This window comes from candidate division WOR-3 bacterium (assembly GCA_013177935.1).
Taxonomy (GTDB): Bacteria; Hydrothermota; Tepidihabitantia; order Tepidihabitantales; family Tepidihabitantaceae; genus Tepidihabitans.
In genome coordinates, this window is the sequence record JABLXZ010000001.1 from 346,030 (window position 1) to 461,372 (window position 115,343).

The following is a 115,343-nucleotide window of genomic DNA, read 5'->3' on the forward strand; positions in this document are numbered from 1 at the left end:
GAGAAACGTTTCCCGGTTAACTCATATATCTCCAGCGCCCGAATTATCCGTTGCCGGTCATTGGGATGAAGTTGTTTTGCACGCTCCGGGTCAACTTCCATTAGTTTACGATAAAGCTCTGTAACTGGTAATGCACTGAGTTGACTCCGAAGATCCGGCCTATGCGCCGGTGCATCAAAGAAGGGTTGAAAGAGGGCTCGCAGGTAAAAACCGCTTCCGCCGACAATGATAAAATTGCGCCCTTCGGCATTTAGCCGGTGCATCACCATCAACGCGTCCCGGGCAAAATCTGCTGCGGAATACAACCGATTGGGTTCAACGCAGTCAATCAAATGAAATTTTATCTCCTGCCGTAGTTCAACCGAAGGTTTTGCCGTCCCGATATCAAGGTGCCGATAGACCTGCCTCGAGTCGGCAGAGATTATCTCAACGCCATACCTCCGTGCCAGAATTACCGCGACATCGGTCTTCCCCACTCCTGTAGGTCCAGTTAAAACAAGCACCCTCAAATTCTGCCGAACCTCCGGTCCAGGTCTTCAAGGGTAATCTTAATAATCACTGGCCTGCCATGGGGACAGAAGTAAGGTTCCCGGCAGGCAAAAAGCCGGTTAATCAGTGATACCATCTCCTCTTGCGTGAGACGCTGCCCGGCTTTGACCGCGCCTTTACAGGCAAAAAGTTTTGCCAGTTCTCGTTCGACGGTCGCTTTTTCTAAACTGGTTTTAACCAGTTCCGCAAAGAACTCTCTGATTTCGCCTTTACCCATATACGAACCTGCCGGGACACTTTCAACAACAACGGTACGGCCGCTGAAAACTTTTGTTTCCATCCCCATCTGGCGGAGTTTTACCTTGATTCTATCGTATGCTTCAAACTCCTCGGCGCTCAGGTCAAGGGTTACGGGAAAAAGTAACCCCTGAGGTTTTGCCTCCTGCTGACGGTGCAGGAGCTCTTCATAAATTATCCGTTCATGTGCTGCGTGTTGGTCAACGATTACATAACCTGATGCTACCTGAGCGAAGATGTAACTGTTGTGCAATTGCCAAAATTCTCCCGGCATTTCGCCATCCTGGATAATTCGTTCCTGAACAAACAGGCCGGTGTCCTCTATTTGTGACCGGCGCTGAATTCCCAGACCTTTCCGGACCGCTTCTGAAACAAAATCAAACAGGAAGCGTTCATCGGCAAACCTGACTTCCTGCTTTGTTGGATGGATATTAACATCCAGCCGTGATGGCTCGGTCTGGATGAAGACGACAAAATTGGGATGGCCACCGGAAGGCATAGGTCCGTACCCGTCGTAAACTGCCCTTGTCACTACCTGGTTGCGCACCGGACGGCGGTTGAAAAACACCACCTGGACGTCAGAAAATCCCTTTACCTGAGTGGGGTCAGAAAAAAATCCGTGAAGGCTTAACACAGGATTGTCAACTTGAAATTCAACCAGCCCTTCGACTGTTTTCCGGTCAAACAATCCCAGCAGCCGTTCCCGATATGAACCGACCGGTGGCAGATTTACCACCAGGCGTTCGTTGTTTATCAATTCAAATCCTATCTCAGGAAAAACTATCGCATAATTGCGAAACGCTTCCGCTACCATTCGGAACTCGTAATTTTCTGATTTCAAAAATGCCCGTCGTACCGGCAGGTTAAAAAACAGAGCCTTAACAGTTACCGTTGTACCTTGAGGGTGGGCAACTTCAGCAAGTTCTTTTATTTCGCCACCTTCTATTTCTAATCGCGTTCCAGCTTGCGTTTCATCGGTGTTGGTCTCGATTGTCATCCGGCTGACTGCGGCGATTGATGCCAGTGCTTCACCGCGAAAGCCGTAACTCTGAATTCTGGTGAGGTCGTCAACCGAACTCAGTTTGCTGGTAGCGTATCTTGCCACCGCCTGTCGGACATCGTCTCGGTTCATCCCGATTCCATCGTCGGTGACCCGAATCAAATTTTTTCCACCGGCTTTTATCTCTAACCGAATTCGTTTCGCCCCGGCATCAATGGAATTTTCGATTAATTCTTTAACCACCGATGCGGGTCGAACAATCACTTCCCCTGCTGCAATTCGGCGCACAACCTCTTCGGGAAGCGGTAAAACTGGCTTTCTATGCATTGCCCTTCAGGTATTTAGCAAACTCAATCAACATCCCATCCTCGGCGGCTAAAACCGTACATCCGGTTCGTTCACTTAACTCCCGAGCCAATTTCCAGGGCCGAGCACGAATCATTGTCATCCCGAAATGAGTCATTATTGAAAGTTTCGGCTTCATTGCCTTTATCAACTCTTCCACTTCAGGAAAATGTAGGTGGTCGAGGTTTGATGGTGTGTAACGAACAACATTATAGATTACCACATCGGCGCGGTAAAACTCAGCCAATTCGGGAAAGTACGCGGTATCAGCGATATAAGAGATGCTCATCACATCAGTTTTAAACTTAAATCCGTAAACCTCGCAGCGATGACGGTGCCTTACCGGGCAGGTAAACGATATCGGGCCAATTTGATATTGTGCTCCTTCTTGCAGAACTACGACCGCTTCAAGAAAACTCCGCAAATAACGCAGAACTACCGGGTCATCTCCTTCCAGGGCGTCCTCAGGGGCAAAAAGTTTTCCGCGCGGTTCGGTTCCACCCAGTGTCATTGCCTCGATTAGTACATTGACATCCGCCGCATGGTCAAGATGGCGATGGGACAAAAGAATAGCGGCAAGTCGTGTGGGGTTCAGTTTATGCCGGCTACTCGTGGCTCGTACCAGAGCGCCGGGACCAGGGTCAACAATAAACTGGGTGTCCTGGAGGTTAAACCAGATACCGCCTGAGGCACGCACCTGCTTGGCAATGACGATTCGCGCGCCACCTGAACCCAGAAAGATTAAACTGTCCGGTCGGGGCTGATTTTCCATTCATATTGAGCATAAGGCGGCATAGAAAATTGTCAACTTCAATCGCGGTAAAGTTAAATTCTATACCAGCTTTGTACCATTGATTACCAGTTCAAACTGGCATTTGAGGAAATCGGCGGCACGTCGGGAGATGAGCATTCGGCTGAGGAAAATTTCAAAATATTCCATTACCGGTGCAATTCCCGTATCAACATTTAAGTCGAAAATAATTCGGTGTTGAGTACTGTCAACACTGAGCGTTGATTTTCTTACCGCATAATTTACCCGGTCGTGGATATCAAACTTTATCAGCGCTGGATTCCGCACCCGGCTACGGTGAACATCTGACTTATCGGCAAGAATCAGGGCAGCCGCTATCTCAGAGATAGGATTGCCGCCTTCTTCGTGATGGTTGCCAATCGCTGCCATTATCTGAGAAACTTCGCCAAATTCCATTCCAAGCCGGACCAGTATTTCCCGTGCCAAAAGGGCGCTGGTGCGCTCATGCGCCTCCCGATTCACAACATTCCCAATATCATGGAGATAACCAGCGATGGCACTTAACTCCGCCACTCTTTCATCGTAGCCCAATTGAATAAGAATCCGACGACTGTTTTTCGCCACAAGCCGAGCATGGCGATGTCCGTGTTCCGTATAGCCCAAAACCGCCAGCTGCCGGTCGGCTTCGGCGATTAGAGCTTGTGCCTCAGGGTCTTTTTTTACCTCACGTAAACAAATCATACCCCATTTATCTGAACCGGATACGCAAAAGTCGAGTCGTGCTCAATCAGTCAGGTTGCCGCTCCGTTGCAACCTGTTCGTTCGCAAGAACCTGTTTGAGGTAGGCTTCGTAATCAGAGAGTAATCTTTCGTCCCCTACCATCTGCGCCTTCCAGCGAATCGCCACTTCATTTACTCCGAAAGTTTTGTCAAGAAAAACCTGCAACTTGGCACCAGTGGGATAGTTTTTGTCCTCAATAATGATTCCGCTCGTCGAGACATTGTCCCCACAGACATTGTAAACTTCAACCGCTTTCTCCGGATTGTAGTCCCACACCTGAGGACCTCGCACCGCCCGTTTGTACATCAGGAATTCGATTAAGTCATTGGCAATCGATATCATCAATGCGTAGTCGATCGTAGGGTCGGCACCGGCAACATAATTTTTGATTGGCAGATGGAGGGCAAGGCCGCACTCGCCTCGACCTTCACCAACGAAAATCCGGGTTGGGTCGATGTACTCGCGCAACTCTAATGACTGGATGTACAGCACTCTTATAAATTATAAGATTTAAACCCGCTCGGTCAAGTTGTGCATTCGATTATTTTTACTCACCAAACAAGCGCCGGTAAAACGAAATAAGGAATGGGTTTTTTTCTTCAGCCCGGGCTGCTGACAGTGCAGTTCTAACATCATCATCAAGCATCTGCGCCAATGTTGCGACGGTGCACAACCGGACAAATGGGTCGTAATGCCTGAGATAGCCTGTAATTTTTTGCCGGCAGCGGTTTTTTACCTCTTCATCTAAAAGGGTGTCATGTTTTGATACAATCTGTCCGGCTGCTCTTATTCCATGTCCCAGCGCGGGTGGAGATAACCGGTCAAGGTAACTGAGAATCGAATCAAGGCTCACCACTCCCAGAGATACCAGCGATGCCTCGGCCGCGCTTCGAACCGTAAAAAATCTGTCGCTCAGCGCTTCAATTAAACTCGGAATTACCACTGGATTCTTCAGTTTGCCGCAAGCCTCTGCGGTAACAATTCTGGACAGTTCAAAGGTATCTTTTAGCAAATAAAGAATCTGGGGAACGACTGTGGAATCACCGATACTTCCCAGTGCGTAAACACCGCGCCTTGGAGTAATCCGGCCTTCTTTAAGCGCCAAAAGGATTGAATCAACTACATCCCGGGCACTTTTACCCATTTCACCAAGCCAATAAGCCGAGTTCTGCCGGGCAAGAAACCTTTCGTCTCTCAATCCTTTCAGGAGATAAGGTTTGGCGGTGTCAGGAAGTGCTTTGACCAGTGCCAGTACCGCTTCGGACTCCAGACCGTCCTTTGTGTCCAGTTTGTGATTGTAGATATACTCCATTGCCTTGCCTCCCAGGCGAATAAGTTCCTTACGTGCCCGCAACACCTTTTTTCGTGCATTGCCCACTGCCCAGATTGATGCTGTTTTGAACACACTTTCCACCGGAGCGGTAATTACCGAATCGATACTGGCTTCCGATGTGTCAACATTGGGCTCGTAGTCAATTACCGTAGCCGGACGATCAAGGTCAATTCCTGACCCATAAGTTCCTTTTGTCCAGGAACTCTGGTTTTCAGCAATGTTCTTTGCCGGGTACTGGTCTTTGCCAGCAAAGTCAAGAAATACACCAATACCTCCGAATCCCCTTGCCCAGTTGGAACTACCCTGAGCAATTAACGATTCCGAGGTCATATACCAATCCTGTCCATCGGCATCAAGGAAAAGTCCAACGGAATTTGTTAAACCGATACCCTGGCCTCCTGATGCGTAATAGCCATCATCGCCCTTGCGGTCAAAAAGCACCCCGACAGAAAGGTCGTGTCCTTCTCCTTGCGATGGACCAAGACGGGAAAAATAAGAGTCATTACCCTCTTCATCGATTAAAGCGCCGATTGAAAGATGAATCCCGGCACCCTGGGAATACTGAGCCGCAGTGTAGTGGTCAAAACCTTCCCGGTCGTAAAGCATTCCTAAGGAATACCAGTAACTTGTTCCCTGACCGAACACCTCGGCATTGTAAAAGTCATTGCCTTTAAAATCACAAAGAAAACCGATCCCACCGCTTGCGTCAGGCCGCACCCCAATCGCAAACCCTTGAGCAAAAGACCGATATTCTCGAGGTAGTAAGGGTTCATGTAAGTACCTTCCTCCAGAATAGTATAGGTCCTGACCACTTCCCTCAACAAGAAGCCCATAACCCCAGGTTCCAGCAAAACCCTGACCGTAACAGAAACATCGATAAGAGTCATTGCCCGCATTGTCGATTAAAAGCCCAACTCCATAGTGACCTGCCCCCTGAGCAAAGAAACCGGCATCATAAATATCGTGCCCTGAAACATCCCACAGTACTCCGGTGCCAAATATCGTTGAGCCCTGAGTGTAATGACGAGAGCGGTAAACATCGTCACCGGCAATATCGAATAAAAGGCCGCATCCGAAAAGTGAGGCACCCTGAGAAAAAAGTTTTTCTGTCTGGTAAATATCATTACCTTCAAGGTCAATGACTATCGAAAAAGGTTTATCCAGAATCCCTACTGTACCCCCAGCACGATTGAAATACCGATCGTAACCAGCCGGGTCAATGATAAGTGCCGCATCTTCTCGATACACATCATCGCCGATGGTCCCAATAATCACCTTTCCCCATCGGGTTTCAAACACAGTCGGGCTATTTCTCCAGGTGTCCTGACTGGTATTCATTTCTTTTAACAGCTCGATTGCCCGGGTTGTACCTATTGTTATGGTGATACCGGCTAAAGCAAGTGACCGGCGGTCAATCTTTCGGGCATAAGCTAACAGCGTTTCAGATTTCACTTGAATAGTAGTGTCGTAATCCTTTCCAAACTCCCGGTGGAGAATACCACTGAACCCTTTTTCCAGTGTGTCGTCCTCGTCCTTCCAGAATGCTGGTGCTTCGCCCAGTAAAATGTTAAGTTCTCGCTCCGGAATTTGGGCAACTGCTTGTTTTAAAAAACTATCCGCGACCTCAAAACTAACAAGAATTGTGTTAACTGCTCGGCTCAATCTATCGTCTTTTTCCTCGTAATTTTTAGATTTTTCCCGTCTTTTTATCGCGTAGCCAATTTTAACGGTATCGGCATTTGATAACCCTAAATCAATTGCCTTATACTGTTCGAAAATTATCCCGGTGGGCGATTTTGATAAACGTTCAATGCGTGCTGCACTACTTTCTACATAAGGCGCTACTTCAAGCGGATGGGAAAGCAACCGGTCAACAATCTTAAGACGAAAAAAACTGTCCACTGCCCAGAATTTGAAAAAACCCAATTCTTCTTTTTTCATCCCCTGAATTTCAAGCGCCTGATTTAGCGTGTTCTGAAAAAGCGCATCAACACTATCCACTTTCTTTATTCCTATCCCGAAAACAAATCCAAGTAAAACCAATACCAGGAACGAAACTTGTCTCATTTTTCGTCTCCTCTTTTAATGTTGATGGATAAGTTTGTAACTTAGATCTGAATCATCCGTTTTTAAACGAACCAGATAAACACCCGCTGGTAAAATATCTCCTTTTCCATCCCGGGCGTACCATATAAGCCTATTACGAACAACACCGTGGTAGACTCGTTTTCCAAGACTGTTGTAAATTGCCACCACAGCAGGTTTGTCCGAATTGAGTTCAATTACTGTCTGGCTAAAGAATGGGTTCGGGTTTGCTTTAAGTATCCACTGGGGTCTTTTTTGCTCTTGTACTCCGGCTGGCGTTGAATCGAATGTTACATCGCAGATAATTGTGTCACCAACCTCCTGAATATTACGAATACTTACATAGGTAGGCCGGCCGTTACGTGCCCGGCTTGAAGGGTTGGACCAGTTGTCAAAAACACGGCGGTTCCAGATTCCAGGTAGTGGGTCAGAACTGTCTCCTAAGGCTTCATGATAGATGTGCGGGTCGGGCCGAACACCATTACCGTGGTCCAGATGATAAGTTGAGTCCTCCTCAAGGTCAACCACATCATGCATTGAGCCTGCACCCGGGTCAATGTGCCAGATGAGAAGTCCGGACCAGGGCAACGGTGCGTCAAACCCCTTCTTTTGTCGATTTTCGAGATAAAAACAGGTGTCGGAATTTGAACCATTACGCCAGACTTTATAAATCACTGGATTTGTTTCAACATCAACAATCCGCAGGTTGAAGGTATCACGGGTTATAACAATTGGTGTGACAAAACCCGCTTCAACTTTACTCCACGCTTCCATATGAGCAGGACTCCACGGTGTATTTCCACCCGCACCCCAGGCACCATAGCCCATTAAACCCCAGTAACCAACCCCCCACGAGTATCGTGAATTATCGTAAAGGTCGGGAAGTCCAACCAGATGTCCTAATTCATGACACATCACCGCTATGCAACAAAGGGTTGTTTCGCGGGCTTCAGTAACCAGAGCAAATTCTGGTACATTGGTTACACCCTTGATCGTTACCCCATCGTTTGTTCGGTAATTAAAACGAGGAATTGCGTGTGACCAGCAGCAATTGACATCGCCATTGTCAGCACCATCGGCACCGGCATGAACCATAAACATCGCATCAATAGAATCGTCATTGTTCAGGTCAAACTGGCGAAAATCAACTAACTGGTCAACTTGCTGGATATTGTCCCGTGCCAGCTGTCCGCCTGTGAAAAGCATGTAATTACCGTCGTAATAACGGGAATAGTTGTAGTTAGAAAGAAACCAGCGATTACCAGCAATTCCCCCGCGTACTGTATAACTTCCATAAGAGTTTTCCAGGAAAAAATCGTTTAAACTGCCTGCTCGATAAGGTTGTCCGTTGTAAACTCCGGTAGAGTACAGCATTGAATCAAAACGAGCTGGTGAGTGTTCAATTGTGTCCGCACGATTGTCCGGGAACTGCATCAAAATCGTAACCGTCTCACAGAAGTCATACCCTTTGAGCCGATTTGGTCCTGGGACCTCAACACCAGGTGGAAAAACTGGGACTGGACCCTTGAACCCTGGTTTGGGTGGCATTGCCAGCGCCAGCCCAGAAACTAAAATCAAAACGAGTTTTCCTTTCATTGCAACTCCTTTAAAATTGACAATAGCAAAACGGTCTATCAGGTCAACTATGAAACTGGTTATCTTTCTATCTTTTCCGCCTCCAATTTTTCCTTTAATGCTTCCAGTTCCTTCTTCAACCGCTCAATTTCCACTCGGATTGAATCAAGCGACTGTTGATACATCATTTTCCCGGTCTGCAACTGAGGTTCAACTTTCTTAAAGATTTCAAGGAGCGAACGGTATATATCGCGTAAAGGAAACTGCGGCTTGAATTCGGTTTTACTACTCATAACCCCTGACCGTATTCCAATTTGAACCTTTATTTTCAGCCGTTTTAGTTGCCGAACAATTACCATTTCAACAACTACTCCCGGACGCGCCCGAACAATCTTACGTAAGCTATCAATATCATGAACTGGCTTGCCATCGAATTCTACAATCACATCTCCTGTTCTTATGCCCGCTTTTACCGCCGGACTATTTTCAATTACATCGCTAATCAACACGCCGTGTTCGATTCCTAAAGCAATAAGCATTGCTGGACTCATATCTTCTGCAATTATGCCAAGCCAACCCTGTGTAAATGGAGCGTTACTGTTCTCTACCGGAGTTTTAACAGTCCGAGCGCTAAGGACATTGAAAATGACTAACATCATAACCCAGCACGACCTCATATAACCATCACCTCCTATGAAGGTTCCGATGATTTTCCTTGAAATTTAGGACCTTTTATCATTAGATGCGAATAATCTGCTCCTTTTTCGACATACCTTTCAAAGGATTGGTAAAATCGTACTCCACCGCCCCTTTCCTGATTGCATCTCCTCCAATTCGTGCTGCTTCGGGCCAGGAGGCTTGAGGTAATTTGGGGTCGACCCAGATTGCCATTGCTCGCCATTGTGCAATATTTTCAACCGAATCATTGTAAACATAAACCCAAACAACACGAATACGGTCTTTCTGTCGACGGTTGTACTTGTCCAGCATCGAATACAAAATCCAGTCTAACACTACCTGCAACGAATCAACCTCCGGCTGAATAGCGGTCTGCGCCAAAACCGTTAATCCCTTTAATTTGTTGACCCGGACCTCCTTAATAGCCAGCAACTGGTAGACCGGTTCAGGATGTGTCGGACGAGAGAAAACCGACCCCTTACTTTTCAAAGCCGGTCCGAAAATCAAACCACTTAATACCGCGCAACCTGTAAGGAAAACGATGCTAATCCAGTAACTCCGTCTTCGCTGTGCTCTGCTAATGCTTCTAATCTTCTCAGCCAGTCCAATACCTTCATTGTTTCCCTTAATGTTACGGTTAAATTGAAATCCAAACACCAATTTATTCTAACTTACTTTCCAGCAGCCTGCAAACTTCTCTTATTCCAAAAGTATTCAGACCTTGTGTTAATGTTTTACCAGTTGAGTATTGTGCTTGCTTGACAGTCGGGGAAAAATCCTTATAATAGTAATCAGCATAAATGTTAAAAATTCTTATGTGTGCCCTCGGCAATAATCCGGAGTAAAAGGACCGTTTAACGCCCAAAATTCTTGCCGGGAGATAAAATTCAAAAGGAGAAGTTATGACCCAGGAAGAACTGAAAAATAAGAAAATAAGTGAACTTTACGAGATTGCAGAGTCGCTTAACATCCCAGACTACCGGGATAAGAAGAAACATGGACTGATAATGGCGATACTTGAAGCCGAAGCACGGCAGCAAGCAACCGAAGGAAGTGAAGGTGGTGTTCAGGTCGATGGCGTCTTAGAAATCCTCGAAGAAGGGTTTGGCTTTCTACGCTCACCCGAGTACAGTTACCTTCCTTCTTCTGACGATATCTATGTTTCGCCTTCTCAAATAAAACGGTTTGGCCTGCGCACCGGCGACACAATAACTGGTCTTGCCCGTCCTCCGAAAAACAGTGAGCGTTATTTCGCGCTCTTAAAAATAGAAACCATCAATGGCGTACCCCTCTCTGCGGAAAGACCAAGGATACCATTTGATGCCTTGACCCCACTATATCCTCAGGAACGCATTAAACTTGAGGTTCCTCAGCAAAACGACCTTTCAATGCGTGTCGTTGACCTGTTTACACCGATTGGTAAAGGGCAGCGTGGCCTCATCGTCTCCCCACCCCGTGCCGGGAAAACGGTACTGCTTCAGAAGATTGCCAATAGTATCACGGTTAACCACCCCGAAATTAAACTGATTATCCTTTTGATTGATGAACGACCCGAAGAGGTAACAGATATGGAACGTTCGGTAAAGGCAGAAGTTATTAGCTCGACCTTTGACGAAGTTCCAGAACGCCATGCTCAAGTCGCCGACATGGTTTTAGAAAAAGCCAAACGACTGGTCGAAAATAAACACGATGTCGTAATTTTGCTCGACTCCATTACCCGCTTAGCACGTGCTCACAACCTTGTTGTCCCCCATTCGGGCCGAACCCTCTCGGGCGGTTTAGACTCCAACGCCCTACAAAAACCTAAAAAGTTTTTTGGTTCAGCCCGTAATATTGAAGAAGGGGGCAGTCTTACCATTATTGCGACCGCATTAATTGAAACAGGTTCGCGCATGGATGAGGTTATTTTCGAAGAGTTCAAAGGCACCGGCAATATGGAACTTATTCTTGACCGACGTCTTGCTGACCGACGCATCTTCCCGGCAATTGACCTGCAACGTTCCGGAACCCGTAAAGAAGAACTTTTGCTTTCGGAATTTGAACTAAATCGCATCTGGGTGTTGCGTAAACTCCTTGCCGAACTCAATCCGGTGGAAATGATGGAATTCGTTCTTGACAAAATGCGGTTGACCCGTAATAATAAAGAGTTCTTAGAATCAATGAGTGAAAGTTAAAGGAGTAAAACAATGAAACCTAAAATTCACCCCAAGTATGGTGAGTGTATTGTAACCTGTGCTTGCGGTAATACCTTTAAGACCCGCTCCACGAAGCAGAAACTCCATGTCGAAATCTGCTCAGCCTGTCATCCCTTCTTTACCGGTAAACAGAAAATTGTCGATACGGCTGGCCGCGTCGAAAAATTCCGCCGCCGCTACGGTCAAAGCGAACCCGGGAAAAAATAAATAACATTCAGTGAGTATTACTGCTGAACAAATAGAATTCCTGGAGAGCAGATTAAAGAAACTCGCGGAGTTTCTTTGAGATTGAGCACCGGCGTGCCGAACTCGTTCAACTAAACAAAGAGGTTTCTCAACCAGATTTCTGGAACGACCCACAGCGGGCACAAGTCGTAATGCGGCGCATAGCGATGATTACTGATTTAATTAGCCGCGTCGACCAACTCCAGCAGGAGTTACAGGAAACACGGGAATTGGATGAACTTTTTGCCACAGATAATGATGAAAAGATTTCTCAGGAACTTCAGGAACATATCCACCGCATTGAACAAAATCTTGAAGCGTTGGAAGAAAGGGCTTTATTCAATTCTCCGGATGATAACCGAGATGCAATTCTTTCAATCCACCCCGGAGCCGGAGGCACGGAATCGTGCGACTGGGCAGAAATGCTCCTCCGTCTCTACATCCATTACATTGAAAATCAGGGGTTAAAATACCAAATTCTCGACTACCAACCTAACGAGGAAGCAGGCATAAAAGACGCTACCATTGAGATTACCGGTCCTTACGCTTATGGACTTTTGAAATCAGAAATGGGTGTGCATCGATTGGTCCGTATTTCACCCTTTGATGCCAATCAACGACGCCACACCAGTTTTGCTGCCGTAACTGTATTACCCGTAGCCGATGAAATTGAGGTGGAAATCAATCCCCAAGACCTGAAGATTGAAACATTTCGTGCCGGTGGTCATGGTGGACAGAATGTGAATAAAGTAAGTTCTGCGGTGCGCATTACCCATATTCCGACCGGTATCATTGTTACCTGCCAAAATGAACGCTCCCAATTTCAAAACAAACAGAATGCCCTCAAAGTTCTCCGTTCGCGACTATATGACTACTACAAAAGAAAACAGGAAGCCGAGATGCAAAAATTTACTTCGGCAAAAACCGACATTGCCTGGGGTCACCAGATTAGGTCTTATGTTTTATTTCCTTATCAACTGGTAAAAGACCATCGAACCGGATTTGAAACTCATGATGTGGCAGCGGTGCTCGATGGCCATATCGAAGGGTTTGTACATGCTTTTTTAACCCAGAAACAAAGTACCCAATAATTTCTTGACAAATGCGTTTTTTTCGCTATTAGATTGAAAATGATTAAAGACAAAAATAAAGGAGGAAAAAGTGAAGGTAACGGTCGATAAGGAACTGTGCACTGGTTGCGGGCTCTGTGCCGACTCCTGCCCCGATGTCTTTGAACTGGAAGGCGATTTTGCTATCGTGAAAGTCGATGAAGTTCCGGCCGGAGCAGAAGAGTGCGTGCAGCAGGCAGCGGAAGACTGTCCGGCAAGCGCTATTAAAGTTGAATAGATTCCACAGTAACGCTAAGTCTTAAAATATAATGGCGCAACCGAAGGGCGCTAACGTAGCTTTAGCGCCGTATTTATCTGTTTGCGTAAGCGGGCAAGTTCGCCTGGTAATCCTTTGACCCGGAATCGGCGTTTACCGTCAACTTCAACATCACTAACAACCTGACCACTGCTGATTATCCGGGTTATCAGGTCCCAGCGTTCGTTAGGCACTGTAAACCTTCGAACAACCAGTTGGCTATCTAAAAAAGTGGCAATACGTTTTGTCAACGCATCAATTCCAGCACCAGTAACGGCAGAAATAAAAACCGCATCGGGATAATGTTCTTTTAAGCGCCGCAGCATAATATCGTCAAAAAGTCGATCAATTTTATTAAAAGTGAGAATGATAGGTTTTTCTCCGGCGCCGATAGTCCGGAGCGTATCGTTGACGACATCAATTCTTTGCTCGACTAAGGCATCACTGGCGTCAGCAACATGAATTATCAAATCGGCGTCTTTGATCTCTGCCAGTGTTGAACGAAAACTGGCAATCAACTGGGTAGGAAGATTGCGTATAAATCCTACTGTATCGGTAAGTACGACCGGAACACCGCGCTGCCAGGGCAACATCCGGGTACTGGCATCCAGGGTCGCAAACAGTTGCTCGGAAACTTTTACTTGAGAATTGGTTAAACGATTAAATAATGTTGACTTGCCGGCATTTGTGTAACCAGCAAGGGTTAATTGAATAACATTATTGCGACGTTTGCGCTGTACTGCCCGTTCCTGCTCAATTTTCTTCAACTGCCGTCGCAACACCGTAATTCGGTGTTCAATTCGCCGCCGGTCAACTTCAAGTTTTGTTTCTCCGGGACCTCTGGTTCCGATACCGCCCCCTAATCGGGACATCGCTACCCCTAAACCGGTTAACCTCGTTTTGATATATTCGAGCTGGGCAAGTTCGACCTGCACTTTCGCCTCGGCAGTTCGGGCATGAAGTGCAAATATGTCCAGAATCACAGCGGTTCGGTCGATTACTCTTACGCCGATGATTTCCTCGAGGTTTCGCAATTGGGTAGCAGTTAATTCGTCATCAAATATTACCAGCTGAATTTCATATTGATGACACAGGTCCCTGATTTCTAATGCTTTGCCTTTACCAATCAGTGTTGCCGGGTCAATATGAGGACGCACTTGTACGAGCCGCTCAATAACATCGCCCCCAGAAGTTCTGGTCAATGCTGCCAGTTCATCGAGTGCCTCCATCTTTTGCCACCGCTGCCGGCCCGTTTTTATTACACCAATTAACAAAATTCGGGTACTCATTAACTGCGTTGTTTCAAAACAAACAAAACCCGGTGGATAAATGTTACAAAAGAGCCCAGTGCAATCGCTACTATTGCCCATACGAAAAGTTTTTCCCTCAGTACTAATGCCCCAACCACCATTATCATAACCCGTACCGGGCGTTCAAATAAACCAACCTGGCACTGTTTACTAATACCTTCAGCCCGGGCTCTAACATAACTCACCAGATAAGAAAATATCAAAGCCGAAAAGACCGCCAAAATACCCCAATGATTTCTTAATCCGTAATACCAGCCAACACCAGCCCAAACTACACCCTCGCTAAATCGGTCAACTGTTGAGTCCAGTAAAGCACCCGTCTGGGAAACCTTTCCAGTTCTTCGGGATAACTCACCATCGAGTGTATCACAAAGTCCAATACATATTACCAGCAAACCTGCCCAGAAAAATTGTCCCGAGGCAAAAAGCAAAGCGGCTAAAACACTCAGGGGAACTGCAGTCAAGGTCACCGCAGTTGGCGGTATACCAATTCGTGCCAGCAAATAAACTAATGGCCTCAATAATTTTCTTCCTTGCTCTTTAGTCTGGTTCTTCATAAATCGTATCGAACCTTAACCCTGTACCTGCGACGACAACAACAACCTCTCCTTTTAACTCTCGTGTCCCGATCTTCTCCAGAATTTCGGAAAGTGTACCCCGTATTACCTCCTCAAATTTCTTTGTTAACTCCCGACACAAAACCGCTTTCCTTTCGCCCCACAAGGCTCTCATCTCTTCGAGAAGTTGTTTAACTCGCAACGCCGATTCACAGAAAATCATTGTTCTGGGCTCCCGAGCCAATGCCTTCAAACGTTTCTGCCTGCGACCGGCTCTTTTAGGTAAAAAACCTTCAAAAGCAAAACGGTCCGACGGCAACCCTGATATTACCAGCGCCGCCAGCAATGCCGATGCCCCGGGTATCGGGAAAATTCGGAATCCCTGTTCAATTGCTTCACGAATTAGATAAAACCCGGGGTCAGAAATTCCCGGTGTCCCGGCATCACTTACCAGGGCAACCGCCTTGCCTTCTGCCAACAACTTAATAATCTCTGGAGTCCGGCGTAACTTGTTGTATTCATGGTAAGACACCAGACGGTTTTTTATCCCGAAATGAGTCAAAAGTAATCCGGTGCGTCTTGTATCTTCACAGGCAACTACATCCGCTTTTGCAAGAACTTCGAGCGCCCGTTGCGTGATATCTCCCAAATTACCGATCGGGGTTGAAACTACATAGAGGCCGGCGGGCAATTCTTGCTGGAGAGTTGCTTTCACAGGTCAAAAAATTCAACTTCGCCGGTCTCGATGTTAAGCGTCGCAACCGTGCTACGATTGGTTAGCCACCCACCGGCTTCTCCCGGATTAACGATTATCGGACTCCCTGGTTCGTAACGGATGCGATGGGTATGTCCATGAATATAAAAATCACAGTGGGGAATTGGGTTTAGCGGTTGATGCGTGATGCAAATTTTTCTATTGGCAATTGATATTTCTGCCCGGGTATCAAAAATAGCGAACCCCATTTGTTGGGCGACCTCTTTTAACGCCGCACGGTCGCCATCGCAGTTACCAAGTACGACCAGTAAAGGTACGGTGAGCGGTTGGAACTCCTTCAACACAAATGGCGCTACCAGATCCCCACAATGGAACACCTGTTCCACCGGTAATTCGTTGAACAACTTCACTGCCGAACGAACCCGATCAAGGTTGTCGTGCGTGTCTGAAATTAATCCGATGCGCGTCATCGCAGCAACTTGATCAATTCTGAAAGCTCACCCATTCTTAAGGGATGCCGCAGTTTACGCAGTGCCTTGGATTCAATCTGCCGTACTCTTTCCCGGGTGATATTAAATATTTGACCAACCTCTTCCAGGGTTCGCGGTTGCCCATCTCCCAAGCCAAACCGGAGACGAAGAACTTTCTCCTCGCGGAGTGTCAATGTCTTTAACGCCTCTTCCAGTTTTTCGCCTAACAGTTTGACGGCAGCATCATGGGAAGGAGAAACGGTTTTGTCATCGTACAAAAAGTCGCCAATAAAGCTCGACTCTTCCTCATCAATCGGTTTATCAATCGAAACCCCAAATTGCGCAATTTTTTCTAACGCCTCCAGTTTTTCCTTTGGCGTCGAAAGCCGCTGCGCCAGTTCGGCAATAGTCGCTTCCCGACCGCAGGACTGAAGAAATCGCCGCTGAACCTTTGCTACCTTGTTGATTGCGTCGATAATATGGGCAGGAACTCTTACCGTACGGGATTGGTCAGCAATTGCCCTGGTAATCGCCTGTTTTATCCACCAGGTTGCATAAGTAGAAAACTTAAATCCTTTTCGGTAATTAAACTTCTCAACCGCTTTGATTAAGCCAACATTGCCTTCTTCTAACAGGTCAGCAAACTCCAGACCGCGATTCACATACCGTTTGGCGATGGAAATCACAAGGCGTACATTACCCTCAATCATTCGGTCCCGGGCGGACAAAATCTGGCGTTCGTACTCAGCCATTGCCTGGAGTATCCGCTTGATTTGTGCCGTGGTTTTCTTGCCCAGAAAGCCGGCGGTACTCCGTAGCTGCTTTTTTAACTCTCGCGCCTCTTCACTTTTCCCTTTCCCTTCCTCTTCTAACCGATGCAATTGGTCACGTAATGTCAGAACATTTTGGGCAACCGATTTGAATTCGTTCAGGAAATTGTTGATAATATGATGCTGCAGTGACATTTCCTGAATACGTTTGATGACTCGACTGCGCAGTTCTTTGATCTGCGTCTTTTTTCGGGTCGACGAACCGCCTTTCTCTAACTTTTCTATCTCTTCTGCAATTCTTCCCACCTCCCGTACCCTACGCACAAACGCTTTCTGTTCCTTGGCGAGTGCCTTTTTGTCAAAGAGACATTCGAATTCGACCCGTGCCACCTGGTCCAGAGACCGTGTTCCCTCTTCGATTGATTTGCAATCCTCAACCAGCCGCTTCATCATTGCTACCGGTTCAAACAAATACTGAATCAGACTGTTGTATCCCTCCTCCATTTCGCGGGAGTACTTAACCTCTTCATCTCGTGATAGCAAAGGTAACTTTGCCAGTTCCCGAAAGTATGCCTTGGTAGGGTCATCGGTTCTTTGAATTACCGGTTTAGGACCGCGCCGGGGTACCATCACATCTTCTTCTGGTGTATGGCTATCGGTCATCTGAATCCCATTGCGGTCCAAATCGGCAATAAGTTCTTCAAGTTTTTCAGGGGCGGTCAACACCTCATCTGGTAACAACTCTTCCAGTTCATCATAAGTGATTTGTTTATCTATCGCCGCTTTTTTATAAACAACCTCCAACCAGTCCGGCTGGTTAGACTCTAAGGTGTCCTCCTTAATTTTTAAACTTCTCTTATTTTTTCTCTTTATCAATGTTCCCCGTAAACCTTTCACTTTATGTTCACCCTTTTTTTTCATATTCACCTACTCCTTTCTTAAACCAATCCTTTTAACAACCGATTTCGTTCCTTGAGCAAAACCTCGACCTGAGCTTTATCACCAGCCTGCTCGGCTTGTTCAATTTGCTGGTGAAGCCAGCGCGCTCGAAACTGTCGGAGACGATTACGAAACTCCTCCTCCGATGGCAACTGGGACTCACTGAATACGGCGCGCGCAATCCAACGGCGTGCCTCCTCATCATCAACCAGGTCCATTAACAAAGCAGGACCGAATCCGGGTTCATCACACGACTCTTCGGCAACCCGCGCGATTTTCTTAAGCATCTTATCCTGAACCGCATCGGAAAAGGAAAATTCAACAGCGGCGAGCGCAAACTCCCGCTTCTGAACCAGAGCCGTAACAAGGTTTTCTTCAAGCCGGGGACCAATAGATTGTACCGGTTTTTTAACTTTTTCAATATCGGACCGTTCAACTGTATCGACGTCAAGCAAAATGCGCTGGTCAATGTTAAAAATCTTTCCGATTCGGACAGCGTAAAGTTCGCGGCTTGCCTCATCCGGGATCAGCGCAAGTAACGAACGCAACTCCTCAACTACCGCACGCTGTTCAGCTACAGTTTGCGGCATTTTTTCGCCAATCACAAAGTCGACAAAATCCTGGCGTTGGTTTAACAGTGCATAAAAATCCTCTCGTCCTCTGGTACGGAGATAACTATCCGGGTCGCTGCCCTGAGGAAGTAATACAATAGCCGGGTCAATACCAGCTGACAGCAATGTACTGATTGACCGCCGGCACGCTTTTTTCCCTGGTTCATCGCCATCATAACATATAATAACCTGCCGATTGTAGCGCCGGATGAGTGCGGCTTGCGCGGAAGTAAGGGCAGTCCCCATACCAGCAACTACATTATTAATACCTTTATCAACAAGAGTAAGCAGGTCAAAATTCCCTTCGACCAGTATTGGGACTTCATCACGAATATAGGATTTTGCCTGAAAAATGCCGTAGAGAATTTCTCCTTTATGGAAAATTGGATTGTCCGGTGAGTTCAGGTACTTAGGTTCTCCAGCGCCGATTATCCTGCCGCCAAAACCGATGACCTTTCCTGATATAGAAAAAATAGGGAAGATAATTCGCTCCCGGAAATAATCGATGTATCCATCATCTTTTTTAACAACCAATCCGGCTTGCAATAAACGTTCTTCATTTACACCCAAACGCCGCGCCGCTCCTCTTAATACATTACCACCGGGAGCAAATCCCAACCGAAAACGCTTTACGGTTGAATTACTCAAACCCCGATTTTCAATGTAAGCCTGAGCCTCACTGGATTTCGCAAGGTTATCCTCGTAAAATCGCGTCACCCGTTCGCAGACATCGTAAAGCGTCTGGCGATTTTCATCTCCTCGCTCCTCCTCAACTGTTATTCCCAACCGTTTTGCCAAAAACTTTACCGCCTCAGGAAATTCCAGTTTCTCATAAGCCATCACAAAAGTTATCGCTGTACCCCCGGCACCACACCCAAAGCAGTGGTAAGACTGGCGCTCCGGACTAACATAGAACGATGGTGACCGTTCGACATGAAATGGGCACAGCCCGCGATAATTTCGGCCCACCTTCTTCAAAGGGACATAACTCCCAACCAGCTCGACGATATCAGTCTCCTGGCGAATTCGGTCAATTATCTCAGGTTTGATCATCTTCGCCTCTTAATTTGACCAGAGTCACACCCATCCCGCCTTCAGCAGGTTCCGCAAACCTCACTTCGCACACTCGATGGTCTTTACGTAGTCGGTGCCACAACATCCGACGCAAAGTACCGGTACCCTTGCCGTGAAGAATCGACAATTCTTTTGCGCCTGCGGCTTCCGCCTCAGCAAGAAACTGGTTGAGAGCAATCTGGGCTTCTTCTGTGGTCATCCCCCGGATGTTGAGCCGGGGCACAAATTCAAATTCGTTCACCGTCTCGACCTGTGCTTCAGGTAATTTTGATTCTAAACGAGTCAGCGTTTCCGCACCTACCGTCATCTTAATTTGACCAAAAGCAACCAAAACATCTTTTCCCTTTACCTCAAGCACACGGCCGCGCCGTCGGAATACCTTTGACTCCACCAGGTCACCAATCGCAAAGGTAACCGGAGTAGCGATTTCTGTCGGTTTATCTGCCGGCAGGTCGTTTTTTAACCGTTCAAGATTTTCTTCAATAAACTGTTTCGCCTTAACAACACTCTGGCGGTCAGCATTTCGCTCTCGTAACTCCCGTACCAGGTTTTCCACCTGGCGCCGGGTTTCTTTTAATAACCGCTCCTGCTCGTCCCGCACACGCCGTTCTTCTTGCTGCCGCCATTTCTCAAACTGGGACTGGCGTACTTGGTAGGCGGCAACTAACTCATCCGCTTTTTTCTTTTCTGTTGCTAACTGGAGTCTTTCTTCTTTTAGTTTACGCAACTCCTCTTCCACCGCCCTTAATTTTAAATTTAAGTCGAGCCACTCTTTCCCTACAAACTTTCGCGCCCGTTCCAATAAATGTGATGGCAAACCAAGCTGCTCGGCAATCTCAAACGCACTTGATTCGCCGGGAATCCCCATAATCAGCCGATAGGTTGGTCCGTTACGAAACTCCATTGCCGCATTGCTCATCCCTGGTTCATTCTGCACAAATATCTTCAAATTGTTGAAGTGAGTTGTTGCAACCGTTATTACCCCTCTTTGTCGCAAATCTTCCAGTACCGCAATTGCCAGTGCTGTTCCTTCTTCCGGTGCGGTGGCAGCACCGATTTCATCAATCAGCACCAGACTACTTGCTTCAGCATTGGCAAGGATTTCTTTCAGCCGCAAAAGATGAGCGGTGAACGAAGACCGGTCGGCTTCTAAAGACTGCTCGTCACCGATATCGGCAAACACCTGTTCCCACCACGGCATTTTGCTTCCGGTTGCAGCTGGGATAAACATCCCGGCTTTTAACAACAGAGCACAAATTCCCAGGGTTTTCAGTACCACAGTCTTACCGCCCGCATTGGGTCCAGAAATTACCACGACCTTAGTGTTATCGGGCAATTGAAAATCAAGTGGTACCACATCATTTTTGTACAAAAGAAGTAAAGGATGGCGGGCTCGAACGAGCGCAACTGTTTTGTCGCCGGTGATAACAGGCCGGCTACATTCAAACTTTAATGCAAATCGTCGTTTTGCGAGAAGGAAATCAAGTTCGGATACCATCTCAGTCCCGGTGTTAAGCTCATTGTGGTAATGAGCCACCAGTGCCGATAACTCACGACAAATCCGGTTCACTTCCTCGGTTTCCGCATCACGCAACTCCTGCAATCGGTTTTGTTCTAAAATGGACGCCATCGGCTCGATAAAGACGGTCTGGCCGCTTGCCGATACCCCGTGTACTACACCCGGCACCTGGTTACGGTACTCAAGTTTAACTGGAACGACAAACCGTTCCCGTCGGACCATTACTGGACCTTCAAACCAATCGGGATTATCCTCAATCATCCGCTCCAGGCGGTCTACAAGTAAATTCCGCCGCGTTCGTAACTCGTCTCGCAACTCCTGTAACTTAGGACTCGCCGTATCGCGTACCGCGCCGGAATTATCAATTGCATTCTCAATCGCCCGCTGCAGTCTTGGGAGGGCAACGATTCTATCAGCTATCGGGCTGAGATGAGAAATATGCTGCTTATTTGCTTTAAAAAACTCCTCACATTCAGCAAAGCACCGGCAAGTTGCGCCCACCTTCAGCAGGTCTTCAGTACCCAGCATTGCACCCGCCTCTGCCTGGTTGATGATAACCCGGATATCATGAACCCCGCTCAACGACGGCTCACCATCAAGTTTCATGATTTCTTCCAATTGGTCGAGCTTTGTCTGAGCCGAACTTAAATCCAGAAAAGGCCCAAACTGTCGTGCCTTTTCTTTGCCCAGTTCAGTGGAGCAGAGTTCGATAAGTATTTCCCGAATACGGGGAAAATCAAGCGCTTCTAAGGTTTCTCGGTCCACTTTACTCCGTATGGATGTTTTCTAACCCACTTTATCTTTCACCCATCTGTTTTCGGTAAAGCCGACGCCGAGCTTCTGCCATCTTTCGCTTACGACGCTCGCTCGGTTTCTCGTAAAATTCCCGGCGCTTTACTTCGCGCAGAATACCTGCTTGTTCGCAGGCACGCCGGAAACGACGAATAAAACTCTCGTACGGCTCGCCTTCTTTTACAGTAATACTTACCATTTGTTTTGCACCTCCTTTCGTGACAAATTTTTCATCCTAACTCCCTGAGCAGCCCAAGAATAATTGAAACTGCTGCTATCGCAGCCGTTTCGGCTCGTAACCGCCTTGGGCCCAGTGAACAACACACCGCACCGGCATCTCTCATCTTAACGATTTCTCCTTCGGTAAACCCACCTTCGGGTCCGATTACAACCATTGTCGTTTTAACCTCACGGTTCAAAACTTGAACCAGCCCTTGTTTTTTTTCTTCCTCGTAAGCGACTATCACCAGGTCAAAATTATGAAAACTCTCTATTAAGCCATCAAGTTCGACTAACCGCCCGATGCATGGTAATACGGTTCTTGTGCAACTCTTCATTGCGCTTACCGCAACACCTTCCAGACGCCGGTATTTCGAATCGGTTAGTCGGCCAACAACCCGTTCCGATAAAAATGGAATAATCTCACTTATCCCCAATTCGGTAACCGCCTCAACCACTTCGGCAAGTTTGTCTCCTTTTAAAACCGCCTGGGCTAAAACCAATCTGTGTTTTGGCTCCCGCCCACCGGTTTTTTTCTCTAGAACCTGGGCAATTACTCGTGAGGGTTCAACTTTTTTAAGAACCAATCGAAACTCCTCGCCTCGGCCATTGGTCGCATATACAACATCACCCGGTTTGTGGCGCAAAACCCGGGCAATATGCCTTGCCTCAGCCCCGGAAATTTCGAGCGGGACATCAACCTGCTTTAACTGGGGAATGTAAAACAGCTCCATTTTACATCGACTCGGGTTTCCTTGGCTCCGGCGGTGATTCGGATTGATTTACTGCCAGCTGTTTGTAGAGCATCTTTTCGTCCCGGCTAAGATGCTTGGGGATATGCACTACAATTCTAACCAGTTCGTCACCACTGCCTCCTCCTTCTAACCGTTTAATACCCGCGCCCCGGATGCGCAAAACAGTTCCGGAGTTAGTGCCAGGCGGTAGTTCAATCTCCTTCATCCCATTAAGGGTAGGAACATTTATTTTCCCTCCCAGAACTGCGGTGGGAATAGAGACCGGAACCTCCACAATGATATTGTCCCCCTGACGCAGGAAAAGCGGATGTTCCTTCTCCTCAATTTCTATTACAACATCACCTTGACCACCTGGTCCCCAATGTCCTTCGTTGTGCAGGACAATTGGCGTACCGGCAGAAACACCAGCAGGGATGCGCACCTTCAAAGTTCTCATACGTCGAACACGACCCTCTCCGCTGCACTGGCGACAGGTATTACGATAGCGTTCACCGCTACCACCACAATCCGGACAGGTCGAAACCTGAACAAACTGTCCGAAAACCGACCTGGTTTGCTGTTTAACCCGTCCCTGCCCGCGGCAGGTTGGACAGGCAATCTTGCCCGAGCCGCCCGCGCCTCCACAATCAGAACAGGCTTCATAGCGGGAAAATGACACCTCCTTTGTCACCCCTTCGGCAATCTCCTCCAGACTCAGCCGCATCCGGACAATGATATCCCGGCCGCGTGCCCGTCTTGCCGTGGTGCGCGGCGCCGGACTCCCAAATAGCAAGTCAAAAATTGTGCCACCCTCACCGCCAAATCCTCTAAGAATGTCGCCAAAGATATCCTCGAGGTCCTCGCTGTGGGTAAAGTGACGGCGAAAATCGAATCCGTTTGGCCCAAATTGTCCTGCGACCCCCTCATGGCCATACATATCATAAACTCGCCGCTTTTCCGGGTCGGCAAGGACTTCGTATGCTTCAGACAGCTCTTTAAATTTTTCTTCTGCTTCTGCTCGGTTGTTGGGATTCCGGTCAGGATGATACTCTTTAGCTAAGCGCCGATAGGCGCTCTTAATTTCTTCGGGCGTTGCATTACGAGAAACACCCAGGACCTCATAGTAGTCCCGTTTTGTTACCGCCATTTGTAATCAAATGCCCGAAGGTGCGGGCTAAAAACTCCACCTCCTTACAACCTTTATTTTAATTCTACCTCCTATCTATTACTGTTTTTTATCTTCTCCATCAATTACCGTGTAATCGGCTTCGACTTTTTTATCCTGCTCTTTGCTTCCGCCGCCCCTTTCTTGAGCTGCCTGTTCGCGGTAGAGCCGTTCGGCAACAGTACTCAATGACCGCTGCAACTCATCCGCGGCACGATCAATTGCTGCTTTATCATCCCCTTTCATCACCTCTTTCACCCGGGTTATCGCTGCTTCAATCTGCCGTCGCTCTTCCGCTGAAACCCGCTCGCCTAACTCCTTAAGCGTCTTTTCGGTCTGATATATAATGGTATCCGCCCGATTACGACTGTCAACAATCTCGCGCCGGCGCCGGTCTTCAGCCGCATAAGCCTGGGCTTCACTTATCATCCGGTCGATTTCCTCTTTGTTTAAACCGGATGATGCGGTTATTTTAATACCCTGCTCTTTTCCGGTTAACTTGTCCTTGGCGGTAACATGAAGAATGCCATCAGCATCGATGTCAAATGTTACCTCGATTTGCGGCACCCCGCGCGGTGCTGGGGCAATCCCGACCAAGTCAAACTGTCCCAGCAGCCGGTTGTCCGCTGCCATTTCCCGCTCACCCTGGAGAACTCGAACGCTCACCGTTGTCTGGTTGTCCTCAACCGTAGTAAACACCTGGCTTTTGCGAGTGGGAATTGTGGTATTACGCTCAATAATTTTGGTCATAACCCCACCATAGGTTTCAATTCCAAGGGAAAGTGGTGTAACATCAAGAAGCACGACATCTTTTACTTCACCGGCAAGTACTGCACCCTGAATCGCCGCTCCGATTGCAACTACCTCATCAGGATTAATTCCCTTGTGGGGTTCTTTTCCAAAGAAATCTCGCACCAGTTGCTGGACTCTGGGCATCCTTGTTTGACCCCCTACCAGAATTACCTCATCGATATCCCGGGGCGTCAATTTAGCGTCTGCCAGTGCCTGTTTCACCGGTCCTAAAGTCCGCTGCAAAAGGTCCTCAACCAGCGCTTCCAGTTTTGCCCGGGTCAGCCGCATTTCAATATGCAACGGTCCCTTCTTCTCATCCGCATAGATAAACGGCAGGCTGATGTTTGTTTCCATTGATGTCGAGAGCTCACACTTCGCTTTTTCTGCCGCCTCCTTTATCCGTTGCAATGCCGTCTTGTCCCGGGACAGGTCTATTCCCTGCTCCTTGCGGAACTCCTCAATAATCCAATCCATAATCCGCTGGTCGATATCGTCGCCTCCAAGATGGGTATCACCATTCGTTGAACGCACCTCAAAAACCCCTTCGCCAATCTCAAGAATCGAAATGTCAAATGTCCCGCCACCAAGGTCGTAAATCGCAATTTTTTCAGACCGCTTTTTGTCCAACCCGTAAGCCAGCGATGCTGCGGTAGGTTCATTGATAATTCTTAATACATCCAGTCCGGCAATTTTACCGGCATCTTTGGTCGCCTGCCGCTGCGAGTCGTTAAAATAGGCGGGAACAGTAATTACCGCTTTAGTTACCGCCTCGCCGAGATATGCTTCGGCAGCCCGTTTGAGATAGGCAAGAATCATCGCAGAAATCTCAGGCGGAGAGTACCGTTTACCATCCACCTCAACCCAGGCATCGCCATTTGCTGCTTCAACCACACGGTAGGGTACACGCTTAACCTCCTCGGTAACCTCAGAGTAGCGCCGGCCCATAAATCGCTTGATTGAATAAATTGTTGATTCAGGGTTGATAACCGCCTGACGTTTTGCAAGGGTTCCCACCAGCCTTTCCTTACCCAGGGCAACAACCGAAGGTGTTGTCCTTCCCCCCTCCGGGTTAGGAATAACTACCGGTTGGCCGCGCTCCATTACCGCGACACAGGAAAAAGTTGTTCCTAAATCAATACCGATAACCTTACTCATTTTTACTCCTCCTTTTTCAACGTCAATATACCTTAATACTCCTTACCAACCCTTTACCCCTAATTATTAGACTCACTTTTTCCCTCCGGGATTTCTTTCTCGATTTCCTTTTTCCGCACTACCTTAACCTTTGCCGGTCTGAGTACCCTGCCCGCACATTCATACCCCTTGCACACCTCCTCTATTACCTCATTGTCTTCACCTTCCGTGGTATCGACAAAACCGATAGCCTCTGCCCGGCGTGGGTCAAACTTTTCCCCGACACAGGTGTATCCCTGCAACCCAAACCGGCTCAGCAGGTCGCACAACTGCTGGTAAATTAATTCAACACCTTTTTTCCAGCTCTCAATGGCTTTGTTGTCACTGGTCGCTTCTTGAGGCTGAGAAAATCTGAGCGCCCGCTCAAAATTGTCCAGAACCGGAATCAGTGCCTCAAGCAGGGAGTCAATACCGGCACGCTGTTTAACCTCTAAATCCCGCTCAATCCTTTTCCGGAAGTTGTCAAAGTCCGCCAGTGCCCGCAGGTAATCAGAATTCAACTCTTTAACCCGGGCTTCAAGAAGAGCCAGGCGTTCTTTTAACTCCTGAACAGGGCCTTTCTTTTCATTATTCATAGTTAATCAACAATTTAGACCACTGTTAACATATTTCCGATTCATAGATTCTCAATGGACAGAGCCTCATCTTAATCAACGCTCCCCGCAACTATTGCTCATATAATACTTAAGGGCATGCCCGGTGCTACCCCCGTGTCAACTATGGGATTAGTGGTAATATTAATCAGATAAATCGTCATAGCACCTGTTTCCATTGTAAGTTATGAGATTAAATGCCAATTCACCTTCACTGTAACATACACTATAACTATTAAATAAATCTATGGTGATTACTTTGTATTTACGCGACTTTGCTAATTCAAGCTTCTGCTGGGTTTAATACCTCAATGAGACTCGAACCTGACTTGTACTATCATATTACTGTGTAATCTTACCGGTTATCAATTGCGTATTATATTGATAATATGTGGGTTATTTTAATGAATACACGGCAGAATTGATTTTGTAAGCAGGGTTATCTTTTGCCCCTCACCACTGAACTGGCAAGTTCGAATCCCTGCTCAACACATTTAAGATTCGCCGGGATAAGCTTCGGTCTTTTTTCGAACTCCTCTTTTACCTGTTCAATAATCATCTCCAGAGGCACAATTCCGGTAGCTCCGGCATAAGCACCAAGCATTACCATATTTGCGGAACGAGCACTGCCGGCTTCAATCGCTATTTCATTTGCCGGCACCTCAATTATTAAGATGTCGTCACGGTTGGGCCGGATGTTAATTAAAGAACTGTTGACCACCGTAACTCCACCAGGCTTCTGGGTTGGACAAAACTTTTCGAGAGAAGGTTTGTTCATTACTACCGTGTCCCGGGGATGAGCGATAATGGGGGAAGCGATGGGTTCATCAGCGATTATTACCGTGCAATTGGCAGTTCCACCGCGCATCTCCGGACCGTATGAAGGCAACCAGACAACCTCCTTGCCCATCTTCATTCCAACTTCAGCAAGGACCTTGCCCGCCATCATTATCCCCTGACCGCCAAATCCGGCAAACACCACTTCAATCTGCATCTTTCTCTCCCTTCTCAGGACGCTTGAAGTTCTGAACCGGATAGTATGGTATCATATTATCCTCCAACCATTTAGTCGCATCATAGGGTGAAAGTCCCCAGTTCGTTGGACAGGTGGAAAGACACTCCACAAACGAGAAGCAAACATTATCCCGCTGCAGTGTGAAAGCCTCCTTAAGCGCTCTTTTTGCGTTAACCACCTGTTTGGGATTGTGTACCGCAACACGCTCAATAAACGCCGGGGTCCGCAAACTTGCCAGAAGTTCGCACATTCGAATTGGGTAACCCACATCACCCACATCTCTTCCCCTTGGCGATGTTGTTGTCACCTGTCCAGGCATTGTGGTTGGTGCCATCTGTCCACCGGTCATACCGTAAATCGCATTGTTGATAAATACCACGGTGAACTTCTCTCCCCGATTTGCTGCATGGACAATTTCGCTCATTCCTATTGAGGCGAGGTCGCCATCACCCTGATAAGTAAAAACTATCAAATCAGGACGGGCACGTTTTATCCCGGTAGCAACCGCTGGTGCCCGACCATGAGCAGCCTGCTGGAAATCAAAGTTGAAATAGTTGAACGCAAGTACCGAACAACCAACCGGGGCAATTCCAACAGTTCTCTCGCGTAAACCTAACTCATCAATCACTTCAGCAATCAATCGATGAACAACCCCATGAGTGCACCCTGGACAGTAATGGGTTGGAGTGTTACTCAAGGATTCCGGCCGCTTAAAAATCACCTTCATTTTTTGCCTCCCAGATGTTTTCCAACTGCAGCAACCACCTCTTCTGGACTCGGCACCATTCCCCCGGTTCTACCATAGAAGAACACCGGTTTAGTCCTGCCAACCGCCAGCTGAACATCCTCAACCATTTGACCGGTACTCATCTCTACCGACATAACAAACTCGGCACGCTGTGCCAGTTCAAATACCCGGTTGTCAGGAAACGGAAAAAGGGTTATCGGTCGCAACAGCGCCGCATTAACCCCTTTGTCTTTCAATTGGCGGATTGCGGTTTTACAAACCCGGGCGGTAGTGCCGTAGGCAACGAGCAAAACCTGAAAATCGGTCTCGGTATTAAACTCCTCAAACCGTACTTCGTTTCGTTTCATCTCCTGATACTTTGCCGCCAGTTTGAAATTCAGTTTTTCCTCCTCCACCGGGTCGAGGTAAAGTGAATTTATGACATTGGGCTTTCTGCCTTTGCAGCCGGAAGTAGCCCAGTCTTTTGGGGGCAACGGCGGGAACTGTTGTTCTTTAAACTCTACCGGCTCCATCATCTGTCCAATCATGCCGTCCCCGATTACTATGACCGGGTTTCGATAGCGGTCCGCACGGTCAAATGCCAGAGGCATAATATCTACCGCCTCCTGAACTGAAGAGGGCGCATACACCAGACATCGGTAGTCACCGTGGCCACCACCTTTTACCGCCTGAAAGTAATCCCCCTGGGAAGGAAGAATTCCTCCAAGTCCTGGACCACATCGAACGATATTCACAATGACGCAGGGCAGTTCCGCTGCCGCGATGTAGGACACCCCTTCCATCATCAAACTGATACCCGGGCTTGAAGAAGAGGTCCAGACCCGGGCGCCGGCACCCGCTGCGCCGTAGAGGACATTTGCAACCGCAACCTCACTTTCAATCTGTAAAAAGCACCCGCCCACTTCAGGCATCCGCCGGGCAAGATATTCACCGATTTCCGACTGAGGTGTTATCGGGTAGCCAAAGTATAAAAGCCCGCCGGCACGGACTGCGGATTCGGCAATCGCTTCATTTCCCTTCATTAAAATCTTACCCATTCTTCGCCTCCGCTTTCTCTCCTTCTACCTCAAGGGCAATTTCAATCGCAGTATCCGGACAGATGAATCCACAAAAACGACAGGCGATGCACGCCTCTTGATTCACCACCTGGGCAAAGAAATACCCTTTGTCATTAATCTCTCGGGACATCGCCAAAACCTGTTTTGGGCAGAACTGGACACACAACTCACACCCTTTACAGCGATTTCGGTCAATTGTAACCTTAGCCTTTCTTGCCATATTTCACCTCAAAGTTTAAATTTTTCTGAACCCAGCTTTTCTCTTGTCTCCCAGGGTTTCAAAAGCCACCGGTCAAGAACAAGCACCGGATAAGGAAGCCGACCGGCATCAAATTCATTGAGCATCCGGCGTTCAACCGCTACAAAACCAATCACTTTATTTGTCTCATTGCGAACCGCCTCGGCAAGTTCAATCCCTTCCTCAATTACGGCGACGCTTGTTTCGTCAATTAGATGGGAATTGACCACAAGCTGGGTAACACTGATTTCGCTTGCGTTCTCCACCGCTTCTACCATTTTTTTAACATCCGCGACGGTAGCGCTAAAAGGTCTTCGGGAGTTTAATACAAAGAAACAGTCAAAATCATCGTTGGGAATCTTTCCCCGTATACTTGCCAGAACTTTGGCACCAATTGGGTCACCGCCAATATCAAGGACCAGAAAACCATTTGGATTCTGGAGCGCACCCACAATTTCCGGCTGAATCAACGGTAAATCGGACTCCATAATTTCGGGTGGAGGCAAAAGTAATTCTACCCCAAACTCTTTTAATGCAGTCCGTGCTTCACGACTCCGGAAGTAAGGGTTCACAATATCTAAATCCCCGATTTTCACCGGGCGGTCGCGCCCTGCTAAGGAAATGGCAAAGTTTACTGCCATTTCACTTTTCCCTGAACCGTAACCACCGACAAAAATATTAACCCGATGCAACCCCTTTAAAAACCGGTCAGCATGTATCCAGCGGGTCACTTTCTGAAACAATCCTTTTTCGGATTCCGATGTCATAAAGGATAAACTTTATCAATAAATCCGTTTTAAGTCAATCTTGAGAAACCAATTTATAAACTAACGGGGCTTCAGGACCGCAAACGGCACAATCATCTCTTCAAGCGAAATCCCACCATGCTGAAATGTCCATTTGTAGGTCTTTTCATACTCCCGGGGTTTTGTCGGATAGATAAAATAGAAATCAGATTTAGCAATGGCAAACTTTACCCCGGGGTGCTCAACCGGCAGGAAAAACTCCTCAGGATGGTGCAGTAAAAAGGCGTCGCGTTCCTCAACCCGCAATGCGGCGCCATGTTTGTAACGCAGATTGGCAGAAATTTCTCTTGAGCCGTAAATTAGCGTTGGCCGATTTACCCGAATGAACCCATGGTCGCTGGTAACAACGATGCGACAGTTCCGCCGTGACAGCTCCTTTAGAAGTTCATATATTGGTGAGGAGGAAAACCACACCCGCGTTGTTCCGACGAGTGCCGCGTCATCCGGAATAATCTCGTCCAGCAAACGGGTGGACTTGACCGAATGAATCAAAAGGTCAAGAAAGTTGATAACCAGGACAACTAAACGGAGATTGCTATCAAACAGAATAGAACGGGTTGCCTGCAGTTCATCGCTGCGTGATGCCTTAACAAAAGAGTAACGCCCCTTAAACCCCAACCGGTTCAATAACTCACTTAAAAGTTCTTGCTCATAACGGTTCTGCCCTGTTTCTTCAAAAATCCACCAGCGGGGATAACGGCGGTAGATTTCCAGGGGCAAAAGCCCGCTAAAAATGGCATTACGCGAATAAGGGGTTGCCGTCGGCAAAATTGCATAATAGTAATCGGTATCAACATTGAGAAAATCCCTTATAAGTGGCACAATCGCCTCCCACTGGTCCTGACGCATCGAATCCAGAACCACAAGGTAAGTCTGCCCCTCTTCCCAGAGCGGTTTTATCCTCTTTTCCATCAACTGATGACTCATAATCGGACCCGAACCTTTAACCCAGAAACGATAGTTTTCTTCAACATAGCGACTGAACCGGTCATTTGCCTCGCGCCGCCGGTCCTGATGTAACTCAATCAACGACTTTTCACCGAATCGGGCGAGTACTGTCTCCCAATAACCAAGACTTCGGTAATAGTCGGCCCAGCCCTCAGGGGTAGTAAGGTCCCGTTCCCGGTTTATTGTTGCAAGATACTCCTGAGCGATATGTCCGGCAATAAGTTGCCGTTTCTCCAGCAGTCGTTTGAGTACCGCCAGCAGCTGGGTAGGGGTAAAAGGTTTGATGATGAAATCATCGACCAGTTTGCCAAGCGCCTCGTTTATTAATGCCTCGTCTTCGGATTTGGTAACCATTGCTACCAGAACCTGGGGGTCAACTTCTTTAAGCCGGCGCAGTACCTCCAACCCTTGCATACCGGTCATCATCTGGTCCAGTAAAATCAGGTCAAAACTCTCTTTTTTTAAGAGCGAAAGCCCGTCCGGTCCATTGGTGGCGGTTGTTACTTTATACCCCTTTTTCTCCAGAGCATAAATAAATGGCCTTAAAAGAGTTATCTCGTCGTCAATCCACAAAATCTTCATTGTACCTCTCTTTCTACGGGCAGGTAGATGGCAAAGACCGTTCGCCCTGGGTGCGACTCCTTTAGAATTAACCGCCCCTGATGGTACCCTTCAACAATTCGCCTTGCCAGTGTCAACCCTACACCCCAACCATAAGGTTTCGTGGTCACACCAGGTTCAAACAGTTTTGCAATTTTCACACCTTCACCGGTATCGGTAACTGAGATTTCGGCAAAACGGTCGTCTGGAGTCAAGGCTAATCGCACCCGCACTTCACCCTCGCGCTCACCAATCGCATCAACACTGTTCTTCAAAAGATTTTCCAGTGTCCAGGAAAATAGTACTCCATCAACCTTAACCAGCGGGTCATCTTCAACAGCTACTTGAAAATGTACCGTGCGCGGCGACCGACGCTGCACAAACTCAACTGAATGACGAATCAGGTCGCCCAGCCGTCGTAATTCTAAGTCCGGCGGCAGTCCGATGCGACTGAAGCGGGAAAGTACCTCTCTCATTCTCGCCAGGTCTTCCTCCATTTGCGAGACTATCTCTTTTTGTCCGTTTTCTTTAAGCATTTCGAGCCAAGCAGAAAAAGAGGATATTGGAGTTGCCAGTTGATGGGCAGTTTCCTTGGCAAGTGCGGTCCAGATATGTTCCTCTTCCTGCCGCTTGTATGTTAGAACCCCCCAGATTCCGATAAGCATAAACCCCAGAAACAAAACCAACTGGACAAAAGAAAACAGTCGCAACTGTCGTACCGAATTTGTTAGATTGATACTAATCTTTCGCAGAGTAATTGTGGAAGGAGAAACCCCATAGTGAATCACATTCAAACAACGTAGCGAATCGCCCTCCCGTATTAGAACCGGAATCGGCTCATGTTCTCGGTCCAGTTCCTCAATCACCTTCATCAACCCCTTTTGGCTTGTATCATCAATCGTAAGATTTCGATATGCCACTGGTATGCCATTAGGGTCGGTAATCACCACTGGAAAATCAATCTTTTGAATCACCTCATCAAAGATGATATCCAATTCTGGTGAACCAGGTTCACCGGGTTCGGTTATCCGGCTCATAAACTTGGCATAAATATTTGTCCGCACTTGGGTTTCGTTTTCCAACTGAGTGGAAAGGGTAGTAGCGTAGTCGCGCCATAGGCGCGAAAGCCTCAATAGCAAAAATTGAGAGTAGAAAAACCAGACACCGGCAAGTCCAATCAAACCGATGACAAAATAGACCTGCAGGGTCCTTGGTCCAAAACTAAACTTATTACGCTTCAAAAACTTTAAGTTTCATCATATGATAACTGTTAATTCATATCGGTCAAGAAAAATCAATTTTGGCCTGGGATTCATGAAATCAAAAAGGAAAATTTGACATTTTAAAAAAAGGGCTAAGTTTGTCTAACCTGTATGTTAATGTTAATACTTTGTCTCGAAATGATGCTACTCTTCACGTTTATATTCGGTGGGATTAAAAAGTCCGTGTGGTCGGCGTACAGAATAAAAATAACCGGAAGTTACTTTTTGTCTAATAATAATTGGTTTCAGTAGTCTGTGTTAACGAAAACCTAAAAAGGAGGTAAAATGGTAGGCCGTATCCGCTGTCTGATTGTCTGTCTGGTGGCACTCATCATCTTGAGTGGGTGCAGCGCTTTCAGGATATACGAAACCGCTCAAACTACGCCGCCCGGTCGTTTCGCTTTAAGCGGAACATTCACACCGATTTCTATTAGTAGTTCAATTTTTAAATATAAATACAACGAAGTGTTAGTATTACCTATTCCAGCATTATCACTAAGGATGGGTATCACCGATAATTTTGACCTCGGTCTAAACTTCGATGGCCCTAGTATTGGAGGAACTGTTACCGGTAAGTGCCGTTTATTGCGAGGTCCCTTGGATGGGGCACTTGCCGCCTATGGTTCAGCATATATAATTCCAGTTTTGCGATACGCGTTCTCTCTTTACAGGCTGGAATCCCGTTTCATAATCAGCCGAGAGACTCCTGGTGTATTTCTTTTTTCTGCCAGCGCCAGGTTAAAGTGCATGGGAGCTTTGGGGTCTTTTGAATCATTATCAGGGATGCTTGGTTTCGGACTTCCTTTCCGGTTGGGCAAGCAACGTTCATTTAGAATAATGCCCGGACTTTCAATAGATATCCCAATTTATCCTGGAATAAATACAGGCAACGACTTACATATGGATATTGGTGTGGGTTTTGGTTATGCACCTCAGTCTAAAAAATAATAGCAGTAATAATACAGGAAAAGAAGGTAATGCTGCACAAAGATACCTCAAATGTTTATAAGATAAGATTGTCAATGACAATTTTGTTTGGCAGTCGTCCTGCTCTCAATAACAAAAAAATTTGACATAAACTAAATCGCAGTTATGCTCATAAACAGGATTGGTTCTAATGATACATCTTCTACTTATTTCTTTTGCGCTAACACCTCCTGAGTCGGTGTTAGTTAGAGATAACCCTAATGACCAGGGACAGGCGATTGTTATCACCTGGACCCATCCGGCGCCGGAATCAATCCTGGGCTTTCGGATATTCCGCTCAACCTCACCAACGGAAAATTTCACGCCCGTTGATGCTGAACTACTGACCAGCACCGACTTTCTTGATACTGATACCTTGCTAAGAGACGGTATCGCTTATTACTATCTTGTCCGTGCCTATTCCGCAACCGATTCCGCAGATTCTGATATTGCCGGACCTGTAACTTCCCGCGCCCAATGGTTTAACACCGGTCGATTAAATGTCCTAATTTTGACTTTGATAATTTCAACATTGTTTCTCTATTATATCATACGGGCGCGCAGGGGAATCAGGATGTTCATTAGGAAAATCAGCGGTCTCGATGCAATTGATGATGCCCTGGGCCGAGCCACAGAGATGGGTAAACCGATTTTATTTAGTTTTGGTCTGGGCTACATAACCGATATGGTGGTCATCGCTGCACTCCCCCTTTTGCGCCGAATCGGCAAAAAATCTGCGGAATATGCGGTCCGTTTAATCGTTCCTAACTCGGACCCGATTGTAATGACCGCAGCCCAGGAAACAGTCAAAGAAGCATACACCGAAGCAGGCCGACCCGACCTTTACAATCCGGATAACATAACCTTCCTGACCTCGGACCAGTTCGGCTATGCCGCCGGGGTTGATGGTATTATTCTGCGTGAACGCCCGGGCGCAATTTTCTGGCTCGGGTATTTCTATGCCGAGTCCCTAATCCTTGCAGAAACCGGACACACAGTAGGTGCTATCCAACTTGCCGGTACAACCGAAACCACCCAGTTACCGTTCTTTGTTGCCGCTTGCGACTACACGATGATTGGCGAAGAGATTTACGCTGCTTCCTGTTATCTCAAACCAGAACCAGTAATGTTGGGTACTATTAAAGGTGAAGATTTCATCAAGATGCTCTTAATTGTTATCATTTCCGCCCTCGTCTTCTTTGGTACCATCGCCGCGCTTTTCAACAAACAGGTTCCAACGCTGCAACAGGTGTTCGAGGCAATTGTCAACTGGTTTGCACCACCCTCTTAGTATATGCTTCAGCGCAGTATCCCGCTTTTTATCGTTCTTTTTACCGCCCTCTTGTTAATCGTTGCCTTTTTTATACCTCATAAACCTTTCGGCAATCTCGAATCTCGTTTTCTTAACTGGTATGCAATAATTTCCGGCTTCACTTTTCTTTTAGGGCTTGATTCTCTGACGCGGCATCACCTGCTAAAGGTAATCCGTCGGGAAAAAGGGTGGTTTTATAGCCTCCTCTTAGTCCTGAGCCTTTTTGCTACTCTGGGACTCGGGCTTTATTCCTGGGTAAAATTTTCCAGCCCATTTGCTTTAAGTGCTCCGTTTATGTGGCTCTACAAGTATATGATTATTCCCCTGCAGGCGACGATGTTTGCCACCCTTGCCTTTTTCATCTTCTCGGCTGCCTATCGGGCATTTCGTATTCGTAACCTCGCCGCCACCCTGCTTTTAATTGCCGCCTGTCTGGTAATGCTGGGCAATGTGCCTCTTGGCAGTTCCATCTGGCAGTCAATCAGCCGGTTCGTCCATCTTCTCTTTCCAAACGCCGACCTCAATGCCCTCTATCGTATTGAATTTTTTGCCCAGATAAAAGACTGGTTGATGGCGATTCCTCAAGCTGCCGCAGGCAGAGGTATCGGTATCGGACTTGCCCTGGGTGGAATTGCAATGTCGCTGCGTATTATTCTCGGGATTGAACGCACCTATCTTTCATCTTGATATGAAACTCTGGGAACGTCTCGCAACAATTGACCGCCGCATTATCTACGCCATCCTTACTTTGGTGGTGATTCTTCCTTTAATAGTAAAGCCCAAAATCGCAGTTCGTATATCGGAGCCGGTACGCGCTGCCTACAACGCAATCGACCAACTTCCGCCCAATTCGGTGGTAATGATTTCTATCGATTTTGACCCTTCATCAGCACCCGAAGTTCAACCGATGCTTATTGCCCTACTGCGCCACTGTTTCAAAAAAAACCTTAAGGTTATTCTCACCGGACAACTGGCACTAGGCTTACCGCTTGGGGAAATTGCCTTAAACCAAGTAGCACCCGAATACCAGAAGGTGTACGGAAAAGATTATGTAAACATTGGCTATCGCCCGGGTTATACCGCAATGATGGTCGGCATCGGGCGGGAAATTCGTGACTTTTTTAAAACCGATTACCGTGGGGTACCGCTTGACAGCTTCGAATTTATGCGCAAAGTTCACAACTACCACGATATCGCTCTACTTGTTTCATTAGCCCATGGTGCCGTCGCCGATGCCTGGATTCAGTATGCTGGTGCCCGTTTTAAAGAAAAAATCATTGTCGGCTGCACCGGCGTCAATGCACCGGGGATGTTTCAGTACTACAGCGCCCATCAAATCGAAGGCATAATCGGTGGCCTTCAAGGTGCGTCCGAATACGAGACACTAGTTGGAAAACCTGGTTCTGCGACTCTGGGAATGCCCGCCCAATCAGCGGCTCATGGCCTTCTGATTCTGCTACTTATCATCGGCAATATCGGCTTTCTCCTTTCCCGAAAGAAGAAGAGGCAGACATAAAATGCTTTCTGATATCATTGGCACCTGGATTGCGGCAACTTTAACTATTGCCATATTCTCCTTTCTCTACAAAGACAATCCGCTCTATCGAGCCGCCGAACATATCTATGTAGGTATCTCTGCCGGTTTTGCCGTCATCTATGCCTGGGCATTTGATGTTTACCCGATGCTCATTGACGCCTTCAAAACCAACCTCAACGCCCGCAACTACTTTGAAGCCTACATCCTTATCATCCCTGCATTACTTGGATTGATAATGCTTTTGCGTTCAATACCAAAACTGGTCTGGCTTTCGCGCTGGCCGATTTCTTTTACCATTGGTATTGGCGCCGGGTTAGGGTTAATTGCGGGTGTACAGGGTTATCTCTTGCCCCAGATATCCGACACATTGCGCCCCCTGATAAATTTGAACAACGCTGTAATCTACATCGGAGTTATTACTACCCTGACTTACTTCTACTTTTCCCGAGAACATAGCGGCTTTCTCGGGATTCTTTCCCGCATCGGTATCGTCTTTATTATGGTAGCATTCGGCGCCTCATTTGGCTACACCGTAATGGCTCGTATCTCCCTTTTGATTGGCCGTTTCTACTTCCTGTTTCACGACTGGCTTCCACTAATTCGATAAACTACAGCGGTTCCAGACCAGGCGGACCCCAGCAAAGTTCCATCCCGCATTCAGGACAGAACCGATAATGAAAAAGCCGAAGCATAAGTTCGTGTTGAAAAGCACTGCAGCGCAGGGGTGCAATTAATCGCTGCATTCTTTTTTGACCACGGGTAGAGTTTTTTTCTGGAATGGTTTTTTTGTTGGTCCGCCGACCACAAAAAGGACAAAAATAACTATAATTGGGGACTTTGCCACCACAATGGAGACACTGATACAATTTCCCGCCCTTCCCGTGCACCGCAATATTATAACGATTAAACAGTTAGAGTCAATAAAAAGCAAAAGAATATTGCCTAACACGCACCAGCAAAACAATAAATCTTGACCCCAGAACTTTCTCCTCTATAATCGTCTTTCTATGTTCTTTTCCTTGACCACCGCCCTTTTAATTCTGCTTAATCAGATTCCAGACACAACACAAAAACAAACATACTCTACCGATGAACTGTGGCTCAAAATAACACTTTCTGGCACCCGCAAACGTATGTCTCTCGTTATTGCCGATTTCACTGTCCCGAAAGGCACAAAACCGGAGACTACAGCGCTGATAAAGGCGATTCAGGATGTTTTTACAGCTGACCTCCGCTTCTCCCTTTACTTCACTTTTGAAGAACCCGAATCGGGCAAAGTTTACAGTTTTTCTACCGACCAGAAGAAACCGGACCTCAAAGGCTGGGCAACAACCGGTGCCGAGGTACTAATCTGCGGAGATTTTGTTACCAAAAAAGGTGGCACCGGAATGGTTTTGCGACTGTATGACCTTGCCAGTTCCAAACTAATCGCTACGAAAAGTTACTCACTTACCGGTAACTATCGCTGGGTTGCTCATAAAATGGCAGATGAAGTAATAAAACTTTTAACCGGCGAGGATGGAGTCAGTTGCACCCGTATCGCCTTTTCCCGGAACATCGGTCCCGGTCACAAAGAATTGGCTGTGGTGGACTATGATGGAGCAGGAGTTGAGCAACTGACATCGTCGGGTGGGCTGAAGTTGTATCCCGACTGGTCCCCCAAAGGTGACCGCATCGCCTACTGCTCGTACTCCGACCGTTCGTTAAATATCTACTGCCTTGACCTTAACTCTCGCCGGGTAACAACACTTTCTGACCGTAAGGGACTGAACACAACACCCGCCTTCTCACCGGATGGTAAATTAGTTGCCGTATCGCTCACCTACGAAGGAAATTCCGAGATTTATTTAATGGATGCCACGGGCAAAAACATCCGTAGACTTACCAATAGTCCGGCAATCGACATCTCCCCTACCTTTTCACCCAACGGAAGAGAAATTGCCTTTGTCTCTGACCGTACCGGCACGCCCCAGATTTACATAATGAATATCGATGGTACTGACCAGCGTCGATTGACCTTTTCCGGTTCCTACAACACTTCACCTGCCTGGTCACCCAAAGGCGATTTGATCGCCTTTGTTCAACGCCAGCCCGATGGCTCAAATCAAATCTGTGTTATCAACATTCTTGGTGATACTTACCTGAGATTAACCAGTGCCGGCAACAATGAAGACCCGGTTTGGTCTCCTGATGGTTTGCACCTTGCTTTTGCATCGAATCGCACTGGCGTCTGGGAAATTTACACAATGGATTGGAACGGCGCCAATCAACGGCAAATTACCCGCACCGGCGGTGCTCAATCTCCAACCTGGAGTCCACGCCTCAACCGCTAATAATTTGCTTGACCACATCTTAAAATGATATATTATATTATGAGCATGAATCAGCGCTGTCGCTGTCCAAATTGCAATGGTAAAGAAACCTGGGCTGAATACTTTTGCTCAAAGTGCGACTACAACTGGGAAGAGGAAGCCGAGCTTGACCCCAGCGGCACGATTCACTCATCTCCCTGCCCGCGCTGTCTTCAAATGACCGCTCCGGAAGCGGTACGCTGTGCCAATCCTAACTGTATGGCGGTCTGGCCCCCTCCTGAACCGCTTTAAACTTACAATATCCCCTGAGCCCGAAAACTGTAGAACTTTTCGCCCGCGATGATGATATGGTCAAGGAGTTTTATTCCTAAAACTTTGCCGGCTTCACTCAAGCGTCGGGTAAGGCTGATGTCTTCGTTAGACGGTGTCGGGTCGCCTGAAGGATGGTTGTGAACCACAATAATTGAAGGAGCGTGGTCATGCACCGCTGGGTCAAACACCTCACGGGGATGGGCGATTGTCGCATCAAGGCTTCCGACCGAAACCTGCTCGGTGCGGATGTGCCGGTTGCGCGCATCAAGAAGCACCGTGAAAAAACACTCCTTCTTTCTCTCAACTAACCTCGGCTTGATCAGTCGAACCACAGCCTCCGGAGAAATCAAAGGCTCCCGAGCATCAGGTGCGAGGCTTTCCTGAAACCGTCGCGCCAGCTCAAATGCCGCTTTAATCTGGCACGCCTTTGCCGTTCCAATTCCGGACACGCGCTTTAACTCTTCAATTGTTGCATCGGCAATTGCTGCGATTGAACCAAATTGTACCAGTAGTTCATGAGCGATGTCACGCACCGGAACTCCGCTGGTACCACGGCTGATCAAGACCGCCAGTAACTCCTCGCCCGATAATTTATCGGCACCGTAACGCAGCAGTCGTTCGCGTGGTCGTTCAGCAACTGGCAAGTCCCGCATTGTAAATCGTCGACGTTCTGCTCCCGACTCTTTTTTCATCTAATCACAAACTCCCAGGCACACCAAGCGTCTGCGGGATGCTTATCCGGCGGGCAATAAAGACACCTTGTCTCAATCCGTTCATCAATTGTTTTCGCAAACCACTCATATTCAACAAGTCCTACTGGTTTGCAGGGAAAATCGGGCAATCCCTTACGTTGCCGCGCACTTTGCACCCGGCAGTCATTCATTCGAAACACAACCCGGTCTGGACCTACCTCAAGTACCTCCTGGCGATTGATATAGGCATAAAGACGGTAAGATAGCGCCTTGACGAGCGCTGGAATCCCACCGCCCGGCAAAATCTTATGCCGTTCCATTATTCGTTTTGCTTCAATAACCGTAAACCGGCGCCACGCCTCCCGGTCAAGTTCAATCGCTGCCTCCATGCCGAATTTTGACTCTACCGCCTGAAACCACAACCCGTCGTGCGCCAGCCAGTTTTTTGCCGCGTCCACCAAAAGGTTAATTAACTCCTCTCGGGAAAAACTGTTAAGTTGAGGGAACCGTTCTTCTTTATCTGCCATAAATCCCCACTAACCGGGCTTCAGCCCGAATGTGACCGGTCATTGCCTCCTGAAGTTTCCCGACGGAAGCACCAGGCGGTAAATCAAGTATTGTATCAAGCGCGTACAACTGGAAAATGTAACGGTGCGGTTTTCCGGGAGGCGGTTTTGGTCCGTTATAACCGATGCGTTGAAAAGAGTTCACACCCTGCTTTGTTCCATCATCAAGTTGCTCTTTATTTACTACCCCTTCAGGTAACCGACGAACCACACCAGGAATATTGTAAATCACCCAGTGAACAAATGTGCCAATCGGCGCATCCGGGTCTGAACATATCAGGGCAAAACTCTTTACCCCGTCAGGAACACTATCCCATACTAACTCCGGTGAAATGTCTTCACCATCACCGGTATAGCGCACAGGTATTTCAGTTTCTGGGGCAAATGCCGGACTGAAAAGCTGCATCTTCGGTACAGAACCGGAATCACTTTTTTCTGTTTGGGCTACTTTGGGGGGTGTCTTTGCCCCACCACAACAGCATAAAAACAAACCAATTGCAAACAGCCAGCCAATTAATTTCATACTATGCCTCCTGTTCAAAGTTATTCACGGAATCGCCTATGTCAAGTTTTGTCCTGCAAATTGACAATTGTTTAACAATAACTAAAATTTACTACATAAATAACATAATTATGCAAATTACAGTAACCTTAGCTGATTGGTTAATCACCCCGGAAAGGGCGCTTAATATCAACTTCCTCCCATTGTCAAAGTTGGGTCAAATATCACTACCGGCTTGCTAACACATCTCTTTTCCATCTTTCTTTTTCTTATTCAGTCTCCTACCGATACCATAAAAGTCTGGTTTGCTCAGGACAGCATCGGTTTACGCCTTGTTGAATTTTTTAACAGGGCGGCTTCTTCAATAGATTACTGCTGCTATAACTCATCTCGTGCCGATGTTACGCTTGCTTTAATCAATGCCCATAACCGCGGTGTGCGAATCAGGATAATTACCGATGATTCGAGGCTTAACAACGATTGGGTCGCATACCTGCGTGCCGCCGGCATCACTGTATGGTCCGATTCAGTTTCTTCTGGACGCTCGGCTTATATGCACAACAAATTTGCCATCCGGGATTTTGCCGATGAAGACTCAACCAACGACATTCTCTGGGTTGCCTCTTACAATCCCAACCAGAATGAACTCTTCGCCGACTGTGCCCTCGAAATACCAAATAGTGCGCTCTGTGCCGCCTATCTTGCTGAATTCAACCAGATGTGGGGCACTACGGAACCAAATCCGGTCCCGGAAAGCGCCCGTTTCCATTCCTCAAAACAGGACCGTTTATCATCCCATCAGTTTCTTATTAATGGATATCCGGCATATCTCTACTTCTCACCCCAAAACCGCGTGGTTGATACCATTGCCGCATTTGCCGGGCGTGCCCGCAGTGAAATATTTTTCGCCATCAACTCATTTACCTATGACCCGCTCGGTGACACATTGATTGCCCTCTGGAATCGTGGAATGACCGTTGCCGGCACCATTGACAAAGCCGGTGCTAATGACCCGGCTTCGGAGTATCCACGACTTCGTAATTGGCATATCCCGATTCTTGTTGACTCAGTCCCCTTTGGCAACGGTATCCTGCACGAGAAGATTATGCTCATTGACTCAAACTTAGTCATCACCAGTTCTGCCAACTGGTCTCAAAACGCCAACTTCAACAACGATGAAAATACCCTAATTTTGACCAACCCGGTGGTTACAGAACGCTTCCGCAATGAGATTCTTACCCGCTATCTTGAAGCCAACGGTACCTACCCTCCGGCGATTTTTGAGCCACCGGGGTTCAATCCGATGCAGAAAACTCTTACCAATCTACACCGCGGCTCACTATTTTTTACCGGTGAGTTCTACGACGCCACAGGCCGAAAAGTTGTTAAAGGCAAACCGTTTTCCAGCGGTGTTTTCTTTCAAATCGAAAATGGCAAACCCATCCGGTTCATCTTCATAAAGTAGCACGCCTGATTTGACACAGCAGACAGTTTTTAGTTAAATAACTATCTGAGGTCCTCGCAAGAAGGTATAAATTTTAAATGAACAGCGAACTACTACTCGGTGATGAAGCGGTTGCCCGCGGTGCTTGGGAAGCGGGTTGCTCGGTCGCCGCTGCCTACCCCGGAACACCTTCAACCGAAATCCTTGAAGCCCTTGCCCGATATCAAGATGTCTATTGCGAATGGTCAGTAAATGAAAAGGTGGCACTGGAGGTAGCGCTGGGAGCAGCACATGCCGGGGTACGGAGTCTGGCAGCAATGAAGCATGTTGGATTGAATGTTGCTGCTGACCCATTGTTCTCAGCGGCTTACATTGGGGTGAATGCCGGTCTGGTTATTGTTACCGCCGATGACCCGGGTCTTCACTCGTCACAGAATGAACAGGATAACCGTTTTTACGCGCTCGCGGCAAAAATCCCCCTGCTCTGTCCTTCAGACAGTCAGGAGGCAAAAGATTTTACAAAACTGGCGTTTGACCTATCAGAAGAGTACGACATACCAGTCTTACTTCGGCTTACAACCCGAATTGCCCACTCCTGTTCAATAGTAACTCTTGAACCCCGTATCGATAAAAAACCGCGCGGCTACGAAAAACAGCTTTCCAAAACCACCTTACTGCCGGTTTTTGCCCGGGTGCGACACATCGACCTGGAAAAGCGTCTGGTGCGTTTGCAGGATTACGCCGAAAAATCACCGCTCAACCGGGTCGAGCTCGGTAATGCTAACCTCGGGATAATCTGCGATGGTGTCGCCTATCAATACGCCCGGGAGGTTTTCCCGGACGCATCATTTCTTAAATTAGGACTCGTTTACCCTTTCCCCCGTAACTTGGTACTTAACTTTGCCCAAAAAGTAAAAGAACTGATTGTTATTGAGGAAGTCGACCCATTTATCGAACTACAAACCCGCGCCCTCGGCTTGCAAGTCAAGGGCAAAGACCAGCTACCGCGCTGGGGTGAACTCAACTCGGGTATTATCCGCACCGCCCTTGCCGATAAGAAGGTGGAAAAATCGCAGCCGGAAGAGGAAATTCCTAATCGTCCGCCTGCGCTCTGCCCGGGCTGTCCTCATCTGGGACTTTTCTACGCCCTGCAGAAACAGAAAGCAATCATCGCGGGCGACATTGGCTGTTACACGCTCGGCGCACTACCACCCCACAGCGCAATGGACACCTGTATTGATATGGGTGCCTCAATTACTTTTGCCCATGGTGCCGACAAAGCTCTTGGTAAATCTGACCCCAGACCGCGCATCGCCCTTCTTGGCGACTCCACTTTCTTTCACTCTGGCATCACCGGATTGATTAACACCACTTACAACAAATCCAATGTCATAACAATTATCACCGATAACCGAACTACCGGAATGACTGGACACCAGGACCATCCTGGAACCGGCAAAACATTAAAAGGCGAACAAACTCAACCGATTGACCTTGAACTACTCTGCCGTGCCTGCGGAGTCGAGCAGGTAATTCGTGTTGACCCTTACCACCCGCAGGAAACCAAGAAGACAATTCAAAACCTACTAAAAGAAAATAAAAGAGCGGTTGTCATTTCGCAAAGAGCCTGCGCTCTCCTTGTTGGCAAACAGGGTGACCCCAAAAAGGTAAACAAGGAAAAGTGCATTGGTTGTCGCGCCTGCCTTGCCCTGGGCTGTCCGGCAATCTCCTTTGCCGACAACAAAGCGTTTATCATCGCTACCGCCTGCACCGGCTGCGCGATGTGTGTTGAAATCTGCCCCAAGGAGGCGATTGAATGAACATTCTTGTCTGCGGCGTTGGCGGGCAGGGGGTTTTACTCTTCTCTGACATCCTATCTCACATCGCCCTTATGGCGAAACTTGATGTCAAAAAAAGCGAGGTCCACGGGATGGCACAGAGAGGTGGTAGTGTTACCAGCCATATCCGCTGGAGTGGAAAAGTTTATTCACCCCTGATTGAAGAAGGCACTGCTGACATCATCATCGCATTTGAAAAATTAGAAGCGCTGCGGTATATTCACTTCCTATCCCCATCGGGAAGTTTAATCTATGACCCCCTGCGGATTGAGCCTTTACCGGTTCTAATCGGAACGGTAGAAAAAATGCCCGATTCCCTTCTTGACGAACGCATCAATATTCGGGCACCGAAAAACTATCCGGTTCCGGCTTTTGAAGTTGCCTGCAAACTGGGCAACCCCCGGTTGCAAAATACGGTTATGCTTGGTGCCGTATCCCGCTTTTTCGAATTTCCTTCAAACCTTTACCGTCAGGTTATCAGTACTCTGGTCAAACCCCAATTGGTTGAGTTAAACTTAAAAGCATTCGCGGCGGGACTGGAACTAATCCCGCCGCTAAATGACCGATTGCAATAAACTTCTGTTAACCGTTACCAGCGGTAGTCGATGTCGAGGTTAAAGGCGTCGAGTACTCCTTCTTCACCTGCTACCTCACGGATAATCTTCAAACGCCAGTTGCCTTTTACCGGTTCATCTGCAAGACCCGGAATCAACTCACCGTCAACCTCCAGCGGACTTACACGGTTGTCCCAGAAAAGAACTTCCCGGCCCGAAGGCGTCACGAGGCGCATCTCAAAAAACTCACCGTCCAGCGTATCGGGGTCAAATTCAACTGTAACCCAGACCGACTCGGCAAGGGCGCCTTGAGGAACTTCATTAGAGAGGTCAAGACTGACTTCAACCGAACCGGGATTGGGTATCGACACTGGACCGTCAAAGGTCTCGTCAACATTTCCAATGCGCCACGCCCGGACATTCAAGGTTTTCGTTTCTGTGTCCGTTTCTCCTTTACCGTCATCGCATACCACTGTAACCGTTGCACTGCCGGGTGAATTTGGAGCCGTCCACAAAACACTATCTCCGGTTGTGCTGGAAAGTGTTCCGGCAGAGGCCGTCCAGGTAAAGGTTAGCGGGTCGTCATCGGCATCGCTGGCATAAACTTTCAACAATACGACTCCACCCGGAGTTGCCGTGTCTGATGGACTGGCAGTAATAGAAGCAATCATCGGTTTATTATTGCTATCGCATCCTGTTGTGATGAGAACTGCGGCAAAGATTAATGCGCTCAGAGCGACCGCGCATCTACTATGAAACATTCCTCCCTCCTTTTCTATTTATCTACTCCCTTTGACCGCCGAGACAACTAATTATACCATTAGACCTGCTAATGTCAACAAAATAACAAGTTGAATTCATACCCATTTCCTGTAAAAATCAACCCGATAGACGGCGTTCCTATTAATTTCCCATACTATTCCCGATACTACCCCGGGGTTCGGCAGGGAAAATCGGGCTAATACAGTATAACCATCAAGATTGCAACTGGTTATGTAAAAATCGCCTAACTGTCTCGTTATACTTTAAAGTATACAATTCCCACGCATTATCAAAATCCTGTTTTCCCCTTCTTTCTGATATCTGGATTTTCACCTTATAATATAAAGACTCGCGCCTATTTATTCTGATAAGCCAGTATTAGATAACAAATCTTGAAACTTCTTTTATGTAATATTGACTTTGGTTAGAATACATTTAAAATGTTAATTCTAATGGACTTTGGCAGATTTAAGCTTTACCCCCTTTGTGATGGGTTCTTTGGTCTGGATGGGGGTGCAATGTTTGGTGTCGTACCGAAACCTCTCTGGGAAAAAGACCACCCCCCGGATGAACGGAATCGAATAAAACTTGCCCTGCGGCCTCTTCTCGTTGCAACTGGAAAAGAACTTATACTCATCGACACCGGGATTGGAGACAAATACGACGCCAGTTTTGCGGAACGGTATCGCATCGAGAAAACCGACTCATTGCTGTCCGGTCTTGCCCGTCTCGGTTTTAAACCCGAAGACATTACAACGGTAGTCCTTACCCATCTGCACTTTGACCATTGTGGTGGCTCAACCCGAATAAAAGACGGCAAACTGGTCCCGACTTTTCCCCACGCCCGCTACATCGTTCAGCATACCGAATGGAACGATGCAATCCAGCCCAATCGTCGCTCCCGTGCCTCCTATCTGGGAGAAAATTTCTTGCCGTTAAAAGAAACCGACCAGCTTGAGTTAATCAGTGGCTCAACCGAAATTTATCCCGGGATTGAGTTGATTCACACCGGGGGTCACACCAGAGGTATGCAGCTGGTTAAAATCACTGATGAAAATAAAACCGCTATTTTCTGGTCCGATATGATTCCCACTAAAAGCCACATTCCGGTGCCCTACATTATGGGCTACGACCTGTTTCCGCTTGACTCAATGGACCAGAAAGAAAAACTTTTGAATCAGGCGGTTAACGGTAACTGGTTCTCGATCTTTGAACACGACACAGACAACATAATTGGAAAAATTACCTTTAAGGATGGCAAGTATCACTTTGAACAAATCAAGGAGGATGAAAATTTATGACAGCAAACAACTGGCAGATGAGATTTAAGGAAAAAATCAAAACCCCGGAACAGGCATTAGAAGTTGTCCAGCCCGGGGACCGGATATTCATCGGCTCGGCTTGTGGCACACCCCAGAAACTGGTTAGGGCACTTGCCGACCGTCCGGTGGAAGATGTTGAGGTAACTCATATTTTAACACTGGGTGTTGCCCCCTATGCCGAAGAAGCGCTCGCCGCGCGCTATCGGGCAAACTCCTTCTTCATCAGCGCCAATGTCCGGGAAGCGGTGCAAAAAGGCAGAGCCGACTACACTCCAATATTTCTTTCCGAACTACCGCGCCTGTTACGCTCGGGCCGCCTACCGATTGATGTTGCCTTGATTCAGGTTACCCCACCCGATGAGCACGGCTTTTGCAGTCTTGGGGTTTCGGTCGACATCACAAAACCCGCCGCCGAGGTCGCAAAATATGTTATTGCCGAAGTGAACCCACAAATGCCTCGGACCCTGGGCGACAGTTTCATTCACATCTCCCAGATTCATTCCATTGTTGAAAACGATGCACCGATATATGAGTTTACCACCCCTGGACCCAGCGAAGTTGCTCAGCGTATTGCAAAAAATGTTGCCGAACTCATACCCGATGGCGCGACGATTCAAATCGGCTACGGCGGCATTCCCAATGCCCTCCTTTACTACCTGAAAGACAAAAAAGACCTTGGCGTCCATACCGAAGTTTTCTCTGATGGCATTATCGATTTAATTGAAAGCGGTGTCATCACCAATCGCAAGAAAACTCTGCACCCCGGAAAGGTTGTTGCCTCTTTTGCGATGGGCTCACAGCGCCTTTACCAATACATTGACAACAACCCAAGGTTCGAGTTTCATCCAGTAGACTATACCAACGATCCATTTGTCATCGCCCAGAACGACAAAATGGTGTCAATCAACTCGGCACTTGAGATTGATTTAACCGGTCAGGTGTGTGCTGACTCCATCGGCTCCCTTTTCTATTCCGGTATTGGAGGACAACTGGACTTTGTCCGTGGTGCGGCGCGTGCCAAAGATGGAAAGCCGATTATCGTCTTAAAATCAACCCGGGACAACGACCGTTTTTCCCGCATTGTTCCGGTGCTCTCGGAAGGTGCCGGTGTTGTCACATCGCGCGGTGATGTCCACTATGTCGTAACCGAATGGGGTGTTGCCTATCTCCACGGCAAATCAATCCGGGAACGTGCCCTTGCCCTGATATCGATTGCCCATCCGAAATTCCGCGCCGAACTGCTAAAACAGGCAAAGCAGCGAAACTTCGTCTATCAGGACCAACCCGAAGACGCCCTTGTTTCAGCGCGCTACCCCGAAGAGTTTGAAACTAAAGTGCGCCTGCCGAATGGCGAAACTATCCTGATTCGGCCCATTAAACCAACCGACGAACCGGCAATGCGTGAACTCTTCTACTCATTCTCCCGGGACACAGTTTTCTACCGCTACTTTAGCTACATCAAGGCGATGCCGCACGAGAAACTGACCAGATTCGTCAATATCGATTACGAAAAGGAGATGGCACTGGTTGCGGTACTGCGCCGAAATGGCGAAGAGCAAATTGTTGGTTCGACCCGATACTATGTTGACCCCTCGACTGGACTTGCTGAATTTGCCATAGAAATTCAGGACGAATTTCAGAACAAGGGCATTGGAACCGCTCTTTTCAACCACCTGATTCGCATCGCCCGGATAAAAGGTGTCAAAGGGTTTGTTGGTTATGTTCTGGACTCCAACACCAGGGCTTATCGGCTTGTTACCAAAACCGGCTTCCCGCTTGAAACCAAATGGGAAGACGGCGTTTACACCTTAACTTTGAGGTTTGAAAAATGAAAACAAATAATTTGGACTTTATCTTCAAGCCCCGTTCTGTTGCGGTTATCGGTGCCTCGAGCAAAGAAGGTTCGGTAGGTCGCGCCCTGTTCGCTAATATCCTTTTTAACGGTTACACCGGCGTTGTTTTTCCCGTTAATCCACGCGCGAAGAGCATTTTGGGCGTCAAAGCCTACCCTTCAATTCTGGACATCGAAGATGAGATCGACCTTGCGATACTCATTGTCCCAGCAATAACCGTACCGGCGGTGCTGGCTGAATGTGGCCAGAAAAAGGTAAAAGGTGCCATCGTCATTTCTGCCGGGTTTAAAGAACTCGGTGCCACCGGTGCAGCACTGGAGCAGGCGGTTAAGGAAAGAGCCCGCACCTGGGGTATTCGCCTTATCGGACCAAACTGTTTTGGAATGATAAACACCAGCCCGGCAGTACGGCTGAACACCACCTTCGGTCGTGTGATGCCCCGAACCGGAAACATCGCCCTGATTTCTCAATCCGGTGCAGTCGGTGTTAACGCACTCGAATATGCCGAATCCGAAGAGGTGGGTCTTTCTAAATTTATCTCAATTGGCAATAAAGCGGACATAAACGAGTGTGACCTGCTCGAATATTTGAAGGACGACGAAGAAACTGATGTCATTGCGCTCTATCTTGAAGATTTAGTTAACCCGCCGGAATTTATGCGCATTGCTCGAGAAATAACATCTCATGCCAAAAGACCCAAACCGATTCTTGCCATCAAAGCGGGTCGGACAAGCGAAGGCGCCCGTGCCGCATCTTCCCACACCGGTGCCCTTGCCGGTTCAGACGAGGCATACAACGCCTTTTTTGCCCAGGCACGCATCCTGCGAGTTGACACGGTAAGTGAGTTAATCGCCAAAGCTGCGGTCCTTGCCTACCAGCCTCCGCCGCGCGGTCCCCGAGTGGCAATCATCACCAATGCCGGTGGTGTAGGAATTATGGCAACCGATGCCTGTGTACGATACGGACTAAAAATCGCACCATTAACCGAAAAAACCCGCACCGAACTTAAAAAGGTCCTGCCGCCAGCAGCTGCGATTAACAACCCGGTCGATATCATCGGCGATGGTGATGCCAATCGCTATCGCGCCGCATTTCGTATCCTCCTTCAGGACGAAAATATCGACGGCATAATCCCGATATGGACACCAACCGTGATGGCAGAAGCGATTGATGTTGCCAATGTCATTGCCGAAGAAGCCCAAAATACAGATAAGCCCATTATCGCCTGCATTCAAACAATGGGTGACAACACCGCAATCCGTCGTGCCTTACTCCGCGTTCGAATCCCGCATTTTCTCTTTCCAGAAAATGCGGCTCGCGCCCTGGCAACGATGGCGGAATTCGGCCGATTAAGCCGCCGTCCACCCGGAGAGGTTGTCAAATTTGGTGATGTTCAACCCGACCAAGTCCGCCAGATTGTTAACCGGGCAAAAAAGCGGCCCCGCCCGTTCATCTCAGAACCCGAATGCCATCAAATCCTTAAAGCCTACGGAATACCGGTAGCAGAATTCGAACTTGCCACCAACATTACTGAGGCATTAGCGCTCGCCCAGAAAATCGGTTATCCGGTTGCGATTAAAATTGTTTCTCCAGACATCATTCACAAGACCGATTTTGGTGCGGTTCGCATTAACATCACCAATAACGAACAACTCAAAGAGTCCTATACCGCAATGATGGAAACGGTAAAGAACAAAAAGCCTGATGCCGAAATCTGGGGTGTAATGATTCAAAAGATGGCACCAAGCGGTGGATTGGAAACAATCCTCGGAATGAAACGCGACCCTCATTTTGGTCCCCTGTTGATGTTTGGGCTGGGTGGAATTTTAGTTGAAGTCCTTAAAGATGTTGTTTTCCGGGTTGCGCCGGTAAACGACCTCTCTGCCGAGTCAATGATTACCGGAATCAGGGCACATCGCCTCCTTGAACCGTTTCGGGGAAAACCGGCACGCGACAAACAGAAGATTAAAGAGTCGATTCAGCGCCTGTCGCAGCTAGTTATGGACTTTCCGGAATTTGACGAAATTGATATCAACCCGCTCTTTGTTTATGAAGAAGGTAAAGGGGCGCTGGTGATTGACGCCCGGATTTTGCTTTAACGATTGTAGTCTTTCGAGGTTTTCGGCAGGCAGGTAAATGGAGCTGACCCGATTCGAACGGGCGACCCCCTGCTTGCAAAGCAGGTGCTCTCCCAACTGAGCTACAGCCCCTTATCAGTATAATAATCAATGTAATCTTTTCGTCAAGTGAAATCGTTTAGATTCTAATAACCGATTTGGGAACCGCTACTCTTGGGAAAGCCGCGTAACCAATTGCCAGTCTTACCTCAACCCCCTTTCCGAAAAACAACAGACCACCAACCTCCTTAATTCCCAGCCGAAAACTCCAACCCCTCAGATTTAAACCGGTATTTATGCCCGTAATAACCCCAAAGCGGTTATCATATCCGATGGTTAAACAAATCGGCACCAGTTTCTTGACTGTCACTTCTGATATGAGTTCGGCGGTGAATCGACTTAAACCGAAAGGTTCTAAGTCTAAAACCGGATGCAAAATGACACCCGCATTAACACCCGGTTGGATTTGATACCCTATGCTCATATTTAATTTAATCGGTAAGTAAGTTAAAACCTCATTACTACTGACCCGATTTACTCGAGAGTAAACCTTATCTGAGCCCGCAAATAGTTCGTAAAGATTGGCTGAATCAACTCTGAATGTCCAGTACCCCTCCTCAACCTGTTCGTGCCACACTATCCCAGGACTCAGGTCAAATACCGCCAGTCCAAGGTAAAGTCGAGCTTTCTGATAGGCACCACCCACATCAATGCTCCAGCCACTACCACCCTGTGCTTTCAAATAACCAACACAACCTTCGCCCGTAAAACCTTCCCGGGTTGTAACAATCCGTGCCTCATGATTAAGAAGCTGACTATAGAACAGACCACGGATATAATTAAAAGATGCGCCCACTAAAAAATTCCCCCAGCGTTTGCCTGTTCCTATTCCTGACCGCAACAACGCGGTGAACTTTGCCCGCGCACCATTTGAACTGTACATCCGGTCTAACTCATTGCCATTTAGAATTAAATCAATCAGGCCTTTGGGCAATACCACTTCGGCACCGGCATCGCTTCGGACCGAAACCGCAAAATTCCGGTAACTGAACCGGGGCATTGCTCCATTAATTTCCGTGTTCATTGCCAGTCCGCTCCTTGGTACCGATTTTAATAGCAATCTCTTTGCCGTCTCGTCAATAAACGCTCCGCTATAACGATTATATTGGACGATGTTGAAGGCGTTGTTTTTCAGTCCCGCGGTCAAATCAACAATCTCGCAGGAAAAAATCGGGTTTTCTGGTAACCCGAGATTAGCCGGATTTATCAAAAGGGCATTACTTCCCGTACTAAAAACAGGATTCAAGACACCAAGCGTTAAACAAAGAATATTCAGCATGGTTATTTGGGATTGCGATTAACCCGTATTCGGACTTCTACAGTTGCGTCCAGTTTTATCTGGTCATTGGTATAAACAACCACTGTATCGGTTGGTGGGAACTCGAATATCAATCCGGCACTCAAAGAACAACTTCGGAACACAGTAACCGCCATGCTGTCAAGACAAACTGAGATTGCTGTATCCCGCTCGGCAACACATCTCCCCTGGTTATTAACCACCCCGGACGGTACAACAAATGGAATTGTAACGGAATCGACAAGAACATTCGGTTCGCTCAAAGAACCTGGTTTTAACACCAGCCGCCCATTCATCCCAAACGGCAGTGCCGTCTTCAACCTGACTCCTGCTTGGCCATCAACAAGATAGTTTTGAACCGATTGCCGTTCTTCTTCTGACAATTCAATCCTTTTATCGGGCAAAATTACCGTATCCGGTACAAATGCCAGTCGCATTGGAACATTCAAAACTGCCGTCCCGGAAACTAACTGTCCACTCTCAAATCGACCGTACCCCCTCATCCGGACGTTGTATTCGCAGGTGATAAAATCCGGCCCGGAGTTAAGTAGCGTTGTTATCGGAAATGTGCGTTCAAAAGTACCGGGCTGGTTTCTTTGTCCCTGCATTACGGTAATCACATCTTCAACAGTTGCCACTATTTGCTGATTCTTTATTGCCTTTAAAGCAACAAAGACATCCATTGGAAAACCAACGCCATTTTCTCCTGCCAACACCAGCTGTGCTGTGGAAAACCGTACACCGTGTAAGTTAAAAGGTACCAATTCGGGTAACGTCTCAACATGGGAAAAAACGTACACTGGTTCCCGGAACATCCCGACAAGAAACCGCGGTTTAGCGTCAAGAATTACATAACCGATGTCCACCGCACAATCTTTTGTCACATCAACAAATTCTCCACGGGAGTCAAACCTTATCCGCATCTGGAGTTCGAGTATTCCACCCGTTTTCCGTAAATTATCGATTCCAACCTCTGCCAGATTGAATTCAGCCGTCACCCCTTCTCCCGCCTCAACCATTCGGGACGAACTAACACCAATCTTACGAAAGTCATAGTTAAGAGTCATTGCTGCCGGTAAACGGTTACCAACCGTAAAAACGCATTGGCCTTGTGATAGAACAAGACTGTCAATTCTTAAGGGGTTACGCGCGACCATCTTTATTTCTATTTTTTTCTCGGCTTGAGCATCAACAACTTTAAATCGGCCGCCTCCAATTCTAAGTGACTCCGGTTCTATGTTTATCACAAGACTATCCTGGGGGAAAATTCTTACCGTATCCCGACCACTCCCTATTGAATGGACGGCAACATCGAAATCAATTGGATTAACCGCCCTTGCTCCTCCCAATCTTAACTTCTCTTCCCGAAACTCTCCGACTCTAATACTGCCGAGATGGACTACCCTCCCCAATAGTTTAATATCAATCGAATCAAAATTGAGCGGTGTCCGATTTTCGAGTCGCACAATAACCACACCTTCGAGGATGTCAACGGTCTGAATATTCTCGAGGACACAGTGCTTCTCAAAAATATTACTAAACGGCCCAACCTGTAACTCCAAACCCGAATCGGGAATCGGTCCAAAAATTTCCTCACAGCTTATCCCATCCCTACCGCTGCCTAAGTTGGAAAAAACGAAATCTTCCAACCCGATTTTTTCTCTCTCTTCAATGGTAAGCAAAGAAACAGCGTTATCAACCGCCACGGGTCCCCATCGATGGGTAAGATTGATTACAAAAGATGAATCAGGCTGAATCTGGAACTTTTCACTGTTTGACAGAAGTTCACCTAAACGAATCGTACGCTGATAAACTGGTATTATCAGACTGACATCCCATTGTGGCAATGCTGGTGGCTTAAGGCAAGAGCCACCAAAGGCAATGAGCATCAAAAGAGTAAAAGTAAAATATTTGAATCTACACCCCTTTACCCTCAACATCGTTTTCCTCCTTCTCCCCCGGTAAATCTTACAGGAGCCGCGGCTACCCTGTGAGCGTTCCAGAGTGCCTGATATTTTAAAAAGGCGGCATGCTCTCCCCATTTAAAAAAGGTATAGAACACCCTTCAGGCGTACCGCAGCTCCTTCAAATAATGGGGTCCACCGGGCGTAGAAAAGGGGCCGATTATGGTAGGACTTGGGCGTGGGCTTCTAAAATCCCAAGAAGGAGGCTAAGATGCCGGCCCCAGGAGATAATCTTAAGGCGGACCCCAAAGGTTACTGGTTAAACCTTAACTTCTCCATCCTGTAAGGAGCATCCCCTTGTCTCGAGCTCGGTCAAAGGTCCTCTTCTTTTTGTCTTGCTCCTTCATTTTACCAACTACCATCCGGGGTCCGCTTATCTATGGGTCATTATCCCTCCTTCCCAAAAGGGATAATGGTATCCCTCCTTCCGCAACCCACCAATTTTGAAGACGAGTAAACTATGGAGTACTAATATTTCGGGTGCGCCTCAATGGCAACAGAACAGAGAGCAGAGAGAACAATGCGCTTCCTCTCGACTCCGTAGCTACCCGTCTTACAGAATTGTACTCAATTTATGAGGCAGCCCGGTGGACCCAGAAACTCCCGTTTGTAAAGAGCAAACTTATTGACAAAAATTCAACGGAACTCTGTCAATTTCACCTAACCCCTTCCCGCTTCTCATTAAAAACACCGAAAGCAAATAAATGCATTATCTGTGCCACCAACCACCTGAAATTCTAACACATCAAAACACAATAAGTTAGAACAACAACCGAAACAATATTGTTTAATGCGACCGCACTTACTAAAGTGCGTCAAGGACAATAACTAACACAAAATCAATATGTTAACAAATTGCGACAGGTTGTTACTGAGCCCTCAGCAGATTGTGAAAAAATGAAATTTCTGTGTCGAGACAAAAGATTAAAACAACCATTACTCTTACTCTAATATGACATTGACATGCCGAGTAACAATTATTTTGACAATTACTTGAACCGCAATATCATTTAAAATATGGCTATGAAAGGAGTATTGATGAAACCAAGAATTGTTTTTTTTATCCTTACAACCCTTACGATGGCAAGTACCAATATTGACCAGTCCAGAGACCTTGTACGGATTGTAGGAGCCGGTCGCGATGAGATGCGCGCATTAGCAAAAATCGGAGTAATCGTCAACTACATTGACAACCGTGGTGTAGTTGCTGAGGCAACGCTTGATGAGCAGGAGAAATTAAGAAGTAGCGGTTTTTCAATCGAAATTCTTACCCGAAACATTACCAGGGTATATGAGCAAAACTGTCTCGCCTCTGCCAGCGATGGTCGCTATTTAACCTATAGTGAGTTCCGGGACACAATGGCAATAATCGCCCAGAACAACTCTAATATTTGCAAACTGGAAACACTGGGTTTGAGTTATAATGGTAGTTTAATCCTTATAATGAAAATCTCAGATAACCCTCAAAGCGATGAAAATGAACCGGTAGTTCATTTCGAAGGAGATATCCACGGCGATGAGAAAATCGCTTGGGCGATAGTATTCGAACTGATAAAATACCTTGTTCAAAACTACGGCACCGACACCCTTGTTACTCGACTGGTGAACGACCGGGAAATTTACCTTCTACCAATGTACAATCCCGATGGCTTTATCGCGGGCCGCCGTTACAATGGGAACAATGTTGACTTAAATCGTAACTGGGGCTGGATGTGGGGTGATGAAGTAAATCAGGGCGCCGCCCCATTTTCCGAACCGGAAAATAGAGCGGCTTTAGCACACATCTGGCGTAATCCGGCGGTGATTTATGTCTCATATCACGCCGGCACTACCTTCATCTCCCACCCTTGGAGTTATTGCTTCTCTTATCAAAACACTATTCCGGAACTGCCCCTGATTCAATTTCTATCTGCCCGCTATGACGCCTTCACCCACTACCACTATGGCCAGGGTCCAGACACGATGTATTTAATTAATGGCTCAACCAAAGATTTTGACTATGGCTATGGAATGATGGGCTGGTCAATTGAGGTTCACATTCAGAAAACCCCGCCTGCCTCCGAAATTGACCAGACTTTCAATTTGAACAAGCCGGCAATGCTTGCCTTGATACGCCACGCCGGTCAGGGAATTAGGGGTACTATTACCGATGCAGCAACGGGCGAACCAGTTCCCTGCCAAATCTGGATCAGCCCAGCAAACTGGGTAAGTTATAACGACCCGGAACTGGGTGATTTTCACCGATTTTATCTTCCCGGAACCTATCAGTTAACATTTCGTGCGCCCGGATACCGGGAAACCACCTTGACCGATGTTGTTGTACCCGATTCTGGAGACTCAGTGACAACGGTTGATGTCCAGTTAACCCCGGACCCATCAGCACCGCTTTTTGCCTTCCGCCATATCTACAACAACTATGTCAACCCATCAGTAAATCGGACCTATCCAGTTCGGTCGCTTGGTCCTCACGATGGTAATGGGTTCCGGCTCGACAATGGCAAGTACATCTGTCTTGATATGTCCACACCGATTCGTAATCAAGATGGTATGGACTTAGTTGTCTATCGCTCCGCGGGCAGCGGTACGGCGTTGGTTCAAGGGGCGAATGATTGGCAAGGATTATGGACCGATATTGGCACCGCCCAAACCAACCAGAGTTTGTTTGACATTGGTGCTGTTGGCTTGGACAGCATCCGCTACATAAAAGTCACCGCCTCGGGCGAATTTCATCTCGATGCGATTGAAGGGGTAAGCAATGTTGGCATCAGTATGTCTCAACCTCAAGCACCCGAGCCGTTTGTTATTAAACCCCACTGTAACCCTACCGCCTTGCCAGTAAAATTTACAACAACCAACTATGCAACACAGAATGGGGCGCTAAAAATTTTTGACCTGAGCGGACAACTCATTGCAAGCGTACCGGTATTAAGCAACCAGTTACTCTGGAACGGGAAAGACCGGAATGGGAATACGGTCAGCCCCGGCGTATATTTTGTCCGCTTTGACGGTGCTCACCCGCTGCGGATAATAATAACGAGGTGATTGTATGCTATACAATATCCTTTCCTTGTTTTTTGTCTTTACAGTGCCATCAGAAGTTGACCATCGCGAAACCAAAGGAGAAATTACCGCAATCGAATCCCGTGTCACCGAATTCACCCTGAAAAATGGCTTGCATGTCATCCACTACTTTGACTCCTCGGCACCGGTTGTTTCAGTCAATGTCTATTATCGTGTTGGTTCCTACGATGAACAAACCGGCAGTACCGGAATTTCCCATATGGTAGAACATATGAGTTTCAAGCACACTGATATCTACAAACCCGGTGACTTCGACCGGATGCTTGATTCGGTAGGCGCCAATAACAACGGCTTTACCTCAACCTATTACACTGGTTATTACGAAGAACTGGCAAAAGAACACTGGGAACTGGCGCTAAAACTGGAGGCTGCAAGAATGAACAATTGTATCTTCCCCGACTCTGAGTTTGAAAGCGAGCATCAGGTGGTAGCTGAAGAAAGGCGCCTGCAGGATAACCGTCCGACCAGTAACCTGTGGGAACAGTTTGAGGCAATTGCCTTTCTTGCCCATCCCCATCGTAATCCCACAATCGGCTGGTCTGATGATGTGGGAAAGTTTACCGTTGAGAAGGTCCGCGACTGGTATAAAAAATATTATAACCCGGCAAATGCGGTCATCGTCATCGCCGGTGATGTACCACTGGAAGAAGTAAAGTCAAAAGTGGAAAAGTATTACGCCAGATTCAAAGGTACACCGGTCAAAAGGCCGGATTTTTACGATATCGAACCCGCTCTGGCGGGTGAAAGGCGACTTGTCTTACGCAAACGGGTTAATGTCCCCACGCTGTTAATCGGCTTTCCAACGCCGGGAATTCGTGATTCACTTTACATCGTGGGAGATGTGGTGGCAGCAATTTTAGGCAGCGGACGAAACTCCCGCCTCTATCGAACACTGGTTATTGACTCCGGCTTTGCCACATCGGTTTCAGCCTGGAACTCTGTCGAACGCGACCCGGGAATTCTCGAAATTTTGGTCACCCCAAAAGCCGAGAGCCTCATACCCCGCATCGAAACTGTCATCCTTACTGAAATAAAAAGGATGGTAACTGAGCCGGTAAGCACTCAAGAACTGCAACGGGTAAAAAATCAAACCCTTGCCACCGCACTATTTGACCGTGACGACATTTCTGATATCGCCTGGTTACTTGCTACTTCGCAGATTACCGCCGGTAACTGGCGCCATTTTTTGCAGCAAATCGAACGTATCGAGAAAACTACCCCGGAACAGGTTCTTGTTTTCTGTAAACAATATCTAACTGAACAACGACGCATCGTCGGCGTCCTTCTTTCGGATAAGGAGGTAAAATGAACTTCCCGGGTAAACAACTTTTAATTATTCTCTTAATCGTTATCGGTAATCTATCCGGGGCAGTGCTCTTTCGCGACTCACTATCCAACGGACTTATCATCCTTACTTACGAAGACCACCGTTTACCAATGGTAGACATCTCGTTTGTTTGCCGAAGCGGTGCTGTTTTTGACCCTGATGGTAAAGCGGGTACCGCCAGTCTTTGTACTGATATGCTCTTGCGGGGTACAAAAAACTTGACCCCAGACTCAATTGCCCAAATTCTCGATTTCATCGGTGCCCGCTATGGTACCGGAACCGATTTCGACCGTTGTTTCATCAATCTCCGACTTTTGAGTAAAGACCTAACCACCGGACTCGACATTTTATCAGAGATAATTCTTGAACCAACCTTTCCGATTGATGAGTTTACGCGAACCCAGGAACAGGCGCTGAGTGGGGCGCGTCGCGCCTATGACTACCCAAGTTCGGTTGTCGGTATGGAGTTTGACCGCCTTCTCTTCGGTGAACATCGTTACTCGTTGCCTCCTCGGGGCGATACTGCCACAATCCGAAAGATTACCCGCGACGATTTGAAAAACTTCCATAAGACTCATTTTGTTCCCAACAACTGCTTTATCGTCTTCGTTGGTGCCGTTGACCACAATTACATAAAAAACGAAGTCAACCGCCGTTTCGGAAACTGGCAACCAAGACCGGTCAGTAACCCACAACCGCCTGAACTTACCTTACCCGAAAAAATTCGGGTCAAATTGATTACCCGTAAAGAGATGAACCAGACTTACATCCAGTTTGGCCACCCCGGCATCTCAATCTTCGATAAGGATTTAATCGCAATACGCTTGATGTCTTACATTCTGGGAGGACCGCCGCTTTCCTCAAGAATGGGTCTTGCTGTTCGGGAGTATGGCGGACTTGCCTACGATGTCCGTTGCTGGTTTGACCGCCGTTTATTGCCCGGTGCATTTCGCGCTACTGTGCAGACCGCAAAACCAAAAGAGGCGATAGAAAAGATGTTTGCGGAGATCCGGCAAATGCACGAAAAGGGGGCAACTAAATCCGAATTACTCAAGGCACAAAATTATTTTACGGGTAGTTTTCCCCTTTCCTACAGCTCGAATCAAGGCAAACTGGACCGGGTAACGGAGATTGAACTTTACCGCTTTGGTATCGACTGGCTGGAACAGTTTCCCGTTCGGGTACGAACAACAACATTAGAACAAGTAAACGAGGCGGCAAAACAACATCTGTTTCCTGACCGCTATATTATGGTAATAATGGGTAATGTCACAAAAGAAGAGCTTAACTTACCAGATGCCGAATGGATAGAATAAAGCAGGGGTGTTGTTCACACCCCTGCGCTCCAACCGAATTTGCCTTTAAGTGTTTATTTAAGGGTTGAACGAAGTAACATACCTCTGGCCCGTTTCGGTCCACTGGATAATCGCGGCGCGCTTAATTGGGTTACCCCACTCGTCAAAAGAAATCGAGCCTGAAACACAGGGATAATCTTTAATCTGACTCAGTGCCTGCCGGATTTCATCCGGTTTAGCATTAGGCGCATTTTTCAGGGCTGCAATTAGCAGAAGCGCTGCATCATACCCGAGTGTCGCCATCGCATCCGGTTTCTGGCCAAACCGCGCCTGGTATTTGTTTACCCAGTTCTGTACTTCAGGTCTGGGGTCATCGGCGGAATAGTGATTGACAAAATAACTACCCGCCACCTCTTTACCAGCAATTTCGAGCATTGCCGGTGAATCCCAGCCATCGCCGCCTAAGAATTTCGTCTCCAGACCCAGTTGATATGCCTGTTTAACAATCAAACCGACCTTGTTGTAGTAATCCGGTAGAAAAACTACCTCGGGCTTTTGTTGTTTAATCTTGGTCAAGAGCGCTGAGAAGTCGGCATCATCTTTCTGATAGGATTCAAATGCGACCACCTTACCGCCCGCCTGTTCAAAGAAACGCTTGAAATACTCAGCCAGTCCTTTGGAATAGTCATTGCCGACATCAAACATTACCGCTGCGGTTTTCGCCTTTAAGCTCTCAGCCGCAAACCGAGCAGCAACCACACCTTGGAAAGAATCGGTAAAACAGGCACGAAAGATAAACTCCTTGTGCTTGCCGTCATCAGTAACCGTTACCTTAGGATTAGTTGATGTTGGCGTCAGCATCGGGATTCTTGCTACCTGACACTTGTCCGCCAGTGGCAAAGAACACTTGGTCGAAACCGAACCGATAATCGCCACCACTCCATCCAGTTCAATCAACTTACCACCGGCATTTGCAGCTTCGGTCGGGTCGTTCTTGTCGTCCGAGATAAACAGTTTTATCTGTTTGCCGTTAATACCACCGGCACGGTTTGCCTCTTCGACCGCCAGGGTAATACCGTTTATCGTTGATTCACCGAAGGTTTTAACATCACCGGTTAGAGGAGCAACTACCCCGATTTTGATAACATTGCCCGGACCACAGGCAAATATGCCCAGACCGAGCATCAGACAGATGGTACCTACGGTTTTTATTATCCTCATTTATGCCTCCTATGGTTTATTCGTTTCCAATCAAACTCTGTTCTGGTACCGAACCGTACTCAATCTGGGCTCGGTACCGGGAAAGAAACCCTTTTGCCCACTCGGCAAATTTACCAGTTTGCAGCGAATGGCGAATCGCCTTCATTAACGACTGAAAAAACCAGAGATTGTGAAAAGTCAAAAGTCTCGGTCCTAAAGCCTCGCCCGCGATGAAAAGATGCCGCAAATAGGCACGAGAAAAGTTTCGGCAGGTGTAACAGTCACAATTCGGGTCGAGCGGCGTTGGGTCATCCGCGTATCGGGCGTTCCGAATCAACAACCGACCGGTACTTATGAACGCCGTACCCGTTCTACCGTTGCGGGTGGGTAACACACAGTCAAAAATATCAACACCCAAACTCACCGCGGTGATGATGTCTTCGGGATATCCCGCTCCCATCAGATAACGCGGCTTCTCAACCGGCAGAAGGACGCAGACTGTATCAGTTAGCTCGTAGGTCAACTCCGCAGGTTCACCCAGACACAAACCACCTATTGCATAGCCGGGAAAATTAAGTTGTAACAACTGTTCGCAACTCTGCCGCCGCAAATCTGGATATGTCGCTCCCTGGACAATACCGAACAAATTAGTTGCAGCGCGGGCACGACGCTGACAACGCTCTGCCCAAACGGTTGTTCGTTGAACTGCTACTTCTGCCTGGTGCCGGCTTACCGGAAAAGGCGGACATTCGTCAAGACACATCGCAATATCCGACCCTAAATCCTCCTGGATTTCTATTACCAGTTCCGGTGTGAAAAAATGTCTACTACCGTCAATATGGGATTGAAACTCAATACCCTCGTCACCGATTCGGGAAAGCGCCGCCAGTGAATAAACCTGGTAACCACCGGAATCGGTTAAAACCGGCAGGTTCCAGCCCATAAACCGGGAAACCCCTCCCAATCGATTAATCCGTTTGTGTCCAGGACGAAGGTAAAGATGATATGTATTACAAACAATCATCTGGGTCCCGCACGCCTTTAACTCAGCCGGTGTTAAAGTTTTGACCGTTGCCTGGGTGCCAACGGGCATAAATGTCGGGGTGTCGACAACCCCGTGCGGCAAACTTAGTTTGCCCAGACGCGCCTTTCCACATGTTGCGATGACCTCAAATTGCATCATCTCAATTTCACCTCAAACCTTTCACCAGGCCCGATATTAATCAGCCCTGTTTGTCCAACTACCTGTGCCTGCTCCCCTACGATTCCCGAACTAATAACGGCATGTTCAACCGTTGCACCTTCGTAAATTAGAGCATTACGAACAACGGACTCGGTTATTCTTGCTCCCGCCGAAACTGATACAAACGGACCGATTACCGAGCGTTCCACTACCGCATCGCGGGCAATCGATACGGGCGGAATCACAAAACTTGCCAGCACCTGGCCACAACCCTGAGGATTGCTACCACCGGTCTTTTCTAACAAAAAGCGATTGGTAGCAATTAACGCTTCCGGCGTTCCGCAGTCCAGCCAGTGCTCTATGTTCAATGTCTTAATCGCCAGCCCGTTATCAGCAAGAGACTGCAGAGCATCAGTAAACTGAAACTCACCTTTGACCTTTTTCCCCTCTCGCACAAGAAGGTCCACTGCTTCAAACATAGCCTTAGCGTCGGCAAAATAGTAAACTCCAACAATCGCCAGGTTGCTTATCGGTGTCTGCGGTTTCTCTATCACCTTTCTAACCAGTCCATTTTCTAAGATGACAACACCAAAGCGCCGGGGGTCACTCACCTCTTTTACACCAATTACACAATCTCCGGTCACTAATTGGTTGAAATCAGTTTCGACTATCGTATCTCCGAGAATTATTAAAAGCGGCAGGTCCTCAACTTCACTTCGCGCCTTAAGCACCGCATCTGCTAACCCCAGAGGTTCGGGCTGAATAGCAAATCGGATATCTAGGGCAAAATTGGAACGAAGATAGTTTTCAATCATGTGGCCGTGGGGTGGAACAACAACACAAACCCGCTCAGGTTGCAATTCCATTAACCTTTCAAAGATATGACCGATTATCGGTTTACCTCCCACCTCCAGCATTACCTTGGGTCGCTTAAGCGTATGGGGTCGTAACCGCTGTCCTTCCCCTGCTGCTGGAACAATAACCCCTAATCTCATTTTACCTTACTCCTTCGTGCCAGCGCCTGTTTTAATTTATCAATTCGAGGAATACCTATGGGGTCAACACCTCTTTTTTCAGCAACCGCAACGCTTATCAGATCACCCATCACCACTGATGAAAACAGGCGCGCCAACGGCGAAACACCTTCGGTTTTTACAATGTGCATACCAGCCCAACTTCCTGCAACAAGTTTTCTCATCTCCCGCAAACGCTGCAAAGTCCTTGGGTGAGAGCTTTTATCCACAAGAACAACCGTATAAATTTTGCGCTCCAGAAATTGCGGCGCGCCGAAACCCATTATCTCATTATGGCTCTGCTCAGGTAGCATACCGCTATGACAGAACACCTTGGCATTTTCATTCAACTGACACTGCCATCGATAAGCCGCAACATCAAGCAGCCGGGCGGTTGAATAAATCACCAGCAGGCGATTTAGCAAAAGTGGCGCAATAGCAGTTGCCCGTCTTCGCCACACGCCCAGGCGTTGTTTTATCAATCGCTGCGTCTCTATGATGTCTGGTGTATAATCTCGGCACAACCTGAGCCGATAAAGTACCGTGAGCAGCGGAACACTCATATAGCCCACGGCGGTTCGCGGTGGCATTCCATCGGGAACAAGAAGCAAGGGAAAACCGTCCGTTTTTGCCATTTCAGCCATTTTGCCACCGCTGGTGATGACAAAAATCAAAGCGCCACGCCGCCGTCCTTCTTCATAAGCACTGATTGTCTCTTCTGTATTACCAGAATAACTGCTAAGAAACAGAAGGGTCTTTTTCCCGACTGCCGCTGGCAATTGGTAATCACGCCAGACCGCAACCGGCAACAGTGCCTCTTCGTTCAGTACGGTTCGCACTATATCACCGCCCATTGCCGAACCACCCATACCGGCAATCACGACATTCTCCAGTTCCTTCTTAAAAATTATTGGACAACCACGGCCAATTGCAGCTGCCTGACCAAGTTGTTCGGGCAATCCATAGATAAGTTTTAGCATATTGTTTTCTTCCATTTTGCTCATTTTTTTCGCTCTCCAATGGCAAACAGCGATTGCGCCAGTTTGGGAAAACGCCGGTGCAACTCCCGATAGAGCAAGCGCTCAACCTCAAGTGCGGTCGAAAGCTCCAGCGCCTGGGATGCCACCTCCCGGGCAATAGTTGTGTCAACCGAACGGATGATATTTTTCGCCTCTGGAATCATTCCCGGCACTACTGAAATCTCATCAATTCCCATGCCCAGTAACAGAACGATGCCCAGCGGGTCGGCACCAAATTCACCACACATACCAACCCAGATACCCTGACGGTGTGCCGCATCAATCGTCTGTTTAATCAACTGCAGCACCGCCGGGTGCAGATGGTCAAACAACTTTGCAACAAGTTCATTACCCCGGTCAACCGCCAGGGTATACTGCGTCAGGTCATTGGAGCCGATGGATAGAAAATTACATTCCCGGGCAAACTGCTGTGCCAGCAGCGCCGCCGATGGTGTCTCAACCATCACCCCAACCTCAATTTGTTCATTAAAACCTTTGCCCGCGCGGCGCAACTCCTTCTTCGCCTCTTCCAGTAAGAGCTTTGCCCGGCGCAACTCTTCAATAGTTGCAATCATCGGGAACATCATCTTGACATTACCGTGACTTGATGCCCTCAAAATCGCCCGCAACTGCGTTTTAAACAACATTGGGTCATCAAGACACACTCGGATTGCCCGCCAGCCCAGAAACGGATTCGCCTCAGAATAACCGGGGATTACCTTATCACCTCCTAAATCAAAGGTGCGCACTATCACCGGATAAGGCTTAAACATTTCGGCGACATCACGATAAACCGCATACTGCTCCTCTTCAGTGGGCGGCCGGCGCTTTGCCAGATAAATGTACTCGGTACGAAACAAACCGACGCCACGCGCACCGTTTTCCCGGGCAACTTTCGCCTCAATGAGAAATTCGATGTTTGCCGACAGGTCAATCACCTTACCATCAAGCGTTACCGCCTCTTCTTCAACCAGCGCTTTAAGTGACGCTCGATGCGCTCGGTAACGCTCGATTTCGTTTTTGTATGTATTAAGACGGCTGGGTGTTGGGTTAACAAACACAACTCCCCGATAACCGTCGACAAACAGATCATCCCCATCTTTAACCTCACGCAGAATACCTTCTGCTCCTACTACCGCAGGTATTTCTTTAGCCTTTGCCATAATTGCGGTATGCGATGTTTTGCCCCCGGCTTCGAGAACCACAGCCGCAACTTTTCCCGGGTCAAGTAGCGCCGTCTCCGAAGGGGGTAACTCATGGGCAACTATTATCGAACCCGGCTCGAGCGTATGAATCGATGGCAACTCATCTCCCAGCAGTACTGAAAGTACTCGCGCTGAAACATCAGCAACATCAACAAACCGCTCGCGGAAAAAGGACAGTCCAGCTCGGCTTACATTGGCGGTAAGCTGTTTTAGAGTTTGTGTATAAGCGAATTCGGCGTTTCGTAAACGCTCACGGATGAACTGCTCAGTCTTCTTAAGTACCTCCTCATCGTTTAACACCGCCAGTTGCACATCGATAAAATCGGCAAAATCCCGCCCCATCTCTTTTTTCACCCGCTCTTTTAACTTCTGTAAATCATCATTCGTAATTTTAATCGCATCCCTGAATCGCTCAACCTCTTTTGTTACCTCTGCCGGAAAAATGGTTCTTTCCTCAACCTCTGGCAGATAAAGTCGATAAATAAAAACCTTGCCCCGGGCGAAACCCGCCGACACCGGAATTGACCGGATAATCCTTTCCCTTGGTTTCCCGCGCAAACGCGCATCCGCCGGTTTACGAATCATTCTTGGTCAACTTCTCCTTTAAAACCCGAAACGCCTCTTCCTCATCAACACCACTGACCTCGAGCGTTACAACACTTCCTTTCTCCGCGGCCAGAGTCAGAATTGCGAGAATACTCTTGCCATTAACCCAGATACCATCCTTGGCAAGCCTCACCCGCGATTGAAACTTTTCCGCAAGTCGGACAAACTCCGCTGCAGGCCGAGCATGAAGACCAACCGGACCGCCAATAATCAACTCTTCTTTAATCATCGCTCTCGGTGGTAAATATAATGTGCTACCTCTTAAGGTCAACAGTTACCATCAGCGCACTCGGGGCTTCTTTTACCTCCGTATCCGTCGCACCACAATGCCCGCCTCAACCAAAAAGGAGCGAGCAAAATCGTCCGGATAGTCTTCCGCGATAACAAACTCCCGGATACCCGCGTTGATCAACATCTTGGCACAGGTAATACAAGGTGCATGGGTGCAATAAAGAGTGGCTCCGGAAACACTGATACCAAATGCTGCCGCTTGAACCAGCGTATTCTGCTCGGCATGAATTCCCCGGCAAATCTCAATCCGCTCTCCGGCTGGAATCCTTAGTTCATCACGGAGACAACCCACTTTATCACAATGGGGCAATCCGTGCGGCGCCCCGTTGTAACCGGTACAGAGAATCCGTTTTTCCCGAACCAGAATTGCACCGACCTTTCGTCGTAAACAGGTCGACCGTTCTGATACAAGGCGGGCGATGGCGATAAAATACTCATCCCAGGTCTTACGCGGGCAGGATTGCAACCTGCTTCGGGTTGTCCTAAGATTTTCCCTGCCCTGTTTCTTCCCTTTTTCCCCTCTCATACCGCTCAGCGCACCAGTACCGCCTTAACCGTTTTCAACTGTCGGCTGGTTGAAAGCCGAACCCAGTAAACCCCGGCTGGAACTGTACGTCCTTGATTGTCGCGTCCATCCCACTGGACTCTGTAATTTCCCGAACGCTGTTCGCCAAATTCAAATCGGCGTACCAGCCTGCCCGAACGGTCAAACACCTCCAGACTTACTTGGTCCGCAAACGGTAAAGAGTAATGCAGGACCACTCTACTCTGAGCGGGGTTTTCCGCCACGCGCAGTGCCAGATGAACCGGCGATAACCCTGATACCCGGTTCTCTGCAATTCCAGTCTGGTAATCGGTGGAAAACTTAATTGCGTGACCTGGAACCCAGGGCGATGCCGCCCGATGATAGGTCCCATTGTAGAGTACCTGAATAAACCGAGCCCCAGCTTGGTTCTGAGTACCGACGGTTGCTGAATTTCCTGGATAGTTCGCAGTTAGATACTGAAAGGCAAATTTACAATTACCATCCCCACCCGCAAGCGTTGTATCATAAAGAATTATCTGGAACTTCTCCCATATGGTGTTTGGACTCCAGTAACGAACCGAATCCCATTCCACAATAAATCGGTGATTGACACTGTCGTGATAGTACCACACACCATTGCCACTGGGTGGATACAGGTCGTCCCAGTTCGCAGCCAGCAACGGCGGCATCGAACTATTGGGCAAACTGGTATTCTGGTAAGAAGTTGATGTTGTATATCCGGGCGCCAGCCAGCCGTTAGAACAAACTGAAATCTGAGTGTAGGGCTGTCCATAGAAGACAAAGGGACCAAATGAAGGGGGTAGATTTATCTGAACGATTTGGTCGTCGCTTAAAGTTAGCCTTGTACCGAGGTTTCTAATCTCCACCCAGTTGAACTCAGGATGTTCCGCATAAAGCGTATCAATTTCATCGTAAGCCCAATAAATTACCGGGTTGGCATTATCGGGAATCGGGTCAACGACTCGCAACTCACCAACCGTAACGATAAAACTGATACTATCAGAATAGCCGTTGCCTGATAGATAAAGTCTCATCTCCGCCTGGTGCTCCCGTGGTGTCTCGGGTGCGGCAACAACCTCAAATCGGTCAGCGCTGTTTGTGCGCACCGAATCGGGCAGAATCTCGCCAAAAAACCCGATTGAATCAACGACCGATACAAACGGGCTGGAAGTTCGAAGCGTACCGGTAACATTAGTTGCGGCCAGCCGACCAGCATTACGCAATGCCACGGTCAATGCCGCGCTCTCACCCGCGTCAAGTTTCCCATCCCCATTACCTCCAGGTGGTGAATCGATTACCGTTTTATTCTGGAAAACCAACGCTGGTGCATTAACAACCACCCCTTCAATCGCATCAAGGTCGTAATTCTGCCCTGCATCGTTCAGTCGAACGAACTTTGCGATATTAATACCGGCGCTGGCGAGGTCGCAGGCGATGTTTCCAGAGCCATAAGCACAGAACGACCAGGGTCCATTCCACTCACTCGACACAAACACCGAACAGGGCTTGTTGGTAGTAGAATAGACCGTAAAATCGGTACCAGGTCCGTTTATTATCTCTTCGGAAAGTTCAATAACCGCCATACCACGCGTGGTTAAACTCAGCGTGCTGTTATCCCTTCTGCCCAGAGCCGCAAGCCCCATTGTTGAACCCGCACCGGTCGAACTCTTGCAAATCCAGGTGGTAACCTTGTAACCGGTAATTGGCGTGGTCGAATCGGGATTCAATGCCACATTGACCACAACAAAGGTGTCGTTAGGAACAACGATGCCGCTGACCGTCTTGGTCTGATAACCATCCGCCATCACCTTTAAAGTATATGTTCCGGGTAAAACATATTTAAAAAACCAGCCCGTGGTGTCAGTGTACACCATCCAGTTGGTCGGTACCGGAACAACAATCGCCCGTTTTACGGGCAAACCGGTAACGGAATCGGTTATCTGGCCGCGAATCCCCCACGCCCCACGAATCATCAGCTGAACGCTTGCGGTCCAGTTCGCCCGACAGATTGTGTCAATTTCACCCTGAGGTGGTGGTTGACTGTTTGACACTTCGGCTGCCAGACCTAATGCACCTTCTGCTCCATAGGTAAAATCCGAAGAGGTACCGGTACACTCATAAAGCCCCCGGGAAATCTGAAATGCCGGATAACCGGTGATGCTACTGTACAACTGACACAACTGTTGATGGGCAACGCTATCCCGGGTAGCGATTTGAGAGTAACTCCAGGGCCACATTACCGACCTGGTACCGCTGTGATAGGTCATCGTTATCACAAACGGCTGACGCTGCAGAAAATTTCTAAACCCCTGAATCTCGGGTTGACTCCAGGGAACATTCGCACCGGACTCCTGATTCCAGGCATAGCCAAAATCGCGGTTCAGGTCAATCCCGTTGGAGTTGGTTCGGGTGCGGTTGATCAAACCTTCAGGATTCATACAGGGAACCACCCAGATTTCCCTGGTGTTGACCAGATGGGTAATTAGCGGGTCTGAACCATAACCCTCGGTCAGGCGTCGGGTAATATACCAGCAGATTTCAGTCCCGATGTTCTCGTTACCATGTATTGTGCCATCCCATTCCAGTCTGGGCCGATGATTCTCAACCATCGGATTCTGGGTAATTTTCATGGCAATTAAAAACTTACCGGTTGGTGAAACCGCAATCGTCTCCAGTTTGCAGATATTCGGATAGGTAGTAGCAATCAGGGCAAATGTGTCCATTATCTCCTGATAGGAGTGGTACCGGCCAAAATCTTCGCCCGGACACTGCAACCTCGCCCACTCCTGCATATCCTCAACCAGTACCTCCACCCGGAACCCTCTATTCACAAGCTTTTTATAAGTCTCGGCGGTCACCGCACCAACAAAGTAATCGTCTTTTACCTCATAAAATTCGAGGACCTCTTTTGCTACCGTACTCAATTCCTGGTGCGGGCAGAAGACCTTGACCTTCATCTCTCTGGACGGTTCTGCAGCGGTAATTACCCCTGCGCACAGAACCATAATGCAGACTGCAATCAGCCTTCTCATATTAAAAAACCTCCATTCTTATTCATCGAGCGCCGCCCTGCATATCGAACCGGCTCTCAACCACCAAAACCGTTTCCGGCAAAGACCAGTCCGAAACATATCCGGCACGGTCTTTTGCCCGACAGCGCACCTCATAAATCCCGGGCAAAAGATAACTGTGTCGCTGCCAAACTGATGTGCCCGGAGGCACAAAACTACTCCATTCACCAATCGTATCGCCCCAGTGAAACTGCAGGGCAACCGACTGCTCAAGTGGATGCAACGCGAGCGAAACAAACTTAACCGTATCACCCACAATAACGGTATCAGGACCAGAAGGAGGCCTTGGTACCTGCGGTGTCCAGTACCGAACATCAACCGCAAAGGTGTCGGACCAGCCCGACTCCTGTCTGGTGTCGCGTGCCTTTACCCTGAGAAAAAATAGCCCGGTGTCTTGAAACACCACCGGACGGTAATATTCTATTCCTTCAGAAATCCAGTCGCTCCAGCCCGATTCAACCCCTTCGCTCCACTCAAAAAAGTAGGAAACCGAATCTCCCTCTTTATCTACTGACAACGCTGAAACCATCACCGTGTCGTTTGGTCTTGCCCGCTGCGGTCCTAAAACTATCGGGGTTGAAGGGGGTAGATTTTCGCAGCCAATAAAAAATAGAAAAGTTATCCCGATTATCGCAGCATTTGCGTATGCCCGAGGTCTCAAACGTCGAAAAGAAGACAAAAATCCTTTTATTTGTAACTCCTTAATTTGTAAAAATGGTAAAATAAACTGGAGGCAAGTCAACGATTGAATAAATAAACAGTACATCTTAAATTTTACCCTGTAATCTGTTACCATTCCTTGACTTCGGTTCACACCTTTTTAAAATAGAATCGGTCCGCAAGACGGCAGGAAATTTACGCCGATGCGAGGATGGCGGAACTGGCAGACGCGCCAGACTTAGGATCTGGTCCCGAAAAGGGATGGGGGTTCAACTCCCCCTCCTCGCACCAGTTAAAGGATAAGCAACAAAGGAGTACAGTTTGGAAGTTGCGGTAAAATCACCGAAAGAGTGGTTAAGAGAGATTGAAGTGGAGATTGAACCCGAACGGTTAAAATCCCGTATCGAAGGGTTGATTGAAGAGTACCGGAACCGTGCCGAGGTTCCGGGATTCCGACGGGGACATGTGCCCAGGTACATCATGGAGCGCCGGTTTGGTTCCACCCTCGAATCAGCGGCGGTGGAAGAACTTGTAGAACAAACATTAACTGAGGCACTGGAAAAACACTCCATTAAACCCGCCTCCCGGGTTCAATTTCTCGACCTTGAGGTTAAGCCGGATAAAACCATTCGTTATCGAGCAGCAGTAGAAGTGGTCCCTGAGTTCGAACTGCAACCTTATACTAATTTAAACCTCAACCGGCCAACCCCTACCGGATTTGACGAAGAGTTTGAAAAAAGACTCTCCGAACTTCGGGAAAAATGTGCCCATTTCCAGCCTGTTCAACGGCCTGCCCAGAACGGCGATTTTGTTGTTGTTGACTATACAATTACCGAGGGTGACAAAAAGCTGGTTGGTCCGAAAACCAATGTCACCTTACAGGTTGGGAATGAAAATAACCATCCTGAAGTCAACCAGGCGCTACTCGGAGTAAACCCGGGAGATGAACGTAAAGCAACAATCACATTTCCCGCTGACCACGAAGACAAAACGCTTGCGGGCCGGACCATAACTTATCAATTTACGGTCCGCGCAATCCGAGAAAAACATCTACCCGAAATAACCGAAGAGTTTGCCACCGACCTTGGGTTTGAAAATCTTGATGCTTTGCGTCAGGCGATAAACAACGAAATCCTCGCTGAGCGGGAAGAACAGATTGAAGACGAATTAAAACGCCAGGTTATTGACCAGCTGGTTGCCGCCCACAACTTTGAACCACCTCAATCCTGGGTTGAAGAACACATCACGCGGGTCCGGCAACAACTAAATTTACCTGACACTCCAGAAATTCGGGAAAAAATCCTGCCAATTGCTATTCGCTCGGCAAAGTTCGACTGTATTGTGATGCGCATCGCGGCAAAAGAAAATATCGAGGTCGGCGAAGATGACATCAAACAGCAGGTTGACGAACTTGCCCGCACCACGGGCCGAAACCCGGATGAAATCGCACCACTCGTCGATACCGCATCTTACCGCTTCTATGCCCTGCAGCGCAAGGTTCTTCGCCTCATCCTTGACCAGGCGAACATTAAATGAATCAAAACCGCAAAACTGATGGTCTAAATAACAAATGGCGGAAAGGATAAAAAATCAGGAAACCGAGGAGGTCCCTGTGTTAATTCCAATGGTAATTGAACAGACGGGCCGGGGAGAACGAGCCTACGACATCTACTCCCGGCTTCTTAAAGAACGAATCATCTTTTTAGGTCAACCGGTTGACGATACGGTTGCCAATCTTGTCGTTGCCCAGTTGCTCTATCTTGAGGCTGAAGACCCGGAAAAGGACATCTTTCTCTACATCAACTCTCCTGGTGGCGTTGTCTCCTCTGGACTGGCAATCTACGACACAATGCAGTACATCAGGCCCAAGGTGTCAACCATCTGCGTGGGCGAAGCAGCTTCAATTGCAGCCCTGCTGCTCGCTGCCGGTGAAAAGGGCAAACGGTTTGCCCTGCCCCGTTCCCGGATGATGATTCATCAACCTGCGGCTTATGGCTTGAGCGGTCAGGCAACCGACATTGAAATCCATGCCCGGGAACTGGTAAGGGCAAAGGAAACCCTTTCCGAAATTCTTGCCAAACATACGGGCCAGCCGGTCGAAAAAATCCTCAAAGATACCGACCGCAACTTCTTTATGTCGGCAACCGAAGCCAAAGAGTACGGACTGATTGACGAGGTAATTGAGAAACGGAAATGAGTTCCCGCCATCGGCCCGTAAAAAAACGCCTACCCGAAATCTGCTCTTTTTGTGGCACTCCGGAGACCGCAACCAGCCGTCTGGTCCGGGGCCGCAATGGTTTGATATGCGAACAGTGTGCCCGGCTTGCGGTCAGCCTTTTTGAAGAACGGGAAACCGTACTTGAACCCCTGAAACAACTACCCAAACCCGCAGCAATCAAAGCCTATCTCGACGAATTTGTCATCGGTCAGGAGTACGCCAAACGGGTTTTGTCGGTTGCCGTATACAACCACTACAAACGCATCACCGCCCGCCGCGACGCTCCGCAACTGGATAAGAGCAACATCCTGCTTATCGGTCCCACCGGCGTGGGCAAAACCTTGCTTGCCGAAACCCTTGCCCGATTTCTCAAGGTACCATTCTCGATTTCTGATGCCACACCTTTAACCGAAGCCGGTTATGTTGGTGAGGATGTGGAGAACATCCTGTTGCGGCTCCTGCAAGCGGCACAGGGCAACATCGCCCAGGCAGAGATTGGAATCGTCTATATCGATGAGATTGATAAGATTGGCAGGAAAGCCGACTCTCCTTCAATCACCCGTGATGTTTCCGGTGAAGGTGTTCAGCAGGCGCTGCTCAAAATCCTTGAAGGCACCATCGCCAATGTGCCGCCTCAGGGTGGCAGAAAACACCCGGAACAGCAGTTTATTCCGATAAACACCCGTAACATTCTGTTCATCTGCGGCGGGACATTTGAGGGACTGGATAAAATCATTGAACGCCGGGTACGGACAACATCGCTCGGATTCGGTGCCCCGCTCAGCAGCAACCGCTTGCAGAATAGCGACGAACTCTTAACCATGGTGCAACCGGATGATTTGATTAAATTCGGCCTCATTCCGGAATTTGTTGGCCGGCTCCCGGTGATTGCACCCCTGCACAGCCTTTCCCGCGAGGCGCTGATTGACATCCTGACAAAACCGCGTAACGCCCTGATTCATCAGTACTCCTATTTCTTTGAACTGGAAGGCGTAAAACTGACCTTCACACCAGAGGCGCTCGCTGCGGTTGCTGACCGAGCACTGGCACTGCGCACCGGTGCCCGGGGCTTACGCGCCGTTCTCGAAGAAACGATGCTCGACATAATGTTCGAACTCCCCAATAAAGAAAATGTGATTGAGTGCATCATCACCCCTGATGTCATCGCCCGGAAAAAGCCTCCGGAATACATCTATAGCCGGACCGCCCAGCGTAAAGCGCAGTAAAAAACTTACCCATCATAAAACTCTGGTATCATCACCATGACGGCGGTTAGTACTGCGGTCAGGCACGCCCCGGGCAGGGGTTTAATTACTCTTTAACCCATTCATATCAGTTATCTTGCGGTATTTCCTTTAACCGGTCATTAAACTTTAGCGTTAACTTATCCTGAATTCTGGCTCATAATGGTCAGATGGAAAAAGAGTATCAAAAAGGAGGTAAAAATGGCTGATGTCACAAAAAGAATGGAAAGATGGCGGCTTAAAACCGAGCCAGAAGAGGTTTGCGTTCGGCTAAAACGGCTCCGGACTTCGATGCAAAATCGGCAGGAGCACGAGCAAAAACTGTTAGTGGAGATTGAAACCAAGGCGAAACAGGTTCTGGACTCAGCCGATGTGCCGACCGTGCTTTATCCATTTTATCTGAATTTCGCCCGGGAAATCTACTCCCGACGCCAGCGCTTTTCCGGTCCATCTCTTTCCCGGGAAATTGGAGTTTTACTGGAAAAATGGGTTGCGAGAACCCTGAACCGCACAGTTCTGGAACGGATACGCGATGAGGCGCTTTCTGTTCCCGCACCATAGCCTTGATTTGCATCTTCAGGAAATCAGGAAAACAGTCGGGGCAGAGATTGGACTCTGCCCCGAATAGTAACCGACTGATTATCAGTTATTAACCGACTATTGAGGCTACCATCTACTCCTCAGGCTCAAACTGGTCCTTGCTGGCGCCACACACCGGACATACCCAGTCTGGTGGCAAACTTTCGAACGGTGTGCCAGCAGGAATCCCGTTATCCGGGTCACCTTCTGCCGGGTCGTAAACATAGCCACAAACGGTGCAAACATAGCGTTGCATTTTTTGCTCCTTTGTTTTCCCGGCTGACCGGGAATCGACTAACTTCTCTTTCTCTTTTTCTGCCTGGTAGGTTGGTGCACCTTTACCGGTCTTTCCTTTCTTCACCTCATGGTAATAGGCGTAGGTTAGCGGCTCACCCTGTTTAACCCATTTTGCCATTACCACTTCACCAACAAACAGCGTATGGGTGGCACAGTCCACCTTTTCCCGGACCTTTGCCTCCATTACCACAATCGCATGCTCGGTAACAAGCGGCACACCGGTTTCACCCACTTCATAATTAAGCCCATCGAACTTATTCACCTCTCGACCGGAACGAAAACCAAACCGACCGATGAACTCAAGCGGTGTTTCTTTTTCCAGAACCGTAACCGCAAATAGCCCGCTCTGCTGAATCAACTCGTTGGTAAAACTCGCCTTGTTTACCGCCACCGTCACCAGACAGGGCTCAAGCGCCACCTGAACGACAGTATTAACCGTCAAACCGTTGATGCGTTCACCTGCCCGGCTGGTTACGATGTAAAGGCCATAGGTTAAACTGTTCAGTGCGCTTAAATCCACTTTACCGGCCACTTAGACACTCCTTTCAGTTATCTTCTGCGCCAGCAGATGACCCAGTTTCCGGGCTTGCTCCTGCGCCTCTTTATCTGGCACGTACTTCACCCGCAACGGCTCTGCCACCAGTTCCACGCCCATTTCCCGCAACTCCTCGGCAAGAATCGAAACCGCTTCACCACTCCACCCATAAGAACCAAAAACCGCGCCCAATTTGTTTTTCGGTTTTAACCCTTTTATATAGGTGAGCACATCAGCAACCGTGGGAAAGATACCATTGTTCAGAGTAGGCGAACCAATCACAATCGCCGCCGCATCAAGTATCTCGGTCATCACATCGCTGCGGTCATTGGCGCGCAACCGCATAACCTTTGTTTCTACCCCATTTTCAGCGATTGCATCAGCAATCACCCTTGCCAGAATGTCGGTACTGCCCCACATTGTGTCATAGACCACAACCGCCTTCTTTTTCGGCTTCTGTTCTGCCCATTCCTGATACCAGGAGACAACCTTCATCGGTTCTTTGCGCCAGATTGGACCGTGGTCCGGTGCGATGATATCAATCGCCAGCTGTAACTGACCGATGCGCTCAATCAGTTTTAAGACCAGTGCCGAATAAGGCAACAGGATGTTGGCATAGTATTTCGCCCCTTCATACCTCAGGGTTTCGTAATTTAGCTCATCGGCAAAACGTTCGCCTGTTGCCCAGTGCATCCCGAAACCGTCCTGGGAAAACAGCAGCCGCTCCTCAACAAGATAACTGACCATACTGTCGGGCCAGTGAAGCATCCTCGTTTCCAAAAACTTCAAATTGAGTAAACCAAGATTGAGTGTGTCACCATCTTTAAGGGGAATTAAATCCTGCCCGAAGTGGAAGTGCTCCTTAAGCGCCTTAACACCCATCACCGAGGCGAAGACCTTCTCCGGTTTTACCGCCTCAATTATCGCGGGCAAAGCACCCGAATGGTCCATCTCGGCATGATTGGAGATGATGTAGTCAATCTTCTCGAGGTCGATAACCGAGGAAATCCGTTTGAGCAACTCGTCCTTAAAAGGCGCCTTCACCGTATCAATTAAAGTCACCTTCTCATCAATGATAAGATAGGCGTTGTAGGTAGTACCTCGATTTGTCGAGTAGCCGTGAAAATCTCTTACCGCCCAGTCAATTGCGCCCACCCAGTAAACCCGGTCGCTAATTTTAACCGCATTGAACCCCATAAGGCGCTCCGTTTAAAATCTACGGATTAGCTCCAGTGCCCTGAGCATAAAAGGCGGCAAGCTCTGGTGGCAGCACAAAGACACGCTGACCGAGCTCCCGGTCAAGCATCAAGATGCCGCGACCATCACCGTCCACCAGTTTCAGGTCCTGGGCAATTTTCAGGGTGCTCTCCTCCTCTTCAATCTGTTCATCAACAAACCACTGCAGCAGACTATTGGAGGCGTAATCGCCCTCGCTCTGGGCGAGTTTTACCAGTTCGTGAATCGTGCCAGTGATAAACTTTTCATGCTCGTAAGCCGCTTCAAACGCTGCCCGCGGCGAATCCCACTTCTCGCCTAAGACGCTCAGCGGCTGTAGTTTTACCTCACCCCCGCGTTCCAAGATGTGCTTGAAAAATCGCATCGCATGCGTCAGTTCTTCTTGCACCTGCGCCCGCATCCAGCGCGCCATTCCGGGAAAGCCGGTTTCGTCAAAATATGCCGCCATTGCCAGGTAAAGGTAAGCCGACTCCAGTTCGTGTTTAATCTGTCGGTTAAACGCCTCTTCAATCTTTTTCGGAATCATAAAGTTTAAACCCCCTTCCACAAACCGTGGATATTACAGTACTCCCGGGCATAGACCTCTTTTGCCGCCACCGAGAAAAACGCCTCAGGTTTTTCACCCGGATAAAGAAACTGTCGATAGGCGCGTTCGTCTGCCACCAGTTCCACCCATTCAATGTAATGTTTTTCCTCCATTGGATGGGGCACACTACCGACCTTTACTCGATAACCCTGGTCGGTTTTTTCAATCACCGGTACATGCTTCTCTTTTGCCGCATCGGTTGTATTTTCCACAAGAAGTTTCATCGGCTGACCACAACAAACAAGTTGACCGGCACCGCTATGAAGAACCTCAACAATGTTGCCACAAACCTCACACTTATAAATTTCTAATTTTTTAGCCATTTATACCTCCTTTTTATTTTTTACTTTATCAACCTGCTGTCCACCCCGGTCAGACCGCACTCCGGTATGTAGCAGGAAACATCAACAAACTGACACCGCTGTCCGCACGCTGGACACACATCAGGGGGTGTTATCGCCTGCAAAACATAATGGCAACTGGAGCAACTCCAGTAAGGTGCATTTGCTGGAACCTTTTGTTCTCCCTGCTTCTCTTGGGCTCTTTGCATCGTCTTGTTGCAACATACAAGCGAACCACCCCCCTTATGGACCAGTTCAACTATCTGGCCACAAACGCTGCAACTATAAACTCTGGGCTCCTCTTTCATACCCTCTTTTCTCCTTTTATTTTATCTTACGAACCGCTTCAAGGACCGCTTGGTAATCTGGTTCCTTACCGGCTTCAGAAACCACCTGTATATAACGAATTATCCCCTCGCGGTCAACAACAAATACCGCCCGTGCAAGTAGCCGCAGCTCTTTGATCAAAACGCCGTAAGATGTGCCAAACGAGGCATCCCGATGGTCCGAAGCGGTTATAACCCGTTCTACACCCGCTGCACCACACCACCGCTTCTGGGCAAAAGGCAGGTCCATACTAACCAGCAACACGACAACATCGTCACCTAAATTAGCCGCTTCCTGGTTAAACTTTCGGGCTTCAAGGTCGCACACCGGAGTATCAAGCGACGGAACCGAAAGAAGCACTAATATTTTACCCTTGAACTGTTCGCGGGTTACCGGCTTCATATCGGTACCGACCAGAGAAAAATCGGGTGCTATCTGACCAACCGTCAATTTGGGACCGATGAGCGTTACTGGATTTCCCTGAACTGTTACTTCGCCTTTTCGTTCTTCCATCACCAGTTCTCCCCTAAAAGTTCAAAATAAGCCTGAGGATGAGCACACGAAGGGCAAATCTCGGGCGCCTCGGTTCCTTCATGAATATAGCCACAGTTGATACAGCGCCACACCACCGGCTTTTCGCGGCGGAACACACGACCACTATCGATGTTAGCCTTTAACGCCTGATACCGCTTTTCGTGTTGTTTCTCAGCCACCGCAATCGCCCGGAAAATCGCCGCGATGTTAGAAAACCCTTCCTCTTCTGCTATCTGGGCAAATGTCGGATACATCTCAGTCCACTCGTAGTGCTCACCACTTGCCGCCTCTTTTAAGTTCTCAGCCGTTGTACCAATCACTCCAGCCGGAAATGAAGCCTGAATTTCAACATTACCGCCTTCAAGTAACTTAAAAAGCCGTTTGGCATGCTCCTTCTCCTGGTTTGCCGTCTCCTCAAAAATTTGCGCAATCTGAATGTAACCTTCGTCCCGGGCTTTGCTGGCGAAGTAGGTGTAACGATTCCTCGCCTGCGATTCTCCGGCAAAAGCGGTCAGGATATTCTTTTCGGTCTTGCTTCCTTTTAGTTGCACTTTACCTCCTTTTTATATTTTTTCACTTCTATTTTAGACCCTTATTCAAAACTAATGGATTCTATTTAAATATCCTCAATCGAAAATATCGTTCCGGATGGGATTTCAGGTCGGCAATCAACTCCTGTAACTGCCGGCTGGTTTTCAACAACTCATCATAAAGTTCGGGCGAGGTTAACAGTTTCTTTGCGGTTGACTCCTTATTCAGTAATAAAACCATACTATCAAGAACAGTACCCAACCGGGCAAGGCTCTTATTCGTGGTTACAAACCCGGAATCAAAACCCGCCAGCCGGGAGTTTATTATCCGCAGCAAATCCTCTCTTGTCCGGCGCAACTCCTCCGTAAGAACATCAGGGTCAATTTCGCTTAAAATTCGGTCCAGTCGAGCAACGGTGGTCTCGAGGTCGAGAACCTCATTGACACCCTGGAAAACAACTGTCTCATCAGCATCAGGACCGATTCCCGGTGTTACCGCCAGATACCGGTCACTCCCAAGATAAGAAAGGGAACGAATCGCAAACCGTGTATCTTGAGTCAACGGAACATCCCGCTCCAAACCCACCAGGACCTCAACTCCTTTTTTCCCATCAAGTTTTAACCCAACAACCTTTCCTTTTGTTATTCCAAGAACATCTACCCGGTCACCAACTCTTAATCCGGCAACATCGTTAAAGTAAACCCGAACAACTTTCAGGCGCCGATGAAATGACCTTCCGGAAAACCAGAAATAACCGAATAATCCCAGTAATATTCCGATTAGAACGAACACGGTAACCAGTAAATCACGCACCCGACGCCTCATAATCCTCCTTTCTTATCTCTCGGGCTGGAGTTAAACGGCATTCTTTTAAGAGGTAAATTTGCTCACCCAATTTTCGGGCAATGTCAAGGTCATGAGTCACAACCACAGCTGTCTTTTCCTTACAACAGCAGATTTCCGAAATTAATTGACAGATGCGGTCTCGATTTATCGGGTCAAGACCGGTAGTGGGCTCATCAAAAAAGAGATAGGAAGGCTCAACAACCAGTGCCCGCGCAATCGCAACCAGCCGTACCATCCCGCCCGAAAGCTGTTGTATGCGAAGGTTACCGGCTTTTTCCAGACCAACCTGAACAAGTACCTGATTGACATGTGTCTCAATCTCTTTGTCGTTTAAACTACTGCCTTCACGCAAGGGCAAGGCAATATTTTCTTTCACAGTTAAAGAATCAAATAGCGCTCCGCCTTGAAATACAAAACCAATCTTACCCGATATTGTACCGTTGTCTGCAAACGGCCCATAACTTAACATTTGCCCATCATAACTCACCTGGCCCGAATCAGGCGCAATTAACCCAGCCATAATTTTGAGAAGGATTGTCTTACCCGCACCTGACGGACCAAGTACCACAACACGCGTCCCTTGTGGAACCTCCATATCAATCGCATTAAGAATCAATTGGCCCCGCAACCGTTTTGTTACCTTTTCTAATTTAATCATCGGGAAAACATCAGGCTTGCAACAATGAAATCAAAAAAGAGGATTAAAATCCCGGACACCACCACCGCTCTTGTCGTTGCTTTACCCACCTCCTGAGCACCGCCTTCGGCATTAAACCCAAAATAACAACCACAGGTACCAATAAACAGCCCGAAAATAATTGCTTTGATTACCCCGCCAACAAAATCTCGCACCTGGACGAAATGAGTTAAACCATAAACAAATGTCTCCTGTGCCACTCCCACCCAGTTTGCAACAATAACCGCAGTAAATGATGCGAGTACTTCCATTATTACCACAAGGATAGGCAAACAGATTGTCGCCGCAACAATCCGCGGCAAACAAAGAAACCGGTAAGGGTCAATACCCATAACCCGCAATGCATCAATCTGGTCTGAATTACGCATCGCGCCAATTTCCGCTGCCATCGCTGGCGCCGAACGGCTGGCGAAGATAAATGCCGAAAAAACCGGACCGAGTTCGATGAGCAACATCCTACCGACCCCCATACCGATAAAATAACGCGGTACAACCCCTAAAAGTTGATAACTGGTCTGCACCGCGGTAGTTAAACCGACAAATACACTTGCCAGCGCCACTATTGGCACCGCACCGACCCCAAAATGGTATATCTGTTCAGCAACCCGGGGTAATGTGTGTCTTAAATCCCACGGTAATGTCAAACTCCGCCCGAGAAAAATTATGAAATCAAAAGCACCGGTAAACGCCCTCATAGAAAAATATTATTGTTAACCGGCACCCTGTCAATTCACAGATTAACCCAGAGAGTTTACGCTGGTTGTCAGCAAACTCTACAAATCTTTCCTTCGGGCACGCCACCGTTTAACAATGCGCTCGAGGTCTGGGTTTTGCATCCCTTCCTGCCACCAGCGCGCAAACTCAACGTCACCACTCATCGGTTTCGGATTCGGCAAGTCAACCATCATGCGCGTCGGCATCGCTACCGCCTCACCCAGAATTAACGCTTCACCAGTTCGTAATGCCGGCAGCATATTCATCAAACCCGCCAGTGAATCGGGTACCAACCGGCGCACATAGTTCTGGTCATCCGGATTGGTAAGCCGCATCGCAATAAATGTGTTACACTGCGAAAGAACCGTTTCCGAAAGCTCTTTAGGACGCTGACTGACGACAATCATACCGATGCCGTACTTTCGCCCTTCCTTCGTAATTCGTTCTACCGCGCCTCTTGCTGCGGTAAACCGGCCATCGCTTCGACTGGGTACATAGTTGTGCGCCTCTTCCAGAACCAAAAGTATCGGGAACCGTTCCCGTTCTGGATTCCAGAGGTTGAATTCAAAAACCATCCGGGCAACCACCGCCACCACAACCCCAATCGCCTCGGAAGGAACACCACTTAAATCTATGACCGTCATCTGATGCGGCGCATTTATTGAAAGGTAGTTCTGGAGCAGTTCAATAAAACTGGCGCTGCTCGTATAAGTCCGGGGCTTGAACATAAAGTTGTACCTCGGGTCAGACAGTTTGCTGTCCAGACGAATGAGGAATTTATCAAAAACGCCATAGAGTGGACCTTCTTCCTGTTCACCCTGGGCATTGTAAACCATCTGGATGTTCCAATCCCGGAGCATGGAAATCATATCATCAAGGTCAAAATACACCGGTGAATCCGCGGTTATTGAAGAACCCAACCCTAACCGTTCTCGTGTATCCCATGCCTGTCGCGCCCGCATTAATGAGTCGCGCAAAACAATAATCTGGTTTTTCGCGGTTGGTTCGCTCAAATCAACCGTCAGGTCAACAAACTCTTCAAAATTTAAGAGCCAGTAGGGCAACTCAACATTTTCCGCCTGAATAAGGTTTACCTGTTCGGGAAATGCTGCCGCGTACTCACCATGCAGGTCCAGCACAACGATATGGGTATTGCGATACTTCTTAATCGCCTCCTGGAGAATACTCACCACGGTACAGGATTTACCACAACCCGTTGTCCCCAGTACCGCAATATGCTGTCCAAAGAACTTATCAACATTGATGTAAACCCGCTGACTCTCCGCGCCGCTGGGCTTGCCAAACGAAAACCCGTACTCAATAAACTCAGAAAAAATGTCATCCAGTTCACTGTCATCCACCATCTGAACCCGTTGTCCAACATTGGGATAAACCGAAATACCCCGGACGAATTTCTTGTTTTTTCCCAGGGTGCCGAGTAAAACACAATCCGCCACCTTCCTTCCTGACTTCCCATTTTCCATTTTAATACTGGAAACCAGCCCGATGACACGATAATCCTGAAAAGAGATTTTAACATAGGAACCAGGTTGCCCCGGGTAATAACCATTACTCAACGGTACAGTGGTATCAACCGTCAAATCAACCAGTGCCCGTTCACCATTGACTTCCGTAACATACCCAATATCAACCTGCCCCATTACTTCCTCCTTTCAATCCTCTTATAAATAATTATATCAAAATTAAACACCCAGGTAAAACTAAGAGTGAAATTACTTATTAGCTGCCTCTCTTTTGCTTTTTACCCCGCGCCACTAATGCCCGATTCAACCAATCCAGCCACTGGTCAACACCTTCTCCGGTACGCAACGAAATGGTCAGAATCGGCACCCGGGGCTTTAACTTTCGCACCGCCCGCTTGAAGTCGTCGAGCCGGAAATCAACATAAGGCAGGAGGTCAATTTTGTTGACAATCACAACATCAGATTTTGAAAACATCAAGGGATATTTAATCGGTTTGTCGCTACCTTCTGGTGTTGAGACTATGGTGACATTGTAATGGGCGGGCAACCGAAACTCTGCCGGACAAACAAGGTTGCCGACATTCTCAATGATTAAGAGGTCAATATTCTTCAAATCAAGCAAGGGGAAAACCGATGCCAGCATCAAACCATCAAGATGACAAGCACCCTGCGTATTAATCTGTGTACAACCCACACCTTGCGCAATTACCCGACGGGCATCAAGGTCACCCTGAATATCGCCTTCAATGACCCAGATGCGCCAGCGGTCCTTCAACGCCGCTACGGTCTTTTCCACTAAACTGGTTTTACCCGCTCCCGGTCCAGACATAATGTTTATTCCCAAAACCCCATAGTTATTTAACTGATTAAGCTGTTCTTCTGCCAGCGCATCGTTACTTGCCAATACCCGGCGCATCAATTTTAACTCTTTCATTCTCCCCTCCCAAAATTTTTCAGCCACCTTAATCTCCTAATATTTACCGGAACAATCGCCCTTCGTTCACTTCCCACTGAAACCAGCGCCACTGGACAATTTACCAGTTCTGCGATTTTTTCAATGTATCGTTTGGCTTGAATGGGTAATGACCTGTAAGTTCGGCAATTAGTGGTTTTCTCCCGCCATCCGGGCAAAGCTATAAACTCCGGCTGTAGGTCTGTCGCTAAAAATGGGTCAAATTCCAAAATCCTCTTCCCCTGATAACGATAACCAACGCACACCTTTATTTCACTAAGCGAATCCAGAACATCAAGTTTCGTCAGAACCAACGCGGTAAGACGGTTGTAACGAACTGCGGCTCGAACCACCCCGGCATCAAACCAACCACATCTCCGTGGTCTTCCGGTTGTTGCCCCATATTCGCCCCCCAGTTCACGCAGTAGCGCCGCCTCATTCGCCTCCAGTTCAGACGGAAATGGTCCGGCACCTACCCGTGTTGTGTATGCCTTTGCCACACCCACCGCTTCCTCCAGCCACAATGGACTTATCCCGCTGCCCGTTGCCGCACCTGCCACCACAGTGGAAGATGTCGTAACAAAAGGATAACTACCCAGGTCAATGTCCAGATGAGTTCCCTGAGCACCTTCAAACAGAATCCGTTTATCAGTTCTAAGGGCGCGTTCAAGTACCACTGTTCCATCTCCTACCATCGCCGCGAGGTTTCTGGTCAATGTCCATAGCTCCTGACCCAGTTCCTTAAAAGAAATCGGTTCTGCCCGGTACAACTCCATCAAGCGAAAATTTGCCGCCGCCACATTCCTGCGTAACTTGTCCATAAACAAGTCCTCGTTCAATAAGTCACCGGCTCTAATACCAACCCGGGCATATTTGTCTTGATATGCCGGACCAATACCCTGACCGGTCGTGCCTATCTTTTTCTCTGCCAGCTGCTCCTCCTGCAAACGGTCCAGTGCCTTGTGATAAGGAAAGATTATATGAGCCCGACGGTCAATGAGCAAACGTTTGGTTACATCTTTTCCATTTTTCTTCAGTAATGTCAGTTCATCTTCGAGGCGATAAGGGTCAACAACACAACCGCAACCAATAATCCCCTTGATACGCGGTTGTAATAGACCGGACGGAACCTGATGAAAAGTAAGTTTATACCTACCCCAGCAAACCGTGTGTCCAGCATTCGGTCCCCCTTGAAAACGAACAACAATCTGGGCACCCTGCGCCAGAAAGTCAACTATCTTGCCCTTACCTTCATCACCCCACTGGGTTCCGATTACTACCAGGTTAGGCACAATTCCCTTGTTGTTTAAAACTGGTAGGAAAAGGAAAACTTGTAGTTAGTCGTAGGGAAGTCGTAGATGAACTGGTCAACACCGAGGTCAAACTGAAATCGCTGAAATTCAATGCCGCCGCCGACAGTAAATCCTAAGGATTTGAACTTACCCAGACCACGCCGGGTAATGACATCCCAGAAACTGTAGTGGTAGGTGCCCTGCCCTTCGCGCTCGAACACAACCCCACCTCTTTGACCGGTGATGTCTTCAAAATAACCGGCGCGCAGAAAACCGGCGACCGGTCCGAAGCGCGCTCCGGCTTCAACACCGAGACTCTTCCAGGCATCACGCCATTCGCTGGAGAGCTGCTGGCTGAAAGGTTTTGTGGAATCGGAAAACGCACCAACCAGAATCTTGGAAATTTCCGGCGTAATGCAGAGAGAAAAGATTTCATGTTTTAAGGGGTAATATGCTAAACCCACCCGTAGCATCCGCGGCAACGGGTCCGATTCACCAGAAGAGGTGTAAGAGATATTCGGACCAAGGTTTGCCACCGCCAATCCCACAGAGAGAAAGTCAAACGGTTTGTAAAGGGCACCAGCATCAAACGCCCAGGTAATGCCGGTTCCGCCTTGCTCAATGCCCAGTTCGGGCATGGCTTTCCATACCCAATCAGGAACCAAAAAAGAGTAGATTAGCTTGGCAGACAATCCCACACCTAAATTGGGCAAAACCGGAAACCCATATGCCAGGGTCGGTGCCAAATCAAAAGTTGTGTATCGACCAAGAAAATCACCCCGCTCGTTTATTACATCGGTTTCGCCCGTTGTAAGATAAATAATATTCAAACCCGCAGTTCCCCGTTCCTGAAGACTGTGCGCCATACCGAGATACTCATAATACATCCCGGGCCAGAGTCCAGGCAACCAGTTGCAGTGCATCAATGTTGCATTTGTTCCCTTAAGGAATGCCAACCCACCCGGGTTATAATAAACACTTGAGGCGTCATCGCTGATTGCAGTAAAGGCGCCGGCAAGTGAGGTGGGCCGCGCGGCGGGCCAAATCATTAAAAATACCGCACCGGGATTCTGACTGGCATAGAGTCCTATCGGGCTGACACTGAGGACCAATACCAGCCAGATAATTCTTCGTTTCATTGCAATACCTCCTTAAACATAACTACATTAAAAGTATAAATAGTTACCTGCTATGGTCAACAATTACCGCACAATAAGAAACTTATCGCGTACCGTTACACTCTCCCCTTTCCCATCAAGATAAAAACTTTTTGCCCGCAGACTAAATAGGTAAACCCCATTGGGCAAAAGATAACCATTTTCGTCTCTTCCATCCCAAGCAATCTGGTTGTAACCAAAACTAACCGCAAAATCTCCCAGATTACGAACCAACCTGCCGTTTAGTGTATATATCCGGATTTGAACTGTTCCTGGTTGACTTGCCACGAACCCAAACACCGCACCGTTTTTTACCGGATTGGGGTAAACAGCGACCGAATCAATTCGAAGAGTCGTGGCAAAAAGCGGCTTCAGGATTAGTTTTGCTATTGTCCGGTTAAGAAAGTTGTCGGCAACAACCACGAATAAAGTCTCAGTTGCTTTGCTTAAACTCAACTCAATATGCGCACGAGCCGTAGTATAAGAACTGTCGTCAAATTCGAACCGGTCACTTATATCAACAGCCGATTGTGTTCGATTAAGATAAAAGTGAGGCGCCATACCGGGAACCGGGGCAATCAAAATCCCCGATTGGTCCTGGGCAATAATATCAAGTTGTAAATTTGCTGGTACAGCAGCACTGTCCTGTAACTGACGTCCCCGATAAGAGAAATCAATCTCGGGTCCATTATAATCACCCCGGTTCGATATACTGTCATAAAATGGAATGTTATATTTAACCAAGCCAAGATTAACCGATTCGCTTCTGACTTGAGCGCTGTACCGACACGAATTGGCAAGCGGTGCATAATAGCCATTACCGGCAAAAACGGTGTCGAGCGGAATACCAGCCGGGAAAATGCCTTCACAGTAAAATCTACCATCTTTTACTCGGAAAGTCCCCCTTGCCAGTTCCGGCCCAGAAAGAAAGTAGTTTACAACCCCCACTGGTGATTCATAGTACCGGTGCCGCAATGGACCAAAAAGCCGCCATTCAGCATCAGCATCGGTTAATTCAACAATCGTCCGAGCCCGAAACACTTTACCAGGGTGCAGTGTTTCTGGGGAAATATGCAAATTCTGAGTGGACATCGTAGGCAGTTTGAGGACCGTTGCCGGGTCGCCAAAGAGATGATAACTCCGGTCAGTTACCCAGGCTTTAAAGAAACAGTAGCCTATAGTCCTTATGCTTTCGGGCGGAAAAAACAGTGGTGTCAATAGATTGCGAGCAAAGACAAGATTGTTTCCGGAAGGTGTCGCGGTTGACGCCGCAACCGTTGCCACCGTCCCGCCGTTCATTCGAACCAGCTCTTCGGCAATGCATTCGGACCGCGTATCATCAAATCTCCCAACCGAACAACTACCCAGAAAACAGAACGGAACTCGATTTTGATTGTCGATGTCCGAAACGCGGGTTACAGTGAAAACCTCTTCATGCGTAAGCGAGTAAGGTGAACCATGACCGAAAAATACCCAGATTAACGCCCCAATGTTCAACTGGCGGATAAGTTCGTTGTTTGCCTGGGGTTTACTTTTGGGACCAAGAAATGGAAATTCTGTAAGATACACCTTTACCGGGTCCAGCCGATTTTCCGCCAGTGCTGCTATACCTTCGCACTGCTCAATATGTCGGAAGCGTAGTTCGTCGGGCCGGTCCGGATAACGCTGATACTCGTCATCAGCCATTAAAAGAAATCTTCTTGTCCAGTATCCATTACTCCTGATTTCATACTGCACCAATTTGTCAACAAATTGCCTGAATTCACCCTCACTTCTTGCACACACCCGACCGAGAATGATATCCGGGCTCCCACCTTCGCCCTCTAAATCGGCATACCAAACATCCTGCGCCAGCGCGCTGCGGTCACCGGCATCAGGCACAAGCCCGAATCCAAACTCATAAGCAGGAACACCCGGCGGCTGGACTCTGTTAAGGTTGTTTTTATAATCATATGTCCCATCACCAACTAAAAGGGCATAAACCGGACGTTTAATCCGAAAGAAGCGTTTGATTGCTCCGGGCTCCTCCAGACCAAAACCAAAGTCGTCGTAAATTTCCTGAAGATTAACCACCCGAACCCGGGCATTGGGAATACCGGCAATTCGATTGGAACGAAACCGCGCCAGTTCCTGCGCCGATTGCATTAATTCTGACGGCGTTACTATCCAGTAATCAGCCAGAAATGTTTCACTCCATAGAAAACCGGGAGTTTTCAGTTCCATAGCCTTGGGTTTCAAAAACTGCTCCGGGGTCGCAACAACAAATTCGGTCCATCCCAGCAACCGTCGGCTGAACACCACACTGTCACCCCGTTTTTCCAATCCTAAACACACCGCCGGGACGTAAGGGTCAGTTACATCAAAAACTACCGGCACCGTGCTCGCATCCTGAATTAAAAATCGGCAGTCACCAACCGTATCAACAAAAAAGTTGCACGGACCGGCAAACAGCGACAATCGACAAAAATATTTGACCTCAAGGTAGTCAAGATAAACTTTCTTTTCACCGCTGCCGCGCAGTTCAATTGCTAATTGATTATCCCGAAAAGGCACCGGTCCAATCGAGTCAATAGAGAAATCGTAGGGGCTCGGGTAAGAACTGGAACCAAACTGAAAATTCCCAATTGCCCTGCCGTTTAAGCGAATGGTTATCTCATTACCCGCTGATGCACTGTAAAGCCGCCCGGAAATCTCCTCAATCTGTATCGGATAGTTAAGACCAAGAGCGCAGGTGAATCGGGCAACCGAAACATCCGCCGCTTTGAATATCTTTGCCCAGACCCACATTAATCCAGCTCGGGCTGGACACTCCAGGTCAAGCTCTTGATGAAGCATAACCCCGCCGGATTGTAAAATCGGCGTTCCTGTGGTATCAGGCCCAAAACCGCGACGCATCCTCTTCCCTGAACCACTCCAGGTTAGCCAGTAAACATTATCCCTAATGTACAAATTTTTCACCCAGACCGAACATTTGTTAACCCAGTGGTCCGGTGCCAATCCATAAAAGAGTATCGTATCGTGAAGGTCAAACCTTCCGTCATCATCACCGGTAACGAAAATTGCCACTGGTTGCAAAGAATCAGGATAAGGACCATTAGGTTCGTGTTCCCCAACTGTCCAAAGGGCAAGCGCCTGCGGGTCTAAACCATTTATCGGCACACCAGCCCGAGCAAGCTCGGCACCAGTAATTCGGTAAATGCCCGTGGTACCGACTTTAATTTTCAACCATTGACGAGCACGTTGGTAAGGGTTGTTGGTAAGACGACTTGATTTCAACTTCCAATTCAACGCCTCTTCGCCATTCAGAAGCATTCCGCCAATAAGTCCATCAAGCGGGTCAGGAAGAGAATTGACCTCGGGGACCGCCTGGAACTTTACCACCACCTTAATCTCATCAAACCAGACCAATTTTCTTTTCACGGGCTGATACTGAGCCGGATAAATCTTCAAAGTTATAAACCGCACATCGCGTAGCACCTCAATCTGCCCAATCTCTACAACCGAATCTGGATACACTGCAGGGCTATCTTCTTCCCCAGCGCGCCAGACCGAATCGGCTTCAAATAGAACATAAGGAACCCGCCTAAGGGTAAAATTTTCTTTTACACCGCCCGTCTTTGCGTTGAATTCTACCCTTACACCGCCGCGCTGGGGCAAACCGATGCGCACAACCTTTGCCGGCAGGTCATAACTGCCAAGAGATGCGATAGGCTCGGCGTCAGGAAACTCAATCCGGCCCCAATTACCATCTTCGTTTTGCACCAGTTCCCCGGGTCGATAAACAAACGAAACCCCGTGCTCGTCGGAACTTAGAATCTGAATGTCCGCTTTAAGACTGACCGGGAACAAAATCAGTAAAAACCATATTGTTCTAAAATAGAAGCGCACCAATGTAAAGTAGTTTATTTCAATATGACAACAAGTCAATTTTAAGAGCCCTCTCTGGTTCTATAACGACAATTGCGCTATAAACCCTTCTTGACTCATTTAATTGAAACTCTATACTCATTTTGCAAATGGCAATTCACCCCAAATACCGCAACCTATTAAAGGCACTTCTTTATCTTTGCCCGGCATTGCTCATCCTGCTCATCTTCCGAATTTTCCCGATTTTACTGTCGGTTCGTATGAGTCTCTACGATTGGGGTATGGCAGGACCCCGTGCCTTCCTTGGCTTGGGTAATTACATTTCCGTACTTAAAGACCCGCTTTTCTGGAAGTCACTTTTGAACACGCTCTGGTATGTTCTATTTGAGGTACCGGCAACGCTACTTTTATCACTTTGCATCGCCCTGTTACTCAATCAACGGATTCGGGGATTAAGCATTTACCGAACAATTTATTACCTGCCTGTTGTTACTTCCATCGTTGCCGTTTCGGTGGTGTGGAAGTGGATATTCCATCCCGACCGGGGCGTACTCAACTATCTATTATCACTTATCGGCATCTCAAACATCCGCTGGCTTCAAGACCCCCGGGGGATTTTTGAGTTAATATTTGGACCAACAGTTGCTCACTGGCCCTACGCCTTGCGCGGTCCATCTATCGCCCTTTGTTCACTGGTCTTGATGGGCATCTGGAAGGCTCTGGGCTACAACATCGTGATATTTCTTGCTGGATTGCAGAACATCCCTCAAACCTATTACGAGGCAGCGCGAATTGACGGTGCTTCACGATTCAAAACCTTCTGGAAAATCACCCTGCCTTTGCTTTCGCCGACAACTTACTATGTGTTGATTATGAGTTCAATCGCCGCATTTGAAACCTTTGCCCAGGTTTGGATTATGACCGGACCACCACCAGGTGGTCCACTTCATACAACCAAAGTGGTAATGTACTACTTCTATGAAAACGCCTTTGAACTCTGGCGCCTGGGTTACGGTGCCGCAATTGCCTTCATCGCGTTCCTCATAATTCTGGGTCTTACCATCTTACAAAGGGTATTTTTGGAAAAGAGGGTTCATTATGGTTAAACCCCGCAACCTGCCGGTGCATCTCTTATTGATTGTAGGTAGCGTTGGAATGCTTCTACCCTTTTTCTGGATGGTCAGCACTTCGTTCAAAACGCCGCTCGAAGCCCTGAGATTTCCACCCACCTGGTTTCCTTCGGTCTGGCAGATTTCCAATTACGCTGAGGTGTTCCGGCAGATTCCCTTCTGGCGCTACCTTGCCAATACCGTTTTAATTACTGCGGCCAGTCTCCTGGGAATTTTTCTCACCGGCATTCCTGCCGCCTACGCCTTTGCTCGGTTTCGTTTTCCAGGACGGGAAATCTTATTTATGGGCTTCCTTGCCCTGATGATGATCCCTTTGCCGGTTTACCTTGTCCCATCTTATATGATTCTTTTCAAATTAGGTTGGATTGACACTTATGCAGCAATGATTGTACCCTGGATTGTTAACATCTTTTCCATCTTTTTGCTGCGTCAGCATATTAAACAACTGCCCCAAGATTTATTTGATGCCGCCCGCATTGACGGCTGTTCCGAACTGTGGACTCTACTGCGCATTGTTCTGCCCCTGTGTCGCGCACCCCTGGCGACAATTGCGGTATTCAACACCATCTCCGCCTGGAACTCATTTTTCTGGCCGCTGATTGTTACCAACTCCGACCGGATTCGGCCGCTCCAGGTCGGTCTTGCCTACTTTTCACGGGAACAGTCCACAAACTATACACTTTTGATGGCAGCAACGACCATGGCGATAATCCCCTTAATCATTCTGTTCTTCGCCGCCCAAAAACAGATTATCCAGTCCCAAGCCCGCGCCGGACTAAAAGAGTAAAAGTTGACAATCGCCCAAGATTTGTTACGCTGAATTAATTTAACGAAAGGGCTTGTTTATGACTTTCCACATTTACCTCGAAGGAAATCCGGTCTATCGTGTCAACATCATCGCCGAGAAAATTGTTGACGAAGGTGCCAACTACGCCCTCTACGATGAAAAAGGCGTAAAGGTCGCCGAATTTAAAAAGGAGAAGGTTTTAGGCTACGATGTAAGCGAATACTAATCCTCAGGCTTAAACGGCTCCTCGGCAAAAACTCCATCCTTTTCTTTTATCAACTTAGACACCTTTAATTCTGCCGCAGCAAGTTTTTCCTTACACAACCGGGCGAGTTTAACCCCGCGCTCAAACAGCTCCAGCGACTTCTCCAGACTCAAACTTCCTGCTTCAAGTTCCTTGACAATTTTCTCCAGTTCGGTGAGCGCTTGCTCAAAATCGATTGATTCAACCTCACTGTTTTTTCCTGCCAAATTAAACTCCTTTCATTTTGTTTTTTACCTGACAGTCCAATCTGCCATCGGCAACCCGCACCTTAACTTCATCCTCTAACTGTACATCATCGACCCTCATAACCACACCGCCGTCCGGTTTCTGGCAAATCGCGTAACCTCGGGCAAGTTGCGCAAGAGGACTCAGCGCATCAAGGCTCACTGCTGCCTTTGTCAATCTTGCTTCAAGAGGGGTTTTGATGTTGGAGAACCCTTTATCCAGTCTTGAAGAAAATGTCTCAAGCATTACCCGCCATTGCATCACGCGTGCCACCGGATTCTGCCGATTTAACCGCTCAACCCTCAAATTTAAATCCTGAAAGCAGGTGTTAATCTTCTGGTTTACTACCCGGCTAAACACATTCATTAATAACTCGATTTGGTATTGGGCTTCGCTTAAACGACGGTAAACCAGTTCAAATCCCCGATGCTTTATCAGGGCTTCTATCTCCTGCTCTCGCTCAAAGATAAACTCCTGTACTCTTTCGTTCATCCGGGGCCACAAATCATCAAGCCGCTGCTCAAACTCTTCCCAGCCCCGCGCCACCACTGCCGCTGCGGCAGTAGGGGTTGCGGCTCGAAAATCGGCAACAAAATCGGCTATCGTCCAGTCAACCTCATGACCTATGCCCGTGACCACCGGTACCCGGGAACCGGCAATTGCCCGGGCAACTACCTCTTCGTTAAAGGGCCAGAGGTCCTCCCAGGAACCACCACCCCGGCCCACGATTAGCAACTCCACCTCATCGATGGTGTTCATATCCCAAATCGCCCGCGCAATCTGTTCCGCAGCACCTTCACCCTGAACCGGAACAGGATAAATAAGCACCTTCAAATGGGCATGGTGTAACTCGAGGGTTCGCAACATATCATGAATTGCCGCTCCAACCGGTGAAGTGACAATTCCGATAACCCGGGGTAACTTCGGAATGGGACGTTTTCGCTCCGCTTTAAACAACCCTTCCTTCTCCAGTTTCCGCTTCAACTCCTCAAACGCGCGCTGCAGCGCGCCCAAGCCCTTGGGCTCAATCGTATCAAGAATCAACTGGTATCTACCGTTAGGCACATAAACTTCCACTCGACCGTGCCCGATGATAAGGTCACCGTCCTTCAATTGAAACTTCAACCGCTGCGCTGACTCCCGAAAACAAATCGCCTGGATTTGCGACCGTTCGTCCTTCAAAACAAAGTACAGATGCCCTGAAGGGTAAGCCTTAAAATTGGAGACTTCGCCAACAACCCAGATGTCGGAGAAGTCCGACCTTAAACGGTCGTCAACCATCCTGTTGATCTGATAGACCGAATAAATCTTATTTGCCGGTACCGCTGCCATCGTTAATCATCCTCATTTGGCTCACCCCTTGACCAATTTTTGTAAATACCAATCCGGTTTTGTTAAACCCTTATTTGCCGCTGTAATCGTAGAATCCCCTCCCGGTTTTTCTGCCCAGAAACCCCGCGGCGACCATCCGTTTCAGTAACGGGCAGGGACGATATTTCGGGTCCCCTAAGTCTTCATATAGGACTTCAAGAATCGCGAGGACTACATCCAACCCAATCAAATCTGCCAGTGCCAGCGGACCCATCGGGTGATTCATCCCCAACTTCATCACGGTGTCAATCGCTTCTTTGTCGGCGACACCGGTTTCCAGGCAGAATATTGCTTCATTAATCATCGGCATCAGTACCCGGTTCGAAACAAATCCGGGAGAATCGTTCACCACCACCGGTGTCTTGCCCAGTTCCTTTGATAGACTGACAATCTCTTCAACTACACCTTCGGCGGTCGCTAATCCGCGCACCACTTCAACCAACTGCATCAATGGTACGGGATTCATAAAGTGCATGCCAACAACCTTCTCCGGCCTTTTCGTTGCCGCCCCTAACAAGGTCACCGAAATCGTCGAAGTGTTGGTAGCAAGTATCGTTTCGGCTGGACAAACGCTATCCAGTTTGCGGAACAGTTCGCGCTTCAGTTTCACATCCTCCGTAACCGCTTCCACTACCAGACCACACTCCTGACACGCTTCAACGGTCAAATTTGGCTTGATGCGGGCACGGGTTGTTTCCCCGGCATCAGCGGTCATCTTTCCCTTCTCAACCAGTTTGTCCAGTGACTTTTTTATCGTTGCCAGCCCCCGGTCCAGAAACCGCTGGTCAACATCAACCAGCACAACATCATAACCCGCCATGGCAAACACCTGGGCGATACCAGAACCCATTGTGCCGGCGCCAATGACTCCAACTGTCCGATTTATCATATTGCCTCCTTTTTATTTAAAATTAGATGACCAAAAACAAATGTCAATTAATCCCCCGCCATCGGGAAATCAACTCGACAAGACGACGACCATTTTCCGGTGTAAACCGAAACCTTCCGCCCGGCATCAACACCTCAAGCGCACCGGGTTCTTCGGATTTAAGCCACTTCCCAAAAGACAATGCCGGGCCGGTCAACATTATCCAAACGCCCTGTTCGGGCTCAACAATCAAACCGTCAATCTTACCTTCAGCAATAACAAAACGCGCCTCGTAAATCATCGGTTCTACTCCGACAAGATGCAACCAGCGGTTGGTCTCCTCTAAACGGCAAAAAATGGTATCGCCTATCATCGTCAGTTCAGACATTGACAGTTTTACATCAACGGTTCGGGCATAACCCAAAAAATCCTTTATTTCCTTTCTGCCCTGTGCGACCACCCCTAAACCTTTGACTTCTAAAAAAGGAGTATCGGTCCAGAACCTGATTAGCCGATTATCACTCTGCCGCCCGAGCCCTTGAACAAAACTCCGCACAACACCAAGACCGGAACCACTTCGCCCTTTCCCTTTTTCGTGGAAAACCGGCGAACACGCAAAACTGATGAGTAAAAGGGAAACGATTAGTCCAAAAACAGTTCGAACCATTACTTTTTAGTTTTATCAACATCTTATAACCTGTCAACATAGCCCTCATCGTTCATTACTTCCGGCATCGAATAAACTTAACAGTAAAAAAGGTACAACAGACTGTTATGCGTCTATTTTCCCCCGCTCCAAGTTTGACTATCGCAACTTACCGGCTATCCTTACCTTCTATGGTTAAGGTTTGCGTTTTGTTTGCTGCGGGCATAAACTGCGACCAGGAAACAGTGTATGCGTTTGAACTCGCCGGCGCCCATGCCGAAATAATCCACATCAATCGGCTAAAAGAAAGACCCGCACCTCTCGACCAGTACCACATTCTTGCCATCCCCGGTGGTTTTTCTTACGGCGATTACATCGCCTCGGGCCGGGTCCTGGCAAATGAGTTAAAACACCACCTTGCCGCTGAAATCTGTAAGTTCTTGGAAAAGGGCAAACTCATCCTTGGCATCTGCAATGGGTTTCAGGTACTGGTCAAATCCGGACTCCTGCCCGGCTTTGAAAAGCCTTTTGAACGCCAGACCGTAACTCTTGACACTAACGATTCAGCCCGTTACGAAGACCGCTGGGTTTATCTAAAAACCGAAAATTCACCCTGTGTGTTCACCGCAAACCTTCCGGAAATAATCTATTTGCCCGTTGCCCACGCCGAAGGCAAGTTCATCCCGGGCTCCAGCCAAATATTAAAGCAATTGAAAGCCAACAACCAGATTGTATTCCGCTATGTTACCGCCCGAGGTGAAGAAGCAAAATATCCTGATAACCCGAACGGTTCGGTGGAAGGAATTGCTGGCATCTGTGACCCTACCGGCCGAGTTTTCGGCTTGATGCCCCATCCAGAACGCTACATCAGGATTGAGCACCATCCCCGCTGGCATCGGGAAAGTTTGACAAAACCGGATGGAATTGCCATATTTGAGAATGCGGTGCAGTATGTCAAAAAGAACCTCTAAAAGAAACACGCCCACAAGAATTACCGACCATCCAATCTTACAGTTCAACCGGGGTCGCGAAATAACCTTCTTTTTTGAGGGTGAGCCGATGAAAGGTTACGAAGGGGAAACGATTGCTGCCGCCCTGGTTGCCAATGGCGTTAAGGTATTTCGGTACAGTGAAAAACACAAGCGGGCTCGGGGATTCTTCTGTGCCGTTGGTAAATGCTCCTCCTGCTTAATGGTCGTTGACGGCAAACCCAATACCATGGTTTGTATGGAACCACTGCGGGAAGGGGTGCGCGTTGAACGACAACGCGGAAGGGGAAAGATATGAGCAATATCATAGATGGCGGCATCGTGATTGTTGGCGGTGGCCCTGCCGGACTATGCGCAGCAATAACTGCTGCCCAGCTGGGCGCACCGGTCACTTTAATCGATGACAACCCACGGCTTGGCGGCCAGTTGATTAAACAGACCCACAAATTCTTCGGTTCAAAAAGCCATTACTGCGGCATCCGGGGTATCGACATCGCCACCCTTCTTGAGCAGCAACTTTCCGCCACACCAACAAAGGTTATCCTCAATACAACCGTAATCGGACATTTTAAACCGAATATCCTCGGGCTTGCCAATCAACACACCTTTACAAAACTTTCCTATCAACGGCTAATCGTCGCCACCGGTGCCAGCGAAAATACCATCCTGTTCGAAAACAACGACCTGCCCGGAATTTACGGTGCCGGTGCAGTCCAGACCTTGATGAATGTGTTCGGGATAAGACCGGGCAAAAATGTTTTGATGGTTGGCTCAGGAAACATCGGGCTCATCGTCTCCTATCAACTGCTCCAGGCGGGTATCAATGTGAGCGCAGTAATTGAAGCACTTCCTAAGATTGGCGGCTATCATGTTCATGCTGCGAAACTTGCCCGTTTAGGTATTCCCATACTCACTTCCCACACAATTAAGGCGGCGATTGGCAAAGAGTATGTTACTGGTGCGGTCATCTGTCGGGTTGATAAAAACTTCAAACCTATCAAAGGCACCGAAAAAAGATTAAAAGTTGATACAATCTGCCTTGCCGTTGGATTATCACCTTTAGTAGAAATTCTCTCTCAGATTGGCTGTGAGATGGTCTTTATTCCTCAACTGGGCGGACAAGTTGCCTGGCACAACGAGAATATGGAAACAACCGTTTCTGGCGTCTATGTTGCTGGTGACGCCAGTGGCGTTGAGGAAGCGTCCACCGCCATGCTTGAAGGTAGAATCGCCGGTGCCCACGCTGCTGCCACACTCACCGGGAAGTTTACAGAAGCAGAAGCCATCATTAACCAGGCGAAATTTGAACTGGCTGCCATCCGCCAGGGTCCTTTTGGTGAAAAAGCGGCAAAAGGCAAGGAAAAAATGATGCAAACGGTCCGTTAACATACCGGACTGGAATGAAAACCAAACCTGCCAAAAGTACGATTCCAAACCAGCCGAGTAACCGTTTTGTTCCCGCGGTCCCCTATCTTGTCCTTGTCGCTGCGGTAATCTTATTCTTCTGGGAGATTTTAACCCGCCAGAACTTCCTCTGGGAGGACATCCTTTATCAATACTACCCGTTCCACTTCTTCCTCTTTAAAAATCTGCGCCAGTTTAATCTCCCGCTCTGGAACCCCTATATGTTTGCCGGAATGCCGTTTCTTGCCGACATCCAGACCCAGGTCTTTTACCCGCTCAACTGGCTCTTCGCCTTTATCGCCAACACGAACCAAAACTATGTCTTCTGGCTGGTCGAACTCAAATGCATCATCCATCTGTTTCTCGGCGCACTCAGTTTTTATCTTTTAATGCGGGAGTTAAAACTTTCCCGCTATTCAGGCGTTCTTGCTGGTATTACATTTGGCTTTTCCGGATTTATGGTCAGCCACATAATCCACCTTACTATCATCAGCACCTTTGCCTGGTTCCCGCTCATTCTGCTATTTTTTTATCGCACCTTGTTCCAGCGCCGTTTACTTGATGCCAGCGCCACCGCCCTCAGCCTCGGACTTGCCAATCTCGCGGGTCATCCCCAAATGACCCTGCACATTGTCTATGCCCTTTGCCTACTGTTTATTTTATACCTCCTATTCAACTGGCGCAGTGAACTTCCCTATCTGTTTAAAAACCACATCCCGCTTTTCCTTTTGACAATTTTTCTTGGTTTTGCCATCTCCGCCGCCGCTTATCTTCCTGCCTATCGTTATTCTATCCATACCGTTCGGGAAATGATGACCTATGCCGAGGCTACCGAAACATCATTACCACCCTGGTTTTTCATTACCATTCTCATCCCCAAATTTTTCGGCAGTATTGCCGGTGGCGTTGAAGAAACCGCGCCCTTCTGGGTTGACCCAGCACGCTACACCTACTGGGAAACCTGCCTCTATGTTGGCGTTATGCCGCTCATCCTTGCCGGAATCGGAATTTTTTTCAATCGCAACAAACTGCGCTGGCAATTTCTAATTCTTGCCTTTGTGGCACTCCTATTTGCTTTGGGAAAGTTTACACCGCTTTACCGATTGGCTTTCAACATCTTTCCCGGCTTTGACCGATTCCGAATACCAGCCCGGTTTGTCGACCTGTTCACTGTCGCAATCGCCTTTCTTACTGGACTTGGTATGGAGGTTCTGGTCAAACCCAATCCCAAGCCTGACTTTAAATCCAATACCCTGGGGTATAGACTCCTAATTCCGGGATTAACTGTCCTCGTTTACGGCGTAGCAATTCTATTTCTGCTCATCACCGGCTTGCTCGTGAAAATTTTCCCGCCTCTTCAAGACCCAGGTCTATTTCGCAACAGCCTGACCCAGACCGGTGTGATGTTCGGATTCGCAAGCATCGGGCTATTGTTAATCTTCCTGATTAAGAACTCGGCTAAATACCGAACGATACTTTTGAGTTTACTGGTCGGTCTCACATTTTTCGACCTTTATACATTCGGCAGGCGGTTCAGTTTGGGTACAGTTTCCCCTGAAGAGTTTTATCCACCGCGCCCTTTTATCAAGACACTCATCGAAGAGCATAAGAACGAACCGTTCCGCATCAACGCCCGAGCCGGACCCTATATGCTCCTGCAACGCAACGAAGGTTTGCTCTGGGAACTGGAGTTACTCGAAGGTTATACACCGTTAAAACTTACCGACTATGTTACATTTGACATTCCGGTTAACCGGCGCAACGACCTGTTAAATGTCCGCTACCAGATTCACATCGACTCGGTGCGCGGTACAATGAGCCTGGTGCCAAATCCAACTGCTCTGCCTCGCTACTGGCTTGCCGACTCTTTCATTGTCATCACCGACCGGACAACAATCCTTAATCGCCTTGCTGATACCACCTTTGACTTTCGCCGGGTTGCAATTCTTGAAGAAAAACCCGACTTCAATTTTGAACAGTCATCCCAGCCGAGCCTTAATTTCGCTACCGACTCCACCCAGAAAAAAAGTATTACGGCAATAAAACGCACAAGCGAGCGCATAGAACTTATGGTCGAAACCGACAAACCGGCAATCCTCTTGTTTTCCGAAATCTACTATCCTGAATGGAAGGCGACCATTGATGGTAAACCGGCAAAACTGGTGCGCGCGGATTACTGTCTGCGCGCCCTGCCCCTAACACCGGGCAAGCATAAAGTTGTAACCTGGTACGACCGCACCGGTGTCAATCTGGGCATCTTCATCAGCAAACTTGCCTTTCTTGGAATCGTCCTCATCTTCTTTGTTACCCGCCCGCGGCCTAAACCATTATCAACGAAAGTAAAGTACCGCCACAACACTTAACAACCACAAAACAATATCGATAATAAGCGGCACATCGGTAAACAAAACCTTTTCCGGTGCGCCACCCTCCTCCTTGCGATAAACGAGGTAAAGGTAGCGATAAATCCCATATAGGACAAATGGCACGGTCAATATCAGGTTGTGGGTGCCAAATTTATGGACCGTCTCGGGAGCAATTGTATAAAGACAGTAGGCGATAACAGTTGAAGATGTTGCCACGGCAATCATCTGGTCTAAAAGTGTCTCCGAATATTTGCCCAGCACACTGCGATGCGAAATCCCGCCGCCTTCAAGATAGAGCAGTTCGTGCCGGCGCTTTGCCAGCGCCAGAAACAGGGCAAGGAGAATAGCGCAGACAAAAAGCCAGGGTGAAATCTGGACCTGAACCAGATATGTACCGGAAATTGCCCGAATCGCAAAACCAGCAGCAACAACCATCACATCCAGAACAACAATCTTCTTCAGGTGTGTCGAATATGCCAGTTGAAGAATAAAGTAACCAAGAATCAAAAGGCCAAAACGGCCGGATAAGGCAAAACCGCCCCCGATTCCGAGAATTACTATCACTACCGCAACAATACCGGCGGTCCCGGGCTTTAACTCACCGGCAGCGATGGGTCGGAACTTTTTCTTGGGATGGGAACGGTCATTCTCCCGGTCCAGAATGTCGTTGATGATATAAACTGCACCCGAAATTAAACAGAAGGCGACAAATCCGGCAAATGTCTCGAGCAGTTTTATCAGATTGAAAAGATTCTGGGAAAAAATTAAAGCGGCAAAGACCAAAAGGTTTTTAACCCACTGTTTGGGCCGCATCGACTTTACAATTGCCCGCAACATATTGATTAGTTTTACCGGAAACGCGCTAACTGTCAATTTATTCCCTGATGGCTAAAATTATCAGAGCTTGATACGCCGGACAATCTGATAGAACCGATTGTTGTCTCGTGACAACTCAACAAAATCCTCGGTCGGGTTAACATCCACCCAGAACAGAGCTTCACCCTCAAAACTTATCGAATCTGAAGGAATTTCAAAGGTCAAAATCCTCAACTGTTGGGGAGTTAGATTCAACTGTAGTGCACCCACCAGAGTATCGGTAAGCAGGATACCATTCAGATAAAACCTGATACGACAACCAGGTTCGCCCGAATAACTACGATTACCTATATTACGCAGCCACAACTTTACCATCAACCGCTCACCCAATCTGATTGAACCCGGGGAAATCTGAACGCTCTCTATCGCCAAATCGGGCCTGCAGCTCGCTGACCGCTCATAGATAAAAACGGGCTGCACTCCAACATTCAACCTCAACATGCCATCGGCATCCGCTTCAACCATCTTTACCGCCGGATTGTCATCATAAGCAAGGTGTATTACCTCAAGCGTATCACAGCCCACCGGCAGTGTTATCAGAACTGTGTTAACTGTATCCTTATCGGTAAATTGATTACGCCAGACAACCCAGACCCGTTTGCCGGTTAAAGGCTGCTCAAACTCATAAATCCGCACCGAATCGTCCCGGGCATCACCTGAAATCACCCTGCCATTACACCGTTTGCCTCTTAGAATGCGAAATGTTTGAGCAAGAGCATAGTAACCTGGTTTGGGTTGAAAGCGCGCATTGAGCAAACCGTAACTACCCTCAACCAAATTACCCCGCGTCAGAAATGAGTAAAAGCAGATTCGGTCATAGCCACCACCCGGCAACGACTGGCTACCACATGTCGCCACAAACGCTTTAGCCAAGCGGTTTGCCTGCTCTCTTTCCCGGTACTTACCGTTTGGTCCAAAAGAAGGGAAGCCGATTTCGGTTATCCACAGTTCACTGTAATCACCGTTTGCGTGCATCACCGTCCGCAAACTCTCGACCTGCATCTCAAAGAGATTGGCATCAAAACCCCAATCCTGATAAGGATGGAACGACACCCCACTCCACAACTTTTTCGGTACCAGGCGATAGCAGTAACTGAGCATCTCTTCGGGTGCAATTCTCGTAAAAATGGACGGTTGCGTTGCCACCAGTGAGCCAATCAGCACCTTAGCCTGACCCTGGCTTATTGAATCGATTACCGTGGCTGCGACCTCAACCAATCGCGCATAAAGTGAACACAACCCCTGCCGGTTATCAGCAATATCGTAATGAAACTGCGGCGGTTTCCAGAACCTTGCTGTATCGTTTGGTTCATTCCATACTTCATAAACATCAATCAGTTTTAGCGTATTGTAGTAATGTCGCACAACACCCTCAACATACCTTGCCCAGTAATTTGAAGGGTGCCACACATCTAAAAACAGGTTCCGGGGTGGACTGAACTCCGGAGCGTCAAACCGGGTACCTGCCCAAGTTGCACTGTAATCAAGAATCCCGATTACCTTACACCCCATTTTTCGGATCGAAAAGAAAACCGCGGGGTCTAATCGGGTAAAGTCAAAATCGGCACTGGAGTCAGGCCAGACCCAATTCCAGACGAGGTCAATTCGGTCCAGGTAAACACCCGCATTCTGTACCAGTTGGGGAACATTCCGTTTGCGGGCAGCAGTTGTGTCGTATGCCGCAATCTCCGCCCCCCAAAAACCACTGTCAATGGTCTTCATCACCCCGTACACCCTCATACACAAATCCGCTGAATCCGAAGCAAAACCGCTCAACAACCTGCCGTATTGATAAGGGTTGCGTTGGTCGTAGTAAAACCGAATTGAGTCTGGTTCGGCACCGGTGAACCTGAACTCGTAATGCTTACCCCGCGTGAAAGAATATCGCCCGCTCCATTTTTCAAAACGGACCCAATTTGAGTTTCGGTTCTGGACCGCGGTACCCCACATCACCTTCTTTTCGCCATCCCAGACCTCGAGCCGAACCCTTCTACCTGCGCTCCTGGCAACCGCAAACAACTCAACATACACCAGACTGTCAAAGTTACAGGTAATTGTCTGGGAAACATAACCGTTAGTACCACTGCCCTTTATCCAGCCTGACCAATCAGCACGCACCGGCATCACCTCATACGACTTTACCATACCAGACAATTGAGTGCAGAACCCAACCATTAACGCCAATACAGTTCCCCAGCTCCGTGTCATTTCCTGTCCCCGCTATCCGACAGCACTACCTCGCTGCTGAAAAGTGCTAAATTACGAGCGGTCTCCACACCCCAATTGTAGAAACCAGAAATTCAGGGTCAAGGTGAACTAACCCTGCTCAATGGTTGCTGGTAATTGCACATATCCAACCCCAATTTTCTAACTGGCAAACTGTTTCCTCTGGAGATGAGAAAGAAACACAGTAAAGCAATGAGAACAGACCCCCTGCTTCTAATTATGGTATTAGCCCTGATACTACCCCAGGAACCGCAGCAAGGTATGCCCCGGGCTTGCCCGGTAAAACTCCCCAACCTATCTAAAACCGGTCAGTTGTGTGACAACCTAAAAATTCCGCCGTTAATTTTAACTCCAATTTGAATCATATTTAAATAACCAGAACTGGGCTTAAACCGGGCACCGCTCGTATAACCGCTTCCGGTTTGCCTCAAGCAGTTGGGGTTCTACACCCATAAAAGTCGCGGCATCAACAACCCGGGATTTTGCCTCTTCTCTCAAAGCATTAAGCCACTCTTTACCCGCCTCAGAACGCAGAAGGTGATGGTCAATAATGAGGAGTCCAGTAGCCTGTGCGAGCCGGACACCATTGGCAAAAGCCCGCGCCCGGGTCTCTTTATCCAAAACCGAGAGATAAATCGGTGGTCCAGCAACAAAAACCACATCGGGTTTCCAGGCGATTATTGCATCAACCGACGCTTCGTCAAGCAACTGAATGTCTGAACCGTGGACAAAAACTTCAACACCATCCCTCACTCTGGTCATCATCACCCTACCCCGACCTTCAGTTCCATGCTGAACCGGCAGAGAAAAACTGATTTCACCAGCGTTTTTGGCATCGGCTTCAACCACCCTTTCCCCCAGAGTCTGCGCAAATGTGCAAAACCTCTCCTCCATCAAGCGGGTGTTGCCGGTTCGACCCTTAACCCAGAGGAAAGCCGCACTCAGTCTGGCTGCAAAATCGGCAAGGCTAATTTGATACGAGTCGGGTTCGGAGAGCGGCGCATGGTCACCATGAAAATGGCTGATAACAACATCGGTTGCCATTTTAACCTCATCGAGAATTCTATCCCTTATACCTGCCGCCTGAGCAATCTCATCCTTATGGGGCGGTAATCCATATCGTCGCGGTGCCAGTGCAACACCCGGGTCAATCAATACCCTTCTACTAACCGTTTCCACGACACAGCACATACTGCGGACACCAAGCGACTCAACGCCCAGAACTCTTATTTTCATCGCCCTTTCAGCATACCGACCTTTTCAGTTTAAGCAACCCTTTCCGATTATATTGACTTCAACCGCATCCCGCATAAATTATTCCCGATGAACCAGGAATCAGATTTCTGTTATATCCGCTCGGTTGACTATCCGGACGGTGCGATACTGCCCAAAAGGGTTGCACGGATTTCGCCTGATGACCGGGGTTTTTACTTCGCAGACGGCGTTTATGAGGTAATCCGAACCTATCAGGGCAGACTTTTCCATTTCCACGACCATCTAACACGGTTTAAGAACAGTTTGCAGGCGGTACGGATTAATCTCCCGGATATAGACCGTATTGAGCAAATTTGCTACGAACTGCTCCGCTATAACAACCTGACTAATGCCGATGCCTTTTTTTACATACAGGTAACACGCGGTGTCAGCCCCCGCAACCTTCTTTTCCCTTCGCCCGCGCCGACGCCCACCCTATACATTTCAGTAATGCCCATCACGCCACCAATTGCCGAACGAAAAGATGGCATTAAGGTTATCACTGTCCCTGACATCCGCTGGCACCGCTGTGACATCAAGGCGATTGGACTCTTGCCCAGCGTCCTTGCCCGTCAGGCTGCGGCTGAAGCCGGTGCCCAGGAGGCGCTCTTTGTTCGCGATGGCATTGTTACTGAAGGCACCCACACCAATCTGTTTGGCGTTAAACAGGGTACGGTTATCACCCATCCCCTCAACAACCATATTCTGCCCGGTGTCACCCGGATTGTTTTATTAAAACTTTGCGCCCGACTTCAACTACCGCTTCGTGAAACAACGCTTACCGAATCCGAGCTGTACCAGCAGGACGAACTGTTTGTCACCAGCACCACCTGGGAGGTGGTACCGATAGTTGAGGTTAACACGAAACCAATCGGTTCTGGTAAACCCGGTCCGATAACGCGCAAATTACAAGAAGAGTTCGGAAAATATGTCCGGGAAATCGTCGAGCAAAGCAATTCCGCTTGACCGCTTACTTACAATCGGCTACACTCATTCTGCTATGAAAACCCCAAAAGTATTACTCCTCCTCACTGTACTTCTGGTTGCTTCTGGTGCCAGCCAGATTCCCTTACCAAATGCCCCAGACTGGAGTTCCATTGACACTGACTACTCGACCGGCGGTGCCTTTGCCGATATCGACGGCAATGGCTATCTGGACTTTTGCATTTCCAATGGTAACGATATGGCAGCGAACTCCAACTCGGTCTATTTCAATCAAAATGGCATCCTGGAAACTATTGCCTCCTGGCGGTCATCAGACCGGGGCTATTTTGGCCACTGCTACACCGGTGATATTGACAACGATGGTGACCAGGACTTTGCGGTCGCTTATCTTGGCGACTATACGAGCCCGAGCGAACTCCGCGTCCGGGTTTACCGTAACACCGGCACCGGCCTTGAGTCACTTCCCTTCTGGAAGGCAAAAGACTCGGTCTCTTCGTTTGACTGCTGTCTTGGCGACTTTGACCTTGATGGTGACCTTGACCTTGCCATCAGCGCCGGTGATGCCTATCGGCGCCAGATGGACCGGGTGCGGATTTACCGCAACAATCACGGCGCATTCGACACCCTGCCCTGCTGGTACGCTAAACTGGACACCGCTTCGGATGCAATCCGCTTTGCCGATATCGACAACGACGGCGACCTTGACCTGTTCGTGGGCCACCAGCGCAAGGTGGTAATGTACCGCAACAATAATGGCTCTTTTGACACGGTTCCTCAATGGGTTGTGCGCCGGGGAATCGGCTGGGTTCTGCGTCTGGAACTCGGCGATTACGACCAGGATGGTTATCTTGACCTTGCTCTTGCCGCCAATGACCAGCTTGGCGACCCGAACTGCATCAAAGTTTTCCACAACAATCAGGGTACGCTCGATACGGTTGCCGCCCTTACGATGCAAACCCGAGGGACATCACTTTACTCCTCCTGCGTTGCCTGGGGCGATGTAAATGGCGACGGATTTCCTGAACTGGCAGCCGGTGGCTGGTGGAAACCGGTTGTGGTCTATCTCAACCGCGGTGGCATTCTTGACACACTACCAACCTGGTCCTGGCAGCCCTCTAATCCGAACAACCTTGTTTGTGAAGCGTTGCTCTGGACCGATGTGCGCAACCGCTTTCTCGTTCCCATTATTGAGCGCCAGAATGGCGATGGTATCCGAAAACTTTTTAACCTTATGAACCGACCGATTCAATTTCTCGACAGCGTGAAGATTAACGATTCAATTGTCCCGATTTCTGCATACTGTTACGACCCCCATCTCGCCTGGTGTAGTTTTGCCACACCTCCACCATCAGGAACCGAAAATGTTGTATTCTACTACCGTTACTCCACCAATCCGGACCTTGCCGTTACCAACTGGGCACAAACTCCAGGCAACCACCTTTTCTTAAACACCACACCCACGGCAATTACGCAAAATCAACAACCAGTCCGACAAAATGTTCGCACCATTTCTGTCAAACCCAATCCCGCGTCCGGACCGGTCCTGCTCACAACTTCCGGACCAACACCATCAACCATCGAAATTTATTCTCAGGACGGCAGACTAATAGAAAAACTGTTTATCAAGCAAAGTTCCAAAGTCTGGTACAATCGCAAACTGCCCAACGGTGTTTACTTCATCAAGGCTACTGGATATGCACCGGTAAAATTTTTGCGGGTCGAAAGTAAATAAGAGGTGATTATGGCTTCACCCGAACAGATTCCCGGTGAACTGCTCAACCGCATCGCCCGTTTCGGCCGGCTTTACCTCCTTGAAACGGTAACATCAACCAATGATTATGCCTTCTCGCTTGCCGGAAAAAAAGAACCTGCTATCATCGTCGCTCAAAAACAGACCAAAGGCCGGGGCCGATTTCGCCGCCGCTGGTTTGCTGACGAAAACAGCCTGACCTTCTCCCTTTTACTCTTTCCCCAAATAAACCAGTCCACCCTGTCTTTTTCGCCTGCGGCAATAACCCAGATTGCGGGCTTGGCGCTCTGTCAGACCATTGAAACTCTGCCCCTCAACGCCGATACACACTCCTTACCCAAACCAACGCTCCGCTGGCCCAATGATGTCCTCCTTGACGCGAAAAAAGTTGCCGGAATCCTCTGTGAACAACGAAACCAGGCGCTGGTATTGGGCGTTGGTGTCAATGTCAATCAGACATCAATACCCGAAAACCTGCCGGAAGCGACATCCCTTTTTCTCATATACCACCAGCCCATTGACCGGATGGTACTTCTGGAAAAATTTCTCACCAACCTCTTCACCCTTCTGGAAAAATTGCAGCACGACCGGAAAACCATCTGGGATGAAGTCCGTTCCCGCTCCGCAATCATCCATCACCGGGTTGAGATTAAAACCCTGTTGCGTCGTTATGTCGGCACGGTCATTGACATTGATGATGAAGGTCGGGTTATTCTTCGCACCGACTCTGGCAAACTGGCATTGTTCAGCGCCGGTCAGGTTCGTCAACTCCGATGATTCTCACCGTCCTTGTCGGTAACTTTAACACCCGCATCATCTTATGGGATAAAAATCGTATCAAGATGCGGAAAATCGTTCCCACAAACCAGGTGTTAGACCGGCTGAATCGGCTCATCCCTGACCGTGCGCTGAAAGGCGCCGCAATCGCTTCGGTCGTGCCCAAAGTTACCCTGAATTTATATCGCGTCCTATGTCAGCACACCAAAACCTTACTGGTCACCACCCGCACCTCCACCCCCCTGAAAATTGTTTACCGCCGGAAGTTGCTCGGTAGCGACCGGCTCTGTGCTGCGGTCGGTGGCTTTCTCCGGTATCAACAGGACCTGATTATCATTGACTTCGGCACCGCTATAACCTTCAACATCGTCCACTACCAAGAAAAAACATTGCTCGGTGGTCCAATTTTGCCCGGTACCCGGATAATGCTCACCGCCCTTGCTGACCACACCGCGCGGTTGCCGATGGTTAAAATGCAGCCGCGCGAAAATCCAATTGTTAGAACTACCAGCAGCGCCATCCAGTCAGGTGTTTTTAACCTAATCCTCGGTGGCATTAACCGTATAATTGAACAAATCCGCTGCCGGACAAATGTGCGTTATCAGATTATCGCCACCGGTGGCGAAGCACAATTTTTTAGTAAAAAATGTCAACTGATTAACAAAGTTGACCCGGAACTCACCAGTTTCGGGTTGGCTCAAATATACTACTTTAACCGGAGGACAAAATGAATCCCACTAATAGAACAGGTGTCTTTATCGATGTTCAGAATGTTCAGGAAACATTTGAAAGACAGGGTAAAGAGGTTCGTTACGATGCGGTTATCCGTCACATACTGACCACAGGAAACCGGGAACGGGAAAGTTGTAAGTTCGTCGCGTTCGTCCCATTCCGTCGTGACGATGAACGGCGCCAGCGTTTGATTGACGCCCTTTCGTTTCAGGGTTACCGGGTGGTTGCTAAACCGGTGCGCGAAAGACCGGACGGCACAATCAAAGCGAATATGGACATTGAAATCACCCTTGAGATTCTCTCAATGAGTGACTGGCTTGACGAAATTGTCCTTGTAACCGGGGATGGCGATTTTGTCGCTCTTGTCGACTGGCTCTCAAAACGGGGTAAGCGCGTTATATCAATCGGCTTGGGCAGAGGGTTCACCTCAGTTGAATTGATTCGCGCCTGTGACGAATACATTAACCTTGATGAGATTGAAGGAGCGGTGAAGGCACAATTTCCCAATAAGGAGTGGGAACAACCACCGCAGGGAAATCCACCGCCTGTATTATGAATCCGGTTTATCTCGTCCTCGACACCAGTGGTATTCGTACCGCGCTGGCACTGGTAAAAGACGATAAACCGGTTTACGAAACTGCAACCACCGCACCCTATGGCCATAATGAAAAACTGCTCGATTTAATTAAAGAAGCGCTTGACCAGACCGGGCTAACATTAAAGCACATCACCGCAATCGGTCTCACCATTGGTCCTGGTATGTTCACATCCCTCCGGGTGGGATTAAGTGTCGCAAAAGGACTTGCCTTAACCGCAAAACTGCCTGTTAAAGGGGTTAATACACTTTATGCCCTTGCCGCAACTGCGGGTGAACATTCCCGACCGGTGCTGGCGTTAATTGATGCCCGGCGCGCTCAACTCTATGCCGGTTTGTACTATGAAGGCAACGCCCTTTTAAGACCGACAGTTCTCTCCCCGGAACAACTACCAGTAATCATTTCGCAACTCCAGTTGACCACCGCTCCACTCGGGATTGCCGGTGACGGCGCTCCAATTGCTATGCCATTTCTCAACAAACTCGGTATCGCTATTGAGCGTACTGGCGTCCTGTATCCGTCCCCAATTACGGTGGCGCAAATCGCCCGAAAACTCCTTGACCGGGAAGGACCAGACGATATTAACGAACTTGAACCACTTTACCTGCGCCGTACCGATGCCGAATTAAAACGGGCTGGTACCGGTTAAAGCACCGCCTGTAACTGTGCAATCACACCCTGATACCCCCAATCGCCAATCAGGGTGTGATACTGATAACCGATGAGGACCTTCAACCTTCCCTCAATAATATCCAGTCCCAGTGAAGCAAGCGCCCGACCCTGGAATTTGCCGTTATCCCGGGAAATCATTTCCAGCCGGGCTCCCGGTACAAAAAAACCAAAATCGTTACTTCCTTCAATAAATCCCGCAAGCGTCACCCGGTTCTGAAATCGCCGGTAAACCAACTCCATTTGAGACAAAAAGCCCTTTTCCTGCAGTCGTGCCTCACCCGCAAGCCCTAACCAGCGCACCGCCTCCGGATAAACCCACCCGTAATATCCACTAACACCAAACCAGATGTTCTTCTCCGAAAAAGGCTTGCCGAGAAAACGACCACTGATATCCTTCCAGCCGTTGTTGTCCCCATTATTTGGCCCTGACCCATTGACAACGGTGCCAAACAGCCGGTAATCAAATTCTCCCGGACAGGGCGGAGCATAGGACAAAGTTAGTCCAATATCCCGGATATCACCTGGTTTTAGTACCTCTGAATACAGAAGCGAATAGTCCTCCAGTCTCAAATCCTGCTCCCGGGTTTCGCTCTCAAAATTAAGCGGGGTTTTAAACTGTCCAAGGCGCAGCGCCAGTCCGTTTTCCCACCGGAAATCGACAAAAAGGTCACGCAGATAGAGACGGCTAAAATCAAACTCCATCCGGGCACTAACACCTTTCGCCACCTGACCGTTCAATCCAAAGACCGCCAGCTGTCTTTGAAACTCAAACCCGGTTGTTACCCAGCCCCTATTGTCTATTCCCTCCCAGAACAGGGCATAGGCTTTAACAACGCCATCAACCGTCAATCGGTCCGGTACTACGGTGATTTCCGCATACAAACGGGAATTGGGCTGATACATTACAATTACTGCAACCACCCAGAAAAGAATTGCCCTGCGCCCCACTAAGTCACCTTCTTATCCCAAAACTGGCGGAGGCGGGTAGGAATCGAACCTACCGGTCCACTTATCGCAGACCATACGGATTTGAAGTCCGCCAGGCACACCAGCACCCATCCGCCTCCGCATAAACCGTTAATGCTGGACAATAACCTTCCTTACCTGCTTGCGTCCAGAGTCGTCCACCTGAAGGAAGTATACTCCGGCGGGCAAATTACGAACATCCAGTCTCAATGTTCTTGACCCACTACCACCATCACTGCTGAACACGAAGTCCCATTTCTGTACCAGCGCACCGGTCCGGTCGTACATCCGAAAATTGACATTTCCCAGCGGTGTTCCGGTTAAATGCACCGTCCCCTCGGAACGGACCGGGTTCGGAGCAACCGTTACCGCTGATATCCCGTAAAACCGCTTCGGTTCGGCAACCGCCACACTCTCTTCCCAGACCACAACTTCCGCCCAGAGGGTATCGTTAAACCTTTTTTCATCTTCGGGTAGCTCACTCCATGATGTGACTCTAAATAATCCGCTGCTCTCGGCACGGAAAACACCAAATTCAATGGTATCAACCATCCCAGGTGTAAGATTCAGCCATACACTATCACGATATTCGCCCGGGGTTACAGTTAGTTTTATCCAGCAACTGTCCCGATTTATCGCACGGTTTTTCACAACCGCGAGCGGTACAAATGAATCTTCAATCCAGAGCGACTCCGGAACGACCAGTGCGGTGAGGGCAAAGTCATGCTGTACCTCATAAAACTTGCCGATTAACAGGTCGTAACTGGTTGAGTCGTTAAAACTCATACCGCCGATATAGATAAACCCATCGCGGCTTGTGATAATCCGGTAGCCCAGGTCTTCATTATGGCTTTCCGGATTGTCCCAGAGATAAGAGTAAAGCACATTGCCGTTGTTATCGTATTTCAGCACCCCAACATCGCGAACCGTAGACCTCGTATCAACATTCCCAACAACCAGCACCTGACCTGACGAGTCAACAACGATATCCGTTCCTTCGTCTTCCAGTGTTGCGCCATCATAACGCTGGGTCCAGCGCGGCACCCCGGCTGATGTGTAAGACACCGTGGCGATGTCGTAATCGGTTATATCGTCAAGGCTTGTCCCGGTGACAAACACATTGCCCGCCTGGTCCAGGGTCAAGCCGTAAAGCAGGTCTTCGTTATTGGCTGGGTAGCGATTGTAAGCACGTGCCCAGAGCGAGTCGCCATTTCGGCTGTACTTCATTGTAAAATAGTTGTAATCCTGATTGTCGTCATAGACAATCCCGCCAATGATAATTGTCCTTGTTACCGGGTCAAATTTAATCCTCATCCCGTAATCATCGCCGACCCAGGGATAGTTATTTTTTCTTCGCAACCAGCTGCGCACACCCGTTGGTGTGTAACGGATTGTCGCAATATCGTAATCGGTGCCGTCATCGTAACTGGTACCGGTAACATAGACATTGTTAGAGTCATCAACACAGATAGCATAGGAGATGTCTTCGTCATTTTCCGGGGTTCGGTTGTAATACCGGACCCAGACGGTGTCACCGGTTGCTCCGTTGTAGCAGATGGTGCAGTAATCGATATTACCGGTACTATCCGAACAGTAACCGGTAACAATCACCCTGCCCAATTGGTCCAGACCGAGTGCCAGACCCGCATCATCCTGATTAAACGCCCGACGCCAGGTTCTCGCCCAGAGCAACTGACCGGTAGCAGAATATTTCAGCGTCACCCAATCGATATCCATTACCGTATCAATCACCCAGCCGCAAACATAAACCTGACCCAGACTGTCAACAACCAGTGCCGCTGCTGAGTCGTCCTGATGCGCTCTGCCATCATAGGTGGCGCTCCAGACCAGTTGACCCGTTGAATCGTACTTCTGGACGATGATGTCCGCGGTTTGCGATATCGTACTCATTACACCCGTTACATAAACATTACCCATCCGGTCAATCACCATATCCGAAAAAATCTCTTCGCCCCTTGCCGTACCATCAAACTGGCGTAGCCAGGCGGTATCGAGCTGAGCCGATGCGGTCCCCAATAACAGGACCGTTAACAAAAACAACACCGCAGAAAAAAACTTCATTTGTCCTCCTCGCGACTAATGTTACTCATCTTTAACAATTTACCGCCGAATCCTCCTCTTGTCAATCCATACCAACGGTTATGCAACGCTTGACCAAAAACAAATTATTGACATATTTATATCTAATAAGTTAAACGAAAGGAGCAACGCGATGCGGTTCGTTATTCCCCTACTATCTATGTTTACAATTCTCTTTGCCCAGTGGACCGCAATTGGTCCTGCCGGTGGACCAGTTTACTCCGGCGGTATCAGCCGCACCAATCCGCCTGTCATCTACTTTTCACCCTATGCCTATCCGACAAAATTGTTAAAGTCAACCGATGGTGGAACAAACTGGGAGTTCACGACTGGAAGCCTCAGCACCTACCCGCGGGAAATCGTTGTTCACCCCAACAATCCTGATATTGTCTACGCCCTAACCGGTTCCGCCATCTACAAAACCACCAACGGTGGTGTTTCCTGGACCGTTAATTCAATCCCTTCCAATCACTACTTTTTCGCCTTCACCATCAACCCGCTGAACCCAGATGAATTTTTCGCCGCCGGGTATAATTACACCGGCGGTGCCGCCCGATTGGCATTTGCCCGCAGCACCAATGCCGGCGCCAACTGGACAACAACAATCTGTGATACCACCTCATCATCTTATGGTTACTCAATTGCCGTTGACCCGGTTGACACCAGCGTAATATATGTCGGTGGCTATCGCAGTACTGGAGGCACCACAACGCTCTATCGTTCTTTCAACAAAGGAGAAACCTGGGAAGAAATCGCTCTGGGGATTACTGGCTATTATCCTTATGCCCTTCATATCAACCCGGCAAACAATAACATTATCCTCATCGCGCCTTACTCAAGCGGCATATACCGTTCCACTGACCGGGGCGCAACCTGGACCAGGGTATCAACTATTACCAGTGTCTACCGAATAGCTAACGCTTCAGGAGAACCAGCGACCGTTTATGCCACAAACAGCGGTGGTATCTATAAGAGCACCGATTCCGGTCTAACCTGGACAAGGATTGGAACTACGGTGCTCGGCACACCTTACTACTGCCTACTTACAAATCCTGTTGACCGAGGCACGGTTTATTTTGGCACCAAGGCTGGCTTGTACCGTTCTACTGACTACGGGGTCACCTGGGAGAATACCACAACCGACATCTCCTTTAACAAAGCAACGGTAATCGCTCTTGCCGCGGATGGCGCCACGATGTATACCGAATGCCTTGACAACGGCGTGTACCGTTCCAGCGACAACGGCACAACCTGGGAACGGTGTCCGGATTTTCTCGCCTGCGGCAACATCTGCGGAATGGCTGTCCATCCTTCTGACCCGCAAACTCTCTGGGCGCTTGAAGGGTCGGGTTGAGGAACCGCTGAGCTCTTTAAGAGCACAGACGGCGGGTCCGTCTGGACACAGGTTGAAAGTTATCTGGTTGATGGTGCCACCATTGCTATCTCACCCCACAATTCCGATATCATCTTTACAGCCGGTTACGGCTATATCAGCAGTGTCTATCGGATTCAGACCTCTTATAGCACAAACGGCGGTACCACCTGGAACCATGACACCCTTGGAGATTCGGTTGCCCGTGTTAATGCCCTGATTTTTGACCCTTATGAACCAAACCGCATTATTATGGGCGGCGACTCAATGTACTCCTACAAACTCCTTCTGGTAAGTACTGACCTGGGTACTACCTGGAGTCACACCGGAAACGGCTTAACCGGCACGGTTTACTGCCTCGCTGCTGCACCATCCACCCCTGGGCTGTTCTTTGCCGGCACCAGTCAGGGGCTGTTTTTCTCTACCGACCACG

The 115,343-nt window shown here is 48.3% G+C and carries 106 protein-coding genes and 3 tRNA genes (2 of these 109 only partly in view); 40 read left to right on the forward strand and 69 right to left on the reverse strand.

What is annotated here, in order from left to right:
• The 9 genes from miaA to HPY86_01690 all read right to left on the reverse strand — a co-directional run.
• A protein-coding gene (miaA, locus tag HPY86_01650; GenBank protein ID NPV13621.1) for a tRNA (adenosine(37)-N6)-dimethylallyltransferase MiaA crosses the window boundary here: on the reverse strand, positions 1-509 show its 5' portion. Its footprint begins 406 nt before the window's first position; 509 of the gene's 915 nt are visible here — the first part of the coding sequence; the start codon lies at positions 507-509; the stop codon falls past the left edge of the window.
• Positions 506-2,113: a DNA mismatch repair endonuclease MutL gene (mutL, locus tag HPY86_01655; GenBank protein ID NPV13622.1), complete on the reverse strand. Its 1,608-nt coding sequence runs from the start codon at positions 2,111-2,113 to the stop codon at positions 506-508. Before mutL ends, miaA begins: the two co-directional genes overlap by 4 nt.
• Positions 2,106-2,903 (reverse strand): MBL fold metallo-hydrolase, encoded by a 798-nt coding sequence (locus HPY86_01660; GenBank protein ID NPV13623.1) that lies wholly within the window; start codon positions 2,901-2,903, stop codon positions 2,106-2,108. Before HPY86_01660 ends, mutL begins: the two co-directional genes overlap by 8 nt.
• A gap of 60 nt (positions 2,904-2,963) precedes the next feature.
• Positions 2,964-3,623: an HD domain-containing protein gene (locus HPY86_01665; GenBank protein NPV13624.1), complete on the reverse strand. Its 660-nt coding sequence runs from the start codon at positions 3,621-3,623 to the stop codon at positions 2,964-2,966.
• A gap of 46 nt (positions 3,624-3,669) precedes the next feature.
• A complete protein-coding gene (locus HPY86_01670) occupies positions 3,670-4,155 on the reverse strand; it encodes a hypothetical protein (protein NPV13625.1) in 486 nt (161 codons plus the stop codon).
• Positions 4,156-4,210: 55 nt separating this feature from the next.
• Complete coding sequence (locus HPY86_01675) at positions 4,211-7,063, reverse strand: HEAT repeat domain-containing protein (protein NPV13626.1); 2,853 nt, start codon at positions 7,061-7,063, stop codon at positions 4,211-4,213.
• Positions 7,064-7,078: 15 nt separating this feature from the next.
• Positions 7,079-8,677 carry a M6 family metalloprotease domain-containing protein gene (locus tag HPY86_01680; protein ID NPV13627.1) on the reverse strand — a complete coding sequence of 533 codons (1,599 nt, stop codon included), beginning with the start codon at positions 8,675-8,677 and terminating at the stop codon, positions 7,079-7,081.
• A 59-nt stretch (positions 8,678-8,736) separates the two neighbouring features.
• Complete coding sequence (locus tag HPY86_01685) at positions 8,737-9,207, reverse strand: PDZ domain-containing protein (protein NPV13628.1); 471 nt, start codon at positions 9,205-9,207, stop codon at positions 8,737-8,739.
• A 187-nt stretch (positions 9,208-9,394) separates the two neighbouring features.
• Positions 9,395-9,991, reverse strand: a complete 597-nt coding sequence (locus HPY86_01690) for a hypothetical protein (GenBank protein ID NPV13629.1) — start codon at positions 9,989-9,991, stop codon at positions 9,395-9,397.
• A 245-nt stretch (positions 9,992-10,236) separates the two neighbouring features.
• Here HPY86_01690 and rho point away from each other — a divergent pair, with 245 nt between their 5' ends.
• The 4 genes from rho (at position 10,237) to HPY86_01710 (ending at position 13,101) form a co-directional block, all read left to right on the forward strand.
• Positions 10,237-11,508, forward strand: a complete 1,272-nt coding sequence (gene rho, locus HPY86_01695) for a transcription termination factor Rho (GenBank protein NPV13630.1) — start codon at positions 10,237-10,239, stop codon at positions 11,506-11,508.
• Between the two features lie 12 nt (positions 11,509-11,520).
• The gene (gene rpmE / locus HPY86_01700; protein ID NPV13631.1) at positions 11,521-11,736 is read left to right on the forward strand and encodes a 50S ribosomal protein L31; all 216 of its coding nucleotides are present in this window, start codon (positions 11,521-11,523) and stop codon (positions 11,734-11,736) included.
• 10 nt (positions 11,737-11,746) lie between these two features.
• Positions 11,747-12,845 (forward strand): peptide chain release factor 2 gene (locus HPY86_01705; protein NPV13632.1). Its coding sequence is split into 2 segments (ribosomal slippage): positions 11,747-11,800 and positions 11,802-12,845, totalling 1,098 coding nucleotides; the frame shifts between segments, so codons are not numbered across the junction.
• Between the two features lie 70 nt (positions 12,846-12,915).
• Positions 12,916-13,101, forward strand: a complete 186-nt coding sequence (locus HPY86_01710; protein ID NPV13633.1) for a ferredoxin — start codon at positions 12,916-12,918, stop codon at positions 13,099-13,101.
• 50 nt (positions 13,102-13,151) lie between these two features.
• Here the strand turns inward: HPY86_01710 and hflX are convergent, their stop codons facing one another.
• From hflX to HPY86_01805, 19 genes are all read right to left on the reverse strand, one after another.
• Positions 13,152-14,408 (reverse strand): GTPase HflX, encoded by a 1,257-nt coding sequence (gene hflX, locus HPY86_01715; protein NPV13634.1) that lies wholly within the window; start codon positions 14,406-14,408, stop codon positions 13,152-13,154.
• Positions 14,408-14,950, reverse strand: a complete 543-nt coding sequence (locus tag HPY86_01720; GenBank protein ID NPV13635.1) for a CDP-alcohol phosphatidyltransferase family protein — start codon at positions 14,948-14,950, stop codon at positions 14,408-14,410. Before HPY86_01720 ends, hflX begins: the two co-directional genes overlap by 1 nt.
• A 19-nt stretch (positions 14,951-14,969) precedes the next feature.
• A complete protein-coding gene (gene rsmI, locus HPY86_01725) occupies positions 14,970-15,701 on the reverse strand; it encodes a 16S rRNA (cytidine(1402)-2'-O)-methyltransferase (GenBank protein ID NPV13636.1) in 732 nt (243 codons plus the stop codon).
• Positions 15,698-16,171: a metallophosphoesterase gene (locus tag HPY86_01730; protein NPV13637.1), complete on the reverse strand. Its 474-nt coding sequence runs from the start codon at positions 16,169-16,171 to the stop codon at positions 15,698-15,700. The genes rsmI and HPY86_01730 overlap by 4 nt, the downstream gene beginning before the upstream one ends.
• Positions 16,168-17,862, reverse strand: coding sequence for a sigma-70 family RNA polymerase sigma factor (locus tag HPY86_01735; protein NPV13638.1), 1,695 nt, complete (start codon positions 17,860-17,862; stop codon positions 16,168-16,170). Before HPY86_01735 ends, HPY86_01730 begins: the two co-directional genes overlap by 4 nt.
• Before the next feature lie 17 nt (positions 17,863-17,879).
• Positions 17,880-19,544 carry a DNA primase gene (locus HPY86_01740; protein ID NPV13639.1) on the reverse strand — a complete coding sequence of 555 codons (1,665 nt, stop codon included), beginning with the start codon at positions 19,542-19,544 and terminating at the stop codon, positions 17,880-17,882.
• On the reverse strand, positions 19,531-21,849 hold the full coding sequence (locus tag HPY86_01745) for an endonuclease MutS2 (GenBank protein NPV13640.1): 2,319 nt from the start codon (positions 21,847-21,849) through the stop codon (positions 19,531-19,533). The genes HPY86_01740 and HPY86_01745 overlap by 14 nt, the downstream gene beginning before the upstream one ends.
• 31 nt (positions 21,850-21,880) lie before the next feature.
• Entirely contained in the window at positions 21,881-22,075 is a 195-nt protein-coding gene (gene rpsU, locus HPY86_01750) for a 30S ribosomal protein S21 (GenBank protein NPV13641.1), read from the reverse strand.
• A 31-nt stretch (positions 22,076-22,106) separates the two neighbouring features.
• Entirely contained in the window at positions 22,107-22,829 is a 723-nt protein-coding gene (locus HPY86_01755) for a 16S rRNA (uracil(1498)-N(3))-methyltransferase (protein ID NPV13642.1), read from the reverse strand.
• Between the two features lies 1 nt (position 22,830).
• On the reverse strand, positions 22,831-23,976 hold the full coding sequence (gene dnaJ / locus HPY86_01760; protein NPV13643.1) for a molecular chaperone DnaJ: 1,146 nt from the start codon (positions 23,974-23,976) through the stop codon (positions 22,831-22,833).
• A gap of 78 nt (positions 23,977-24,054) precedes the next feature.
• Positions 24,055-25,941 (reverse strand): molecular chaperone DnaK, encoded by a 1,887-nt coding sequence (gene dnaK / locus HPY86_01765; protein NPV13644.1) that lies wholly within the window; start codon positions 25,939-25,941, stop codon positions 24,055-24,057.
• Between the two features lie 59 nt (positions 25,942-26,000).
• On the reverse strand, positions 26,001-26,555 hold the full coding sequence (locus HPY86_01770) for a nucleotide exchange factor GrpE (GenBank protein NPV13645.1): 555 nt from the start codon (positions 26,553-26,555) through the stop codon (positions 26,001-26,003).
• Positions 26,556-27,012: 457 nt separating this feature from the next.
• Entirely contained in the window at positions 27,013-27,567 is a 555-nt protein-coding gene (locus HPY86_01775; GenBank protein ID NPV13646.1) for a 2-oxoacid:acceptor oxidoreductase family protein, read from the reverse strand.
• Positions 27,557-28,315 carry a 2-oxoglutarate oxidoreductase gene (locus HPY86_01780; protein ID NPV13647.1) on the reverse strand — a complete coding sequence of 253 codons (759 nt, stop codon included), beginning with the start codon at positions 28,313-28,315 and terminating at the stop codon, positions 27,557-27,559. The genes HPY86_01775 and HPY86_01780 overlap by 11 nt, the downstream gene beginning before the upstream one ends.
• Entirely contained in the window at positions 28,312-29,373 is a 1,062-nt protein-coding gene (locus HPY86_01785) for a 3-methyl-2-oxobutanoate dehydrogenase subunit VorB (GenBank protein NPV13648.1), read from the reverse strand. The genes HPY86_01780 and HPY86_01785 overlap by 4 nt, the downstream gene beginning before the upstream one ends.
• Positions 29,366-29,614 carry a 4Fe-4S binding protein gene (locus tag HPY86_01790; protein ID NPV13649.1) on the reverse strand — a complete coding sequence of 83 codons (249 nt, stop codon included), beginning with the start codon at positions 29,612-29,614 and terminating at the stop codon, positions 29,366-29,368. Before HPY86_01790 ends, HPY86_01785 begins: the two co-directional genes overlap by 8 nt.
• An 8-nt stretch (positions 29,615-29,622) precedes the next feature.
• Positions 29,623-30,399 (reverse strand): hypothetical protein, encoded by a 777-nt coding sequence (locus HPY86_01795; GenBank protein ID NPV13650.1) that lies wholly within the window; start codon positions 30,397-30,399, stop codon positions 29,623-29,625.
• A gap of 60 nt (positions 30,400-30,459) precedes the next feature.
• Entirely contained in the window at positions 30,460-31,968 is a 1,509-nt protein-coding gene (locus tag HPY86_01800; GenBank protein NPV13651.1) for a response regulator, read from the reverse strand.
• Positions 31,965-33,227, reverse strand: a complete 1,263-nt coding sequence (locus HPY86_01805) for a HAMP domain-containing histidine kinase (GenBank protein ID NPV13652.1) — start codon at positions 33,225-33,227, stop codon at positions 31,965-31,967. Before HPY86_01805 ends, HPY86_01800 begins: the two co-directional genes overlap by 4 nt.
• Before the next feature lie 306 nt (positions 33,228-33,533).
• Between HPY86_01805 and HPY86_01810 the strand changes: the two genes are divergently transcribed.
• The 7 genes from HPY86_01810 (at position 33,534) to HPY86_01840 (ending at position 39,666) form a co-directional block, all read left to right on the forward strand.
• Positions 33,534-34,196, forward strand: coding sequence for a hypothetical protein (locus HPY86_01810; GenBank protein NPV13653.1), 663 nt, complete (start codon positions 33,534-33,536; stop codon positions 34,194-34,196).
• Between the two features lie 169 nt (positions 34,197-34,365).
• Positions 34,366-35,505: a fibronectin type III domain-containing protein gene (locus HPY86_01815; protein NPV13654.1), complete on the forward strand. Its 1,140-nt coding sequence runs from the start codon at positions 34,366-34,368 to the stop codon at positions 35,503-35,505.
• 3 nt (positions 35,506-35,508) lie between these two features.
• A complete protein-coding gene (locus tag HPY86_01820) occupies positions 35,509-36,213 on the forward strand; it encodes a hypothetical protein (protein ID NPV13655.1) in 705 nt (234 codons plus the stop codon).
• 1 nt (position 36,214) lies between these two features.
• Positions 36,215-37,042, forward strand: coding sequence for a hypothetical protein (locus tag HPY86_01825; protein ID NPV13656.1), 828 nt, complete (start codon positions 36,215-36,217; stop codon positions 37,040-37,042).
• Position 37,043: 1 nt separating this feature from the next.
• A complete protein-coding gene (locus tag HPY86_01830) occupies positions 37,044-37,670 on the forward strand; it encodes a hypothetical protein (GenBank protein ID NPV13657.1) in 627 nt (208 codons plus the stop codon).
• A 400-nt stretch (positions 37,671-38,070) separates the two neighbouring features.
• Positions 38,071-39,396 carry a Tol-Pal system beta propeller repeat protein TolB gene (gene tolB / locus HPY86_01835; protein ID NPV13658.1) on the forward strand — a complete coding sequence of 442 codons (1,326 nt, stop codon included), beginning with the start codon at positions 38,071-38,073 and terminating at the stop codon, positions 39,394-39,396.
• Positions 39,397-39,435: 39 nt separating this feature from the next.
• Entirely contained in the window at positions 39,436-39,666 is a 231-nt protein-coding gene (locus HPY86_01840) for a hypothetical protein (protein NPV13659.1), read from the forward strand.
• Positions 39,667-39,668: 2 nt separating this feature from the next.
• Here the strand turns inward: HPY86_01840 and radC are convergent, their stop codons facing one another.
• The 3 genes from radC to HPY86_01855 are packed head-to-tail and all read right to left on the reverse strand — an operon-like array spanning position 39,669 to position 41,468.
• Positions 39,669-40,379 (reverse strand): DNA repair protein RadC, encoded by a 711-nt coding sequence (radC, locus tag HPY86_01845; GenBank protein ID NPV13660.1) that lies wholly within the window; start codon positions 40,377-40,379, stop codon positions 39,669-39,671.
• Positions 40,376-40,906 carry a hypothetical protein gene (locus HPY86_01850; protein ID NPV13661.1) on the reverse strand — a complete coding sequence of 177 codons (531 nt, stop codon included), beginning with the start codon at positions 40,904-40,906 and terminating at the stop codon, positions 40,376-40,378. The genes radC and HPY86_01850 overlap by 4 nt, the downstream gene beginning before the upstream one ends.
• Positions 40,896-41,468: a YbhB/YbcL family Raf kinase inhibitor-like protein gene (locus HPY86_01855; protein NPV13662.1), complete on the reverse strand. Its 573-nt coding sequence runs from the start codon at positions 41,466-41,468 to the stop codon at positions 40,896-40,898. The genes HPY86_01850 and HPY86_01855 overlap by 11 nt, the downstream gene beginning before the upstream one ends.
• A gap of 214 nt (positions 41,469-41,682) precedes the next feature.
• Here HPY86_01855 and HPY86_01860 point away from each other — a divergent pair, with 214 nt between their 5' ends.
• From HPY86_01860 to HPY86_01870, 3 genes are all read left to right on the forward strand, one after another.
• Complete coding sequence (locus tag HPY86_01860; protein ID NPV13663.1) at positions 41,683-42,912, forward strand: hypothetical protein; 1,230 nt, start codon at positions 41,683-41,685, stop codon at positions 42,910-42,912.
• A gap of 77 nt (positions 42,913-42,989) precedes the next feature.
• Positions 42,990-44,711: an indolepyruvate ferredoxin oxidoreductase subunit alpha gene (gene iorA / locus HPY86_01865; protein NPV13664.1), complete on the forward strand. Its 1,722-nt coding sequence runs from the start codon at positions 42,990-42,992 to the stop codon at positions 44,709-44,711.
• Complete coding sequence (locus HPY86_01870; protein NPV13665.1) at positions 44,708-45,304, forward strand: indolepyruvate oxidoreductase subunit beta; 597 nt, start codon at positions 44,708-44,710, stop codon at positions 45,302-45,304. The genes iorA and HPY86_01870 overlap by 4 nt, the downstream gene beginning before the upstream one ends.
• A gap of 14 nt (positions 45,305-45,318) precedes the next feature.
• On the opposite strand, the gene HPY86_01875 is transcribed toward HPY86_01870, so the two are convergent.
• Entirely contained in the window at positions 45,319-46,044 is a 726-nt protein-coding gene (locus tag HPY86_01875) for a hypothetical protein (protein NPV13666.1), read from the reverse strand.
• A 453-nt stretch (positions 46,045-46,497) separates the two neighbouring features.
• On the opposite strand from HPY86_01875, the gene HPY86_01880 reads away from it, so the two are divergent.
• Genes HPY86_01880 through HPY86_01890 form a run of 3 tightly spaced genes read left to right on the forward strand, consistent with a single transcriptional unit; the run spans position 46,498 to position 51,319 of the window.
• On the forward strand, positions 46,498-47,346 hold the full coding sequence (locus tag HPY86_01880) for an MBL fold metallo-hydrolase (protein ID NPV13667.1): 849 nt from the start codon (positions 46,498-46,500) through the stop codon (positions 47,344-47,346).
• On the forward strand, positions 47,343-49,199 hold the full coding sequence (locus tag HPY86_01885; protein ID NPV13668.1) for a GNAT family N-acetyltransferase: 1,857 nt from the start codon (positions 47,343-47,345) through the stop codon (positions 49,197-49,199). The genes HPY86_01880 and HPY86_01885 overlap by 4 nt, the downstream gene beginning before the upstream one ends.
• Positions 49,196-51,319, forward strand: a complete 2,124-nt coding sequence (locus tag HPY86_01890) for a CoA-binding protein (GenBank protein ID NPV13669.1) — start codon at positions 49,196-49,198, stop codon at positions 51,317-51,319. The genes HPY86_01885 and HPY86_01890 overlap by 4 nt, the downstream gene beginning before the upstream one ends.
• 38 nt (positions 51,320-51,357) lie before the next feature.
• Here the strand turns inward: HPY86_01890 and HPY86_01895 are convergent.
• The 3 genes from HPY86_01895 to HPY86_01905 all read right to left on the reverse strand — a co-directional run bounded on the left by HPY86_01895 (position 51,358) and on the right by HPY86_01905 (position 54,634).
• Positions 51,358-51,430, reverse strand: a tRNA-Ala gene (locus HPY86_01895).
• A 46-nt stretch (positions 51,431-51,476) separates the two neighbouring features.
• On the reverse strand, positions 51,477-52,607 hold the full coding sequence (locus HPY86_01900; GenBank protein ID NPV13670.1) for a hypothetical protein: 1,131 nt from the start codon (positions 52,605-52,607) through the stop codon (positions 51,477-51,479).
• 71 nt (positions 52,608-52,678) lie between these two features.
• Entirely contained in the window at positions 52,679-54,634 is a 1,956-nt protein-coding gene (locus tag HPY86_01905) for a hypothetical protein (protein ID NPV13671.1), read from the reverse strand.
• A gap of 1,062 nt (positions 54,635-55,696) precedes the next feature.
• Here HPY86_01905 and HPY86_01910 point away from each other — a divergent pair.
• Genes HPY86_01910 through HPY86_01920 form a run of 3 tightly spaced genes read left to right on the forward strand, consistent with a single transcriptional unit; the run spans position 55,697 to position 60,382 of the window.
• Complete coding sequence (locus HPY86_01910; protein ID NPV13672.1) at positions 55,697-57,700, forward strand: DUF2817 domain-containing protein; 2,004 nt, start codon at positions 55,697-55,699, stop codon at positions 57,698-57,700.
• A gap of 4 nt (positions 57,701-57,704) precedes the next feature.
• A complete protein-coding gene (locus HPY86_01915; GenBank protein ID NPV13673.1) occupies positions 57,705-59,048 on the forward strand; it encodes an insulinase family protein in 1,344 nt (447 codons plus the stop codon).
• On the forward strand, positions 59,045-60,382 hold the full coding sequence (locus HPY86_01920) for an insulinase family protein (protein NPV13674.1): 1,338 nt from the start codon (positions 59,045-59,047) through the stop codon (positions 60,380-60,382). Before HPY86_01915 ends, HPY86_01920 begins: the two co-directional genes overlap by 4 nt.
• 57 nt (positions 60,383-60,439) lie before the next feature.
• Here the strand turns inward: HPY86_01920 and HPY86_01925 are convergent, their stop codons facing one another.
• The 9 genes from HPY86_01925 to HPY86_01965 all read right to left on the reverse strand — a co-directional run bounded on the left by HPY86_01925 (position 60,440) and on the right by HPY86_01965 (position 71,157).
• Positions 60,440-61,582, reverse strand: a complete 1,143-nt coding sequence (locus HPY86_01925; protein ID NPV13675.1) for an ABC transporter substrate-binding protein — start codon at positions 61,580-61,582, stop codon at positions 60,440-60,442.
• 16 nt (positions 61,583-61,598) lie between these two features.
• The gene (gene tgt / locus HPY86_01930) at positions 61,599-62,744 is read right to left on the reverse strand and encodes a tRNA guanosine(34) transglycosylase Tgt (GenBank protein ID NPV13676.1); all 1,146 of its coding nucleotides are present in this window, start codon (positions 62,742-62,744) and stop codon (positions 61,599-61,601) included.
• Positions 62,741-63,739: an NTP transferase domain-containing protein gene (locus HPY86_01935; protein ID NPV13677.1), complete on the reverse strand. Its 999-nt coding sequence runs from the start codon at positions 63,737-63,739 to the stop codon at positions 62,741-62,743. The genes tgt and HPY86_01935 overlap by 4 nt, the downstream gene beginning before the upstream one ends.
• Positions 63,736-64,761 carry a bifunctional phosphoglucose/phosphomannose isomerase gene (locus HPY86_01940; GenBank protein ID NPV13678.1) on the reverse strand — a complete coding sequence of 342 codons (1,026 nt, stop codon included), beginning with the start codon at positions 64,759-64,761 and terminating at the stop codon, positions 63,736-63,738. The genes HPY86_01935 and HPY86_01940 overlap by 4 nt, the downstream gene beginning before the upstream one ends.
• A complete protein-coding gene (gene ptsP, locus HPY86_01945) occupies positions 64,758-66,566 on the reverse strand; it encodes a phosphoenolpyruvate--protein phosphotransferase (protein NPV13679.1) in 1,809 nt (602 codons plus the stop codon). Before ptsP ends, HPY86_01940 begins: the two co-directional genes overlap by 4 nt.
• Positions 66,556-66,816 (reverse strand): HPr family phosphocarrier protein, encoded by a 261-nt coding sequence (locus tag HPY86_01950; protein ID NPV13680.1) that lies wholly within the window; start codon positions 66,814-66,816, stop codon positions 66,556-66,558. Before HPY86_01950 ends, ptsP begins: the two co-directional genes overlap by 11 nt.
• Before the next feature lie 72 nt (positions 66,817-66,888).
• Positions 66,889-67,404 carry a cytidine deaminase gene (locus HPY86_01955; GenBank protein NPV13681.1) on the reverse strand — a complete coding sequence of 172 codons (516 nt, stop codon included), beginning with the start codon at positions 67,402-67,404 and terminating at the stop codon, positions 66,889-66,891.
• A 5-nt stretch (positions 67,405-67,409) separates the two neighbouring features.
• Positions 67,410-70,457, reverse strand: coding sequence for a hypothetical protein (locus tag HPY86_01960; protein NPV13682.1), 3,048 nt, complete (start codon positions 70,455-70,457; stop codon positions 67,410-67,412).
• 22 nt (positions 70,458-70,479) lie between these two features.
• Positions 70,480-71,157 carry a hypothetical protein gene (locus HPY86_01965; protein ID NPV13683.1) on the reverse strand — a complete coding sequence of 226 codons (678 nt, stop codon included), beginning with the start codon at positions 71,155-71,157 and terminating at the stop codon, positions 70,480-70,482.
• A gap of 204 nt (positions 71,158-71,361) precedes the next feature.
• On the opposite strand from HPY86_01965, the gene HPY86_01970 reads away from it, so the two are divergent.
• From HPY86_01970 to HPY86_01990, 5 genes are all read left to right on the forward strand, one after another.
• Positions 71,362-71,447 (forward strand) — tRNA-Leu (locus tag HPY86_01970).
• Positions 71,448-71,477: 30 nt separating this feature from the next.
• Positions 71,478-72,692 carry a trigger factor gene (gene tig, locus HPY86_01975; GenBank protein ID NPV13684.1) on the forward strand — a complete coding sequence of 405 codons (1,215 nt, stop codon included), beginning with the start codon at positions 71,478-71,480 and terminating at the stop codon, positions 72,690-72,692.
• A 34-nt stretch (positions 72,693-72,726) separates the two neighbouring features.
• Positions 72,727-73,353: an ATP-dependent Clp endopeptidase proteolytic subunit ClpP gene (gene clpP / locus HPY86_01980; protein ID NPV13685.1), complete on the forward strand. Its 627-nt coding sequence runs from the start codon at positions 72,727-72,729 to the stop codon at positions 73,351-73,353.
• Positions 73,350-74,600 (forward strand): ATP-dependent Clp protease ATP-binding subunit ClpX, encoded by a 1,251-nt coding sequence (gene clpX, locus HPY86_01985; GenBank protein ID NPV13686.1) that lies wholly within the window; start codon positions 73,350-73,352, stop codon positions 74,598-74,600. Before clpP ends, clpX begins: the two co-directional genes overlap by 4 nt.
• A gap of 219 nt (positions 74,601-74,819) precedes the next feature.
• Entirely contained in the window at positions 74,820-75,179 is a 360-nt protein-coding gene (locus HPY86_01990; protein NPV13687.1) for a hypothetical protein, read from the forward strand.
• Between the two features lie 112 nt (positions 75,180-75,291).
• Here the strand turns inward: HPY86_01990 and HPY86_01995 are convergent, their stop codons facing one another.
• The 15 genes from HPY86_01995 to HPY86_02065 form a co-directional block, all read right to left on the reverse strand.
• Positions 75,292-76,014, reverse strand: a complete 723-nt coding sequence (locus HPY86_01995; GenBank protein NPV13688.1) for a High molecular weight rubredoxin — start codon at positions 76,012-76,014, stop codon at positions 75,292-75,294.
• A 12-nt stretch (positions 76,015-76,026) separates the two neighbouring features.
• Positions 76,027-77,226, reverse strand: a complete 1,200-nt coding sequence (locus HPY86_02000; GenBank protein NPV13689.1) for an FprA family A-type flavoprotein — start codon at positions 77,224-77,226, stop codon at positions 76,027-76,029.
• Between the two features lie 19 nt (positions 77,227-77,245).
• Positions 77,246-77,791, reverse strand: a complete 546-nt coding sequence (locus HPY86_02005; protein ID NPV13690.1) for a ferritin — start codon at positions 77,789-77,791, stop codon at positions 77,246-77,248.
• 5 nt (positions 77,792-77,796) lie between these two features.
• The gene (locus HPY86_02010; protein NPV13691.1) at positions 77,797-78,174 is read right to left on the reverse strand and encodes a desulfoferrodoxin; all 378 of its coding nucleotides are present in this window, start codon (positions 78,172-78,174) and stop codon (positions 77,797-77,799) included.
• 20 nt (positions 78,175-78,194) lie between these two features.
• Complete coding sequence (locus HPY86_02015) at positions 78,195-78,401, reverse strand: hypothetical protein (protein NPV13692.1); 207 nt, start codon at positions 78,399-78,401, stop codon at positions 78,195-78,197.
• 115 nt (positions 78,402-78,516) lie between these two features.
• A complete protein-coding gene (gene tpx / locus HPY86_02020; protein NPV13693.1) occupies positions 78,517-79,032 on the reverse strand; it encodes a thiol peroxidase in 516 nt (171 codons plus the stop codon).
• On the reverse strand, positions 79,032-79,604 hold the full coding sequence (locus tag HPY86_02025) for a rubrerythrin family protein (protein NPV13694.1): 573 nt from the start codon (positions 79,602-79,604) through the stop codon (positions 79,032-79,034). Before HPY86_02025 ends, tpx begins: the two co-directional genes overlap by 1 nt.
• 61 nt (positions 79,605-79,665) lie before the next feature.
• Entirely contained in the window at positions 79,666-80,409 is a 744-nt protein-coding gene (locus HPY86_02030) for an MCE family protein (GenBank protein ID NPV13695.1), read from the reverse strand.
• Positions 80,390-81,088: an ATP-binding cassette domain-containing protein gene (locus HPY86_02035; protein ID NPV13696.1), complete on the reverse strand. Its 699-nt coding sequence runs from the start codon at positions 81,086-81,088 to the stop codon at positions 80,390-80,392. Before HPY86_02035 ends, HPY86_02030 begins: the two co-directional genes overlap by 20 nt.
• Complete coding sequence (locus HPY86_02040) at positions 81,085-81,822, reverse strand: ABC transporter permease (protein NPV13697.1); 738 nt, start codon at positions 81,820-81,822, stop codon at positions 81,085-81,087. The genes HPY86_02035 and HPY86_02040 overlap by 4 nt, the downstream gene beginning before the upstream one ends.
• A 78-nt stretch (positions 81,823-81,900) precedes the next feature.
• Entirely contained in the window at positions 81,901-83,502 is a 1,602-nt protein-coding gene (locus HPY86_02045) for a DUF87 domain-containing protein (protein NPV13698.1), read from the reverse strand.
• A 79-nt stretch (positions 83,503-83,581) separates the two neighbouring features.
• Positions 83,582-84,259 (reverse strand): hydrogenase nickel incorporation protein HypB, encoded by a 678-nt coding sequence (gene hypB, locus HPY86_02050; GenBank protein ID NPV13699.1) that lies wholly within the window; start codon positions 84,257-84,259, stop codon positions 83,582-83,584.
• Positions 84,256-85,569 (reverse strand): adenylosuccinate synthase, encoded by a 1,314-nt coding sequence (locus HPY86_02055; GenBank protein ID NPV13700.1) that lies wholly within the window; start codon positions 85,567-85,569, stop codon positions 84,256-84,258. Before HPY86_02055 ends, hypB begins: the two co-directional genes overlap by 4 nt.
• Positions 85,570-85,583: 14 nt before the next feature.
• Positions 85,584-86,708 carry a PorV/PorQ family protein gene (locus HPY86_02060; protein ID NPV13701.1) on the reverse strand — a complete coding sequence of 375 codons (1,125 nt, stop codon included), beginning with the start codon at positions 86,706-86,708 and terminating at the stop codon, positions 85,584-85,586.
• Positions 86,709-86,771: 63 nt separating this feature from the next.
• Positions 86,772-90,614 (reverse strand): T9SS type A sorting domain-containing protein, encoded by a 3,843-nt coding sequence (locus tag HPY86_02065; protein NPV13702.1) that lies wholly within the window; start codon positions 90,612-90,614, stop codon positions 86,772-86,774.
• A 128-nt stretch (positions 90,615-90,742) separates the two neighbouring features.
• Between HPY86_02065 and HPY86_02070 the strand changes: the two genes are divergently transcribed.
• The 3 genes from HPY86_02070 to HPY86_02080 are packed head-to-tail and all read left to right on the forward strand — an operon-like array spanning position 90,743 to position 92,736.
• Entirely contained in the window at positions 90,743-91,699 is a 957-nt protein-coding gene (locus tag HPY86_02070; GenBank protein NPV13703.1) for a sugar ABC transporter permease, read from the forward strand.
• Positions 91,692-92,510 (forward strand): carbohydrate ABC transporter permease, encoded by an 819-nt coding sequence (locus HPY86_02075; protein ID NPV13704.1) that lies wholly within the window; start codon positions 91,692-91,694, stop codon positions 92,508-92,510. Before HPY86_02070 ends, HPY86_02075 begins: the two co-directional genes overlap by 8 nt.
• Before the next feature lie 58 nt (positions 92,511-92,568).
• Positions 92,569-92,736: a hypothetical protein gene (locus HPY86_02080; protein NPV13705.1), complete on the forward strand. Its 168-nt coding sequence runs from the start codon at positions 92,569-92,571 to the stop codon at positions 92,734-92,736.
• Here HPY86_02080 and HPY86_02085 read toward each other — a convergent pair.
• The 4 genes from HPY86_02085 to HPY86_02100 form a co-directional block, all read right to left on the reverse strand.
• The gene (locus HPY86_02085) at positions 92,733-92,981 is read right to left on the reverse strand and encodes an exodeoxyribonuclease VII small subunit (GenBank protein NPV13706.1); all 249 of its coding nucleotides are present in this window, start codon (positions 92,979-92,981) and stop codon (positions 92,733-92,735) included. The two genes, HPY86_02080 and HPY86_02085, sit on opposite strands and share 4 nt — an antisense overlap.
• Before the next feature lies 1 nt (position 92,982).
• A complete protein-coding gene (gene xseA, locus HPY86_02090) occupies positions 92,983-94,332 on the reverse strand; it encodes an exodeoxyribonuclease VII large subunit (protein NPV13707.1) in 1,350 nt (449 codons plus the stop codon).
• 70 nt (positions 94,333-94,402) lie between these two features.
• Positions 94,403-95,260, reverse strand: coding sequence for a 3-hydroxybutyryl-CoA dehydrogenase (locus HPY86_02095; GenBank protein ID NPV13708.1), 858 nt, complete (start codon positions 95,258-95,260; stop codon positions 94,403-94,405).
• Positions 95,261-95,303: 43 nt separating this feature from the next.
• Positions 95,304-95,906: a hypothetical protein gene (locus HPY86_02100; GenBank protein ID NPV13709.1), complete on the reverse strand. Its 603-nt coding sequence runs from the start codon at positions 95,904-95,906 to the stop codon at positions 95,304-95,306.
• A gap of 170 nt (positions 95,907-96,076) precedes the next feature.
• On the opposite strand from HPY86_02100, the gene purQ reads away from it, so the two are divergent.
• Genes purQ through HPY86_02120 form a run of 4 tightly spaced genes read left to right on the forward strand, consistent with a single transcriptional unit; the run spans position 96,077 to position 100,641 of the window.
• A complete protein-coding gene (purQ, locus tag HPY86_02105) occupies positions 96,077-96,856 on the forward strand; it encodes a phosphoribosylformylglycinamidine synthase I (GenBank protein ID NPV13710.1) in 780 nt (259 codons plus the stop codon).
• The gene (locus HPY86_02110; GenBank protein NPV13711.1) at positions 96,837-97,172 is read left to right on the forward strand and encodes a (2Fe-2S)-binding protein; all 336 of its coding nucleotides are present in this window, start codon (positions 96,837-96,839) and stop codon (positions 97,170-97,172) included. Before purQ ends, HPY86_02110 begins: the two co-directional genes overlap by 20 nt.
• A 5-nt stretch (positions 97,173-97,177) precedes the next feature.
• Positions 97,178-98,260: an FAD-dependent oxidoreductase gene (locus tag HPY86_02115; protein ID NPV13712.1), complete on the forward strand. Its 1,083-nt coding sequence runs from the start codon at positions 97,178-97,180 to the stop codon at positions 98,258-98,260.
• A 14-nt stretch (positions 98,261-98,274) separates the two neighbouring features.
• Positions 98,275-100,641 (forward strand): YfhO family protein, encoded by a 2,367-nt coding sequence (locus tag HPY86_02120; GenBank protein NPV13713.1) that lies wholly within the window; start codon positions 98,275-98,277, stop codon positions 100,639-100,641.
• Here the strand turns inward: HPY86_02120 and HPY86_02125 are convergent.
• From HPY86_02125 to HPY86_02135, 3 genes are all read right to left on the reverse strand, one after another.
• Positions 100,609-101,481: a decaprenyl-phosphate phosphoribosyltransferase gene (locus tag HPY86_02125; protein NPV13714.1), complete on the reverse strand. Its 873-nt coding sequence runs from the start codon at positions 101,479-101,481 to the stop codon at positions 100,609-100,611. The two genes, HPY86_02120 and HPY86_02125, sit on opposite strands and share 33 nt — an antisense overlap.
• A gap of 60 nt (positions 101,482-101,541) precedes the next feature.
• Positions 101,542-103,665: a hypothetical protein gene (locus HPY86_02130; protein NPV13715.1), complete on the reverse strand. Its 2,124-nt coding sequence runs from the start codon at positions 103,663-103,665 to the stop codon at positions 101,542-101,544.
• 468 nt (positions 103,666-104,133) lie between these two features.
• Positions 104,134-104,982, reverse strand: coding sequence for a hypothetical protein (locus HPY86_02135; GenBank protein NPV13716.1), 849 nt, complete (start codon positions 104,980-104,982; stop codon positions 104,134-104,136).
• A gap of 87 nt (positions 104,983-105,069) precedes the next feature.
• On the opposite strand from HPY86_02135, the gene dat reads away from it, so the two are divergent.
• From dat to tsaB, 6 genes are read left to right on the forward strand one after another with little or no spacing between them, the layout of a single operon-like run.
• Positions 105,070-105,966 (forward strand): D-amino-acid transaminase, encoded by an 897-nt coding sequence (dat, locus tag HPY86_02140; GenBank protein NPV13717.1) that lies wholly within the window; start codon positions 105,070-105,072, stop codon positions 105,964-105,966.
• A gap of 34 nt (positions 105,967-106,000) precedes the next feature.
• Positions 106,001-107,677 carry a T9SS type A sorting domain-containing protein gene (locus HPY86_02145; protein ID NPV13718.1) on the forward strand — a complete coding sequence of 559 codons (1,677 nt, stop codon included), beginning with the start codon at positions 106,001-106,003 and terminating at the stop codon, positions 107,675-107,677.
• 9 nt (positions 107,678-107,686) lie between these two features.
• Positions 107,687-108,472, forward strand: a complete 786-nt coding sequence (locus HPY86_02150; protein ID NPV13719.1) for a biotin--[acetyl-CoA-carboxylase] ligase — start codon at positions 107,687-107,689, stop codon at positions 108,470-108,472.
• A complete protein-coding gene (locus tag HPY86_02155; protein NPV13720.1) occupies positions 108,469-109,203 on the forward strand; it encodes a type III pantothenate kinase in 735 nt (244 codons plus the stop codon). Before HPY86_02150 ends, HPY86_02155 begins: the two co-directional genes overlap by 4 nt.
• Positions 109,200-109,760 carry an NYN domain-containing protein gene (locus HPY86_02160; protein ID NPV13721.1) on the forward strand — a complete coding sequence of 187 codons (561 nt, stop codon included), beginning with the start codon at positions 109,200-109,202 and terminating at the stop codon, positions 109,758-109,760. The genes HPY86_02155 and HPY86_02160 overlap by 4 nt, the downstream gene beginning before the upstream one ends.
• Positions 109,718-110,449 (forward strand): tRNA (adenosine(37)-N6)-threonylcarbamoyltransferase complex dimerization subunit type 1 TsaB, encoded by a 732-nt coding sequence (tsaB, locus tag HPY86_02165; protein ID NPV13722.1) that lies wholly within the window; start codon positions 109,718-109,720, stop codon positions 110,447-110,449. Before HPY86_02160 ends, tsaB begins: the two co-directional genes overlap by 43 nt.
• On the opposite strand, the gene HPY86_02170 is transcribed toward tsaB, so the two are convergent.
• The 3 genes from HPY86_02170 to HPY86_02180 form a co-directional block, all read right to left on the reverse strand.
• Complete coding sequence (locus HPY86_02170; GenBank protein ID NPV13723.1) at positions 110,446-111,420, reverse strand: hypothetical protein; 975 nt, start codon at positions 111,418-111,420, stop codon at positions 110,446-110,448. The two genes, tsaB and HPY86_02170, sit on opposite strands and share 4 nt — an antisense overlap.
• Before the next feature lie 24 nt (positions 111,421-111,444).
• Positions 111,445-111,539: transfer RNA gene (locus HPY86_02175), tRNA-Sec, on the reverse strand.
• A 10-nt stretch (positions 111,540-111,549) separates the two neighbouring features.
• Positions 111,550-113,520, reverse strand: coding sequence for a T9SS type A sorting domain-containing protein (locus HPY86_02180; protein ID NPV13724.1), 1,971 nt, complete (start codon positions 113,518-113,520; stop codon positions 111,550-111,552).
• A 151-nt stretch (positions 113,521-113,671) separates the two neighbouring features.
• Here HPY86_02180 and HPY86_02185 point away from each other — a divergent pair, with 151 nt between their 5' ends.
• On the forward strand, positions 113,672-114,892 hold the full coding sequence (locus HPY86_02185) for a hypothetical protein (GenBank protein NPV13725.1): 1,221 nt from the start codon (positions 113,672-113,674) through the stop codon (positions 114,890-114,892).
• Positions 114,893-115,162: 270 nt separating this feature from the next.
• Positions 115,163-115,343: the beginning of a T9SS type A sorting domain-containing protein gene (locus tag HPY86_02190; protein NPV13726.1), read on the forward strand. Its footprint extends 536 nt past the window's final position; the window shows 181 of its 717 coding nt (coding positions 1-181); its start codon is at positions 115,163-115,165; its stop codon lies off the right edge, out of view.

Bases quoted from the DNA above. Each gene is read 5' to 3' on its own strand.
- HPY86_01940 (NPV13678.1), bottom strand. From the start codon at position 64,761: ATGAGCAAAATGGAAGAAAACAATATGCTAAAACTTATCTATGGATTG.
- HPY86_01685 (NPV13628.1), bottom strand. From the start codon at position 9,207: ATGAGTCCAGCAATGCTTATTGCTTTAGGAATCGAACACGGCGTGTTG.
- ptsP (NPV13679.1), bottom strand. From the start codon at position 66,566: ATGATTCGTAAACCGGCGGATGCGCGTTTGCGCGGGAAACCAAGGGAA.
- HPY86_02120 (NPV13713.1), top strand. From the start codon at position 98,275: ATGAAAACCAAACCTGCCAAAAGTACGATTCCAAACCAGCCGAGTAAC.
- HPY86_01810 (NPV13653.1), top strand. From the start codon at position 33,534: ATGGTAGGCCGTATCCGCTGTCTGATTGTCTGTCTGGTGGCACTCATC.
- HPY86_02060 (NPV13701.1), bottom strand. From the start codon at position 86,708: ATGAAACGAAGAATTATCTGGCTGGTATTGGTCCTCAGTGTCAGCCCG.
- tpx (NPV13693.1), bottom strand. From the start codon at position 79,032: ATGGAAGAACGAAAAGGCGAAGTAACAGTTCAGGGAAATCCAGTAACG.
- HPY86_02080 (NPV13705.1), top strand. From the start codon at position 92,569: ATGACTTTCCACATTTACCTCGAAGGAAATCCGGTCTATCGTGTCAAC.
- HPY86_01800 (NPV13651.1), bottom strand. From the start codon at position 31,968: ATGAAGATTTTGTGGATTGACGACGAGATAACTCTTTTAAGGCCATTT.
- HPY86_01755 (NPV13642.1), bottom strand. From the start codon at position 22,829: ATGGAGCTGTTTTACATTCCCCAGTTAAAGCAGGTTGATGTCCCGCTC.
- HPY86_01675 (NPV13626.1), bottom strand. From the start codon at position 7,063: ATGAGACAAGTTTCGTTCCTGGTATTGGTTTTACTTGGATTTGTTTTC.
- HPY86_02010 (NPV13691.1), bottom strand. From the start codon at position 78,174: ATGGCTAAAAAATTAGAAATTTATAAGTGTGAGGTTTGTGGCAACATT.
- HPY86_02015 (NPV13692.1), bottom strand. From the start codon at position 78,401: ATGCAAAGAGCCCAAGAGAAGCAGGGAGAACAAAAGGTTCCAGCAAAT.
- HPY86_01780 (NPV13647.1), bottom strand. From the start codon at position 28,315: ATGAAGGTGATTTTTAAGCGGCCGGAATCCTTGAGTAACACTCCAACC.
- HPY86_02145 (NPV13718.1), top strand. From the start codon at position 106,001: ATGAAAACCCCAAAAGTATTACTCCTCCTCACTGTACTTCTGGTTGCT.
- HPY86_01925 (NPV13675.1), bottom strand. From the start codon at position 61,582: ATGAGGATAATAAAAACCGTAGGTACCATCTGTCTGATGCTCGGTCTG.
- HPY86_02110 (NPV13711.1), top strand. From the start codon at position 96,837: ATGTCAAAAAGAACCTCTAAAAGAAACACGCCCACAAGAATTACCGAC.
- HPY86_01855 (NPV13662.1), bottom strand. From the start codon at position 41,468: ATGAAATTAATTGGCTGGCTGTTTGCAATTGGTTTGTTTTTATGCTGT.
- rpmE (NPV13631.1), top strand. From the start codon at position 11,521: ATGAAACCTAAAATTCACCCCAAGTATGGTGAGTGTATTGTAACCTGT.
- HPY86_01850 (NPV13661.1), bottom strand. From the start codon at position 40,906: ATGGCAGATAAAGAAGAACGGTTCCCTCAACTTAACAGTTTTTCCCGA.
- HPY86_01875 (NPV13666.1), bottom strand. From the start codon at position 46,044: ATGTTTCATAGTAGATGCGCGGTCGCTCTGAGCGCATTAATCTTTGCC.
- HPY86_02180 (NPV13724.1), bottom strand. From the start codon at position 113,520: ATGAAGTTTTTTTCTGCGGTGTTGTTTTTGTTAACGGTCCTGTTATTG.
- radC (NPV13660.1), bottom strand. From the start codon at position 40,379: ATGAAAAAAGAGTCGGGAGCAGAACGTCGACGATTTACAATGCGGGAC.
- dat (NPV13717.1), top strand. From the start codon at position 105,070: ATGAACCAGGAATCAGATTTCTGTTATATCCGCTCGGTTGACTATCCG.
- hypB (NPV13699.1), bottom strand. From the start codon at position 84,259: ATGAAAGAGTTAAAATTGATGCGCCGGGTATTGGCAAGTAACGATGCG.
- clpX (NPV13686.1), top strand. From the start codon at position 73,350: ATGAGTTCCCGCCATCGGCCCGTAAAAAAACGCCTACCCGAAATCTGC.
- purQ (NPV13710.1), top strand. From the start codon at position 96,077: ATGGTTAAGGTTTGCGTTTTGTTTGCTGCGGGCATAAACTGCGACCAG.
- HPY86_02070 (NPV13703.1), top strand. From the start codon at position 90,743: ATGGCAATTCACCCCAAATACCGCAACCTATTAAAGGCACTTCTTTAT.
- HPY86_02135 (NPV13716.1), bottom strand. From the start codon at position 104,982: ATGAAAATAAGAGTTCTGGGCGTTGAGTCGCTTGGTGTCCGCAGTATG.
- dnaK (NPV13644.1), bottom strand. From the start codon at position 25,941: ATGAGTAAGGTTATCGGTATTGATTTAGGAACAACTTTTTCCTGTGTC.
- HPY86_01820 (NPV13655.1), top strand. From the start codon at position 35,509: ATGCTTCAGCGCAGTATCCCGCTTTTTATCGTTCTTTTTACCGCCCTC.
- HPY86_02040 (NPV13697.1), bottom strand. From the start codon at position 81,822: ATGAGGGCGTTTACCGGTGCTTTTGATTTCATAATTTTTCTCGGGCGG.
- HPY86_01770 (NPV13645.1), bottom strand. From the start codon at position 26,555: ATGAATAATGAAAAGAAAGGCCCTGTTCAGGAGTTAAAAGAACGCCTG.
- hflX (NPV13634.1), bottom strand. From the start codon at position 14,408: ATGAGTACCCGAATTTTGTTAATTGGTGTAATAAAAACGGGCCGGCAG.
- HPY86_01795 (NPV13650.1), bottom strand. From the start codon at position 30,399: ATGACATCGGAATCCGAAAAAGGATTGTTTCAGAAAGTGACCCGCTGG.
- rpsU (NPV13641.1), bottom strand. From the start codon at position 22,075: ATGGTAAGTATTACTGTAAAAGAAGGCGAGCCGTACGAGAGTTTTATT.
- HPY86_02045 (NPV13698.1), bottom strand. From the start codon at position 83,502: ATGGGGCAGGTTGATATTGGGTATGTTACGGAAGTCAATGGTGAACGG.
- HPY86_01880 (NPV13667.1), top strand. From the start codon at position 46,498: ATGGACTTTGGCAGATTTAAGCTTTACCCCCTTTGTGATGGGTTCTTT.
- HPY86_01660 (NPV13623.1), bottom strand. From the start codon at position 2,903: ATGGAAAATCAGCCCCGACCGGACAGTTTAATCTTTCTGGGTTCAGGT.
- HPY86_01830 (NPV13657.1), top strand. From the start codon at position 37,044: ATGCTTTCTGATATCATTGGCACCTGGATTGCGGCAACTTTAACTATT.
- HPY86_01955 (NPV13681.1), bottom strand. From the start codon at position 67,404: ATGAGAGGGGAAAAAGGGAAGAAACAGGGCAGGGAAAATCTTAGGACA.
- HPY86_01740 (NPV13639.1), bottom strand. From the start codon at position 19,544: ATGATCAAACCTGAGATAATTGACCGAATTCGCCAGGAGACTGATATC.
- xseA (NPV13707.1), bottom strand. From the start codon at position 94,332: ATGGCAGCGGTACCGGCAAATAAGATTTATTCGGTCTATCAGATCAAC.
- HPY86_01730 (NPV13637.1), bottom strand. From the start codon at position 16,171: ATGACGCGCATCGGATTAATTTCAGACACGCACGACAACCTTGATCGG.
- mutL (NPV13622.1), bottom strand. From the start codon at position 2,113: ATGCATAGAAAGCCAGTTTTACCGCTTCCCGAAGAGGTTGTGCGCCGA.
- HPY86_01890 (NPV13669.1), top strand. From the start codon at position 49,196: ATGAAAACAAATAATTTGGACTTTATCTTCAAGCCCCGTTCTGTTGCG.
- HPY86_01680 (NPV13627.1), bottom strand. From the start codon at position 8,677: ATGAAAGGAAAACTCGTTTTGATTTTAGTTTCTGGGCTGGCGCTGGCA.
- HPY86_01960 (NPV13682.1), bottom strand. From the start codon at position 70,457: ATGAGAAGGCTGATTGCAGTCTGCATTATGGTTCTGTGCGCAGGGGTA.
- HPY86_01915 (NPV13673.1), top strand. From the start codon at position 57,705: ATGCTATACAATATCCTTTCCTTGTTTTTTGTCTTTACAGTGCCATCA.
- HPY86_01785 (NPV13648.1), bottom strand. From the start codon at position 29,373: ATGGGTAAGATTTTAATGAAGGGAAATGAAGCGATTGCCGAATCCGCA.
- HPY86_02150 (NPV13719.1), top strand. From the start codon at position 107,687: ATGGCTTCACCCGAACAGATTCCCGGTGAACTGCTCAACCGCATCGCC.
- HPY86_01775 (NPV13646.1), bottom strand. From the start codon at position 27,567: ATGCAGATTGAAGTGGTGTTTGCCGGATTTGGCGGTCAGGGGATAATG.
- HPY86_01815 (NPV13654.1), top strand. From the start codon at position 34,366: ATGATACATCTTCTACTTATTTCTTTTGCGCTAACACCTCCTGAGTCG.
- HPY86_02185 (NPV13725.1), top strand. From the start codon at position 113,672: ATGCGGTTCGTTATTCCCCTACTATCTATGTTTACAATTCTCTTTGCC.
- HPY86_02160 (NPV13721.1), top strand. From the start codon at position 109,200: ATGAATCCCACTAATAGAACAGGTGTCTTTATCGATGTTCAGAATGTT.
- HPY86_01870 (NPV13665.1), top strand. From the start codon at position 44,708: ATGAACATTCTTGTCTGCGGCGTTGGCGGGCAGGGGGTTTTACTCTTC.
- HPY86_02100 (NPV13709.1), bottom strand. From the start codon at position 95,906: ATGGTTCGAACTGTTTTTGGACTAATCGTTTCCCTTTTACTCATCAGT.
- tolB (NPV13658.1), top strand. From the start codon at position 38,071: ATGTTCTTTTCCTTGACCACCGCCCTTTTAATTCTGCTTAATCAGATT.
- HPY86_01790 (NPV13649.1), bottom strand. From the start codon at position 29,614: ATGGCAAGAAAGGCTAAGGTTACAATTGACCGAAATCGCTGTAAAGGG.
- iorA (NPV13664.1), top strand. From the start codon at position 42,990: ATGAACAGCGAACTACTACTCGGTGATGAAGCGGTTGCCCGCGGTGCT.
- tgt (NPV13676.1), bottom strand. From the start codon at position 62,744: ATGATGCAATTTGAGGTCATCGCAACATGTGGAAAGGCGCGTCTGGGC.
- HPY86_02035 (NPV13696.1), bottom strand. From the start codon at position 81,088: ATGATTAAATTAGAAAAGGTAACAAAACGGTTGCGGGGCCAATTGATT.
- HPY86_02005 (NPV13690.1), bottom strand. From the start codon at position 77,791: ATGATTCCGAAAAAGATTGAAGAGGCGTTTAACCGACAGATTAAACAC.
- HPY86_01885 (NPV13668.1), top strand. From the start codon at position 47,343: ATGACAGCAAACAACTGGCAGATGAGATTTAAGGAAAAAATCAAAACC.
- HPY86_02075 (NPV13704.1), top strand. From the start codon at position 91,692: ATGGTTAAACCCCGCAACCTGCCGGTGCATCTCTTATTGATTGTAGGT.
- HPY86_01735 (NPV13638.1), bottom strand. From the start codon at position 17,862: ATGAAAAAAAAGGGTGAACATAAAGTGAAAGGTTTACGGGGAACATTG.
- dnaJ (NPV13643.1), bottom strand. From the start codon at position 23,976: ATGGCGGTAACAAAACGGGACTACTATGAGGTCCTGGGTGTTTCTCGT.
- HPY86_01910 (NPV13672.1), top strand. From the start codon at position 55,697: ATGAAACCAAGAATTGTTTTTTTTATCCTTACAACCCTTACGATGGCA.
- HPY86_01990 (NPV13687.1), top strand. From the start codon at position 74,820: ATGGCTGATGTCACAAAAAGAATGGAAAGATGGCGGCTTAAAACCGAG.
- HPY86_01920 (NPV13674.1), top strand. From the start codon at position 59,045: ATGAACTTCCCGGGTAAACAACTTTTAATTATTCTCTTAATCGTTATC.
- HPY86_02130 (NPV13715.1), bottom strand. From the start codon at position 103,665: ATGGTAAAGTCGTATGAGGTGATGCCGGTGCGTGCTGATTGGTCAGGC.
- HPY86_02125 (NPV13714.1), bottom strand. From the start codon at position 101,481: ATGTTGCGGGCAATTGTAAAGTCGATGCGGCCCAAACAGTGGGTTAAA.
- HPY86_01665 (NPV13624.1), bottom strand. From the start codon at position 3,623: ATGATTTGTTTACGTGAGGTAAAAAAAGACCCTGAGGCACAAGCTCTA.
- HPY86_02000 (NPV13689.1), bottom strand. From the start codon at position 77,226: ATGGGGTTCAATGCGGTTAAAATTAGCGACCGGGTTTACTGGGTGGGC.
- HPY86_02095 (NPV13708.1), bottom strand. From the start codon at position 95,260: ATGATAAATCGGACAGTTGGAGTCATTGGCGCCGGCACAATGGGTTCT.
- HPY86_01950 (NPV13680.1), bottom strand. From the start codon at position 66,816: ATGATTAAAGAAGAGTTGATTATTGGCGGTCCGGTTGGTCTTCATGCT.
- HPY86_02155 (NPV13720.1), top strand. From the start codon at position 108,469: ATGATTCTCACCGTCCTTGTCGGTAACTTTAACACCCGCATCATCTTA.
- HPY86_02030 (NPV13695.1), bottom strand. From the start codon at position 80,409: ATGAGGCGTCGGGTGCGTGATTTACTGGTTACCGTGTTCGTTCTAATC.
- HPY86_01825 (NPV13656.1), top strand. From the start codon at position 36,215: ATGAAACTCTGGGAACGTCTCGCAACAATTGACCGCCGCATTATCTAC.
- HPY86_01840 (NPV13659.1), top strand. From the start codon at position 39,436: ATGAGCATGAATCAGCGCTGTCGCTGTCCAAATTGCAATGGTAAAGAA.
- clpP (NPV13685.1), top strand. From the start codon at position 72,727: ATGGCGGAAAGGATAAAAAATCAGGAAACCGAGGAGGTCCCTGTGTTA.
- HPY86_01935 (NPV13677.1), bottom strand. From the start codon at position 63,739: ATGAGATTAGGGGTTATTGTTCCAGCAGCAGGGGAAGGACAGCGGTTA.
- HPY86_01905 (NPV13671.1), bottom strand. From the start codon at position 54,634: ATGTTGAGGGTAAAGGGGTGTAGATTCAAATATTTTACTTTTACTCTT.
- rho (NPV13630.1), top strand. From the start codon at position 10,237: ATGACCCAGGAAGAACTGAAAAATAAGAAAATAAGTGAACTTTACGAG.